The sequence below is a fragment of the Chryseobacterium lathyri genome (assembly GCF_030812195.1).
GTDB lineage: Bacteria > Bacteroidota > Bacteroidia > Flavobacteriales > Weeksellaceae > Chryseobacterium > Chryseobacterium lathyri_A.
In genome coordinates this window covers 346,028-461,370 of sequence record NZ_JAUSSF010000002.1, presented here as the reverse complement: position 1 = coordinate 461,370, position 115,343 = coordinate 346,028, and the positions used below count along the sequence as shown (strand labels likewise).

The following is a 115,343-nucleotide window of genomic DNA, read 5'->3' as shown; positions in this document are numbered from 1 at the left end:
AGTGGCTGGAGGATGTTTTTTGATGAGTTTTACCAGTGCTCAAGTTGGTATTAATACATCAAGTCCTCAAGCCGTACTGCATACCGATGGTGCCAAAGATAATCCAGCCTCCGGAACCCCAACTTCTGCCCAGGCAGCTAATGATGTGGTGTTCACTGCCAACGGAGAAATAGGAGTGGGAACTCTTGCTCCTGCGGTAAAAATAGACGCACGGTCCGCTAATAATACAGATAACTCTATCGGAATAGGCGAGACTACCCAGACAGCATCTGTGGCAGGTTCAGGAGCGATGAGGTATAATCCGCTGAGTGGTGGAAAAATGCAGTATTCGGATGGAATTGTATGGCAGGATCTTATTTCTTCGCCTACAAAGGCTGTTGTAGTTGCTAATCTTCAGGCTGCCAATTTTGCGGTTAAAGTTCCTTATCAGGTTTCTACAGGAATCTCTGCATGGACAGAAATTTCTGACCCTACTGCTAATTTCACTCCCGGAACGGGTATTTTCACAGCGCCAAGAACCGGTGTTTACTTAATTTCTTTTACATATGATTTTGTAAGAATCCCTATTGTTTCAGGATATTTTTCCGAAGCAAGATATGTGGTGAACGGAAGTACTGTCGTTAAAAAATGTGTAAAATCTTTTTCGAATACTTCAAAGCAGGCACAGGTTGCAGGTTCATGTGTTGCCGGAGTACAGCTCAATAAAGGTGATACCTTCCAGCCACATATTTACCAGTCAGTTTATAACGGAAGCTTAAGCCTGCGGACAGATACCACTCCGGCCAGTAATGAATATGGTTTTGTAAATCTTTCCATTGTAGAACAATAACACACTTGATATGAAAAAAAGATTAGCAATTGCTTTAATGATAGGTGGAAGCCTATTTATTAAAGCACAGATAGGAATCAATATGTCTGCTCCCGAAGCAATACTTCATATAGACGGTCAGAAAAATACGGCTTTGGCAGTTCCGGCCAGCTATTATGATGATGTAGTCGTTACTTCTTCAGGAAATATGGGTGCCGGAACAAAATCACCTAAAGTAAGATTGGATTTAAGATCCGGTGAACGCCTGAATGCTTTAGGTATTGGCGGAACATCACAGACCGCTTCTGCAGCAAAAGCAGGGGCGATGAGGTACAATTCCGGAACACAGGATCTAAGCTACTCCAATGGAGCTTCATGGGTCACGTTGGCACATAAAGTCACCAGTGATTTCGTAGATGCTGAAAATTCTTCGGCACAGAGTTTCACCAGCGGAACACAGGTAGCTGTCACTAACTGGACAAAAAAGACAGATGTTAACGGCAGTTTTAATTCAGGAACGGGAGTTTTTACCGCTTCCAAAGCCGGGGTATATATTGTCTCTTTCACATTTTCACTGACTTCAGGCACTATTGCCAATGATTCACGCTATGAAACCCTTATTCAGACGAATTCCACCTCTTCAGCAACCAATAAAGTTTTCAAATGTGTAGGAAGCTATCCCGGGACCAATTCCCTTTCCAACCGTGTCGCGGGAAACTGTTCCGGGATTTTTAACCTTAACAAGGGAGACAATATCACGGTAAGCCTCAACCAGGCTTTAGGAACTGCAAAAACATTAGATACAGATGGTTCACTGACTTCTCTAAGTATTTTCGGATTATAAAAACAGGAATGATGAAAAAAAGATATTTAATAATAATTTTAGCATTAAGCTTCAATTTTGCACTTTCACAGGTTGGGGTTAATACACCGAATCCAGCAGGGATCCTTCATACCGATGGGCAAAAGGATAATCCCGTGTCAGGATCTTCATTTACACCTGCTCAGCAGGCTAATGATGTTTTGATTACGAATACTGGAAGAATAGGAGCGGGGACACACATTCCGGCTGTAAAAGTAGATGCCAGAAATTCAGGGGACGGAGCAATCGGTTTTGGAACGTCTTCACTTACAGCGGCAGCGGCAGACGAAGGCGCAGTTCGCTACAATACCGGAATGGAATATTCCAACGGGAACCAGTGGCTTCCTTTGCTTACCGCTCAGCCGGCAGCCAATAAGGTCATTGTTATCGCTGCAAAAACGGACAATACGGTAAAGCTGGCTTCCCCTGCTGCAGCTACCACTACAGGACTGCAGAACCGTGCGAGCAATTATCTTGTAGGCTGGACGAAAGCTTTTGAAAGTAACTCCGGAAGCAGTTTTAATGCTTCTACAGGAATTTTTACAGCACCCCGGAACGGAGTTTATGTCGCTTCTTTTACTACAGATCTGGCTCCTCTTGCCATTAATTATACAGCAGATCCTTTGAACCCGATTCAGATAGAAGCGATCTGGCAACTGTATGATAACACAGCAGGAGTACTCCCTGCCAATATTGTAAATACTGTAAAATGCGTGAATACCATGTCTTCAAACAGCAACGGAAATATCGATGCAGGAAGTAACTGTACAGCTTCTTTTTATATGACTACAGGACAGCGTTTGATGCCTTATATCTGGTTCAATTTAAATGGCTTAAATACAGCCGGTTTCTCACTGAATAATACCGGGGGCTATAATAACCTGACCATAGCGGAGCAGTAATTACGATATTCCTTCCAGAGCTTTGATGAATGCAGAAGGGTGTATTCCGGTTATCTTCTTGAATTCAAGGGAAAAAGCACTGTGAGAGGAGTATCCTGCAATTTCTGCGAGATGGTTGATCTTGTACTTACGGTATTGAGGATCCTCTTTTAGCTTACCAACAATGTAATTGATCCTCAGATGATTGATATATTGATTAAAATTGAAATTTTTATGCTTTCTGATAACTGCAGAGAGATATTTTGTGTTCACATTCAAGGTATGAGATACGTTGTAGCGTGAAATGTTTTTGTTGTTAAAGTCAAAGTTCTCTTCGAAGGCCTTTAAGCCTGCTAAAATGTGTTCCTCTGCTTCAGGTGAAATTTTTATATCAGCCGGAATGCTGTTTCCCGATTGATCTTCAGCTTCATGAAGGTCTTCTTCATACGCAATGGGAGTAATTCCCTGCTGATAAATTTGGGTGACAGTTTTTTTGTGTTTTTTTTTGAGGCTGATCATATTAAAAATAACCGCTCCCAAAAGGAGAAGCAGCATGATACAGGCTACAATCAGGCCTTTTGAGAGACTATGGCTTTTAATCAGTTGGCTGTCAAAATTCTCTTCCTTTTGGGTAAGGGTTTTATTGATGGCCATTTTCTGATTGTAAGCAACACTGTCTTTTAATTCAAGGTTTTCTAATTTATATTTCTGAACATTTTCAGGGTCCTTCAATTTTGTGTAGGCTTCCTCAAGGTTTTTTGTAATTTCTATTTTCTTTTCTGTAAAACCATATTGGCCGGCTATTTTTAAGGCCTTTTGAAAATATAGAACAGCACTGTCCTGTTTATTCTGCTGTAGATACGAGAATCCTATATCATGAAGAATATTGGATCTCAGATAATAATTGTCACTCCCAATCAGGGCAAGAGCCTTCGCAAAAAAAGACTGGGCCTCGTCAAATTTTTTAACTTCTGACAGGTTGTAACCCAGATTAGTATATGCCGAAACCAAGAGTTCGTTCCTTCTCGGAATGTTTCTGATCTGCTGATATTCTCGGATGGCATTTTTAGAATAAGATTCTTTTTTTTGATATTCATTCTGATTAAAAAGGATCAAAAAAGAATTGTAGATCATTCCCTTCAGCTCATGACCTTCATCCGTATTTTCGTTTTTTATTTCAGACAAACCTTTATTCAGGCTTTGTGAAGCTTCTTTTAACAGTCCAAGCTTCGCATACTGGGTTCCCTGCATCCTGTAGGCAAGCGCCTTTCCCGGGGCATAACTGTTCTCTGTGGAGATTTTCAGGGCTTTTTCCGCAAAATCAAGACTTCCTTTTGCATCTGATCTTAAATAGCTGTTGAATGATTTCAGATAATAAGCTTTAGCGATATAATGAGGCTGGTTTTTTCTCTGAGCAGAATCGATGATGATATTCAGGACAATTTCCGAGCTGTCCGGGTTTTTAGAAGCCAGGGATCGCGCATATCCATACTGTCTCTCAAAATCAAAATGTTGAGAGAATATAGAATTTGAAAATATAAGAAAGAGAAAGAGTGTAATTTTTTTCCCCATTTATTGTGTTTACTTTTTTTCGTATTTCCAGTTTCTGGATTTTCCTTCAGCTATCCATTCCAAAGACTGTTCCATTCTTTTATTTCTGGTCGATTCCGTTTTAGCTTCAGCAATCCAGTTGATATATTCTTTTCTGAATGAAGGGGATTTCTCTTCAAAAATTTTTAAAGCTTTTTTATTTTGCTTCAAAACCTTCTCAAAATAGTCAGGAATTGCAGTTTCTGTTTTTGCAGGAGCAGCTCTTTTCATGGTAACTCCCATATCTGTAAGTTCCATGGCCTCCTGAATTGCTTTTTTCAGCTGAAGCTTTGGAGGGAGATCTTCCATTTTGGTGAGTTTGCCTAAACTGAACATTGAACTTTCTTTGGCTGTTGTTTCAATTTCCTTTAAAGTTTTCATTTCCTGATGCAGCCAGAATCCCAGGCTGCAATATTGCTTGAAAGAAGTGATTGAGCAAAGAATCTTTCCTTTATACATGAAGGTTGGGAACTTCCATTTAATAGCTTCTTCCACATCAGGACAGACTTCATGGATGGTCTCACGAAGATAATTTAAGATAGGTATTGCAAAATCCGGAGATTCCTCAATATATTCATCGACTTTTATGTTGTGTTTTTCCATAGTTTATTGGAATAATGATACGGTTTCGTTGACAAGGAATCTTACCTGATCCGGTCTTCCCCTGTCATTTTTAGGATTATTGCTGTAGCTTCCGGTTCTTACAATGACCATATTGTGTTCGGGAACCATAATGATATATTGTCCCTGCAACCCAAGAAAGTAATAATGTTTAATGGGATTGTCATGATTGACCCAGAGGCCCATTCCATAGATCTTTTCAGATTTTTCCGTAGGTGTTCTCATCTGCTCAATAAAATCCGGATTGAGGATCTGTTTTTCACCCACTTTGCCGTTATCCAAAAACAGCTGTCCCAGTTTTGCATAATCTCTTGCATTGGAGTGGATGCAGCAGTATGTTTTTTCCATCCCGTAATGGTCCGTACTCCATGAGGCATTCTGTTCCATTCCCATCGGGATCCAGAATTTTTCTGATAAATAGCTTGCTAAAGTCTGGTTCAGGGCTTTTTTCAAAGCAAATCCGAGGAGCTGGGTAGAGCCGCTCTGGTATTCAAATCCGGTACCGGGTTCTTCTTTAAACTTTCTTGAAAATACAGCTTTAATAAGATTTTTGCCATAATAGGCTTTTGCATTCGGTAGAAAAGGATTATTATAGTCTTCATCCCAGTCGAGTCCTGCTTCCATCCGGGCTAAATTTTTAAGGGTGACATCACTTCCGAATTGTTTTTCTTTAAATTCTGGATAAAAGTCAGAGAGTTTTTCATCAATACTTTTAATGATGCCTTCTTCCAAAGCTTTTCCTAGCAGCATAACCGTAACAGCCTTTGCCATAGAGAAAGAATTGGTCTGTGAAAGCTGGTTATAGCCGTCCCAATACTGTTCATGAAGGATCTTTCCATTTTTTATAACAACAAAAGCGGCTGTTTTGGAGTGCTTTAAATTTTCAATTATATTGTCAGGCAGTTCCTGATGGTTGTATTCAGTATCTTCAGTCCATAATTCCGGCTCGTCAGTAGCGATGAGGTTTCCGGGGAAGAGCTTCCCGTCGTCGATATGAGCGCTTGATTTTCCTTTGAGATACGTTTTGGAAATTCCGCTGAACAAATAATCGTATCCTAAAAGATAAACTGCGGCTACCCCTACAGCTGCTCCGCCTATTACATATTTTAATGCCTTCATATGGTTATGAATATCAGTCTCAAACAAATTTAAAATAATTTTGATAAGAAAATGAGAAAGAAACAGTAAATAAACTATTTTTGCGATTAATGATGAAAAATATGACCAGAAAACTTATTGTATTCGTGTTTTTCATTTTTTCAGTGATGGGAGCTGCCCAGACCTATAAAATGATCGACACCGCAGACTATTTGCAGAGAAAAGAATTTTTAAAAGGCTTTGCCGGAAATAACGAGGTTTTTATTAAAAAATTAAGATCACAGTATTCCGGGAAGACAGGTTCAGAATTATCTAAAATTTACAAGGAATTCGGAACTGATTTTGAGAAGCAGGTAAAAAACAAAGATTTTATTTTCAAGTCTGAATTTGAAACTGAAATAAAAAGCCTGATCCAGCGCCTCAAAAAAAACAATCCGAATATTCCCCAGGACCTGAAAATTTTAGTGGCAAGAGATAACACTCCCAATGCTTACTGTCTTGCAGACGGTACTTTCGTGATCAATATGGGTTTATACAACTGGCTGAACAGCGAAGACCAGATCGCAGCAGTGATTACCCACGAATTAGGGCATAAAATAGACGAACATTCGCTTAAAACATTCTTAAACATTATTGAGCAGGATCAGCTGGATAAAACAACTGTGCAGAATCTGAAAGAAACAACGGTAAAACGCAGTCAGAGCCAAAACCAGAAAGCCTTTGACATCCTTAAAAACCGTGCTTATAAAAAAGGAGTCGAAAGAAGAAAGCAGGAAATGAAGGCAGATTCGCTGGGTTATGTGATCTTTAAGAGCAGTGATTTTAAGAAAGCTGAATTTGTCAATGCACTTCAGCGCCTGCAGGATTTTGATACGATCTCTCCGCGTGAATTAAAAGTGGATACGTATAAAAAGCTTTTTGATCTTCCCAAGCAGGCTTTCAACGAAAAGTGGATGAAAAAAGAGGATTTCTCACTGTACAATTATAATTTTTACAAAGAAAAGCTGGATAAAGATTCCCTGGCATCACACCCCGAAATGTCCAGAAGAATCGAGAAGCTCAAAAAAATATTTACAGAGCTGAAAGTATCCGCAGGACCGGAAAAAGCTTCTGAGACTTTTACAGCACTAAAGAAAATGGCGAGAATGGAAATCCTTCCCAATTATTTTCACTCTGAAGATTACGGGTTGGGGATCTATGTATCCATGCAGTTTCTGCAGGATGGGGAAGAGGAAAAATATTATAAAGGCTGGCTGGGAAAATGCTTTTCTAAAATATATGAAGCCCGAAAAAATTATAATCTCAACCGTTATCTGGACAGGATAGAACCTAAAAACCAAAGCGAAAGTTACCAGCAGTTCCTTAGCTTTATGTGGAATCTGAGCCTTGATGACATTAAAAATATAGCAGATTTTTACCAGAACAGCTACCAAATAAAAGAATCCTGATGCATCATCAGGATTCTTATTTTTTTTAATAGTTCAGCTTTTCCAAGCGGATCTTGTTGAATTTTTCCTTTTCATTATACTCTCTGAGAAGAATATAACCTTCTTTTCCAACGTATGGCGTAACGGCGTAATTGTCTTTTTCAGAAATAGGAATGATTTCCTGTTGGAACTTTCCGTCAATAACCGTGTTGATGAAAAGATTCCATTTTTTCTGTCTGGTAACTTCATCTTTCTGATAGTCACGGTAAAAGAAGACAACATCTTTTCCTCCGTTGAGGTATTGGGAGAAAAGATAATCGCTGTTCACCCACTTCGTTTTTTCTTTTTCAAAAACTTTTACATTTTTGATCTTGAAATCTTTATCCGTGTAAATATAAACGAGATCTGTAGTTTTAGGCGCATTGTACTGGCCGGCAGGTTTGTATTTTTCGGTAAGGATACCAACGCTTCCGTCGTTCATAAAATACATATCCTTGGTCTGAAGCATATAGCCGCTTTCTACCATGCCGTTCGCATTGATCTTCGGAAGGAATGATGCAAAGTCCGGCTTGAAATTGATCTCTTTCGTATCTACGGTAAAATCAGATTTATTTACCATCATTCTGGCGTAGCCTATAAAATCATATTTGGAAAAATTTCTTCCCAGTAAAACAATCTTGTCGTCAAATGTTTTATCATTGTCAAGGCTGCCATAGCCCAGAGAAAAACTGTCGATGAAGTCAATCGTCGTATCAGAAAGCCCTGTGATAGGCTTATTGGCGGCTTCTTTTCCTGTTTTCATATCGATGGCAACAAGACTGAAAGATTTTTTATCATCATCCTCCTTTTTCATGATGCAGTACATATAATTCTCATCTCTTTCCAGTACGGATAAGGTGGAAAATACCTTTTTGTTCCCATCGGTATTGTATTTATACCTCCAGAGTTCCTTTTTGTTGTCATCAAATTTAATGATGCTGTTATTGTTCACATATTTTCCGTAGTCTTTGTATTCTATAGCAAAATAACCTCCTTCCTTTACTTCTCCTACAGCGGAAACATAATTATAGCCCTTTTCCTTTTTCTCTTCACGGTTTTCCTTGCGCTGTGCTTTCCAGTTTTTAGGTTCATTAATCTCCTTGAATGTACCGTCCTCTAAATAATCGTAATAAACTTTTCTTTTAATGGTATTGGTTTTCGGATCTATCACCATAGAAACCGGTGTGAAGACCTCCCTGCTTTTTACCAGGGAATAATCCATCATGGAAGGTTTTAAAATGATCTGCCCCTTAAAATCAACATAGCCGAGATAAGAACCGGCTGTAATATCTCCTTCAAACTCTTTGTTGGCAACAGGGTTAAGGTTTTTATCAAGGATTACATATTCGAATTTCTTAGTCTTATCGCCTGCTTTTCCGTAAGAGTAAAGAGAAACATAACCGTAAAGATTATCTTTATCATCGAACAGTGCATTCATGCCTACATGATCGCCGGCTGCAAGTGCTGTAAGGTCTTGGGTCTGGGAATAGGATAACGTCTGGAATAATCCGAAGAGCAGAAAATATATTTTTTTCATAATTATTATTTTTCCAAAAATAATAAATTAAGACATACACCGGACAAGTTTCATTTTCTTTATTGAAATTAGAAAGCAAAAAAGAATCTGAACTTTCTGTTAGATCTACGGGTGTTTAAAAAATATTCAGTATTTAACAAATAGCACAGGCGCCTATAAAGAATAAAAAAGCCCCAATCCTGGGGCCTTTTAGTTTATATTTTAGAAAGTAAATTTCTGAAATTTGTTTTCTCGTCGATAATTCTTCTTAATTCTGAAACAGGTACTCTTTCCTGCTTCATTGTGTCCCTGTCTCTTATTGTAACCGTATGGTCTGTTAAAGAGTCGTGATCGATGGTGATACAGTAAGGAGTACCGATGGCATCCTGTCTTCTGTAACGTTTTCCGATGGCATCCTTTTCTTCGTAGAATAAGTTGAAATCATATTTCAGATCATTGAAAACCTTTTCTGCGTATTCAGCAAGACCGTCTTTTTTCATTAGCGGAAGAATTGCTGCTTTAATTGGTGCTAAAGCCGGAGGTAAAGATAGAACTGTTCTTTCTGAACCGTCTTCCAATACCTCGTCTCTCAGACAGTGTGAGAAGATGGAAAGGAATAATCTGTCTAAACCAACAGAAGTTTCCACAACGTAAGGGACATAGTTTTCGTTTCTTTCAGGATCGAAGAACTGAAGCTTTCTTCCTGAAAATTCCTCATGAGCTTTCAAATCGAAATCCGTTCTCGAGTGAATCCCTTCCAATTCCTTAAATCCAAATGGGAAGTTGAATTCAATATCAGCTGCAGCATTGGCATAATGCGCCAGTTTTTCGTGATCATGGAATCTGTAATTTTCATTACCTAATCCAAGAGCTAAGTGCCAGTTCAGGCGTTTTTGCTTCCAGGTTTCATAGAACTCCAGTTCAGTTCCCGGAGCTACAAAAAACTGCATTTCCATCTGTTCGAACTCACGCATTCTGAAGATAAACTGTCTTGCAACAATTTCATTTCTGAATGCCTTACCGATTTGAGCAATACCGAAAGGAAGCTTATGACGTGAAGTTTTCTGAACATTTAAAAAGTTAACAAAGATACCCTGAGCTGTTTCCGGTCTCAGATAAAGATCCATCGCGCTGTCTGCAGAAGCTCCTAATTTCGTTCCGAACATCAGGTTGAATTGTCTTACTTCTGTCCAGTTTTTAGAACCGGTATCAGGATCAGCAATCTCAAGCTCTTCAATTAAAGCTTTTACGTCAGCAAGATCTTCATTTTCCAGAGATTTTGCCAATCGGGAAAGAATGGCCTCTCTCTTTGCCCTGTATTCCAAAATTTTTGGATTTGTAGCTTCAAATTGAGCCTTGTCAAAAGATTCACCGAATCTTTTGGCCGCTTTTTCAATTTCTTTATTCTCTTTATCTTCAATTTTTGCGCAGTAGTCTTCTACCAGAACATCTGCTCTGAAACGTTTTTTAGAATCTTTATTGTCAATCAGTGGATCGTTGAAAGCGTCTACGTGGCCTGATGCCTTCCATGTGGTAGGATGCATAAGGATCGCCGAATCAATGCCGACAATATTTTCGTTAAGCTGTACCATAGCTTTCCACCAATATTGTTTGATATTGTTTTTTAATTCGGCACCGTTCTGTCCATAATCATACACAGCGGATAAACCGTCATAGATCTCACTGGAAGGAAAAATAAAACCATATTCTTTAGCGTGAGAAATCACTTTCTTGAAAACATCTTCTTGCTTTGCCATAATTTTTTTTACGTCTGATGTGCAAAAATAGTGAAAATGTAGGAAGATGGGAGCGGGAAGATGGAAGTTTTTATTATGTAGAAAATTAGAAGCCAGGAACCTGCTTTTTCTACTCACTATTTTTTTGGATTTGGTGCGGCGGCGGAGCCGCCGCACCAAATCCAAAAAAATGAGCTCAAACATGCCGCTCAATCAGGGCTAAAATCATCCGGAAATTTCTACTTTTGTCCCATGTTAGAAATTCTTTATCGCGACGAGCATATTATTGCCATCAACAAACCCAGCGGATTACTGGTTCATAAATCTTTTTATGCAGGAGAAGCCGATACTTATGCCATTCAGGAGTTGAAGAAACAGATTGGACAAAAAGTGTTTCCTGTACATCGATTAGACCGAAAAACTTCAGGTGTTTTGCTGTTCACTTTAGATAAAGAAACATTGAGAATGATGAGCGATCAGTTTGCATCGCGGGAAGTCGAAAAAAAATACATAGCCATTCTTCGTGGATGGACGAAAGAAGAAGAAACTATCGATTATGATTTGATTAATGAAAATGAAGTCAGGCAGAATGCAATCACTTATTATCGTCGTTTACAGACTTCAGAAATCAATTTACCTTTTTTAAAACATCAAACTTCCAGATATTGTCTGGTAGAAGCTATTCCTGAAACGGGACGATTTCATCAGTTGAGAAAACACTTTAAACATATTTTGCATCCGATTTTAGGTTGTCGGAAACATGGTTGCAATAAACAGAATAAGTTGTGGCTTCAAACATTTGACATCAATAAAATGACGCTTCACGCTTATCAATTGATTTTTAATCATCCTGTTTCTAACGAAAGAATTACACTAAATGCCACTATAGATGAAGAGTTCAAAAAAGTAGGATATATTTTGAATTTCGATTTGAGTGCGTATTCTTAAGATTTTAATTAATTTGTTGGTTAAACCTTTGCGTTAAAAAACATCTCTCTGATTTTGCAGATGATTATGTTTATAGATAATACTTATAAAATATTTTGATAAAATATTATAGGTTAACCGAACATTAATTTTAAATTGAGTATTTTTGTAAAACTTTTTTTCAATGTACAAAAGTATCATCAGACCCATTCTCTTCAAATTTGACCCCGAGGAAGTTCATCATTTTACATTTTCAATGCTTAAAAATTTTGGATTTCTTACCAAACTATTTTTACCCAAACCTATTGAAGACAAGCGTCTGGAAAGAGAAGTTTTCGGATTGAAATTTAAAAATCCTGTAGGATTGGCTGCCGGTTTTGATAAAAATGCTGTTCTGTTTAATGAATTGGGAGATCTTGGTTTCGGATTTGTAGAAATAGGGACCGTAACGCCAAAAGCTCAGGCAGGAAATCCTAAGAAGAGATTATTCCGTTTAATTGAAGACGGGGGAATTATCAACAGGATGGGGTTTAATAATGATGGTCTTGAAGCAGCGATCGAAAAACTGAAATCCAACAAGGGGAAAATAATCATCGGAGGAAACATTGGAAAAAATACCAATACCACCCCGGAAAATTATACCCAGGATTACCTGGACTGTTTTGAAGGTCTTCACCCTCATGTTGATTATTTTGTACTGAATGTGAGCTGCCCGAATGTGGGAAGCCATGCCAAGCTGGAAGATGTGGAATATCTGCGTGAGCTGATTACTGAAGTAAAGAAAATCAATCAGTCAAAATCTGTACAGAAACCCATATTGCTGAAAATTGCTCCGGATCTTAATAACAATCAGCTAGATGAAATTGTAGAGCTGATTGCAGAGACAAAAATTGACGGTGTGATTGTTTCCAATACCTCTGTCAACCGGGAAGGTCTGAAAACCTCTCCTGAAGTTTTGAAACAGATAGGAAATGGCGGATTGAGTGGAAAACCTATCCGTGAAAGAAGTACAAAAATGATCAAATACCTTTCCGATAAAAGCAACAGAGCTTTCCCAATAATTGGGGTAGGAGGAATCCATAGTGCAAAAGATGCTATCGAGAAGCTGGATGCAGGAGCCACACTGATCCAGTTATACACCGGATTTATCTACGAAGGCCCGGAACTGATCAATGAGATCAATAAAGAACTGTTAAAAAGAGCCAGCAGGCTTCCAAGATAAAAAGAAAGAGAGCTTAATGTTCTCTTTTTTATTTTGACTTTGCAATTGATGCATTTTTAATGTCAACGGTAAAGGTATAGGCAGGAGAAGATGAAGATTTATTGATTTTATATTTTAAGATTTTCCGGTCCTGGGATTTTGTCTCGGTGGTATCATAAATATTTTCCATACAGCTTTCAGTAAGGAATTCTTCATAGTTTTTATAATTCCAGTCTTTGGTAAAGTACAAAATTCTGTAGCCTTTTTCACCTTCACTGGCCCCGCATCTCCCACATGCGTTAAGGTTGGATGAATGCTCAAAATACAGAAGGATCCGGTTTCCGTTTTCTCCGGAAGCATACGAAATGAGCCGGTTTCCTCCATGTTTATTAATGAAATCAAATGTATTGATCTTTTTGTTATTGGGTAATGTCAGGTAATTATTATAACGGTAGATCATATCATTGCCTGTAAATAACTTGGCAGGTTGAGCTTTTTTATTCAAATAAAAATTACCCGAGATTGAGTTTTCTTTAGGGTTATCCTGCTCAAAGACAATATACTCTTGGGGAGAAAGAGTTTCTGCTATTTCATTAGCTTTCTCCACTTTTTGGGGTGAAGTAATCTGATCTTTAAATACTTTTGAATTTTGCTTTTGCTTGCTTCCAAAATTATATAAAGAAAGTTTTCCGTAATCGTAAATACCGGTCAGAGGTATTTTTTTCTGATATTTATCGTAATAATACCATCCGTCTACAAAATACTGATACAGGCTGCAATCTGCAATTCCGGCAAAATAAAGCTGCATGGTAACGGGCATTCCTGCGATCTCCCCTTTGAAAACCTGTGAGGAATCCGTTACTGCCCTTAATTCAACTTTCTGGCATAAACAGAGGGTAAAAAGGGGAATAAACAAAGTGATTAATAGTTTTTTCATGGTTGATTGAATAATTTTAGAGAAAGAAATTGGCGATGGTGTAGATAATCAGCCCGACCAGTCCTCCAACGAGCGTTCCGTTCACCCGGATAAACTGCAGGTCTTTTCCCACTTCCAGTTCCATTTTTTCGCTTAATTCTTTGCCCTGCCAGTTTCCTACGGTGGAGCTGATGAGGTTCCCAAACTGATGGGTGTTTTTAAGGATATATTTATATGCCGTCACCCTTACCCAATGATCTATTTTATTCTGAAGATTTTCATCCGTTTTTAAATTTTCAGAAAACTCATTAAGGTTTTTCGTAAGGTAATTTTTTAGGGAAGATTGCTCATCCTGTAATTCCTTCATCAAAGTTTTCTTAATGGAAATCCAGATATCATTAGAGTATTCATCAAGTTTATCATTTTTCAGAAGGCCATTTTTGATGGTTTTAAATTCATCATCCCATTTCGGATCTTCCTTCAGGTCGGTAGAAAAATCATGGATCTTCCGGGTAATCAGATTTCGGATTTCATGGTCAGGATCTTCTTCTATTTCCCTGAAAAAATCCGAAAGTCCACTGGAAATTTTATCTGCAATTTTATTATCAACAAAAGAAGGAATGAATGAATAACTCCCTTTCTGTACGCGGTCTTTGATCATTTCATCATTTTCGATGATATAATCTTTGATTTGTTTGGAAAGATTGGTAACAATTCTCTGATGGTCATTTTTTTCAAGAATGTAGCTGATACCGTTGCCCACTACTTTATTAAGCTTGACATCATCCGTCATTTCAGATACTTTTTTGCTGATAAACTGGCTCACAGAAGTATCATCAAGTTTATTGAGAATATCCAGAACAATATCAGAAATATTCCGGATGAGGATCTCCTGGCTTTTTTCTTTTCCAAGCCATTCCCCAACGAAATTCGAAATTTTAAGCTTCTGAATATAAGGGCGGATATTCTGAGGTGAAAGGAAATTGCTCACCACAAAGCTGCCGAGATTATCACCCAGCCTCTGTTTACTGTTTTCAATAAGGTTCGTATGCGGAATAGGAAGCCCAAGCGGATGCCTGAAAAGAGCAGTCACAGCGAACCAGTCTGCCAAGGCCCCAACCATTGCAGCCTCGGAAAAAGCCCTTACGTAGCCAAGCCAATGAGATGGATTCGACTTCTGAAGTAGGGTAGTGGCGATAAAAATAACGGCCATCAGGATAAATAATCCGGTGGCAAACATTTTATATTTTCTCAGCTGTTTTCTTTTCGCTTCGTCATTCATATTCTCAAATTTACTAAATTTGGTAATGAAACCATCATCTTAAACCCGTATGAAATTCAGGACTAAAATTTACAATGAAATTTTTAGTTTTTATCATAATTATTAACCTTTTTGCAGGCATGTCCGCAGAAACCTAAGTTTATTAAAACACTTCCTATGGAAAATAAAGAAGCAAAAAACAATCCATACTATTCCAGAACCGACACTTCAAAACTTGATATTTCTAATGATGAATGGAAAAAAATCCTTGCCCCAGACTTATATGCCATCGCCAGAGAGGCAGCTACGGAAAGAGCATTTACCGGAAAGTATAATGAATTTGATGAAATTGGAGATTATTATTGTGCAGTCTGCGGCAATCATCTCTTCCGTTCTACGTCAAAATTTGCGAGCAGCTGCGGGTGGCCAAGCTTTTTCGAGGCAGATAAAGAAGGTGTTTATTACAAGAGAGACACGGCATATGGAATGGAAAGGGTAGAAGTGCTTTGCAAACGGTGTGACTCCCATCTTGGACATGTTTTTGATGATGGCCCGAAACCTACAGGATTGCGTTATTGTATGAATTCCGTAAGCCTGGAATTTGTTGCAGATTAGCAAAAATAAAGGCTTTAATTCACAAAATCAGGACGTTAAAGTTTCTTAAATTCAGTTAAACTTTGTGGACTTATAAGTGTCTGGTAATTATGTTTTTATAATTTTGCCTCACTAATTTGGAATTTAATATTATTGAATGAAAGGAATTTATAGTGTATTAGGCCTGGTTTATATGGTCACGACTTCATTCTATCTTTCGCCGGGAAAGGCAGTAAAGAATGAGAATGTCAATACAGCAAAAATTGAAAAAGTAGCAGACACGAAAACTGAGAAGACCGCTGGTACAGCATCTTCATCAGAAGAATTGTACAAATCAATTCCATTTGAACCTGAACATGAACTTAATTATGAAGTTTTCGCAAAAGCATTAACAGGTTTTGAAAATTTAAAAAAAGCAGGATTGCTGAATCAGGACTCGCATTTATTGACTATCTGCGATTTTTCTATGTCTTCGAATACAAAGAGACTTTGGGTAATTGATACCAATGAGAAAAAGGTACTGTTCAATTCACTGGTAGCACACGGAAAAAATACAGGCGAAGAATTTGCGACGAATTTTTCTAATACGGAAAGTTCGCTGCAGACCAGCTTAGGGTTTTATATCACGGATGCCACTTATCAGGGAGACAACGGATATTCTTTGAAATTGCTTGGAATGGATAAAGGTTTTAATGATGCTGCCTACAGAAGGGCTATCGTGATGCACGGAGCAGATTATGTAAGCGATGAATTTGCCTCCATGCACAAAAGAATCGGAAGAAGCTGGGGATGTCCGGCAGTACCAAGATCATTAACACAGCCGATCATTAATACCATAAAAGGACGGAACTGTCTTTTCATCTATTATCCCGATCAGAATTACCTTTCCTCGTCAGAATGGTTAAAGTCATAATCATCTGAGAATGGAGAATGCTTCAGAATTTATTTCTGCTTTCAGGCTGATGAATAACCCTGATGGAACAAGTACCTTCGAAAAAGGGAAAATTCCGACTTTAAAGCCGATGAATATTACCACTTTTTGGATAAGCACTATAGTTGAAGAGTGGCAGAAAGCAACTCATCCGGCTCCAAGAAGGCAGTATGTAGTAACATTAAAAGGGAAAATAAAGTTCAAAGTAAGCAACGGCTCTACATTTCTTATTGAACCCGGAATTATCCTTCTGGCCGAAGATACTAAGGGAGAAGGCCACAGCTGGGAGATGATAGAAAGTGAAAAATGGGAGAGGCTTTATATTCCGATTGCTGATCATGCAGAAGACTATTTTATTGCTGATGCCAAGTAGAAAACGGGTTCAAAATTTCTTAAAATTAATTGATAAAATAAAAAAGCAGTCAACCAGACTGCTTTTTTTATATGATTTATTTGAATTTCTTGAAAACCAGAGTTGCATTGTGCCCTCCAAAACCAAAGGCATTACTTAATGCAAAATTGATCTCCTTTTCTTTAGCTTCTCCAAAAACGATATTCACGTCTTTCGGGATATTTTCATCAATATGATGCAGATTGATGGTAGGAGGAATAATTCCTTTTTCCACAGCTTTGATGGAAAGGATTGCTTCCGCGGCACCGGCAGCACCCAATAAATGTCCTGTCATAGACTTTGTGGCACTGATATCAAGATTCTTATTTCTTCCGAATAATTTACTGATTGCTTTCAGTTCCACCAGATCTCCAAGAGGAGTAGAGGTAGCGTGAGGATTAAGGTAATCAAGATCTTCAATATTGGCCCCTGCTTCTTTCATTGCCAGCTGCATGGCTTTAATTGCACTGATTCCCTCCGGATGGGGTGCAGTCATATGATAAGCGTCGGCGGTCATAGCAGCTCCAGCCAGCTCGGCATAAATTTTAGCTCCTCTTGCTTTGGCGTGCTCATATTCCTCAAGGATCAGAGCGCCGGCACCTTCACCCATCACAAAACCATCTCTGTCTGCATCATAAGGGCGGCTTGCTGTGGCGAAATCATCATTTCTGGTAGACATCGCTTTCATAATTGAAAACCCGCCTATAGAAGCAGGTGTGACAGCCGCTTCAGAACCTCCACTGATGATTACTTTTGCTTTTCCAAGACGGATATAGTTGAACGCATCCATTAATGCGGTATTTCCTGTTGCACAGGCTGAAATAGTGGTATAATTGATTCCCTTCAGCCCGAATTTCATGGAGATCATTCCCGAAGCCATATTGGCGATAAATTTAGGAACAAAGAAAGGATTGAATTTCGGTGTTCCGTCTCCCTCTGCATAATTCATGACCTCTGTTTCAAATGTGATCATGCCGCCCTGACCGGTTCCCCAGATAACACCTGTGTCGAAAGGATCCATTTTTTCCAGTTCAAGCCCTGAATCCTGGATTGCCTCGGTGGAAGCATACATTGCATATTGTGAAAATAAGTCGCTTCTTTTTATTTCGTTGTGGGTCAGATGAACTTTCGGATCAAAATTTTTCACCTCACAGGCGAAGTGTACTTTAAATTTTTCTGAATCAAAATGGGTAATTAAACCCGCTCCACTGACTCCGTTAATACTGTTTTGCCAAAAATCTTCGACATTGTTCCCCAAAGGCGTCACTGCGCCCAGTCCTGTAATGACAACTCTTTTCATACCTAGTTATTAATTTTGAATAGATTAGAGGTTCCCCTGGCAATCAGTCTTGTTTTGTCTGCATTCCATATTTCGCATTGCGCATTGACAAACTGCCTGCCTCTTTTTATAATTTTCGTTTCGGCTACAATATTATCATTTTCTTTTGCAGTTGAAAAATAATCGATCACATTATTGATGGTAGTGATAAAAGAATTTTCATTCAGGGAGAACATTGTGGCTCCAATAATATCGTCAATGATGGCTGCTGTTACTCCGCCATGAAGATTGCCGATCGGATTAAGCCATTCCTGTCTCACGGTATATTTGAATTCGAGATGTCCTTCTTCTGCAGAAACTACAATAGGATTGAGCCATTTCATAAACGGTGAAGGCGATTGGTCAAATTCCTTTCCGATGAATTGCTGCAGTTGTGCTAATCTGTCCATATTTTACTTTTCTAAAATCATAGTTACACCCTGTCCGCGTGCGGCACAAATAGAGATAAAGCCTTTTCCGTTTCCCTTTTCATGAAGTAGTTTTGCTAAGGTACCGATAATTCTTCCGCCTGTAGCTGCAAAAGGATGAGCTGCTGCGAGGCTTCCGCCTTTTACATTCAGCTTATCCCTGTCTATTTTCCCCAATGCTTTTTCCAGTCCGAATTTTTTAGCCAGATCATCATTTTCCCATATCTTAATGGTGGCAAGGACCTGTGCGGCAAAAGCCTCATGAATTTCATAATAATCGAAGTCTTCCAGACTCATTCCTGCTTTTTTAAGCATTCTTTCTGCGGCAAAAACTGGAGCAAGGAGAAGATTCTGTTTGTTTTCAACATATTCTATTCCTGCTACTTCTGAAAAAGTAATATAGGCTAAAATTGGAAGACCATTGGCATTAGCCCATTCTTCACTGGCCAGAAGCACTGCAGAAGCTCCGTCTGTAAAAGGAGTTGAATTTCCGGCTGTAAGAGTTCCGTTCTCTTTATCAAAAGCAGGCTTCAGCTGAGAGAGTTTTTCAAGGCTGGTGTCCCTGCGGAGGTTATTGTCCTTTTCTAATCCGAATGCGGGAATAATCATATCGTGAAAAAATCCCTCATCATAAGCTTTGGCCATGTTTCTGTGGCTTTTAAACGCTAGTTCATCCTGTTCTTCGCGGGAAATTTTGTAATATTTAGCTGTGATTTCCGTATGTCCGCCCATCACCAGACCAGTTTTGGGTTCCTGTCCTTTGTAGGGAATCGGCATCCAGTCTTTCAGTTTTGGAGTTAGCAGCTGTTTTAGTTTTCCAAATACTGATTTTTCTTTATTGGCTTTCAACAGTGCTTTTCTTAATCTCGGTGCTGATTCAAACGGAATGTTACTCATTGCTTCAACACCGCAGGCAATACCGCTTTCGATCTGTCCCAATGCAATTTTATTTCCAATGTATACAGCTGCTTCAATTCCTGTATCGCAGGCCTGCTGAAGATCACATGCCGGAGTAGCAGGATCAAGCGCAGTATTCATCACGGTTTCTCTGATGAGGTTACTTTCTGAAATGTGTTTGATAACAGCACCTCCCGCTACTTCACCAAGGAGTTTCCCCTGCAAACGGTATTTGTTGATGAGTCCATTAAGCGCCGCTTCCAGAAGCTCCTGATTATCCAGGTCTGCATAGGCTGTGTTAATTCTGGCAAAGGGAATTCTGCTGTATCCTACAATGGCCACTTTTTTTGTTTCCATATTGAAAAGTTTTATGATGGAAGTATTTTTAGCTCTTTATCGATCATGAATAATATTCTGTCTAATGCCAGGTTTAAGTATTTTTCATCTTCTGTTGTTTTGGAAAGAAGAATCCCGCCCTCTATGAGCATAATAAAGAGCGATCCGTATTCATAAGCATTGATATCCGGATGTATTTCTCCGGTTTTCTGTCCTTCGGCAATGACGGCCGTTATTTTTTTGATCCAGCCTTCAAATGATTGGGTAACCTGTTGCTTCAGGCTGGGAAAAGTATCATCGGCTTCGGTGGCTGCATTCATCAGGGGACAGCCCCCGTTTTTAAAGACTGCTTTCCAGTTTTTACGATAAAAATTAACAAAAGCATTTAATTTATCAATCGGAGTTGGAAATTCATCTCCTAAGGATCTTGCCATACTTTTGGACAGTAGACTGGAGTTGTATTTATAAACTTCAAGCGCAACCTGATCCTTATTATCAAAGTTTCCGTAAATGCTTCCTTTGGTAAGGCCTGTAGCTTCCGTAATGTCAGATAAAGATGTAGACATATAACCCTTGGTATTGAACAAAGAAGCTGTTTTCTCAATAATAAACTGTTTGGTCTTTTCTGCTTTTGACATTTTAAGTATTTAGTATACTGCAAATATACACAAAATATACCGATTGGTATATTTTATAGCCTGTTTTGCCACCAAAGCCAAAAGTTTCGGGACACTTAAGGTTTAAAATTATGATATAAAGAAGAGCATATAAGTTAAGTCTTTAAAATCTTCTGACCTTTCTTTACCGTAAAGATATTAAGCAAAAAAACTGTATAATATGCAGGAAAATAAACCATCAAGATTTTTAAGCAGTGAAGAATAATTAAGAATCCGTGCGGATAAAAGACATTGTCCTTTAAAAGCTATTTGATATTCTCTTAATTCTCCTTCACTGCTTAAAAATTTTAATGGTTCAAATAAGAATTTTTATTATTAAGCTAAAGTAGCATTCAAGGTAATTTCAAAATTGAAAGCTGCGCTTACCGGGCATCCTTCCTCAGCTATTTTAGCATATTTCTGGAATTCTTCTTCTGAAAGTCCCGGAACCTTTGCCGTTAAAGTCAGTTCAGATTTTGTGATTTTCCCAATGCTTGGATCAAGGGTGATCACAGAGGTTGTTTTTAATTCTTCAGGAGTAAAACCAGCCTGGGAAAGCTCGGCGCTCAGTTTCATCGTAAAGCATCCTGCGTGGGCTGCAGCCAATAATTCTTCAGGATTGGTTCCTACTCCGTCCGCGAAACGGCTGTTGAAAGAATACTGTGTCTCGTTTAAAGTTGTGCTTTGAGTAGTTAAGTGTCCTTTACCTTCTTTGATGTTGCCGTTCCAAACGGCTGTTGCGTTACGTCTCATAATGTTTGTTTTTTGTTGTTTTTAATATGTTGTTGTTATTTTGATGATACAAAGATAGAGTAGTTGCAAGCCGGATTCAATGGATAAAAAGCCTTAAATATTGTACTTTTTTCCTGACAAGTAATTTTTAAAACTTTATAATAGGTACTATTTCAAAATTTAATTTCATTTTTTTAATTAAAAGTAAAGAAAAAAATAAAAATTATATATTAGTTGATTGGTTTTTTATCAAATTTGTAAAAAATACCGTATTGAATGATAACATTAATTTTCTTCAAAGATTAGATGAGTAAGTTAGAAAATATTTTAAGAGAAATAACTCCATTATCTCCTGAGGACAGTTTTCTTGTGTTTGACCGGATAAAGGCATCTTTTGATTTTCCTTATCATTATCATCCGGAGATCGAGATCAATTTTATCAGCAAAGGAAAGGGATACCGCCGGATGATTGGTGATCACACAGGAGAAATCGGCGATATCGAACTCGTGTTGGTGGGTCCGAATCTTCCGCACTGCTGGGCTAATCATAAGTGCAAAAACCGGAAGACGCATGAAATAACAGTACAGTTCAACCAGGATTTTTTTAACCAGTCCATGATGGATAAAAATATTCTGAAGCCCATCAGTAACCTGATGAAGGATTCGATCCGGGGAATTTTATTTTCCCAGGAAACAGCTGAAAAGCTGAAGGACTCTTTTCTCAATTTATCCAAAATGAACAGTTTTGAATCTTTTATCGAGATCATGAAAATTCTTAATGAATTGGCTATTGCCGAGGACAAAACACTTTTATCCTCTTACAGTATAGAGCTTGAAACCTTTGCGGATAACGATAAAATGAAGATCGTTCATGATTTTGTACATAAAAACTTTGAAAGTAAAATAACGCTTCATGACGCTGCATCGCTTATCAATATGAGTAGTGTAACATTCAATAGGTTCATCAAGAAAAGAACAGGTAAAACGTTTGTAAATTATCTGAATGAAATCAGGATCAGCTATGCTGCAAGATGGCTAATGGAGAAGAATCTGACTGTTTTTGAGACTGCTTTTGAAGCTGGCTTTAATAATATAGCCAACTTTAATAAGGTTTTCAAATCCATAAAAAAAACAACACCAACAGAATTTAAAGAACTTTTTAAAGGAGTGAAAAAAATCGAGTAGTCTTTTAAATTAAGCAAATACCTTTTGTAATCAAGATATCCGGATAGTTTCTATCCGGATTTTTAATGGATATAGGTGTATTTTAATCAAAAAATGTTAAAAAAGCATTATATGATTATTAAAATTCATATGCTGAAAATTAATTTAGTGTACTGTAAATCAACGAGTAAATCCGGTGTCTGTAAAATGACTGAAAAAATAATATCGTTTTATGATAAAATAGCATTATATCTGGCTGCCAACAAAATTTAGATTTGCTAATATGAATTAAATCTTAACAAAACTTTAATTATTTGATGTAAACGGGATGTAATGTTGCAGAAAAGTGAAGATAAATCCTGTTTTAAAATCTAAACAATATTTAAAGCAATGTGGTTGATTCTCAAATAAATCTTAATAAAACTAACCTTATGAGAAAAACTGTTATACCGGTTTTATTAGCTATTTCTTTATCTGCCTACGCACAGGATACTAAAAAGGCAGATACTGCTAAAACAACCAAAATTGAAGAGGTGGTTGTTACTTCTTTGGGGATAAAAAGGCAGGTACGATCCTTAACGTACTCCAGCCAGCAAATTGGAGGGGATGAGCTTACAGAAGTAAAAACACCCAACCTTTTGAATTCAATCAACGGAAAGGTGTCCAATGTGCAGATTAATAAAACCAATGGTGGTGTAGGAGGATCCGTGAGAGTGGTGATGAGAGGGGATAAATCTACAAGAAACAGCCAGCCGTTATATGTGATTGACGGGATTCCTATTATTAACAATACAAAGGGACCGAATGTGGACTTTTTTGCTTCGATGCCGGATACGGGAGATGTATTGAGTACAATCAATCCCGAGGATATTGAAAGTATCAACTTCCTTAAAGGCGCTTCAGCTGCGGCATTGTATGGGGCTGCGGGAGGTAACGGTGCTGTTTTGATTGTGACGAAAAAAGGAAAGACAGGTAGAAGTAAATTATCTTATACAACAAGTTTAACTCTTGATCAGGCTTATAGCCTTCCAGAACTACAGTACAGTTATCTGCAGAGCATTCCTTACGACCATGCGGCAGGACAAACCGGTTCTCAGCAGAGTTGGGGAGCAAAAGGAGCTTCAAAAGATTATCTCAAAGATTTCTTACAGACCGGAACTACATGGGTCAACAATCTTTCATTTCAATCAGGAAATGAAAAGTCCAATAACTTTTTCTCTATAGGAAATACAACAAATAAAGGAATTATTCCTACATCAGTATTTGATCAGTATAATATTAATTTCAGGAACTCAAGTAAATTCCTTGATGATAAGCTGACCCTTGATGCCAACTTCATGGGATCTTTACAAAACAGTAAGAACAGGCTGACCCCAGGATCGTATTACTCTCCGCTTGTAAATCTGTATTGGTTACCGAGAGGTGTTGATTTCGATCAGTTCAGTGGCTCGAACTACACTTATCAAAATAACAGCAGACTGCTTCCTGCACAGAACTGGTGGGCCATAAAGCCAGACGGAAGCTTTAGCGTAGAATCTCAAAACCCTTATTGGATTCTTTATAAAAACCCTGTAACAACAAAGAATAAAAACCTTTACAGTGCAGCGACATTGAGCTATCAGATCAACCCTTGGTTATCGGCCAGGGTAAGAGGAAATTACAATTATACCACCTCAGACAGCCAGCGTAATGTAGCAGTGTATTCCTTGCCTGTCTTGTTGGGAGGGAATGATAATGGTAAGCTTTACAAAGATGTTATTGAAAGCACATCTACTTACGGAGACGCATTATTAATCGGAAGCCCGAAAATTACTGATGATATTTCTTTGGATTTTACGGTAGGTGGAAGTATAAATACACAAAGATATACTTCAAGCAGCATAGAGAATAACCTTCTGGTGATTCCTAACTTGTTTGAATTGAATAATTTACAATGGCCGGGACAGAATGGGAATGGAGTAAGCTACGTAATATATAGAACGAAAAAACAGACCCAGTCCGTGTTTGCAAGTGCCAATTTAGGATACAAAAAATTCTTATATCTGGATCTTACATTTAGAAATGACTGGGATTCAACGCTGTCAGGAACTGGCAGGATTTCTTTTGATTATGAATCTATTGGTTTAAATGCAATCTTATCAGAAATCTTTAATATTTCAGAATCCATCAATTTCTGGAAAGTGAGAGCTTCCTATGCAGAAGTTGGAAACGGACTGTATTCCAACCTAACTGCTCCTAATATTTACCGTTACCAGGTAAATGCAGGTACTATGATTACTCCTAATTCATCACCGGTTACCAAGCCTGAGTTTTCTGAACTTTTTGCTAAACCGGAACTTAACAAAACTTTTGAAGCAGGAACAGAGCTTAAACTTTTTAATAACCGTTTAAGCTTTGATTTCACTTATTATAATTCGGTAGTATCCAACCAGCTTTTACAGGCGGTGGAAATATCTTCCAACTTAGGATTTGGAACCGGAAGATTTGATGTTAATGCCGGAAAAATTCAGAATGTAGGATTTGAATCCAGCTTATCTTATAAAGTATTTGCGGGAAGCAAATTTGACTGGACAACTACAGTAAATGCTTCCGCCAATAAAAATACCATTAAAGAACTCTTCCCATCCAGATTACAGATCCCTGCCGATAAGACCTTTGTGCTTACAGGAGGAGGATACAACAGGTTAAAAGTGGGTGGTTCATTTGGAGATATCTACGGATCAGTATTCAAGAGAGACGGACAGGGAAGAATTATTGTGGATGCTGAAGGCGTTCCGTTAAGAGATGAAAACCAGGTGCAATATCTCGGGAATCCGAACCCTAAATTTATCCTTGGCTTCAACAACTCGTTCAATATTGGAAAGTTAGGAATCAGTTTCCTTATTGACGGGAAGTTTGGTGGAAAAGTATTAGGCTACACTCAGGCTAAAAATGACCAGTATGGGGTAAGCAAGGCCAGTGCGGATGCCCGTGATATTGGAGGAGTATCCATTCCAAATGCAGTTTATGAAAATGGCACTCCTTATACAGGATTGACTGATGCTGAAAAATACTATTCAAAAGTATCAGGATCCATTGATGAACCATACATGTATAAAGCGACAGCCGTGCGTTTGAGACAGGCTTCCATTTCATACACGTTTGGTGTACATTCAAAATATATGGAAAATGCAACAATAAGTTTAATCGGAAGCAACCTGTTCTTCTTATATAAAGACGCTCCGTTTGACCCGGAACAAGTATCAGGAGTTAATCCTGGAGGTGTAGGTATTGATATGTTTGGAATGCCGATTACCAGATCAGTTGGTCTATCATTAAAAGCTAACTTCTAATTTTAACAAAATGAAAATATCTCATATTAAAACCATATCACTCAGTGCATGTATGCTATTTTCCGCTTTAAGCTGCACGGGCGAATTTGATAAATATAACCAGGAATACATTGGAGGTCCTGAAAATTTCAATGCCGATTTCACGCAGATTGTAAATCCCCTGAAATTGATGCAGAGAAACCAGCAAAGTTCTACCAACTGGATCTATCAGTTGCAGACCAACCTTAATGCGGACATGTTTAGTGGCTTATTCAGTACAGCTACCCCCTATAATGGAGGAAGAAACAATACCACTTATTTCATTATGGATGGGTGGAACGAAAGAATTATGATGACGCAGCTGGAAGATGTTTTTGACAAATCAAAGACAATCAACACTGTGATCAAAGAAAACTATCCGGGTATCAATTTTAGGGCATCTCTTGCTCTTGCAAAAATTCTTAAAGTAATCTCTGCAAGTAAAGTCTCGGATGCACATGGGCCTATCATTTACAGTAAATTTGAAACCCCTAACCCTTCAACGGGAATTACAGATTTCGATTCACAGCAGGAAGCTTATAACAATTTCATTGCAGACCTTACTACTGCTATTTCAGACCTGCAGCAGACTCCGGGTGTTGAAGATAAGGCGGTTATTACTAAATCGGATCTTATATATGGCGGTAACCTGGCTAATTGGGCAAAACTTGCCAATTCCTTAAAATTAAGATTTGCAATGAGAATGAGTTATGCCGATCCTGCCAAATCAAAATTGTACGCAGAACAGGCTTTAGCATCTCCGGCGGGGTTTATTGATGACAATTCTGCAAATGCACTGATTAACTATGGAGGAGCTTCTCCTCTCAGCGATATTATTTATTCGTGGGGCGATTGTAAAATTGGGGCACCATTAATGGCATTTATGAACGGCTTTAATGATCCAAGAAGATCTGCCTATGCTAAACCTGCTACCGATCCTAGTGTAGCCGGACAATATATAGGAATAAGACAAGGAGTGGATATGGGAGGCAGTAAAGACAGATATGGAGACTTCTCCCAGCCTATCGCAGCATCTGCTAATGGAGATTATTTTTCCAATAGCAATGGTAAAAATAAAGTATTTACTGCTGCGGAAATATGGTTCCTGAAAGCGGAAGCTGCCATCAGAGGGTATGCCGGGGCAGGAGATGCGGGAACAAATTACAACAAAGGCATCGAAATGTCATTTGCTGAATGGGGAAAAAGCGCATCATATGCAACTTATGTAGCAGATGCCATTTCTAAGGAAGCTCCCTATATTGATCCTAAAAATGCATCAAATAGTATTCTTGCAGGAAGCCCGATGCTAAGCACAATTACCATTAAATGGAATGAAGAAGATTCTTTTGAAAGAAAACTAGAAAGAATTATGACCCAGAAATGGATCGCTATTTATCCTGATGGCTCTGAAGCTTGGGCAGAACAGAGAAGAACTGGTTATCCTGTTATTTTCAAAAATGTTCTCAATGATAGTCAGGGAACCATCAGCACTGATGCTATGATCAGAAGGGTTCCTATCCCGACCAAATACAGAAACAATACCCTGAATTATGCTCAGGCCCTGCAGTATCTTGGAGGTCCCGATACAGGAGGAACCAAATTGTGGTGGGATAAAAAGTAATAATTTTAAGCAGATCAATTATAAAGATAAAGAGGCCGTCTCAAAGGTTAAATTTAATTTTTTCATTTCGGCAGGAGAAATATCGGATAAACACTTGTTTTAAAGATTCTTCAATTTTAGTTTCGTTTCAATTCGGAATGATGCTTTTGAGAGGCTCTCTTTTCTTTACTATTTTAGTTTGAACATGGGAAACAACAGCTCAGAAATCCGTTCGGTAAAACCGATTTTCTGGATATCAACATTATACTTTGCAATGGGAATTCCCTTTGTAACCATTAATGCGGTCTCAGGGATTATGTACAAAGACATGGGGATTTCAGATTCTAAGATTACATTCTGGACAGCTCTGATTATGTTTTCCTGGACATTAAAACCTCTTTGGAGCCCTTTTCTTGAGATCTATAAAACAAAAAAATTCTTTGTTGTAGCAACTCAGTTTGCCATAGGAATTCTGTTCGCTTTGATTGCATTAAGTTTACCAATGCCTGATTTTTTTAAATACAGCATTGCTCTTTTTGCGGTCGTTGCATTCTGCGGAGCAACACATGACATAGCTGCCGACGGGACCTATATTAATTTTTTGACGAACAAAGAGCAGGCAAAATATATCGGATGGCAGGGTGCTTTTTATAATCTGGCCAAAATCATCAGCAGTGGAGTGCTGGTATATTTTGCAGGAGTTTTAGAGAAAACCAAAGGAGTTGTCAATGCCTGGATGATCATTATGGGAATTTATGGCCTTCTGTTTCTTGCACTGGCTTTGTATCATTATACTGTTTTACCGAAAGAAAATAAACATGAAAAAGAGACCAGAAAAGCAGGAAATATCCGTAAAGAGCTATTGGACGTGATCACCTCTTTCTTCAAAAAGAAGAATATCATGTGGGCGGTACTGTTCATTATCCTGTATCGTTTTGCAGAAGGATTTGCCATAAAGATTGCCCCCTTGTTTTTCAAAGCACCGAGAACCTCAGGAGGTCTTGGATTATCAACATCGGATATAGGGCTTATATATGGTACATACGGGTCGGCTGCATTTATTCTGGGATCTGTCCTGGCTGGATATTTTATTGCTGCCCGAGGGCTGAAAAGATCTTTGATCTGGCTGTGTTCTGCTTTTAACATTCCATTCGTAGTATATGCATTATTGGCATATTTCCAGCCAACAGAATTGCTTCCGGTAGGCGTTGCGGTGGTCGTAGAATATTTTGGCTACGGATTCGGGTTTGTAGGGCTTATGCTCTATATCATGCAGCAGATCGCACCCGGCGAACATAAAACAGCCCATTATGCTTTTGCAACCGGTATTATGAATCTGGGGGTAATGATTCCCGGAATGTTCAGCGGGATGATCAGCGATTGGATAGGATACAAAATGTTTTTCATCTGGGTCCTGATAGCCACCATACCGGCTTTTATAGTAACACTTCTGGTTCCGTTCTCCTATCCTGAAAAATTAAAAGAACACTAAATCATTTATTAAATACATAAATAAAAGTAAAAATACTTTATGACATTTCAACCAGCAAAGATCCCTTGGCAGGATCGTCCGGAAGACAGCCGTGATATCATGTGGCGTTACTCTGCAAATCCGATCATCAGCAGATATGCAATACCTACATCCAACAGCATTTTTAACAGTGCAGTGGTTCCTTTTGAAGATGGGTTCGCAGGAGTTTTCCGTTGCGATAACAAAGCCGTGCAGATGAATATTTTTGCAGGTTTCAGTAAAGACGGGATCAATTGGGAAATCAACCATGATCCTATTGATATGAAAGCCGGAAATACTGAAATGATAGAATCTGACTATAAATACGATCCTCGTGTTGCCTTTATAGAAGACCGCTACTGGATCACATGGTGCAACGGATATCATGGTCCCACAATAGGAATTGCCTATACTTTTGATTTTAAAGAATTCTTTCAGTGTGAAAATGCATTCCTGCCTTTTAACAGGAACGGAGTTCTTTTTCCTGAAAAGATCAATGGTAAATATGCCATGCTGAGCAGACCGAGTGATAACGGTCATACCCCTTTTGGAGATATATACATCAGTTACAGTCCGGATATGAAATACTGGGGTGAACACCGCTGTGTAATGAAGGTGGCACCGTTTGAAGACAGTGCGTGGCAGTGTACAAAAATTGGAGCAGGTCCTGTCCCGATTAAAACAGAAGAAGGATGGCTCCTTTTTTATCACGGAGTGATCAATACCTGCAGAGGGTTCCGTTATTCTATGGGAGCTTCACTGCTGGATCTTGAAGACCCATCGAAAGTATTGTACAGAACGAAACCTTATTTACTGGCTCCTGCAGAACTGTACGAGCTCACAGGGGATATTCCTAATGTGGTTTTCCCGTGTGCTGCCCTTTCAGAAGGAGATAAGGTAACTGTATATTATGGTGCAGCGGATACTGTTGTGGCCATTGCGTTTGGATACATTTCAGAAATTATTGATTTTATGAAAAAGAATTCGCTTTAAACTGATTAAAATCTGAAAAAAATGCCGCTTGCCTTTGTTTTTCCGCTTGTTGAAATCATTGCTATGGTTTTTATATTGTTAAATAAACTCCTATCTTGAGAAATTTTTAAGATTTCCCTATTATGATTATGAAAAAAGAACTGCTTATATTTTTATCAATGATCCTGTTTTCTCATGCCGGAAATGCCCAGCAGCGGAAGGATGACGTTCTTTCATGGGTGGACCCGTTTATTGGAACTGGAGGGCATGGTCATACTTTTCCAGGGGCAACTACACCGTTTGGGATGATCCAGCTCAGTCCGGATCAGAATACCAAAAGCGGAGATTGGGACTGGTGCTCAGGATACCACTACAGCAGTAAAACCATCATGGGTTTCAGTCATAATCATCTCAGCGGAACAGGTTGGGCGGATCTTGGAGATATCTTAGTGATGCCCACGACCGGGAAAATAAAAATGCTTCCCGGCTCAGAAGAAAAACCGGAAACGGGCTACCGTTCTACATTCAGTCATGAAAAAGAAACTGCATCACCGGGATATTATTCAGTGATGCTAGACAGCTATGGAATTAAGGCTGAATTGACGGCTTCTCCAAGAGTAGGCTTTCATAAATACACTTTTCCAAAGAGCGAAGAGTCAAATATTATCATAGATCCTACCAATAAGATCTTCGGAAATATTTATCATACGCTTGTAAGTATAGAAGGAAACAATAAAATCAAAGGATACTGCTACAGCAATGGTTGGGGCGGAAAACGTTTTGCTTATTTTGTCATGGAGTTTTCAAAACCTTTTAAATCCTATGGAACCTATTCAGAAGGGAAAATAAAAGAGAACGAGAAAATCGCTCTTGCCAAAGATGCCAAAGCTTTTGTAAGGTTTTCCACTCAGGAGAATGAAAGCATTGAAGTAAAAGTTTCTATATCTCCTGTAAGTACGGAAGGTGCACAGGAAAACTTTGATGCCGAAGCAAAGAATGTAGATTTTGCTAAAGCCAAAGAAACCGCTCAAACAACATGGAGGGATCTCATTAACAGATTTCAGGTGACCGGCGGTACGGATGACCAGAGAAAAATCTTCTACACCGGAGTATATCATACCTTCATCGCGCCTAATCTCTATATGGATACCAACGGAGATTATGTTGCCGCTCAGGAAAACATGAATACCAAATGGTTTACCAATTACAGTACCTATTCCTATTGGGACGGCTTCAGAGCTACACATCCTTTGCTGACCATTATGGATCAGAAACATACAAAAGAATTTGCCAACTCGCTGATCAGCAGGTATACGGATCGAAAAGACCATATGCCAATCTGGGAGTTGTGTGGGTACGATAACTTCTGTATGCTCGGCTATCACAGTGTATCGGTAATCTGGGATGCCATTTCCAAAGGGGTACCGGGAATCGATCAGGAGAAAGCATTTGCAGCAATGAAAGATGCTTCCTTAACGGACAAAATGAGCAGCAGCGATGGCGGCGGCGGTCTTAACGATTATATCAAATTAGGGTACACGCCATCCGAAAACGGTGCTTCAGTTTCTGCAACGCTGGAATATGCATATGACGACTGGTGTATTCAGCAGCTTGCCGAAAAATTAGGTAAAAAAGAAGAAGCGGAAGTGTATAAAAAACGTTCTATGAGTTTCCTTAATACATTCAATAAAGAAAATAACCATTTCTGGCCAAAACAGAAAAACGGAGAATTCCTACCTGATTTTGTTTTAAACGATTGGAAAAAATTACAGCTGCACTGGGTTTCCGGAAACATATGGGCGTATGATTTTTTCGTGCCTCATCAGATCGATGAAATGATGAATTTATATGGCGGAAAAAAAGGTTTTGAAGAAAAACTGGATAAAACTTTTACAGAAGAACTTAAAATGATCGGCGAGCAGCATGTAGATATTTCCGGATTCATCGGTTCTCTGGGATTTGGTGATGAGCCGGGACATCATGTTCCTTACCTGTACAATTACGCAGGAGCTCCTTACAAAACCCAGAAAATGGTCAAATTCATCCGCGATAATATGTATGCAGCAAAACCGGATGGTATTGTTAATAATGAAGACTGCGGTCAGATGTCTGCATGGTATATTTTCTCTTCATTAGGATTTTATCCGGTGACTCCCGGAAAACCTGTCTACGCCATTGGGGCGCCACAGTTTCCGAAGGTGTCTTTAAAACTGGAAAATGGAAAAACCTTCACAGTAATAGCTGATAAGATTTCGGATAAAAACATGTACGTTCAGAAAATGTTCCTGAACGGAAAAGAATTCAAAAGCTGGGAAATTAACCACAGTGATATTATGAATGGAGGAGAACTGAAATTTGTAATGGGAAGCAAGCCTGTAAAATAGATCACTAAAAAATAACGAAACAAAAAGTATAATGGAAAGGAGAAAGTTTATAAAGACAAGCGCAATTGCCGGAGCAGGATTACTGTTTACTCAAAATGTTTTCGCAAAAACGCTAAGCATGGAAGATTTTCCTGTGGTCCGCGTTCCAAAAGATAAAAGACAATTTACCAGTGAGGCGGTAGAAAGTGCTATTGCAGCTTTTAAAAAGAAAGTGAAAAACAAAGAGCTGTCATGGCTTTTTGAAAACTGCTTTCCCAATACTTTAGATACTACTGTTTTTTATAAAGAAATCAATGGGACTCCGGACACATACGTTATTACAGGAGATATTGATGCCATGTGGCTTCGTGACAGCTCTGCACAGGTTTTCCCTTACCTGCAGTTCTCAAAAAAAGACGAAAAACTTCATAAACTCATTTCCGGAGTTATTCACAAACAGACAGAATTCATCCTGAAAGATCCTTATGCCAATGCTTTTTATAACGATAACAATAAAATAAGCAAGTGGAAAGAATACGATCATACAGATATGAAACCGGGGACTCACGAAAGAAAATGGGAGATAGATTCACTTTGCTATCCTATCCGTCTGGCTTACCATTTCTGGAAAACCACAGGAGATACAAAACCATTTGATAACAATTGGCTGCAGGGAATCAAACTGACCTTACAGACTTTCGTAGAGCAACAGAGAAAAACAGACCTGGGCCCATATAAATTCGAGCGTACCACAGCCTGGGCTACAGACGGAATTCCGATGGGTGGCTACGGTTATCCGACAAACCCCGTAGGATTGATCAATTCTATGTTTCGGCCAAGTGATGATGCTACCATCTATGCTTTCCTCATTCCTTCCAATTTATTTGCTGTAGTAAGTTTACGCCAGGCTGCAGAAATGGTTTCAAATATCAAAAATGAAACAGCATTGGCTCAGCAGTTAAACAGCCTTGCCGATGAGGTAGAGGCAGCCATCAAGAAATATGGAATCTATGATCATCCTGAATACGGAAAGATCTATGCCTTTGAAACCAATGGATTTGGCAGCTACAATTTAATGGATGACGCCAACTGTCCAAGCCTTCTAGGGCTTCCTTACCTGGATGCCGTAAAAGCTGATGATCCGGTTTATATAAATACCAGAAATTATGTGTGGTCAAAAGACAACCCGTTCTTTTTCAAAGGAAAACTGGCAGAAGGAATCGGTGGTCCGCATATCGGTCTTGATATGATCTGGCCGATGAGCATTATTATGAAAGCCCTTACCACCAAAGACAGAAAAGAGATCAGATGGTGCATAGAAACGTTACAGAAAACCCATGGAGGGACTGGCTTTATGCATGAATCCTTCCATAAGGATAATGACAAGAAATTTACAAGAGAATGGTTTGCATGGGCGAATACATTATTCGGTGAACTGTTATGGAAGACCTTTAACGAGAATCAGGATTTACTGACTTAGAATTGATATTTGCAGCAGGCGCCAGCATAACTTTTATTCCCGTTTTTTTAGTTGCAGTGTTTTACAGAGAATTCATTGAGGGAGAGCCTTATGAAATTTTCTGTCCGTAATTGATCATTTTTCCTCCTTTTCCGGAGAGATGAGTACATATAAATACATCAAATAACTTAAAAAAAACATTATGAAAAAAGCCCTTACTACATTGATCTTAATGATCATTCATGCAATCCCTGTGCTGTATGCACAGCAGCTTAGCCCTACGGGAATATGCTATGTGGAAGTAAACAACAATAATATCCTGAATGCCGGATCGTATAAGTTGCAGACATCGGGTAAATATTTGTTTAATGTTGTCAATATTTTTGCAGCGAATATCAATTACGATACAGCCAGAAGCAGACCTTACCTGTATTGTAACAATAACGTTACGAAAGTACTGACCAATGCAGATACCTACATAAAGCCGCTTCAGGCGAAAGGAATGAAAGTGGTATTAACCATTTTAGGAAACCATCAGGGAGCGGGTCTCTGTAATTTTCCAACCCGTGAAGCAGCCAGAGACTTTGCCCAGCAGCTTGCCCATACTGTGAACACTTACGGTCTTGACGGAATCGACTTTGATGATGAATATTCAGACTATGGTCAAAACGGAACCGGCCAGCCCAACGCCAGTTCTTTTGTAATGCTTGTACAGGAATTGAAGGCTTTACTGCCGAATAAAATGATCACCTTTTATTATTATGGCCCTGCAGCTTCAAGGCTTTCCTGGAACGGGCTTAGGGTAGGAGATTATGTCAACCACAGCTGGAACGCGATGTACGGAACTTTCTCTGCACCCAATGTTCCGCCTCTTACCAATGCACAGATCTCTCCGGCAGCTGTATGGCTGGGAAATACTTCCAATTCTACTACCACCAGCCTGGCTACCCAGACTAAAAATGGAGGATACGGAGTATTTATGTGGTATGACCTTCACGGAACCAATGAAACATCACAGCTTTCAGCCGGAACACAGACCCTATATGGGGAACAGACGGTTTTAAGTACTCCTTTACAGTCGTGGACGCAGGGAACAAATTGCGATGCTCCTATCGGGTTATTTACCAGCAACCTTACCGGAACGAGTGCAAAGCTGAACTGGTCAGCAGTGGGAACCAATACGTATGATGTAGATTATAAACTGGCTTCTTCTGCCACCTGGACCAATGCTGCAACGGCTGTTTCTGCTACTTCAGTAACAATATCAGGGTTAACCGTCAATACTGAATATGACTGGAGAATCAGAACGAACTGCAGCGTAAAAAGCACCTATATTTTTGCTCCGAGATTTAACAGCGGAACAGGAACGGCTCCTTCAGGTTCTACTGCTCTTTCCCTGGACGGAAGCAGTGAGTCCGGTGCAGCCGGAAATCTTACTTTAAGCGGATCGGCATTATCATTGGAAGGGTGGATAAAGCCATCATCTTTTAAATCAGCCTCTCCTTATATTTCATCAGTTATGGGTACGGAAGTAAGCGACAGTAATTCAGCTTTCCTGCGTTTGGGAGATGCCAATATTGCCAATAACAAGCTTCAGTTTGTGGTAAGCATCAATAATGTACAGCAAAAACTGACTGCCACTACAGCATTAAATGCCAATACATGGTACCACGTTGCTGCAACTTATGATGGCTCTGCAATGAAAATCTATATCAATGGGACTCTTGATGCGACTAAATCCCAGACAGGAAGCGTTTCTTCCAGCGGAGCTTTCAATGTAGGGTATTTATACAGTACATCCAGAAATTTCAACGGTAAAGTAGATGAGGTTAGAGTCTGGAAAAGAGCATTAAGCCAGACAGAGATCAGCCAGAATATGTGTAATGTGACCCTTCCGGCAACTTCCCTTGCAGCCTATTGGAAATTCAATGAAGGCAGCGGTTCATCTGTTCAGGACAGTTCAGGAAACGGAGTTACATTAACATTGACGGGTGTGGATGCTTCCAACTGGGGAACAGATGTCCCATGTCCTGCAGGAACTCAAGTTGCGGCAAAAAATCAAAAGGCAATAGATCTGGAGCAGGTAACGGCTAAAAAGCAGATCAAAATGTATCCAAATCCTGTAAGTACATCTTCCCCGCTTAGTGTTTCTGTTCCTGAAGAATATAACAGAGGAAAATTATCGGTTTATAATTTTAATGGAATTATTGTAGAAACAAAAACATTGCAGGCCGGAGATCATCAGTACGATTTCTCCAAGCTTTCGATGGGTACCTATATCATTCAGTTTGAATCTCAGAACGGAGGTTTAAAACAGACAGAAAAATTAATTGTAAAATAAATAAAAACAGTCATTGGGCTTAGGCCCAATGATTTTACCAACCACAAAAATTAAAATTATATGAAAAAAAACTCCATTTTTACTGCTTTGATAGCATTGGTCACCCAGGTGACATCTATGCTTCATGCGCAGCAGCTTAATCCTCTGGGAATTTGCTATGTAGAGGTGAATAACAACAATATGCTGAATGTAGGATCTTATACCCTTCAGAATACTAACAGACAGCTTTTTGATGTGGCGATTATTTTTGCTGCTAATATTAATTATGATGTTTCTAAAAGCAGAGCTTACATTTCCAACAATAATAATGTTACCAAAGTGTTGAATGATGTGAACACTTATGTAAGACCTTTACAGCAAAAAGGCATTAAGGTGTTGCTGGATATTTTAGGAAATCACCAGGGAGCCGGAATTTCAAATTTTCCGAATCGTGAGGCTGCTAGAGATTTCGCACGGCAGCTTGCCCACACTGTTTATACCTATGGTCTGGACGGTATTGATCTTGATGATGAATATGCAGGATATGGCAACAACGGGACCGGGCAGCCCAACAGCAGCTCTTTTGTAATGCTTTTGCAGGAATTAAAGGCCGCAATGCCGGATAAGCTGATCACCTTTTATTATTTAGGTCCGGCAACATCAAGACAAAGTTACAACGGCGATGCAGCCGGAAATTATATCAATTACAGCTGGAATCCGTATTATGGGACGTATAGTGCTCCCGTAGTGCCGCCACTTAACAATACTAAACTTTCAGCTGCAGCTACCTGGATACAGAACAGTAATCCTCAATCCACTTCTGCCGCTACACTTTCCACTCTTGCTACCAATACGATCAATGATGGTTATGGAGTATTTATGTGGTACGATCTTAATGGAGCTAACAATGCCAGCTATCTGAGTACAGGATCAAATATTCTTTATAATGAAAATACACTCCTTAGCGGCCCGCTTTATTCCTGGACTCAGGGAGATGCATGTAATCCGCCTTTAGGACTTGAAGCAACCAATACCACAGGAACTTCAGCTAAATTGAACTGGACAGGGAATGCCTCCCAGACGTATAATATTGATTATAAGCCTGCCAATTCAACCACCTGGACAAACATTGCGAGCAATTATTCCGGAAACAATATTATGGTTAATAACCTGACCCTGAATACGGATTATGACTGGAGAATACAGTCGAACTGTTCAGCAACCATAAAAAGCACCTATCTGTTTGCTCCCCGTTTTAATTCCGGAAGTACATGTGGAACGCCGTCCGGCATGAAGTCTGAAAGCTTTTTGGGAACAACCACTAAAATATCATGGGATGCGGTAGCAAGTGCCTCATCCTATAATTTACAATATAAAACAGCTGTAGCAACAACCTGGACTGATGTTCAGAATATTTCCACAAACTCTTATACCTTACCGGGATTAACGGAGAATACGAATTATGTATGGAAAGTACAGGCCGTATGTGGTGGAACAGCCACCAGTGTATATTCGGGAGAGTCAACATTCAACAGTGGATTTGCTCCTGTGCAGAGCCCTGGTGCAAGATCACTTTCGTTCAATGGAAGCACTCAATATCTGAATGCAGGGCAATTTAATCTTAGCGGAAACGCAGTGACATTTGAAGGCTGGGTAAAAGTAAATGCTTTCAAACCCAATTTTCCCTATATCTCATCAGTAATTGGAATCGAAGTTGGAGATAGTAATTCCGCAATCCTAAGATTTGGAGATGGAAACCTTGCTAATAATAAGCTGCAATTTATCTTAAGTTTCGGATCTGCTCAGGTAAAGCTTAACAGTGTTACAGGGCTGACCACCAATACATGGAATCATATCGCAGCGACTTATGACGGTTCGACTATGAAAATCTACATCAACGGTGTTCTTGATGCCAGTGCAGCTGCTTCAGGGAATTTCACAGCCAATGGCATTCTTTACCTGGGCAGGAATTATGAAAATGCCCGTACTCTTAATGGATTCCTGGATGAATTCAGAGTTTGGAAAAGAGCATTAACACCCGCGGAAATCCTTGCAAATAACTGCAATGTTCCAGCCAATTCTTCCAACCTTGAAGCCAACTGGAAAATGAATGAAGGCAGTGGAAACGGTGCTCTGGATGCTACAGCCAACACGCACTTTGCAACTCTGATCGCAATGTCCAATACCAACTGGAGAACAGATGTAGCCTGCACTACATTATCAACAAAAGATATTTCTTCTGAAAAAAATCACAGGAATTATGCATATCCAAACCCGGTTAAAAAAGGAAATGATATTCATTTTACCATTAAAGACAAATCAGCCGGTGAAATTACGTTATATGATATGGCAGGAAAATTAATAACAAACAAAAAAATTGATAGAAATGATATGGTGATCAGCAGTCAGAATTTATCCGCAGGAACCTATACCTATATAATACATTCAAAAGACAGTAAGGTTAAATCTTCTGGAAAAGTGATCATAGAATAAAAGCTTAATCCTCGTGGACGTATAAAAAGTAGAAATAAAATTAGGGGATTTTAGGATGGGCAGGCGGGGAGTATAAATACTTTCCTGTCTGTCCTCTTTTAAGGAAAAGAATTATTACAGAGAAAAATAAAGAAATAGTATGATGCAGAATATAGTAGGAATAGACATTGGAGGCTCGCACATAACCATGGCACAGGTTGATCCTGAAAAACGTAAAATCATTACTTCTACCTATGTAAGAGAACATGTGGATTCTTTTGGACAAAAGGAGGTTATTTTTTCTGCCTGGATTTCAGCCATTGAAAAAGTAGCTGTTGATTTGGTTAAAAAAGACCTTTTGATCGGTATAGCCATGCCCGGTCCTTTTGATTATGAAAACGGAATTTCGCTGATGCAGCAGGGAAAATTTATCGATATCTATCAGGTCAATATTAAAAAAGAATTGGCTGAAAGGCTCTCCGTTTCCCCTGATCAGATTCATTTTGTAAATGATGCAGGAGCCTTTCTTGAAGGAGAAGTTTTTGGAGGGGGTGTACAAGAGTACAGCAGAATCTTTGGAGTGACCTTAGGAACAGGACTGGGAACCGCTTTTTACAACGGAAAAGAAGCAACGGATGAAGATCTGTGGGATGCACCTTTCAAAGAGTCTATCTGTGAAGATTATCTTGCAACGCGTTGGTTTGTAAAATATTATAAAGTTTTAACAGGAGGGGAAATATCCGGAACCAAAGACTTATTGGATAAGCCTGAAGATATTCAGACCAAAATATTTGATGATTATGCAGATTCATTTGCGGAATTCATTGTGAAGTATGTCAGAAAATATGATCCTGAAGTTTTGGTCATAGGTGGAAACATCGCAAAAATTTATCCTTACTTTAAAAACAGGTTAAATCAACATCTGGAAGAGCATAAAATCAACCTTCCTATTAAAATTTCCGCTATTTTTGAAGATGCGGCCATTCTCGGTGCTGCAGGTTATGCTTTGAAGAAAAGCAACAGATAATTAATAAAACGATATCATGAAGTCTCTATTTTCAACTTTTTTTATTCTATTAAATGTCTTTGCGTTTAGCCAGGAAATATTTCCTGCAGATTATGTGAATCCTTTGATGGGTACACAGTCCAAACCGTCTTTATCCAATGGGAATACCTATCCCGCCATAGGCTTGCCATGGGGAATGAATCTCTGGACTCCGCAAACCGGAAAAATGGGTGACGGATGGGCTTATACCTATGATGCAGACAAGATAAAAGGATTCAAGCAGACCCATCAGCCATCTCCATGGATGAATGATTATGGTGCTTTTGCCATCATGCCGGGAGTCGGTAAACTAAAATTTAAGGAGGAAGAACGGGCAAGCTGGTTCAGCCATAAAGCTGAGAATGCTAAGCCTTACAGCTACAGCGTTTATCTGGCAGATATTAATGTGACGACAGAACTTACCCCAACGGAAAGAGCAGCTTTTTTCAAATTTGATTTCCCAAAAACAGACAGTGCTTATGTCGTAATTGATGCATTAAACAAAGGTTCCTACGTCAAAATTCTCCCTAAAGAAAGAAAAATCCTAGGGTATACCACAAAATATTCCAGAGGAAAATATAATAATTTCAAAAACTACTTTGTCATTCAGTTTGATAAAGATTTTGATTTAACGACTACCTGGAAAGACAGCATGTTTGTAAAGAATCAGTTAGAAATTACAAGCGAACATGCCGGGGCAATTGTTGGATTTAAATTAAAAAATAAAGAAAGTGTTTACGCAAGAACAGCTTCCTCATTCATCAGTTTCGAACAAGCAGAACTGAATCTGAAGAGAGAAATTGGAAGCAGAAATTTTGAGCAGGTAAAAACAGATGCTAAGAATATCTGGAATAAAACTTTAGGCAGAATTGAAGTGAAAGGCGGAACAGATCAGCAGATCCGAACATTCTATTCCTCTCTTTACAGAACATTGTTCTTCCCTCAGAAATTATACGAGATCGATGCCGACAACAAAGTAAAGCACTGGAGTCCTTACAACGGAAAAATACTGGATGGAAAAATGTTCGCAGGAACAGGTTTTTGGGATACTTTCCGTGCCCTGTATCCTTTTCTGAACCTGGTCTACCCAAGCATCAATGTTGAAATGCAGGAAGGCTTAGTCAATACTTTTAAGGAAGGAGGATTTCTCCCGGAGTGGAGCAGCCCGGGATATTCCGATATTATGATAGGAAACAATTCCGCTTCAGTTGTTGCTGATGCTTACATCAAAGGACTTCGCGGGTATGATGTGGAAACCCTTTGGCAGGCAGTGAAACATGGAGCCAATAATGAAGGCCCGATCGATGCTGTAGGCCGTAGAGGAGTGCAGTATTACAATACTTTAGGATACGTTCCCTACGATGTAAAGATCAATGAAAATGCTGCCAGAACCCTGGAATATGCCTACGATGATTTTGCAATTTACCAGTTAGGAAAAGCACTGGGAAAACCTGCTTCTGAAATTGATATTTATAAAAAAAGATCCTACAACTACAAAAACGTTTTCGATCCTGAATCCGGACTGATGCGCGGAAAAAATAAAGACGGAAAATTTCAGTCTCCATTCAATCCCTTCAAATGGGGCGATGCCTTTACAGAAGGAAACAGCTGGCATTATACATGGTCAGTGTTCCAGGATATTGACGGTTTGTCTAAATTGATGGGAGGTAAAGAGAAATTTGAAGCTAAACTGGATGAGGTTTTCTCTCTTCCGCCAGTCTTTGACGCCAGTTATTATGGAAGTGTCATCCATGAAATCCGTGAAATGCAGATCATGAATATGGGACAGTATGCCCACGGAAACCAGCCGATCCAGCATATGATCTATTTATACAACTATGCCGGAGCGCCATACAAAACACAGTACTGGACGAGACAGGTGATGGATAAACTATACTATGCAACACCGGACGGCTATTGCGGTGATGAAGATAACGGGCAGACTTCTGCGTGGTATGTGTTCTCAGCCTTAGGATTTTATCCGGTAACGCCAGCCACAGACCAGTATGTTTTAGGGGCGCCGCTTTTTAAAGAAGCTGTGATCCATTTAGAAAACGGTAAGAAAATTGTAATAGCAGCACCGGAAAATAGTGCTGAAAATCTATATGTTAAATCATTAAACGTAAACTTTAGGTCTTATTCGAAAAACTGGCTCAGCCACAAAGAACTGATGAACGGAGCAATGTTGGAATTTCAGATGGATAATAAGCCGAATAAAGAAAGAGGCTCACAAGAAAAAGACTTTCCTTATTCAATGTCAAAGGAATAATGATTAACAAACTTTATATTTGAAAAATAATTTTAGAACAGGAATAAATTATGAGTGCAGAGAAAACAGAAATATTCGATAAAGTAGCAAAAATTCTGGAAACCCAGGGTTTCAACATTGCCGCAAAAGACAGTACAAGACCTTGGGGCGGTTTTTTTGTAATTGATGAAAATCAGGCACAGGATTTTGCAAATCAGTATTTTGACGGAATTAATGTAGAAAGTCTAAAAATAGGAGGAAAACTGAGTCCTAAAATTCTTCTTGTTGCTCCCAATGCCCGTCTAAGCTGGCAATACCATCACCGCAGAGCAGAGATATGGCAGGTAGTCGAAGGAACGGTTGGGATCAAAACCAGCACCACCAATGAAGAAGGTGAACTGAAAGAATATCATCCAAAAGATCAGATCAAGCTTCAGCAGGGTGAAAGACACAGGCTGATAGGTTTATCCGGTTGGGGTGTAGTAGCGGAAATATGGCAGCATACTGATGCTTCCAATCCTTCGGATGAAGACGATATTGTAAGAGTACAGGATGATTTTGGAAGATAATATTTGCAAAATTAAAAAAAGACTGTTTTAAAAACAGTCTTTTTTATTTGTATCAAATAACCTCTCAACCAAGTTAATTTCTTTTATTTGTGTTTTTAAGTTTTCAAAAAGTTCTTGAGGTTATCTGTACATCAATATTTTGTTTCATCATTTTTGTTTCTTGTAAAATTTCCCATTGGCTAATTTTACTGGTACAAAGTAACAGCTTTCTAAAATAAAATTCCCTATAAAAAGCATCGATATATATCGATAAATTATAGATGTTTATCTATAGAAGAGATTTTGTTAAATGCTTTTTTAAAGCTTTGTTTATCATTGCGTTTATTTAATCCCTATCCCGAACTCGGTTTCACTTAATAAAAAAATAGACTGTTCTGAAACAGTCTATTTATAGTTGTTAGTTGATAAGATTTATTAATCAACCTGTTGATTCTTTACACTCTTCAATGTTAAGAACATTTAGAAAGTCACATCCAGTCCTACATAAAAATTAGCTTTCATGATAGGAGCATACACCATCCCGCCATCAAAATAATTTCCAAAAGGATTTCTGAAATCAACAATTGCATTTTTCTGGTAATAAGACGTAAGGTTTTCTCCCCCTAAATAAGCTCTGATCTTTTTATTGAAATTCCTTGAGATCTGTGCATTCAAAACAGCGTAAGAATCAGAATATACAGGCAATTGGAATTCAGCAGGGTTGCTTAATGTATTGGGAAGCCTCTGTTTTCCTACCCAATTCAGGGTCGTATCAAAACTCCAGAATCCGCCTTTATTATTTTTATTCGTTGCATAGGCAAGATTCACAAAACCTCTGTGTTTGGCCATAAAAGGAACTGTTCTTCTACCATCAATATAATCTGCCTGAACATCGTAATATTTATAAGCAAGTCTTACGTCAAAGTTTTTGAAAGGTGTAAAATCCCACTGCGTCTGGAAAGAATTTGCAAAAGATTTTCCTTCTAAATTATAAAAAGTAAGCTGTTGCGGGGAACGGTCAAGATCAACAAGCACCTGATCCTGGAAATCGGTCCTGAAAAAATCTGCCACGATGGAAGACTTCCTTCCAAAAAGCTTGAACTCCTGCTGTAAGCTGGCTCCGTAGTTCCATGCAATTTCAGGTCTCAATCCATAAATATTTCCGCCATTCTGCAAAATCTGAATATTTCTGTTTGATGCAAAATACTGTTGGTTTTCCGCAAAAACATTAGCTGTTCTGAATCCTCTTCCGGCAGAAAGTCTTAAGATCGTCTGAGGTGTAAAATCATATTTAAAATTAATTCTTGGGGTAAACTGAGTTCCTGCAAGATTATGAAAATCTGCCCGGGCTCCTGCTACCAAAGTATATTTTAATCCTGTCAGCGTATATTCTGCAAAAATTCCGGGAACGATTTCATTTCTTTTCATATCGTCCTTTAGATAAGTTTCCTCATATCCGTCATACAAAAAGCTCGCTCCGGCCTTATACTTATGATTCGTATTCCCGATAATGCTTTCAAAGATTAAATTTGAATAATAAGTATGCTGCTTTCCGGCATAATTTCTCAGTCCGAAAAAGCTGTCCTGCTGATGGTACACATACTGGTTCATCCAGCCTAAGCTCTGGTAAGGTTTTCCTTTAAAAACATATCCTGTTTTATTCCAAACCTGGAATCTTGAAATATCAATGCCTACACCGTAAGCAGGCTGTTTATCCTGCCCCAGTTTCTTATCGAAGCCTACCTGTCCGGCTGTTCTCTCATCCCGGATAAAATTGATTCCGAAATGAGACCCGAATCCTGACTTTTCCAAGTCGTTATAATTAAGGAGATAGGCTGCATTGATCTGCGTTCCTTTCGGTCTGTCCAAGAAAGTATCATCATTCATATCCGTATCTCCGAAAGTTCCGTTTCCGTGCAATAAGAATGTCTGTGACCATTTTTCATTGATAGGAGAGACACTGGTGATATTGGCTTCAGCTCTTCCGTTAAAATCAGCGAAAATATTCAAAGAAGTTTCTGGTTCCTTGGCATTTTTCAGAAGTTCAGTATTAATCTGCCCTGTGATACTTTCGTAACCGTTTGTTACTGTACTGCCGCCTTTTGTCAGCTGAATGCTTTCGATCCATCGACCGGGAATGAAATTCAGCCCATAAGCCGAGGCTAATCCTCTGATCTCCGGAAGAAGTTCCTTCGTTAAACTTGTGTATTTTTGATCCAGGCCGAGCATTTTCAGCTGTTTGGTTCCCGTAACGGCATTGCTGAATGAAACATCTACGGTTGCATTGGTTTCAAAGCTTTCGGAGAGGTTACAGCAAGCTGCTTTCAATAATTCTTTCTTATCAATATTAAAAACAAGGCCTGCTTCCTTTTTGCTTAATGCAGTCGCTGCTTTTGAACCGGTAATGGTAACGCCTTCAATATTTTTCCCGGGCTGCTCATGGCTTTCAGTAGGAGCAGGTTCATGATCTTTGTGGTCATCATGTTTTGCCTCTTCCTCGAAATGCACCTTTGGATTGGCATCTCCAAAAGGAATATCTCTGTCGTACAGGCAACATCCCGGAAGGTTCTTGTAAACAGCATCAGATGTCTTGTATTTTTCATTGTCATGACCGGCATCGGCAATAGCTTTTAAAACCTTATCTGATGATGTTTTCGAAGGGTCAAAATTTAAAATGACTGTCTGCTTTTCTGCGCTCCATTCTGCGGAATCGGCACCAGCTGTTTTTGCGGCTTTCTCGATTCTGGATTTGCATGAGCCGCAATTTCCTTTTACATAAAACTCATTTTCTTTTTTAGTGTGATGCTCTTGAGCTTCTGTAGGAGAAGGCTGAAGATCCCTTTCGTAATGACAGCACCCCGGAAGACCTTTATAAGTATCATCGGGTGATTTGAACTTTTCATTGTCATGGCCTGCATCGGCAACTTTCTTTAAAATTTCGTCTGTGGAAACTTTGCGGTCTGTTTCCAGGGTTAAAATCTGCAGATCAATGGAGTAAACAGCGGATTTAGCACCTGCTTTTTTGGCTGCTTCTTCTATTCTTGATTGGCACATTTCGCAGTTTCCTTTGACTTTAAACTGGCTTTTTAAAAGGTTTTGTGCTGATATAAATTGTACAGACAGGATCAATAGCCCAAGAATAAACTTGGAAATATATAATTTCATTTGTTTTAAAATTTAGATTAATTAAAAACTGTCCATTAAAATATTTAACGGACGATCAGTTGGATAATTAACCTAGTTTAGGAGGTTGCCAGATCTCTTTTAAACGGTCTGATAAATGAGGGGGTGAATATTGGAACTGTGGATTCTTATTCGCTTTGTAATAAGACAGCTCAAAATGTAAATTCTTTGAAAACGGAGTTTCTATATAAGTATAGCATGCAACGCACGTTGAACAGCAATCGTCATTACATGAAGATTTTGTTGTGTTGTCCTTACTATCTTCTGAAGTGTGATTTTTGCAGCAGTCGTCGCTCTGCTCAGACTTGGCTTTACAGCAGGTATCTTGCATCGATTGAGAGTAAAAGCTGTCTTTAGGAACTAAAAAAATTCCTAAACAAAAAATGACTGCAAGAATGTGAAACAGCTTCATCTCTGCAAAAATACAAAATTAAGATAAAGGATCACCAACTTTTAATGCACAATTGTGCCAGGGCTCTCCATGGGCAGGATTCAATTTGGGTTTTTCACCTGTTGGCGGAGCGGCTGTTACAGGTCCCGGGACATTCTGCGCTGCGCTTTGAACTGGTTGTGGGGCTGGTGTTGGTGCCGGTTTGCTGTTCAGGGGCTGTCCTACCGGAATATCACATCTGTGGCCAGGCTGTCCGTGGGGAGGGTTCATGCCCGGAGGAGTTTTGACCTGACTTCCGCTATTGCTGACCGAGACTTTTCCTTGTGACACAGAATTGGCATCTATTTTAATGGCATTGTTGGGGTTTTGTCCCGGAGCAGTCTGTATAGCTGTTGGGCTTACATTAAGAGGCTGTCCCACCGGAATATCACATCTGTGACCCGGCTGTCCATGCGGAGGGTTTTTAATTCCCGGAGCTGCACTAATAGAAGCCGGATTTGGATTGGACTGTACACCTGCCTGATCTATCAGGGAAGTTTGGGGAGCTGAGTTAACTGCCACAGCAGGCTGTTGAACACCTGCTTCTTCTTTTAAATAAGTAGGCTTTTCGTCTTTATTGCATGAAACAGCTAATAAGGAAATGGCAATTATGCCTAAAAATGTATTTTTCATATCCAATCGTATGAAACAAAATTAGCAAAACATTTTTAATTGTTTTGCTAATTTTATATTTATAATATGTTTTTAAGCCTAATTTTTAACTAAAAGCCTAAATCCTTCTCCGTGAACGTTGATGATTTCCAATCCTTCGTCGTCTTTTAACAGCTTACGAAGCTTGGCGATATAGACGTCCATACTTCTTGCTGTAAAGTAATTTTCCTTTTTCCAGATCTTTCTCAAAGCCAGATCTCTCGGCATGAAATCGTTTCTGTGGATACAGAGAAGTTTTAACAGCTCATTTTCTTTTGGAGAAAGTTTATATTCTTTATCACCAACTTTCAACTGTCTCAGCATAGAGTCGAAGAAAATGTTACTGATCTTGAACTGCTCCTGCTCTTCATTTTCTAAAGTAGAGCTTCTCTGCAGGATCGCTTTGATCTTATATAAAAGAAGTTCCGTATCAAACGGCTTTGTAATATAGTCGTCCGCCCCCAGTTGGTATCCTTTCAGGATATCTTCTCTCATATTTCTTGCTGTAAGGAAGATGATAGGGGTGTTTTTATCGATTTTTTTTACGTCTTCAGCTAATGAAAACCCGTCTTTTTTAGGCATCATTACGTCAAATATACAGATGTCAAATTCATTTTCTGTAAATTCTTTCAAACCTTGCTCTCCGTCTGTAGCAAGGGTTACCTCAAAGTTATTGATCGTCAAATAATCCTTCAGCACTGCTCCGAAACTCTGATCGTCTTCTACTAATAATATTCTGTTGCTCATGATTTTAATAATTAAAATTAATGATTAAAAATTAAGAATGAACGTTCTCACTCTATCTTCTATATTTGTTATTTGGTTTCTATTTTATGATTGATGAATGCTCACTTATCCATCATTATTTATCTTTCCTAGCTCATCGGGAGCTTTATCGTAAACGTACTTCCTTTGTCTTTGTGGGAGTCCACAAGTATCTGTCCTTTGTGCAGTTCTGCAATTTTCTTTACGTAAGAAAGTCCCAGCCCCTGTCCTTTTACATTGTGGATATTTCCGGTTTCTTCTCTAAAGAATTTTTCAAAGATCTTGGTTTTATTCTGAGTCTCCATTCCCATTCCCTTATCGGAAATTTCTATGACATACCAGTTTCCTTCGTTACTTGTTTTTACTTTAATCTCTGGCGCTTCCGGTGAATATTTGTTGGCATTGTCCAGCAAATTCACCAGCATATTTGAGATGTGGAATTCGTCTATTTTAAAAATATAGTTCGTTGCATTAAATTCCTGTGTCAAAGAACCGTTTCTCTGCTTCACAATAAGATTAAAAGATTCCGTTGTTCTTTTGATCAGTTCCCGCACATTGGTTTCCTTTAAGAATAGCTCTACCTCGTTTCTTTCAAGCTTGGACATATTCAGGACATTTTCCACCTGCTTTTTCATCCTTAGATTTTCCTGCTTGATCAGTTCAGAATAGTATTTTACTTTATCTGGATTGGTAGCAATCTTATCATTGGCTAAGGAGTCTGTGGCTACAGAAATCGTTGCCAGAGGTGTTTTGAACTCATGGGACATATTATTGATGAAGTCTGTTTTTACTTCCGCCAGCTTCTTCTGTCTCATCATATAATTGATTGAAATAATATAGATTCCGAGAATAGTAAGTAACGAGAGGAAGGTTCCCAGAAGCATAGGCCAGTTGTTCATTGCCAGAGAATATTCTTTTTTAGGAAACACTAAAGCCAGACTGTATAAAGTCCGGTCTTTCTTATCTGTAAATAAAGGATAGATATAGGTATTGCTGTCTTTTTTCTCTTTATAAACCTTATTGACAACACTTGTAAGTTTGTTGTTCTTATCAATTACCCCATACCCGAATTTTGCAGTGATGCCCTTTACTTTCAGTTCTTTAGCGATTACTGAATCAAGAACTCTGGGATCCACTCTTTTATCGATGGGCAGATTGGTGCCTACCACTTTTACGAATTCTTTTATCGCATAATCCCCATTTTCAATATCATTGTTGAGGTCTGTGGTAAGAAGCTCACGGTTGGTGGTATCTTTCTTTATTTTATAAGTTGCATCGTCAGTATACAGAGTGGTCAGATTTACTGAATCACCTTTCTGAGAGATAGGAAGCTGTGTTTTTGATATGATGTTTTTGGAATAGATGATCTGGCGCTGTGTACCGGAATCTTCTACCTGCTGAATGGTTGTTAAGGAAGGCTGATCTTTGCTGGCAAGGATATTGTTTCTTAGATTAGTATAATCCTGGTTCAGGTATTTGTCAGCTTCAATTTCTTCAATATTTTTTGAAGTGTTTTCTAAAGCAGCGTATACTTTATTGGAAAATTCCTGCTCCAGAGCACCGTAATAACCTTTCAGCCAATAAAATTGGAGCGTGACAAAAACAATCAGTGAGATTGTCATAAACACCGAAATTATTGGGATGAATTTATTATTCATTATTGAATTTTATATATTGAAAAAAAATGAATGTTAAAATTAATTATTTTAAGACTTGATAAACAAAAAACGAGCCAAAAAATTGTTTAATTTCTCTTAAAAGGGAGTTTTTTAACAATTATTTATGAATTTGAAATAACTTGTCATATGAAAAGTCCTATAAATGGATAAATAAGTAGCTTTAATAAAAATAATTATTTATGGAATCTAATATCATTTTTAACAAAGATTTTGATTCAAACAGCGTGTATGTCATGAAAATATATGATGCTGATGTTTCAAAAGTGTGGGACTATTTTACCAAATCCGAATTATTGGATCAATGGTGGGCACCGAAGCCCTGGAAATGTGAAACTGTAAAACAGGATTTTAAAGAAGGCGGAATCTGGCGCTATGCAATGGTAGGACCCGAAGGTGAAAAAATGTATGGTCAGCTGACATACGGTGAAATCACAGAACATAGAAGTTTTGATGGGGTAGATGCTTTTTGTGATGAAAAAGGGAACATTAATGGAGATTTTGCACAGGCAAAATGGCTGATTGGGTTTACAGGGATAGAGGAAGGTACAAAAGTGACCATCAATATTCATTTTCCAGCTTCTGAAGCTATGAAGCAACAGCTGGAAATGGGGTTTGAGGAAGGATTTAAAATGGGACTGACCCAACTTGAAGAAATCCTCAAATAATGTAAAAATTTTTAAAAGGCCAGAATGCATTTTTTATCTTTTGGCTCTTTTGTAAGCAAAAAGACGAGCTTAGCTCGTCTTTTTAATTTATATATATGTATCGTATCATGCATCATTGCAAAATGCCATATCGGAACATCAAATCAGCTCCTCTTCCTGGAAGTACTGTATAATTGCTTTTTTCATCAGAAGAGACTGTTCATTTGGTTTTAATTCCGGAAGTTCTTCCAGTTTATCATATTGCGGCCATCCATCTTCATAATGGGTAAACTTATAGTAACCAAAAGGTTCCAGAAGTCTGCACACTGCAATATGGATCAGGTTTACTTTGTCCTCTTTGGTATATTTCTGCTGTCCGCTTCCTAATTCCTGCAGGCCGATCAGAAATAAAAGTGTTTCAATCGGAGGATTTTTTTCAGTATCAAAATTGTCTATAAAAAACTGTTCTATTTTTTTCCAGTATTCTGATTCATTCATATAATTGGTAAATGATAATTTATAATTGATTATTAGAGCGTTTTAAGTCTTCGCCTAATTTCTTTTTATATGACGATGTTGACTTTACGATTTCATCAGCCTCTCTAAGGAGACTATTTATTTTTTCTGTTTCAAGCAAATTTAGTTCATCAATGAGTTCCCGCCAAAATAATGTCTCATCAGCTTCTTCTACAACAATACATATTTTAGAATATTTTTCTTTTAGAGAGCGGCCCCTGCACATTGCTCTGTAATTACTGGCTGTTGATGATGCTGATCTGAAAATCTGTTTTCTGATATTTGATATCTTATCTGAATAAGGAATCTCAGACAGCTCATTAATAATAGTAATCGTCAAAGATTTAGTTCTTTTTGAAAATACTTGATTGTAATTGTTGTCTGCATTCATTATCAATCATTTTTTATCTATTATCATCTATTTTCAGCAAGAACGCATATTCCAGAGCATCTTCCTTCAATGATTCAAATCTTCCGCTCGCTCCGCCGTGGCCTGAGCTCATGTCGGTTTTGAACAATAAAAGATGATCATCTGTTTTCAGTTCTCTTAGTTTTGCAGTCCATTTTGCCGGTTCCCAATACTGTACCTGGGAATCGTGAAGACCTGTTGTGATCAGCATATGAGGATAATCTTTTGCTTCAACATTATCGTAAGGCGAATATTCCTTCATGTACTCATAATATTGCTTGTCATTCGGATTCCCCCATTCATCATATTCTCCGGTTGTCAGTGGAATAGTTTCATCCAGCATTGTTGTCACCACATCTACAAACGGAACCTGTGCTACAATTCCGTTAAAAAGCTTAGGTTCATAATTCACAACGGCTCCTACCAGAAGACCACCTGCGCTTCCGCCCATTGCATACATATGGTTTGATGATGTATAGTTTTCCTTAATTAAATGCTTTCCGGCATCAATGAAATCGAAGAATGTATTTTTCTTGAAAAGCATTTTACCGTCTTCATACCATTCTCTGCCCAGATATTCTCCACCGCGGATATGAGCAATGGCATAAATGAATCCTCTGTCTAAAATAGAAAGTCTTACATTGGAGAAGCTTGCATCCACTGTATGTCCGTAACTTCCGTAGCCATATAACAGTAAGGGCGTATTTGCAGACTTTTGAGTGTCTTTATGATAAACCAGTGAGATAGGAATTCTTGTTTCTCCATCTCTTGATTCTGCCCAGATTCTTTCTGAAATATAATTTTCAGGAACAAATTTTCCGCCAAGAACTTCCTGCTGTTTCAGGAGCTGAGTGGTCTTCTCCTTCATATTATACTCATAGGTTGAGCTTGGTTGTGTCAGTGACGTGTAGCCATAACGGAGAACCTCAGTATCAAACTCCATATTGATCCCGATGTAGGTCGTATAGGTTGGATCAGAAAAAGGGAGATAATAAGATTCCTGGTTTTTTTCATCAATGATTTTGATCTGAAGAAGTCCTTCTTCTCTTTCTTCCAGAACCAGATAATCTCTGAAAATTTCAAACCCTTCCAGCAGAACCTCAGGACGGTGCGGAATAACATCGATCCAGTTCTCCATTCCACAGTTGTCAATTTTCGTTTTTACGATTTTAAAATTGGTTGCGTCATCTGCATTAGTGATGATATAAAATTCATCTTCAAAATGCTCTACCGAATATTCCAGATCATCTATTCTGGGTTGGATGATTTTCCATTCTGCAAAAACATTGTCAGAAGGAATAAATCTGTGCTCATCAGAAATCGTGCTGGAGCTGGCAATAAAAATATATTGCATTGATTTTGTCTTGAAGACATTTACATCAAAAGTATCATCCTCTTCATGAAAAATCAAAACATCTTCCGAGGCATCAGTACCAAGCTTATGTCTGTACACCTGGAAAGCCCGTAAACTTTCATCTTTTCTGATATAGAAAACATGCTCATTATCATTTGCCCAGACGGCTTTTCCTGTTGTATTCAGAATCTGGTCCGGGAAAATTTCTCCCGTTACAAGATTTTTAAAGTTAATGGTATAAATCCTGCGGCTTACATTGTCTGATGAAAAAGAAACCAGTTCATTATTTGGAGAAACAGCTATACTGCCCACTTCAAAATAGGTTTCGCCTTCTGCTAAAACATTAACGTCAACGATGATTTCTTCTGCATTGTCCAGGCTTTTGGGTTTCCTGCAGAAAATAGGATATTCTTTTCCTTCTTCATAGCGTACAATATACCAGTATCCGTTAAAGAAATAAGGGAGAGACTCGTCGTCTTTTTTATAGCGGGCTTTCATTTCTTCGAAAAGCTCTTCCTGGAAAGCCTCGGTATCTTTCATCATGAACTCTTCATAGGCATTTTCCTCTTCAAGATATTGTATAACTTCAGGATTTTCTCTTTCATTAAGCCAGAAGTAATTGTCAATTCTTCTGTCGCCGTGTATTTCTAGTATTTTTTCTATTTTTTTTGCCTGTGGAGCTTTCATTTAAATATTTTAAATTTATTTGGCCTGGTGTAATGCCCTAAATTTCTCTTGTTTTGAGATGGTTCATAGGACATTTCATTCAATATTAATTCTTGTTCAAATTTAGTTAAAAAAAAACCATCTTTTCTGTATTGAAAAGACGGCTGTTTTATATTGGGTATTAAAGTCTATTTATGAAGAGCTTTAATATACTTTTCAAGTGCCATTGTCATAGACGGAGTTTCCTTTGTAGGAGCCATAAGATCTACCTTTAAGCCAGCTTCTTCCGCTGCTGCTAAAGTAGTGTTTCCGAAAACACCGATCTTTGTTTCTTCCTGCTTGAAATCCGGGAAATTCTGCTGAAGAGATTTGATTCCCTGCGGGCTGAAAAAGATCAGCATGTCGTAATCTTTGGCATTGATATCCGTAAGATCGCTGCAAACTGTTCTGTACATGATTGCTCTTGTCCAGTCCACATTAGCCGTTTCCATCGTTTTTACGATATCCGGGCTTAAGACGTCTGAAGACGGGAGAAGGTATTTTTCAGTAGGGAATTTTTTAAACAGAGGAAGAAGATCTGAGAAGTTTTTCTCCCCAAAGCTGATCTTTCTCTTTCTATAAACGATATGTTTCTGAAGATAGTTGGCAATTGCCTCAGACTGGCAGATATATCTCATCGTATCCGGAACTGCAAAACGCAATTCTTCGGCAAGTCTGAAGTAATGGTCTATCGCATTTTTGCTGGTGAAAATAATCCCGGTAAACTGCGTCAGATCTATCTTCTGAGTTCTTAGTTCTTTGTTGTCAACTCCTTCGACGTGGATGAAAGGACGGAAATCAATCTTTATTTTTTCCTTCTTTGCTATATCCAGATATGGAGAAGACTCACTAGGCGCTGGTTGAGAAACCAATATAGACTTTATTCTCATCATTGACTTTTATTAAAAAAATAACAACTTCCAAAGCAACAATAAAGGTGCGATTTGGAGGGTGCAAATATACAAAAATTTATAATACCATTTTTCGGGAAGAATATTGTTTTTGTGAAACAAATAGAAGAAAATCTTGAAAACAGTGACAAATGCAAAGAAGTAGAAGTAATACGAAAATATTTTATTTCTGTCTATTGGGAAATAATAGTGGGTTACACATAAAATTATTAGTAAAAATGAAAGGATGAAGTAGAATTTTGTGGAGGTAAAATAAAAAATAGTCCATTTTCTACCATCACCTATGCTTTGGTAAAATAAAAAGCCCAATGCGGATTTCGAGGTGTAAAAAAATACGACCGCCAGCAATGTATACCCAAATTTATTAAGCTGATATCCGAAAAGCTGCAGATCATTAATGTATTTTGGAACTATGGGGATATATTGGGAAAGTAAAGCAGATAAAGTAAGTGCCGTTACGCAGGAAGTAATGATCCAGCTCGGGAGGTTGTTGCTGGCATCAAAATATTTCTGAAGCAGAAAGTCTTTCAGGCTGGCGTCCCTTTCTATGATATTCATCATGAAAACATACAGGAATATGCATCCTATTAAGATAAAGATTACCCAGTCATTGTTCTCAGGTATTCTTACGTGGTTTATAAAGTTTTGTGATAACAGCAAAGGAATGTTTTTTGCAAAATTATAGATTATTTTGTATAAAATAAAAAGGTTAAATAAACTATCTTTGCAAACTGAAATGAAAAAACTCGTCATTATCCCTACTTATAACGAAAAGGAAAATATTGAAAATATTATTTCCGCGGTTTTTGCATTGGAGGACGATTTTCATATTCTGGTAGTGGATGATTCTTCTCCGGATGGAACGGCTGAGATAGTAAGGGAAATTCAGAAAAGATTTCCACACCATCTCCATATGTCGGTAAGGCATGTGAAAGACGGTTTGGGGAAAGCATATATCCACGGATTTAGATGGGCTATCGAAAACAAATATGACTACATTTTTGAAATGGATGCCGATTTTTCACATAATCCAAATGATCTGCCTAAACTTTTTGAAGCCTGCGTAAATGCAGATATGGCAATAGGATCACGCTATTCAAAAGGAGTAAACGTGGTGAATTGGCCAATGGGGCGTGTTCTGCTTTCCTATTTTGCGTCCAAATACGTAAGGTTTATTTTAGGGCTTCCTATTCATGATACCACAGCAGGCTTTGTCTGTTTTTCCAGAAAAGTTCTCGAAGAAATAGGTCTGAATAATGTGAAGCTTAAAGGATACGGCTTTCAGATTGAAATGAAGTTCAGAGCTTTTAAAAAAGGTTTTAAAATTGTAGAAGTTCCTATTATATTTACAAACAGAATTTTAGGAGAAAGCAAAATGAACGGTGGCATTATTCATGAAGCTGTATTTGGAGTTTTAAATTTAAAATGGAAATCAATAATCAACAGATTATGAGAAAGCTGGTCTTCATTTTCGTTATGCTGTTCATGTTCTCATGCAGCGACTATATCGACAAGCCTAAAAACCTGATCGAGCCTGAAAAGATGGCTGAGATCCTGGCCGACCTTGCTATTACGGATCAGGCGGTCATTATTTATCAGAACAAAAACTTAGAAGCAGGAACAAGGTTTGTCCTTAAAACACACCAGGTAAAATCTGATGATTTTGTAGAAAGCTTTAAATATTATGTCGTTAGAGACAAAATGAAAGATATTGCGGAAGAAGCACAGAAAATAGTATTGAAAAAAGACCCGAAAGCGGATAAATACATACAAGACAAGTTGAAGAACAGTGGAAACACGCCCGTTTTAAACAGGTAATTATGATGCGGAAATGTTTCTGCCACCAAAGCAGGACCATTAATGGCAGTGAATTAAAAGAATATACGAATGAAATTTTTTAATATAGAAAAAACCTCTGAAGGAAAAGCAAGAGCAGGAGAGATCACTACAGACCACGGGAAGATCCAGACGCCTATCTTTATGCCTGTAGGAACTGTAGCAAGTGTGAAAACAGTTCACCAGAGAGAATTAAAAGAAGACATTAAAGCCCAGATTATACTGGGTAACACCTACCACCTGTATCTCCGTCCTACAATGGATATCATGCAGGAAGCAGGAGGACTGCATAAATTTATGAACTGGGACCTGCCAATCCTTACCGACTCAGGAGGTTTTCAGGTATTTTCGCTTTCCAAAAGCAGAAAAATGTCTGAAGAAGGCGTGAAGTTCAAATCTCATATCGACGGAAGTTATCATATGTTCACCCCGGAAAAATCTATGGAGATCCAGAGACAGATCGGAGCAGATATCTTCATGGCTTTTGATGAGTGTACACCTTATCCTTGCGAATACAATCAGGCCAAAACATCCATGGAGCTTACACACCGTTGGCTGAAAAGATGTATTGAGTGGACCGAGCAGAATAAAGAAATGTACGGCTACAAACAAAGACTTTTCCCAATTGTTCAGGGATCTACCTATTCAGATCTTAGAAAAATATCGGCTGAAGTTATCTCCGAGGCAGGAGCAGAGGGAAATGCAATCGGAGGACTTTCTGTAGGAGAACCGGAAGAAGAAATGTACAGAATTACGGATGAAGTAACGGATATTCTTCCAAAAGATAAACCAAGATACCTTATGGGAGTAGGAACTCCGTGGAATATCCTTGAATCTATCGGCTTGGGTATCGATATGATGGATTGCGTAATGCCTACCAGAAATGCCAGAAATGCAATGCTTTTCACATGGCAAGGTGTAATGAATCTTAAAAATGAAAAATGGAAGCGTGACTTTTCTCCTCTGGATGAATTTGGAACGAATTATGTAGACAGAGAATATTCAAAAGCATATCTGCGCCATTTATTTGTGTCAAAAGAATATCTTGCAAAACAGATCGCGTCCGTACATAATCTGGCGTTTTATTTGGACCTTGTAAAAGTGGCGAGAGAGCATATTGTGGCAGGTGATTTCTATGAATGGAAAAAATCTGTAGTGCCGGTTCTTAGACAGAGACTTTAAAACAGAAACATCATGATCAAAATTATAGACAGATATATCATTAAAAAATACCTTGGAACGTTCAGTTTCATGCTGATATTGTTGTCTATAGTTGTATTGGTCATCGATGTACAGCAGAAAATTCCAAGAATAGAAAATGCAAAAGCATTAGATCCCAAGCTGGATGTAATGTATTTCCTGATTCACTTTTACCCGTTCTGGATCATTAACCTTGTCGTAACCTTCCTGGCTATCCTTGTGTTTATTTCCGTGATTTATTTCACATCCAGAATGGCAAATAATACTGAAATTGTTGCTGTAATCAGTAGTGGGGCCAGTTTCCACAGATTTGCGAAACCTTACCTGTATACTTCCCTTTTTATTGCCTTGATATCGCTTGTGGTGAATCATATGGTGCTTCCGTGGGCTAATATCAAGAAAAATGAGCTGGAAGCCTATACCTACAATGCCGCCAACAAAGAAAAGATCCTGGGGACAGGCCCGGCATCTGCCCAGTTCAGTAAATCAGAATACATCTTCGTGAATTCCTGGAATAAAAGGGAAACCAGAGGTTCAGGCTTTGTTTATCAGAAATTTGATAAAAACAGAAAGATGATCTATGAGCTGAAGGGGTCAGAAGTATATTGGGACAAAGCTAAAAAACAGTTTATCATTACTAACTACCTGGAAAAAACCGTCAATAAAGACAATACTGAAAAGCTGGGTAACGGGATTGAAATGAGGAAAAAATACGGGCATTCCCCTGAAGAGCTTTTCCCGAACGAATTGCTTGGTCAGAATAAAACCACCCCTGAACTTATCAAATTCATCGACAGGGAAAAAGAAAGGGGAAACAGCAACCTGAATTCTTATCTTAATGAGTTTCATCAGAGAACCTCAATGCCGGTTGCTATTATTATTTTAACATTCCTGGCACTTTCACTGGCGTCTCAGAAAAAAAGAGGAGGCCTTGGCGTCAACCTGGCGATAGGGATTTCTCTGGCGTTTGTTTTCGTTTTCTCTTTTGAAGCCTTAAAAGTAGTTTCAGAGAACAGAAGCCTTTCGCCGGCCGTGGCCATGTGGCTTCCCAATATGGTATTTTTTCCGCTTACCCTATACTTGTATCTGAAAAGAGCTAATCAGTAAAGAAGTTTAATCTCTTTATGGTAGAAAGATTTTAATCCGTCTTTTTCAAGTTCTATCCAGATCTCTCCCTTTTCATCAGCATTCAGGATAATGCCATTTTGTCTCTCTTTTTCAATCTCGAAGACCGAGATCTCATCTTTACGGTATAAATTCCGGTTGAATTGATCAATGATTTCCCGTTCAGTTGGAATGTTTTTCAGTTTTTCTGACAGATATTCGTGAAGCGTTGATACGAAATCATCAAGATCATAAAGCTGTCCTGTCTGCGTCAGAAGCGATCCTGCATGCGATATTTCATCAAATTGATCCTGCAGAACATTGAAGCCTGCCCCAATGATAAAATAATTGTTTTGGTTAATTTTTTTCTTTTCAATTAAAATTCCGACGATTTTTTTATTTTTAAGGATAATATCATTCGGCCACTTTATTTTAACGTCATTATCAGTCAAATTGGCAAGGAAATCCCGGATAACAACTGCGGTATAGTAATTGAATATAAAATCTGAGAGCAGAAAGCTCTGAGCCTTAACAGCCAGTGTATACGCAACATTTTTTCCGGCCGCTGCCGCCCATGAGTTTCCGTATTGTCCGCGGCCTTTGGTTTGGTTGAATGTATATAAAGCCGTAAAATCTGAATTTCCGTAAAGTAAAAACTGAGATATTTCGTCATTAGTAGAAGAACACTCTTTTAAATAAAATAATTGACCCATTTAAGAAAACTTTAAGACTTTAAAGGGCTAAAAATAAGGCTAAAGTAAAAGAAAAACAATAAATTTGCAGATTATAGATATTTTAATGAATAAAACAGCAGAAAAGCAGGCGCTAATAGATAAAATTGTTGAAGCCATCCAGGATGTAAAAGGAGAAGATATAATGATTTTTGATCTTTCAAAAATTGAAAATTCTGTCGCAGAAACTTTTATAATTTGTAGCGGAAACTCCAATACACAGGTTTCTGCATTGGCAGGAAGTGTTGAGAAAAAAGTAAGAAACGATCTTAAAGATAGACCCTGGCATGTAGAGGGTACCGAAAACTCAATGTGGGTTTTGGTAGATTACGTAACAGTGGTAGTGCACATTTTCCAGAAAGAAGTACGTGAATATTACGATATTGAAGAACTTTGGGGAGATGCGGCAATTACCAAAATAGAATATGAATTTTAAATTTTAAAAAGTATAAATGAACAATAAAGGATTCAACTGGTTTTTTCCAATTGCAATCGTGGCTCTTTTGTTATTTTTCGGTTCCAATTTTTTAGGAGGCGACAGTGCAAAATCTATTGATGAGGATGCTTTCTTTAGGGAAATGCAGGCAGGAAAGGTCCAAAACGTTATCATATACAAAGACACAGAGAAAGCTGATGTTTTCCTGACAAAAGCAGCAAAGACAGCAATGGCCAGTAAAACGGCCAACCAAAACAATCCTCTTTCTGCATTCGAGATGGCCCCAAAAGCAGATTTCTCCGTAAAATATGGAGACCTTCAGCTTTTCCTTCAAAAATTTGATCAGATAAAAGCCGCAGATGCTAATATCAAAACCACAAAAGATTACGGAGCAGGCAAAAACCCGTTCATGGATATCTTGGTTTCCGCATTGATATGGATTGCGATCTTAGGCCTTTTCTACTTCCTTCTTTTCAGAAAGATGGGTGGAGGTGGAGGTCCTGGCGGACAGATCTTTTCAATAGGAAAATCTAAAGCGAAACTTTTTGACGAAAAAGAAAGAATCCAGGTGACATTTAAAGATGTTGCAGGTCTTGAAGGAGCTAAAGAAGAAGTACAGGAAGTGGTAGATTTCCTGAAGAATTCCGAAAAATATACAAAGCTGGGAGGTAAAATTCCTAAAGGTGTACTTCTGGTAGGCCCTCCGGGAACTGGTAAAACATTATTGGCAAAAGCTGTTGCAGGTGAAGCTAAAGTACCATTCTTTTCCCTTTCAGGTTCAGATTTCGTAGAAATGTTCGTTGGAGTAGGAGCTTCAAGAGTTAGAGACCTTTTTGCTCAGGCAAAAGCTAAATCTCCCGCCATCATCTTTATTGATGAGATTGATGCGATTGGACGTGCAAGAGGAAAAAATAATTTCTCAGGAGGAAATGACGAAAGAGAAAATACCCTGAACCAGCTTCTTACAGAAATGGACGGTTTTGGAACAGACGTTAACGTTATCGTGATGGCTGCTACCAACAGAGCGGATATTTTAGATAAAGCCCTGATGAGAGCCGGACGTTTTGACCGTTCGATCTACGTAGATCTTCCGGAATTACACGAAAGAAGAGAGATATTTGATGTTCACTTGAAAAAAATCAAGCTGGACGATACTGTTGACAGAGATTTCCTTGCAAAACAAACCCCTGGATTCAGTGGTGCGGATATTGCGAATGTATGTAACGAAGCAGCGTTGATTGCAGCGAGAAACAGTCATACTTCCGTTACAAAACAGGATTTCCTTGATGCTGTAGACAGGATCATCGGAGGTCTTGAGAAGAAAAACATGGCTATCAAACCGTCTGAAAAAAGAAGGGTGGCTTATCATGAAGCAGGCCATGCTACGATCTCATGGTTGGTAGAGCATGCAGCACCGCTTTTAAAGGTAACGATTGTCCCAAGAGGACGTTCTTTAGGCGCAGCCTGGTATCTTCCGGAAGAAAGACAGCTGACGACTACAGAGCAAATGCTGGACGAATTGTGTGCAACTTTGGGAGGCAGAGCAGCAGAGCAGGTTATTTTCAATAATATTTCGACAGGTGCATTGTCTGATCTTGAATCAGTAACAAAAAGAACGCAGGCTATGGTTACTGTTTACGGTCTAAGCCCTAATATTGGGAATATTTCTTACTATGACAGCTCAGGCCAGTCTGAATATTCTTTTGGGAAACCTTATTCTGAAGAGACTGCTACGAAAATTGATGCAGAGATCAAATCGATCATTGAAAATCAATATGAAAGAGCAGTAAGAATTCTTACTGAGAATAAAGATAAGCTTGATGCTTTGGCGAATAAGCTTTTAGAAAAAGAAGTGATCTTCCGCGAAGATCTTGAAGATATATTCGGTAAAAGAGCATGGGATCCTGAGTTAACAGAAAGACCTGTTACAAGCACGATTTCTACTGTGAAAGAAACCGATGAGCAGATGATTCAGGATAAGAATGAAGAAGGTGAAATTCAGGCCCCGGAAAGCCCGACTCAGCTTTAAAATATTTCCAAAACATATTAAAAAAAACCTGGCATTCTTAGAATTGTCAGGTTTTTTCATATTTAAGGACTATTTTTAGAATCTATTGTAATTTATTTTCTATTTTTGTATAAAGTTGACTAAAAATAGATTAAGTTGAATTTATTCAAGAGGATTGTAAGCAAACTTACCAACCAGCCTGAGGAAGAAGAAAAACAGAGTCTGGAGAAGCTCGGGGATTCGCTGAAAAATGCGGATCTTGACTATAAGTTTGCGCAATTATTTACGCATTCAGGAGGTTTTTTTAATTACTGTGCAGATGAAGCGGAAGCTCTACAGACTTTAAACCAGATTGTGAAAATAGAGGGAATTAACAATGTTTTCTGCTGGGACAAAGAGCTTCAGAACTTTTTGAACGTGGTAAAAATACCCTATACTTCTGAAATGGAGCACTCTAATGATGCTGCCTTCATTACCTGCGAATATCTTATTGCCTATGATGGCAGGATTATGCTTTCGCACAACAATATTCTGCATTACCATTCTTCAAGACTTCCGGGAAAAATCATTATCATGGCTAATGTATCACAGATCGTAAATAACCTTAATGATGCAATGGGAAAAATAAAAAGGAACGGGAATATCAAGAATCTTACTTCCATCAGCGGAGGTCAGTCAAGCTTGGATACTTCTTCCAATACGAATACAAAACTGTTTTTATTGCTGCTTGAAGATTAAGCATCAACTTATAAATTTTACATTTTGGACAAAAACCTTATTCAAAGAACCATTTCCGGACTTGTTTACGTTGCCGTTATCATTCTTTGCACTACACCGCTGGGTGCCCAGCTGATCAACAAAATCCATCCGGACCTTATCAGACAGGAATATCTGTATCATGGTCTGATTACTCTTTTGCTGCTGGTAGGTACCTGGGAATGCGTTAAAATCATGAAGTTTGGGAAAGGTTATGAAAAATGGATCGTACTCCCGCTAGTGATTTTTATTTACTATGTTTTTTCCAAAAGATATTTCCATCACGACTTCTTTTTTGATTTCAGGCTGAACGAAATACTGGCTATTTCTCTGATTGCTATTGCGGTGGTTACATTATTCAAATATCCCAACGAATTATATTATGACAGCGGAAAACTGATATTCACGGTAATCTATGTGGCATTGCCTTTCAGCTTTGCATTAGGTCTGCCCAAGTTTTCCAGCTTTGAAGGGACATTTTCACTGGAGGTCCTTTTCCTATTTATCCTCATTTGGAGCAGTGATACTTTTGCATATCTTACCGGAAAGTTTTTCGGAAAACATAAAATGGCCCCTAAAATCTCCCCAAAGAAAACCTGGGAAGGATATGGAGGAGGGGTTGTCCTGACGTTGGTTTTATCTTACTTTGTAGAGCATTACCAGCCCGAACTTCGTGGAAACTGGATGGTGGTAGGTTTCCTTGTTGCTGCATTTGCTCCGTTGGGTGATCTTGTAGAAAGCCAGCTTAAGAGAAATTTCGGGGTGAAAGACAGCGGAAACATCATTCCTGGGCATGGAGGAGTGCTGGACAGACTGGACAGTTTTTTAATCTGCGTTCCTGTCGTATATTTGTACTTTATTTTAGAAAAATTTATTTAATCTCATGAAATTACATAAGGAATCAAAAGGGACGATTACCGTAGCAACGATACTGTTTATCATCATAAGTGTATTAGCTATTTATTTTCTTAAAATATGGTCGTTGCTCATCATTATGCCATTATTGGTTGTTTACAGTTTAGTATTTTGGTTTTTCAGAGTTCCGGATCGTGATATACTTGAGCACAGAGAAAACGTGATTGCTCCGGTAGATGGAAAAGTGGTTATGATCAAAGAGGTGGATGAGACTGAATTTATTAAAGGAAAGGCCATTCAGGTTTCCATATTCATGTCACCGCTGAATGTTCACATCTGCCGATATCCGGTTTCAGGAAAAGTGATTTATAAGAAATACCATCCCGGAAAATATCTTGTAGCATGGCACGAAAAGTCATCTACAGAGAATGAAAGAACAACGGTAGCTGTAGAAACAGAAACAAATCATCAGGTTGTATTCAGACAGATTGCCGGATATGTAGCCAGAAGGATTGTTTTCTACTGTAATGAGGGCGATCAGGCAAAAGCGGGGCATGAGTTCGGGTTTATCAAATTTGGGTCGAGAATGGACGTATTTCTGCCTTTAGACACTGAAATCATCTGCAAGATCGGAGATATTACGAAAGGAGGTATTGATGTGATCGCCAAAATGAAAGATTAATACAGAATAAAATCAAAATATAAAAAAAGGAGAAATTAAGTTTTCTCCTTTTTTGTTTTTTGTATGAAGCTGACAGTTTGAAATTATTCTGATTCCTCCATAATCTCTTTGTGTATGAGTTTTACTACTCATGCGTAATATTGAGTAGGTTATTATGAGGGGACTAAGTGGGTTGTAGATAATTTTGTATCCGCGACAGCAATAGTTAATATTTTCAATCAATAATAAAAACCAATGAAGGATGAATTTAAAAAGTATACATATTGGAAAGCTTATACATAAACGGGTTGGTGAAGTTGAGATGCCTGTTGGCAGAATTGAGAAGTTTATGAAATGCAGTGAGGTCGAGATTGAAAGTATGTATCGGGAAAGCAGTATTGATACCTTTTTATTGTTAAGATGGAGCAAGTTACTGGAGTATGATTTTTTTAGAGTGTATAGCGGGCATTTGATTCTTTATGCGCCTCCCAGTAAGAGGTATGATATTTCTAGGCCAAAAGATAACTTGCCGGCTTTTAGAAAAAACATATATACTGAGGAAGTGAAGAGTTTTATAATAGAAAAGATTGTCAGCAAAAAGATGACAATGAATGAGGTGGTCCTGAAATACAAAATACCTAAAACCACTCTTTCCAAGTGGATTAAAAAAGCATGAAAGATACGGGACCGGATTATAAAAAAATATATATTGATATTATTGAGGAGAAATTCCCTGATAAATTGGATAATTCCAAGATCATGCAAAAAATTGAAACGATTAATACTGTTATAGATATTATAGCATTAAACAGAATGATTTTTGGTGAGCAAGAGCTTTTAATGGAAAGTAAAAACCAAAAACTTCGCTCCTATGACGAAAGGTCAATTCTCAATATCCTTGAATATCAGAAAAAAAACAAACTTAATAACACGCAAACGGCGAACTATTTCCGAATGAGCCGGAATACTCTTTCCAAGTGGAAGCGTATTTTTAAAATATAAGTTTGTAATCAATCTGTTGGAAAATTATCTTTACTATGTATTTTGTAATACAGTCACATTTTAAACGTTTTGGAATATGATAAGCAAGATTTCTAAACTAATTAACAGTGAAAATGAAGTATATGATAATTATTTAGACCATAACTATGTAAAGCTGATCAATCGTTATCTTTTATTTCTTTTTTTACTGTTTTTATTTTATTCGGTATTTTTATTTGGAGATGGCTGGAGATCTACATTTCTTATCTGTATTACTTTTTTCTGGTTATTTTTAATATTTTTTATAGGAAAAATCAGTAAATTCAGAAGAGTTTTAGAAGCAACAATAATAATTGTTTTTATAGCTCTTACATTCATAATAAGTTTTTTCTATATATATACTTCTAGGAATGCAGGTGTTGAATATTTCTATTTTTCGCTTTTATTTGCATTGCCTTTTTATTTCAATTACAAAGAAGATTATTATCTTATATTGTTTATTGTAATCATTATTGCTCTAAACTTTGTCGGCTGTTTATATTTTGAATTGAATTTTTTACCAAGAAGCAAATATATAAAGGAGGCAGACTTTAAGATAATACGATTGCTTAATATCATTTTTTGCTTTACGAAATTTCTCATAGATGCGTTCTTTATATACCAGAAAGATAAACTCATTAACGGTTTAATGAAGGAAACGGAGATTAAAGATTCAACCATCGAAGACCTGCTTAAGGTCAATAATGAATTGATGAAACAGCAGATCATTAACAATAATCTTACTGAAGACAATATTGCCGAAATTTTAGAGCTGGCAGAAGTAGATTCACCTCTCTTTATTGAAAAATTTCAGATTTATTTTCCGGATTTTCTGCCTAGCCTTTTAAATATCAACTCAGGTCTTATTAGTTCCGAAATCCATATCTGTGCATTAATGAGACTGAATTTTGACACTAAAAAAATTGCTTCATGTACCAATAGCAGTGTGAGAGCGATTGAAAGCAGAAAATATCGGATCCGAAAAAAATTGGATATCCCCTCTGATATTAACATCAACAACTTTATACTTAAAATATAAGCCTGGTATCCTGAGTTTTTCTACTCATGCGTGATGTTATGTAATCCTATTTTGATTATACCAGATTGATTTAAATAACTTTGCATTTCGTTAAATCAAAAGAATTTTCAGCTGTATTTTGTTGAGCTTAGTTTCTGTATTGGCTGGTCACAGGTACTGTTTTATATCATCAATGACATTCATAATAAAAGAAACAGGTAAATCTTCTTCCATGTCAATCAAAAGGATTTTAAACTTCTTTCTGCCATCCTGAATCAGCAAGGGATGATCTAGTCTGTCCCCGTGATAGAAACTTACATAATGCTGCTTATACTTTTTGCTGTAATAAAGATAACACAGCATTTTCTTTTTGTATTTAAAGAATGGAAGCCCGAAACTTAATGTTTCTGTTATATTTTCCGGGTCGGATTCCAGGATCTTTTTGCGTAAAAACAAAAGAGTACTTCTTTCAGGTTCTTTAATTCTGTAGAAATACTCTTGTATAGGATTCATTTAAGTGAATTTAATTCAATAAACGCTTAGTCAAAATTTTGAAGCTCCACCAGCTTGTGGTACATTCCTTTTTTAGCAATAAGATCGTGATGTGTTCCCTGTTCCACTACAATTCCTTTCTCCATCACTACGATCCAGTCTGCTTTTTGAATTGTTGAAAGTCTGTGGGCAATAACCAGGGATGTTCTGTTTTCCATCATTTTATCCAAAGCATCCTGAACAAATCTTTCCGATTCTGTATCCAGGGCAGAAGTAGCTTCGTCCAGGATCATCACCGGCGGATTTTTCAATACGGCTCTGGCAATAGACACCCTCTGTTTCTGGCCACCGGAAAGTTTATTCCCGTCATCCCCGATATTGGCATCATACCCATCAGGAAGATTCGAAATGAAGGCATCAGCATTGGCAATTTTTGCAGCCTCTACTACCTCTTCTTTGGTGGCATCAGGTTTACCCATTAGGATATTATTATAAACCGAATCATTGAACAATACAGACTCCTGAGTTACCATTCCCAGAAGCTGACGGTATTCTTTTAATTTTAAATGTTTAATGTCAGTTCCGTCAATTAAAATTTCACCCTCATTCACATCATAGAATCTGGCCAGAAGGTTGGCGATCGTTGTTTTTCCGCTTCCGCTCTGTCCTACAAGGGCTATGGTTTTTCCTTTCGGAATGATCAGTGAGAAATTTTTAAGGATAACATTGTCTTTATCATAATAGAATCCAATGTTTTTGAATTCAATTTGATTGTTAAGAGTAGAGATTGAAACAGGCTCTGCAATTTCCTCTACCTTTAAATCATAATCAAGAACTTCAGCTACTCTTTCCAAACTTGCCATTCCTCCCTGGATGGAAGAAATTGCACTGGAAAGTTTTTTGGCAGGATCCAAAATCTGGAAGAACATTCCGATGAAGACCAGGAAAGCCTGTGGTTTCATAGTCTGCTCTTCTAAAATTTGAGTTCCGGCATACCAGGTAATGATAAGAATGGTAATAGAACCAAGAAATTCACTCATAGGAGAAGCCAGTTCTCTTCTTCGGCTCATATCTATGGCAAATTTCTGCCAGTTGGTTGTTGTTTCGTTGAATCTGTTCTTAAGGATCTTATCCGCATTGAAGATCTTGATCACTTTAGACGATTTTAAAGTTTCGTCTACCAGTGAAAATAGGTTTCCTAGCTCAGCCTGGGCATAATGAGCCTGTTTTTTTAAGCTTTTTCCGGTCCATGAGATCAGCAATCCCATAACCGGGAAAACAACCAGTGAAAACAGGGTCAGCTGAGGAGACAGTAAAAATAATGCGATCAATGAGGAGATGATCATAAACGGCGCATTGATGATATCCACTAATACCCCCATAATTCCACCTTCTACACCCCCGATATCATTGGAAATCCTGGACATCATGTCCCCCTTTCTCTGTTCTGTAAAGAAAGAAACCGGAAGCTGCAGAAATTTATTGTACATCGCAGTACGAAGATCTTTGGTAATACCCACACGGTAATTCACCAAAAGGAAAGCACCTATATACCTGAAAATATTCCTCAGTAAAAATGAAACTCCTGTAATTGCACACAGAACAGCAAGTACGTAAACAGCACCATGTTGATCAATCTGTGTCTGTACAAAATAATAAGCTGTATCCTTTATATAATTGAAATAATCGCCGAAGGCCCCACTCCATACCGGTTCTTTTCCCTGTCTTTCAATCGTACCGAACATCAGTCCCAAAATAGGAAGCATAGTTCCTACAGATAAGATATTGAGTAAGGAGTACAGTATATTGAAAAACATACTTCCAAAAAGGTATTTTTGATGCGGTTTCGCGAAATAAAGTATTCTTTGTAATGGTTTCATTCAAGAAAAATTGGATAGCAAAATTACGTAAAATTAAAGGAAAAGACGTTCTTAATCCTGTTTTACTTTAATTAATATGTTTCAATTAGATATGTTTTGTTACAAACGGGTGTTTAATTTTTAGGGATCAGAAGGGTTCGGGGCATGAAAAAACCGCCAGTCCGGCGGTTTTGTTTTTGTTATTTATTATTTAAAATTTTACCTTGTCGTTATATTTCGGGGCAAAATTCTGTGGTGTCAGTTTTTCCAAAGTTTTTCCAACGTTATTGATGATGGTTGTTAAATTATCAAAATCTACAACGTTTACATCATCACTTTCATTATGGTAGTGGGACGCTTTGGTCATATCCACGGTAGAAAATGAGTGGGCAATGATCTTTTTCTTTACAAAACTCACATTGTCTGATCTGTAGAATAATTTTTGTGCAGCATAGGGATCTGAATTGATTTTTAATCCGTTTGCGGCGTACTTATTAAAAAGTTCATCAAAATCAGAAAACTCATCGCCTGTCATAAAAAGAGCATTCTTTCCGAACTGGGATTCTGTAGCCACCATTTCAAAATTGAAAAGTGCCGTCATATTATTATATACCTTATCCAAACCGGCATCTGTGGAAATAGCTCTTGAGCCCAGCATACCTTTTTCCTCACCATTGAAGGCCATGAAAACCATTGAGAATTCAGGGTTTTTATTCTTGAAATAATCGGCGATACCGGCTAAAGTTGTAATTCCGCTTGCATCATCGTCTGCACCGTTATAAATATTGTCACCGGTTTTGTCACTTGTCCCTATGTGATCGAAGTGGCCGGAGAATCCCAAGTATTTATCTGTTTTTCCTTTTTTGATGCCACATACATTATAGGCCTTTTTTCCTTCATAGTCGAAGGGGATCAGGTAAGAATTTCCGGTACAGTATTCAAGATTGTTCTCTTTAAAAAGTTTTGCAATATATTCTGCAGCCTTATCATTTTCCGGCGTTCCAATCTCACGGCCTTTCATTTCATCTGATGCCAAGGTCGCAAGTATTGTGGTTACTTTTTCTTTTGAAACTTCCTGAGCCAAAGTAAATACTGAGAATAAGGACAGGGCAAGGTAGGTTAGTTTTTTCATTTTTTTGATACAATTTAATAAGATCAGTCGTAGTCTTAACGGAAATGTTGCATGAAATGGTATAAATTAATATGCATCTGAACGATTAAGAAACTTTATGATGTTAAGCGAAATTAAGAAAATCATTTAATTTTTCAGAATATTTGTACCTGAATAACCTTTAAAGCTTATTAACCTTAGTAGTTTAAAATTGATGGAGCAAAAAAATGCATTGCTCAGATTATAACACAAAAAAACAGCTCCTTTCGGAACTGTTCTCACTCAAAAAATCGTTGTAAGGCTATCGAAGTCGGTCTACAGATTTTACGAGCCTCTCATCTCTGCGGATAAATACATTTGCAATAAGCAGACATATTATCGCGATCAATGGGAAAACCGGCTCAATACCCTTCTCAGGAATCTGAATTCCTCCGGATAAGTTTAGTAACCAGTACGCCAATACACCAATCAACAAAACGTTTATAATGATGCTGAATGTATTCAGCAAAATTTGTCTTTTCCTGTTTTTAAAACTGAAAATACTCAATGCTCCTGCCAAAACAAGGGCAATACAGCTTATGTCAATCACCGGAATGTTGCCAAAAACGTCAACATCCTGCCCCGTAATGAAAAGGAAAACTGCGGCCAAAACAGCCAAAAGAGTCCATATAGTCTGTATTCTCTGTAACATTGATTATTAAATACCTGGCAAAAATAACATAAATTTTGCACAATTCAAAAATAAGTGTAGATTTGCATTATACATATGTACTTGAAAACAAAAGTCACCGGACTTACTTTTCTTACTCACAATTAATTACATTTTTACATTAAGTATGTTTAACATAGAAACGTTAAGGTCAAAATCCGTAACGGAACTGACTAAAATCTTAAAAGATTTAGGCGTTAAAGTTGCTAGAAACAGCAATGATAATGATAAGATCTTTGCCGTTCTTGACTTTCAGGCTTCTAACCCTAAAGTTGCAAAAGATTATTTCAACGCCACAGAAACCAGTATGGATACTGAAGAAAAACCGGCAGATAAACCTGCAAAGGCACCTGTAAAAAAAGCAGCGCCTAAAAGACAACCTGCCAAACCCAAAGCAGAAGCACCCACTGAAGAAAGCCCTAAAGCTGGAGAGAAAGTAGAAGAAAAGGTGCCGGCTGCTGAAGAAATAAAGCAGGAAGAGCCTAAAGCTGAAACAGTTTCTGCTCCCGAAGAAAATAATTCGGCACAGGCTAGAAAAAAAAGAAAAAGAGTGACTGCCAACACAAGCAATACAGAAGCTTCCCAAGAAAGAGCAGAAACGCCTAAAAATGCAGAACCTCAGGAATCTGCTCCATCCGAAGAAAAGCCTGCTACTTCCCAACCTCAGGCCAGATCCCAGCAAAAAGGGCACAACAATCCGCAAAACAGCGGAAACCAAAATAAGAACCCTAATCAACACCAAAGCCAAAATCAGGGTCAAAATCAAAATCCAAATCAACACCAGAATCAGAATCCAAATCAAAATCAGCAAAGACAACATGCTGACAGAAATGAGGAACATCATTCTGAACAGAGAAAAGAATTCAGTTTTGATGGGATGGTAAGCATTGAAGGGGTTTTGGAAATCCTTCCGGATAACTACGGATTCCTTCGTTCATCTGATTTCAGCTATATTTCTTCTCCTGATGACGTGTATGTGTCTACAGCGCAGATCAGAAATTTTGGTTTAAAAACCGGAGATACCGTTAAAGGAATTGTAAGACTTCCGAAAGAAGGTGAAAAATATTTTTCATTATTAAAACCTACGGAAGTGAACGGACGTGATCTTGCGTTCATCAAAGACCGTGTTGCCTTTGAATATTTAACTCCGCTTTTTCCTGAAGAGAAATTCAACCTTACTGGAAATGGATCTACACTTTCAACAAGAATTGTGGATCTTTTTGCACCTATCGGAAAAGGACAGAGAGCGATGATTGTTGCCCAGCCTAAAACAGGTAAAACGATGTTGCTTAAAGATATTGCTAACTCTATTGCAGCCAATCATCCTGAAGTATACATGATGGTCCTTCTGATTGACGAACGTCCTGAAGAAGTTACCGATATGGAAAGAAGCGTAAATGCAGAAGTTATTGCCTCTACATTTGATGAAGCAGCAGATAAGCACGTAAAAGTGGCAAATCTTGTTTTAGCAAAAGCCCAGAGAATGGTTGAATGCGGGCATGATGTAGTGATTTTACTGGATTCAATTACGAGATTGGCAAGAGCTTATAATACGGTTACGCCGGCATCAGGTAAAGTTTTATCGGGTGGTGTGGATGCTAATGCGCTTCACAAGCCGAAAAGATTTTTCGGGGCGGCGAGAAAAATTGAAGGAGGAGGTTCATTAACCATTATTGCTACCGCACTTATCGATACCGGTTCTAAAATGGATGAAGTGATCTTTGAAGAATTTAAAGGAACGGGTAACATGGAACTTCAGCTGGACAGAAAAATCGCCAACAGAAGAATTTATCCTGCAATCGATCTTGTATCTTCAAGCACCCGTAGAGATGATCTTCTTTTAGATGAAGTGACTTCACAGAGAATGTGGATTTTCAGAAAATATCTTTCTGAAATGAATCCTGTAGAAGCAATGGAATTTGTAAATAAAAACATCAGAGGAACTTTAAATAACGAAGAATTCCTGATGTCTATGAATAAATAGATTAATTTAATTGTTAATAAGGCACGGAGATCAGCTGATCTCCGTGCTTTTTTATTGAGGTTGGATTGTTTGAGAGGTTACATAAAGAGATTGGGATGATTTTGGACTACAATACCACTTATTTTCCAGTTTCTTTCTTCCCGTATGAAAATTAATTCATTCTAAATCAATATATCAATGTTAAAGATTTATTAAAGTAATCCCCAGTTTTTGATAATAGCTTAAATATTGGCTAAATTTGGATATAACATTAAAAATAAAAATTATGTCATTTGAATTACCTAAATTAGGATATGCATACGATGCATTGGAGCCTACTATTGATGCAAGAACTATGGAGATCCACCATACAAAACATCACCAGGCATATATTGACAATTTAAATAAAGCTATTGAAGGAACTGAATTGGCTGGAAAAACGATCGAAGAGATCTGCCAGACAGGAACTGACAAGCCAACAGTAAGAAATAATGGAGGAGGACACTTTAACCACTCTTTATTCTGGGAAATTTTAACTCCGGGCGGAAGCAAGGAACCTGTAGGAAATGTAAAGGCAGCCATTGAAAATTATGGAGGTCTTGAAAAATTCAAAACTGATTTTTCTGATGCCGCTAAAACAAGATTCGGTTCAGGGTGGGCTTGGCTGATTAAAAATGCAGACGGATCCGTATCTGTTTCTTCTACTCCAAACCAGGATAACCCATTAATGCCTGTTGCAGACGTGAAAGGAACTCCGGTTCTTGGGTTGGATGTTTGGGAGCATGCTTATTATTTAAACTACCAAAACAGAAGACCTGATTATGTTTCAGCATTCTTTGATGTTGTGAACTGGGATAAGGTGGAAGAATTATTCAACAAATAATTTTCAGCTATTATAAAAATAAAAGGTTCAGAAGAAATTCTGAACCTTTTTTATTGTAGATCAAATGTATAAAAATTAATATTTATTTTATCTAACGGCATCGCTTCCGGAAAGTCCGTTCATCCTTAGTCCGTATTTCCAGCTGACATAAGCAAATACCTGATACAGCTTATACTCGAATTTTATTCCGTAGCTTTCTTTTGGATCGTAATCTATGCCTGACTCTATAATATTCCTGTATTTTCCTGAGTTGTAGTAAGAATTCCATTCACTCACCAGGAATGTGTTTTTTGTTTTCAGATAAGACTCTGAATACTGGCTTATCGGTTTTGCCACTGCATTCAGAAAATAATCGAACTGGGTGTCAATCACAGTAAGTTCCCACTCTCCGTCTTCATTCTTAGAAGGCTTCATTTCTGATTTTTCTTCACCTTTCTGGGGACTGTTCTGGGAAAAGCAGCTGAAAGGAATACTTGCGAAGAAAAGCAGTATAATAAGATTTTTCATAATAAAAACATTGATATAAGAAATAAGCACTCAAAATGAGTGCCTAAGTTAATTTTTTATGGTTCTTTCTGAAGAATAACAAATGCCGGGAAGTGATCACTGTATCCTCCTGTAAACTGGTCTCCGTTCCAGGACCTGAAAGGATAACCTTTATAATTTCCTTCTTTATTAACTAAATAAGGCGGGGCAAAGATCTCTGCTTTATATACAGAGTATTCTTTTGTTACCTGATCAGATACTAAATTTTTAGAAACAATAATCTGGTCAAAAAGGTTAGGAGCGTCCTGGTAAGCCAGCGAAGCGATACCTTTCTTATATAAAGGGTACATTAAATTAAGATAGGGTGTGGTTTCACTCAGATCTTTAGGGCTTGGAACTGCCTTTAAATAATTCTTTAAACTGGCGCTTACAGGGTCATCATTAAAGTCACCCATTGCAAAAAGTTTAGTGGAAGGATCTGCTGCTCTTATGCTGTCCATCTGTTGTTTTAGTAAAGCGGCGGCAGCATTTCTCTTAGGTAATGAAACGGCTTCACCGCCTCTTCTTGATGGCCAGTGGTTCATGAAAAATGCAACTTTTTCATTATCAAGGAAACCTGTTACCACCAAAATATCTCTTGTATATTCTCTTTTACCATCATCACCGAAAACTTTTAATTCTTTTTTCAATGAATTGGTTGGAGTAAATCTTCTTTTCTGATAAATCAAAGCCACATCAATTCCTCTGTAGTCATAAGAATTATAATGAATGATTCCATAGTCGTATTTAGCAAGAACAGGCTGCTTTACCAGGTCTTCAATGACCTGTCTGTTTTCAACCTCAATAAGTCCTACTACTGCAGGTGCTGTTTTGGTGTACTGGGCACCCATTTCGGAAATCACTTTTGCTTCATTGGCAAGCTTGGCTTTGTAAATTTTGGTGTTATAATTTTTACCGCTGCTTGGTGTGAATTCGTCAGATCCGCTTTGATATCTTACTGCTTTTTTACCCACTAAAGCGCCGTCGCTCCAGGGACCGTCATGTTTCTCTGCTTCTAAAAACTTAATGGAATCCATTGGAATGCTTCTGTGGAAAGCCGGATTACGGATATCTTTTGTACCATCAATATAATCCGCAGAACGGATGGTATCCCAAAGGTTTTCAACATTCAAAAAGCCAACAGTAGCCACTTTCCTAAGTTTTCCCTGTTGTGTAAAAGCCATTATTGAACAAATAACAGCCATAAAACTCATCAATCTCTTCATCCTCTAGAGTATTAAAATTATTTAAAAGACAAATTTACCTTTTTTAATTCACTCCATTTAAATATTTGTAAATTTAAAACAAGATAAAACAATTCTCTTATATAATGAATCTTAAAAGGTTGCAATGTTAAGAAAAAATATTGTTAAAAAAGTTAGAGATTCCAAATTTTGATTAAATTTGTGCCCCCAACTTTTAAACTGTTGAGAATTAAGAAGAAAAGTATTAAAAAAAATAATATACTCATGATTAAAAAATTATCATTAGTCTCTTTATTTACTTTACTTCCTGCTTCATTCTATTTTGCGCAGACTACTGTGTTTGCGTATCTTAAGGATGCTGAAGGAAAGCCTGTTGAACGGGCAGAAGTAGATCTTAAAGGGAGCGAAAATGATGTAACGGCTGACAAAATTGGATACTTCCAGTTTGTAGACCTGCAGCCGGGCCATTATCAAATTATGATTACGAAACCAAACTTCGAAACCAAAATGATGGAGTTTGACGTAGCCAATGAGAAAAGAAAGGATCTAGGGGTTATAACTCTATATTCTGCACTTACAAGCGCAGATCAGGGATTAGCGATTATAGACAATGATGATGACGACAGTAACAGCAGCGGACAGGCTTCTACAGTAGGGTTATTACAATCTTCTCAGGATATTTTCAGCAGGATTGCTGCGTTTGATCTAGGATTTTACTGGTTCCGTCCAAGAGGAATTGACGGAAGAACTGGAGAATCTATGCTGAACGGTGTCTCAATGGTAAAATCTGATAATGGTAATGTTGACTTCAGCAATTGGGGTGGACTGAATGAGATCACGAGGTATCCGGAGATCGCATCTAACCATTCCCCGTCTGAATACGCTTTTGGTGGAAACAGCTCTGTTGTTTACAAGAATACAAAAGCCAGTGAGTATAGAAAAGGATTCCAGTTTACACAATCCCTGACTAACAGAAACTACAGAAACAGAACATCTTTACGATATACCTCAGGAATGAACAGCAAAGGATGGGCGTTTACCGTAATGGGTGCCAGAAGATGGGCTGAAGAAGGAATTCAGGAAGGAACTTTCTATGATGCCTATGGAGCTTACTTAGGGGTAGAAAAGAAATTCAGTGACAGCCATACAATGACTTTCAACTTTATCGGTGCACCATACAGAAGATCTACAGCTAGCCCGAGTACGCAGGAAGTTTATGACTACAGAGGCGTACACTATAACTCTTACTGGGGATGGCAGGATGGAGAAAAAAGAAGCGAAAGAGTGAGAAGAGGATTTCAGCCGCTTTTCCAGGTTCAGGATTTCTGGAAGATCAACAAAAACTCCAGCCTTTGGACGACCGCATCTTACCAGTTTGGAAAAGATAAAGGCTCACGTTTAGACTGGAATGGGGTTACCAATCCGTCACCTACATACTACAGAAACTTACCAAGTTATTATATTAACAGTATTATTTATAACTCCGTTAATAACACTGAAACTGATCCCATGCAGTATAATACACTTTGGGATGCCTATAATACAAGCCTATCTAACTGGCAGAACGGAGATCCTAATGTTACTCAGATCAACTGGGGGCAGATTTATGCCAACAACCAAAAGAACGATGTTACAGACCAGGCTGAAATGGCTCGTCTGTACGGATTGTCAGGGAAACGTTCCAAGATATATCTTGTAGATGATGTAAGCGATGATAAGATTTTCAACGCAGGCACACATTATACATACAACTTTAATGACCGGATGAAGTTCATCATGAACGTTTCTTATCAGAATTACAAATCTGAGCTTTACCGTGAAATGAAAGACCTTTTAGGTGGAGATTATGCCATTGGTGTGGATCCGTTTAAAGAATCTGCCAAGCCTGGTTCTACAGGATTCTATAATACTTTGGATCCTAATGTTCAGCTGAGAGAGGGAGATCGTATGACGTATAACTATATCCTGAGAAGACAGGAAGCAAAAGTAAATCCGGGACTGAAATTCTCCACAGGCAATTTCGATGTATTTGTTTCTGCTTTGGCCGGATATTCCACTTCGAACAGAGAAGGTCTTTTCAAGCATTATTTATATGAAAATTCTTACGGGAAAAGTAAAGATTACAATTTCTGGAACTTCGGTCTGAAAGGACAGGTTGTCTATCGTATCAACGGGCGTAATTTCTTAGTGTACAACGGAGCGATGTACAATCAGGCCCCATTCCTGGAAGATTTGTTTATCAACCCTAGAATCAATGCACTTGTTAATCCTAATATCAGAAGTACAGTGTACACGGCCAATGATTTAAGCTATGTGATCAACACTCCTTTCCTTAAATTAAGAGCATCAGGATATATTGTAGATACTGAGAACGAAACCAATGTACAGCGATTCTTTGCAGATGGAATTCAGATGAGCAGCACCAATCCTGACGGATCTGTTTCTCAGGTACAGAGTGCATTCGTAACCCAGGTGATGTCCAATCTTGAGAAAAGAAATATGGGAGTGGAATTAGGTGTTGACCTAAAAGTTATTCCTACCTTATCTTTACAGGGTCTTGCAAGCTTAGGCCAGTATACGTACAGAAATAATCCGGAAGTTTATTTGGTTTCTGATGCATCAGGAAGCAGCGTGACGTCTTTCGGAAAAGCATATCTGAAAGATTATAAGCAGGGAGGCACTCCTCAGAGAGCTTTCTCATTAGGTTTCCGGTATAACAATCCGAAATACTGGTGGGTAGGAGCGAACTGGAACTATTTTGATAATAATTATCTTGATCCTGCTCCGGCTTTAAGAACGAATAACTTCATTCAGAACCCATATTCAAGCACTCCTTATTTAGGTCTTACTGAGACTGATGTACGTGATATGCTGAAACCGGTTGAGCTTCCTTCTGCATTTTTCTTAAATGCTAATGCAGGGAAGTCATTCATGATCGGGAAGTATTATATATTATTGACAGCTTCTGTGAATAATATCCTGAATAACAGAAGATTCATCACAGGAGGTTTCGAACAGACAAGAGAAACAAAAGCTATGGATTTCGCATATGATTACTATAGCCCAAAATCTTCTTTCGGACCGAAATACTGGTATACCCAGGGACGTTCGTACTTCGTTAACTTACAATTCAGATTCTAATAAAAATAAAAAAATAACAATGAATAATTTCACTAACTTTTTCAAAACGGCATTTGTTGCAGTAGGTGTACTGTCTGCAGTGTCTTCTTGTGTAAAGAATGATGATTGGGAGACCCCTCCGATCGTTTGTTCAAATAAATTCGAAGCGCCTACCATTTCAATGGCTGATTTTGCAGCTCAGGCTCCTGCTACAGGATATAAACTGATTACCACAGATCAGATCTTCGACGGTTATATCGTTTCTTCTGATGCTCAGGGGAATTTCTATAAAACAATCTCTTTCCAGGATAAAACGGTAAACCCTACTGTAGGTCTTCAGATCGAAGTGGATAAAGCAAGTAATTTTGCAGACTTCCCAGTAGGGGCGCATATAAGAATTAATGCGAAAGGGTTACGTTTAGGACTTGACAGAGGATCAATTAAGCTTGGCTCTGAAGATCCGAATTTCGCTATTGGCAGAATTCCTCAGGCTCTTGTAGGAAGATATGTTTCCGGAGTATGTAATGGCAATGGTTTGGATATTCAGACGATTATTCCGACAAAGCTTAATTCATTGAATGATGCAAAGCAGGCTAATCTGATCAATACTTTAGTAACAGTATCTGATGTACAGTTCAGCATGAGTGAGATTTTCCCGGTTCAGAAAAAATATCTTGATTATGATGCAGGAGGTCAAGGTTTGGATACAGACAGAAATATTGAGGATAAATTGGGAGGTACTGCAGTGATCAGAAACTCAGGATTCTTCAAGAGTGGGGGAGAGCTGGTACCAAAAGGAAGCGGAACCATTACTTTTGTAGTAAGCAGATACAATACAACATGGCAAATGCTGATCAGAAGCTTATCTGACATTAATTTCAGTGGAACAAGAGTAGATTCAACGCCGCCTAAAGGAGGTACAGAGATCGCTTATTCAGGTTCTTTCCTTGAAAATTTTGAGAGCTATTCACTAACTCCTACTAATCTTGAAGTGTATCCTAAATATGTAAATGATGCGGTATTAGGAAACAGATACTGGCAGTTAAAGTCTTTCAGCAATAATAAGTATATTCAGCTGGGTGCTAATTCAGGGTCTGGAAATTATTTAACATATTTTGCGGTACCTGTTGATTTTACAGCAGCCAATACTTTGAAGTTTGATGTAAACGTCGGATTCTGGAACGGGAATGCTTTAAAAGTATACTATACAACCAATTATACTCCGCTTGGAGATATTACAGCAGCAACTAAAACAGATATTACATCTGAATTTACAATTCCACAAACCCCTGTTACTGGTTACGGTACATTAACTCCTGCGGGAACTTATACTTTACCTGCCGGATTAACGGGTAATGGATTTATCCTGTTCGAATATACCGGAGCATCACCTGGTGTTACGACTACTATTCAGTTAGATAATATTCAGGTTCAATAATTAAAATCTGATATTTTAAATACAGGCCGTCTTTTTAGGAGACGGCCTTTTTATATGTTTTGATGTATTATAAGAGTGAACTCAAACGGAGAATTAAAAAAAACAAGATCCCTTGTTGCTTTTCACTCAGTGATATTAAAAATGGATTTATTATGTTCGAAAATATGGTATTACAGAGTCACCTATACAGTAAAAATCTATCCGAAATTGGATCCGGTGTTAATCGGTATTCCTTTTAAATATGATAAGAACGGCTGGAATATGATTGAAAAATATGTATGAAGTTTTTTAGATTGAATTATATGAAAAATTAAAAACAAAAACCACTGCATCAGCAGTGGTTTATATTTTAAAATTATTCTGCTTTTAGAAAGCAACCTCGTTCACTTCCTTGCCTCGCTGGAAGTTCATTACTTTCTGGCTTCCTTTGTAAGCAACACTAACAATGTTGACCTGCTTAGGAAAAGCACTTAAAAGAATGGTGTTTTTAATCTTTAAGGTATTGATATCGGAAACACTACCGGTCTCAAAATATACCCATACAGTTTCTCCGCTTACCTGACTTCCGGTGAAGGTTATAGTTTTTGGAGAGCCATTGACGAACACATCAAAATTATTATTTACATATTTTTTTACTTCTGCTTCAAATCCTGCTGTACTAGGATTGATTTTAATAGCATCAGAAATATGGTTGGTATTCATTTTTGTGGTAAACTTCAATGTTTTGCTTCCATCTATATAATCAACTTTGGTCATTGAAGAGAAAAAGTCTACATACATAAAACTCATTAACACAAAAAATGTTAAAATTCCTGATATATATAAAAGTTTTTTCATCTTAATTAATAGATTTACAATCATACTTGCTAATTATAGGTCACAAATAATATGCCAATTAAAAATTTACATTCACAGAATATTTATCATAGAATGCCTTGATGTGTGCAACAGCCTCGTCAGCCGTGTCTACCACTCGATATAAGTCTAAATCATCTTCGGCAATCATTCCTTCTTTTAACAGTGTTGCTCTGAACCAATCCAGTAATCCGCTCCAGAATTCACTTCCTACCAGAACAATCGGGAACTTACCTATTTTATTGGTCTGAATCAGGGTCATTGCTTCCGTAAGCTCGTCCAGGGTTCCGAAACCTCCCGGCATTACTACGAATCCCTGAGAATATTTCACAAACATTACCTTTCTTACAAAGAAGTAATCGAAGTTCATAGAATAGGATTTGTTAATGTACGGATTGAAATGCTGTTCAAAAGGCAAATCAATATTAAGCCCGATGGATCTTCCCTGAGCATTAAATGCACCTTTGTTGCCAGCCTCCATGATCCCCGGTCCGCCTCCGGTAATGATTCCAAAGCCCAATTTTGTAATCTTTTCAGCAATTTCAACAGCCATTTCGTAATACCTGCTCTCAGGTTTCAATCTTGCAGAGCCAAATATGGAAACGCATGGTCCTATCTTGGCCAGTTTTTCATACCCGTCCACAAATTCAGCCATTACTTTGAAAACCATCCAGCTGTCTTTGGTGATGGTTTCGTCCCAGGTTTTTTGTCTGAGGCTGTTGTGAAGTTTTGTTTCGTTAATATCAAGCGCAGGATTTACTAAGCTTTCATCCCTGGTTCCATCCATTTCCATTGCAAATTATTTAAAATGTTTTTCGGCTTCTATTACAGATTCCGGTCTTCCCACATCTATCAGAATACTGTCATGTACAAATCCATGGATATGTTCAGTCTGCATCAGGTCAAGATACTCCTCCATAACAGAAAACTTGCCGGTTCTCTTTATTTTTTCAAAGATAGCAGGGTTGATACAGTGAACACCACTGAAGGCAAGAGCCTTAAAGCCTTTGTTGAATTCCGCAAGCCTCTGTTCCCCCGACTGTACATTAAGCCAGCCTCTCAAAACCATATCATCATTGAAAAGCAGCTTTCTGGAACTGTCTCTATCAGAAACCGCTAAAGTAGCGAAATCTTTTATATTTTTATGGTATTCAACGAGTGCATCAATATTGATATCCGTTAAAATATCAGCGTTCATGATTAGAAAATCTTCCCCGTGATCGAGGAATCTTCTAGCAAAAATCAAGCCGCCACCCGTTTCCAGCAACTCGTCCGTCTCATCTGAGATTTCAATGTTGCATCCGAAATTATTGTTTTTATTTAAAAATTCAACAATCTGATTTCCAAAATGATGGATATTGATGACAAAATCTTTTATTCCAAAGCCTTTAAGATAATTGATATTTCTTTCCAAAAGCGGTATGCCGTTTACCGAAGCCAGTGCTTTTGGATGTTGATCCGTAAAAGGTTTTAGCCTTGTGCCTTTTCCTGCAGCGAAAATTAAAGCTTTCATATAGTATAGAATAATGAGTAATAAATAATGAATAATTCAGGGGTCTAATTGATAAGTAAAAATAATATTACCTATTGCTTATTACCCGTTACCCACATTCAGGTGGTGCTGTTCGTCATGGTGAAGGCTTATTTCTACTCCCTCAGGATATTTTTCCTTGATGAATTCAGCAATCTTGATTGCAGAATACACAGATCTGTGCTGTCCGCCAGTACATCCGAAATTGATCTGAAGGTCTTCAAAACCTCTTTCCAGATAATTATCGATATTGATTGAAATAATGGATTTTACCAATTCCAGAAACTTCGGCATTTCGGTTTTCGTTTCAAGGTACTCCTGAACCCCGATATCATTTCCTGTCTGGATTTTGTACTCCTCAATTCTTCCGGGATTCAAAATTCCTCTGCAGTCGAAAGTAAAGCCTCCGCCATTTCCTGAATTGTCCTTGGGAATTCCTCCTTTTTTGTAGGAAAAACTGTGTATGTCGATGTGTAGCATTCTTTTTATTTTTTTATTTGAACCATTAAGATTGCTTAATGATTTAAAATTGCATTAATTTTTAATTTTGATTCTCCCAAAGACAGCTGTTCTATCACTTTCTTCAGTTCCGGGTAATCCTGCATCTGTTCCCAGGATTCAGCAAGCTGTGTGATATTTTGAATCCCTTTTTCGAGGCTGGCTATAAAATGTTGCTTCCTTTGAATCAGCCCTCTGAATCCATAAGCTCCAAGTACCTGAAGAAATCTCATCATCTGGATTGGCTTTACCGAATTTTTTAGTTCAATTCTGACTTCTTCATTTTTAAACTGTCCGATATAATAATCAAGCATTTCATTTTTAAAGTCTTCCGGGAAATCAGCTTTGGCCTGGAAAAGGAAAGAGATTACATCATACATTAATGGCCCTTCCATAGCTGACTGGTAATCGATGAACGAAACTTTACGATTTTCATTAACCATGATATTTCTTGCCTGAAAATCACGGATCATAATTCCTTTAGGCTTAAGGTTCTCAATCAGTGCAGCAATCTGTTTAAATTCTTTCAATAAGGCAGATTTACGATACTCGAGTTCCAGAACATCAGCCACAAAATTTTTAAAATAGTACAGATCATGGATTACGGGAAGTTCGTCATACCTTTCGTATTCAAAAGTTTTTGAGAAATCAATTTTTCCCTGAGTCCGGATCTGAAGCTGGAAAAGCTTTTCTAATGTTTGCTTTACCAGTATTCTTACGTGACCGGAAAGTCCTTCTTCTGTAATGATCTCTGAAAGAGTCTGTTCTCCGAGAAATTCCTGTATGTAGATCTTCCTGTCATCTGAAACAGCGAAAATATCAGGGGTATTGAGGCCAAGTTCTGAAAAGATTTCAGAATAATAGAGAAAGCTTTCATTTTCCGGGATATTTTCATTGCTGGTAACAATATATTTTCTGGTGTCAGCTTTGGCCAGGAAATTCATTCTCGCAGACCCGCTTTGAGCCAGTGCAACGAACTCAGAAGATGATTCACCCAGATATTTTTCAAAAAATCGTTTTGCGTTTTCGGAAGTCATAATATGGAACAAATATACTAATTTAATGGGAGTTTGATGCTTTTGAGTGTAGAGTTTGAGAGTATTAGAGTTTTGAAGATAGGGTTGGTCTTGGTTTAGGAGTTGAGGGTTGCAATTTAACATCTGATACCTGATATCTGAAGTCTAAATGAAACATTTCTTAGCATAAGTTTAAGTGTAATTTCTATCTTTGCAGTATGTTAAAGGATTTTAAACCGGTTTTAAACATTTTACTGAGGTTCATCGTCATCTATCTGGTGCTGCTTTTGGGGTACCAGTTTTACCTGAATAATGGTAAAGAAAGCGGATTAGATCCTTTTTCCCGGATAATTGCAGATCAGGTTGCTTCCATTCAAAAGGCTGTAGGGTTTCCTACATTGCTTTATGATGATGTGAAAAATGAGCAGGTTTGGTTTTATGTAAAGAAAAATTATGTGACAAGAATGGTGGAAGGGTGTAATGCTGTTTCCGTTATGATCTTGTTTATAGCCTTTGTTTTTGCATTTTATAAAGGTGCTAAAACTTATATTTTTGCTTTGGCGGGGCTTGTTTTGCTTTACGTGATGAATCTTCTGCGAATTGTGGGACTGAATATCGTTATGGTAGATCATCAGGAATATGGAAAAATATTCCATGATTTTATTTTTCCGGCAGTAATTTACGGAACTGTAGTGGTTCTTTGGCTGGTGTGGATCAAATTCTTTGCTTTAAAAAATGAAAATTCTTAACTGGCTTTTAGTGATAGCAGGAATCTGTGGTCTTATAAGCGTACGGATGCTTGAAGACAAGATTTTCTATGATCCTTTTCTTGAGTATTTTCATGAAGCAATTAAAAACATTGCATTTCCCCGGTTTGAATGGGGCAAATTAATTGCAGGACATTTTTTTAGGTTTATGCTTAATCTTGCTCTTTCATGTCTGATCATTCAATGTCTTTTTAAAAACCGTCAATGGACGGCGCAGGGAGCATTACTGATTACCATTATCTTTACGATTACTTTCCCGATTTATCTTTACTGTATCCATGATAGGTTTGAGATAGGATATCTTTTTTCCTTTTACATGAGAAGGTTTGTGATCCAGCCGCTGGCTTTGCTTTTGATTGTTCCGATGTTTTATTACAGAAAACAGCTAATGAAGAGGCCGTCAAGTGGGAATTAATCTATAGTATGTTTGTCTATACTGGTGACATTTTCCGGGGTCCATTCTACTCTTTTTACAAAATCTTTTTCGCGGACAGGGCAGTTTTTGATTTGACATACAGGGCATGACACCGTTTTACAGTCGTCCATATGAAAGTTGAATTCTACACTTCTTTTGGTATTTTTAGCTAAAACGAGAATCATTTTTTCCATTTCATTGTGGGCTTCCCGAAGGCTGTAGTACCAAGGTAGAGTAATATGAGCGTCAATATGGAGATTGGCACCGAACTGCTGGATTTTCATATTGTGGACGTCTATCCATTCTATCCGTCTGTTTTCTTCGAGTACCCTGATAATCTGATTCAGGAGATCAGGGTCCTGTTCATCCATAATACCGCTCAGAGATTTCCTGACAATCTTATATCCGACATAGATAATGTAAAGCCCAAAAATGAGGGCAACAACCGAATCCAGCCAGTAAATCTTAGTGAAGTAAACGATAATTAAACTTATGACAACACCTAATGTTGTGATGGTATCAGACTGAAGATGTTTTCCGGACGAAACAAGAACTAGGGAGTTTTCTGCCTGCCCTTTTTTAATGGAGATGTATCCCAGCAGGTAATTGACAATGGCAGTTGCTGCGATAATCCAGATTCCCAGATCTATTTTGTTCAGGGTTTTTCCTATGATGAGGCTGTTGACGCCTTCATAGATGATCATGATACCCGCAATTGCTATTAAAGCCCCTTCAATGCCGGATGTCACAAATTCCACTTTTCCGTGGCCGTAAGGGTGGTCCTCGTCCTTAGGCTTTGCAGCAAGATGAAGGGAATAGAGCCCCATAAATGCACTGATCACATTTACAATGCTTTCCATGGCATCGGAAAAAACAGCATCAGAATTGGTAAGTTTCCAGGCAACGATCTTTCCTATGAATAAGATCACTCCGAAAGCGGCTATCAGCCTTTGGAATCCTATTTTGTCTTTGCGGGTAATGGTTTTTTTATTTTCCATAGTTTGATAAAAAAAAGAATCTCAATTCTGAGACTCTTTTTTATTTTGTTAGTTTAAACTAAGTTGTTGGCTGCTAAGTATTCTGCAATCTGTACAGCGTTCGTTGCGGCTCCTTTTCGCAGATTGTCTGCTACGATCCAGAGATTCAGCGTTTTGGGCTGTGAAAGATCCCGTCTTATCCTGCCGACGAAAACTTCGTCTTTTCCTTCGGAGTACAGCGGCATTGGATATTCGTTGTTTTTCACGTTGTCCATTACCACTACACCTGGTGTTTCGGATAAGATCTTCCTTACTTCATCAAGGTCAAACTCGTTTTCAAATTCAATATTTACACTTTCTGAGTGTCCTCCCTGAACAGGAACTCTCACGGCAGTTGCGGTAAGATTGAACGTATCATCACCTAAAATTTTCTTAGGTTCTTTCATTAATTTAATCTCTTCTTTCGTGTAGTCATCGTCACTGAATACGTCACAGTGAGGAAGTGCATTTTTGAAGATCTGATAAGGATATACTTTTGCAATGCTGTCATCACCGTTAATTTCAGCATTGAGCTGATCCACAGCTGCTTTTCCTGTTCCTGTTACAGACTGGTATGTAGAAACAACCACTCTTTTCAGGTCATATTTTTTATTCAATGGCCCCAGGACCATTACTAGCTGAATGGTAGAGCAGTTGGGATTGGCAATGATCTTGTCTTCTTTGGTCAGAACATTGGCATTGATCTCCGGAACAACCAGTTTTTTAGTAGGATCCATTCTCCATGCTGAAGAATTGTCAATCACAGTGGTGCCAGCTTCAGCAAACAGTGGTGCGAATTCAAGAGAAGTATCTCCTCCGGCAGAGAAAATGGCAATATCCGGTTTGGCAGCTATAGCGTCTTTCATGCTTACGATGGTAAATTCTTCCTGTTTATACTTCACCTTCTTACCTACAGATCTTTCGGATGCGACCGGAATTAATTCTGTTACAGGGAAGTTTCTCTCCTCCAAAACTTTCAGCATAACTTGTCCAACCATTCCTGTTGAACCGACTACAGCTACTTTCATTGATTTAATTAAAATTTAAGGTTAAACTATTACAAAGTTAACTCATCATTGATAACTTATTATTTTATGTTTTAAGCCCCAAAGACTCTTGTCCAAGGGAATGCAAATGCAAATAAACCTGCAGCGATAAGACCCATGATCACAATTCCAAGGGAAATAGTGTCATTAGACTTCACTTTTTTGTTGATGATAGTCATCAGTACTGCTGCGATAAGCATAGAAAACGGGTGTTCTACATACTGGAATCTTAAGTCAGCATTTTTCATGACTGATCCCATATCCAATCCTTTTGTAAAATTAATTACCAGCATGATGATCCCTATTAAAAACTGAACATGGAAGAAAATCATCGTAAAGAGAGTAGTCTTCTTTAAAAATTTGTTCACCTTACCACTGAAACCAAACATTGTGGCTAAAAGGGCAATAATAAATAACGAGACCAAAAGAAGTTCAAGGTACCCAAATCCTTTGTGTGCATTAAGCAAAATCTTGTAAAAATCCATATTCAATTTTTTGTACACAAATATAGCAAAAATCCCGGCGAAAAGCCGGGATAGATATTTATAAAATCTAATATTGTGATGTTATTAGAAGTTGAATGACAATGTTGCTGCCCATGTTCTTCCGAATCCGAAAAGTACACGGTTGTCAGTTGCAACACCTTTGTACATATACCCTAATTCTTCATAAGTTTTTTTAGCTGTATTGTTTGTACCATCAGCCAATCTTGACGGAGCGTCAGATCCAAATACGTTTGTTGACGCATCAGAAATGTAGAATGTGTCAAACAAATTGTAAACATTTGCTCCGATTGTGAAATACTGAGAAGCATCTTTTAATCTAATTTTGTATGAAATACCTAAGTCAAATAGATTAAAGTCAGGTAATTGTAATACTCCTCTGTCTTGTGCTGCTTGGTTAGAGAAAGTAGCAATATCAATAGATGAATAAACTTTTCCCACATATCTCCATGTTCCAAAAATGCTAAGGTCTTTTACTGGCTTAACAGTAGCTCCAAGTGAGGCTGTCATTTGAGGAATACTGTTGTTGCTTGTTCCTCCTACTTTTACTTTATCAAGATAAAGCGTTGTTGAAGTTGATGTTCCAGATAATGCAAGAGGGTTATTATTGTCATCAAATGCTGATCCTGTTGCATTTCCTTTATAGTAGTAATCACCCCAAGAGAACATTCCTTGAAATTCTAAGAAATTTGTTGGTCTGTAAACAGCATCAAACTCAACTCCTTGGTGGATTTCAGTGATACCGCTGATTTCAGCATAACCTGTAGTTGTTGTATTGTCAGCCAATGTAAATGTTTGGTTTGTTCTTCTTAACCATCTGTCTTTCCATTCGGTTCTGTATAGGTTAACATTAGCACTGAATTTTGGAGATCTGAAACCATATCCTATTTCAGCTGAGAAAATTTTCTCATTAGTTAAACTAGGATTTAAAACCTGGAAGTTGCTTGGGTAAACCGAATTCATGAACGGCTGTTTGCTGTAATAACCAACATTTGCAAACACATTGTTATGATCATCAATATTGTAGTTAGCACCTCCTTTAATGTTATATCCAAAAAGATTTTTGAATCCAGTTTTGGTATTAACAATTTGTCCTTGCTGTTTAGTTACCCCATCCTTAATAAAGTTATCGATTCTTTGATATCCTTGGTTAGAAACCGAACCTTGAAGGAATGCAGATAATTTATCTTTAGTATACTCAACCTGGCCAAATGCACTATACCAAATAACTTCACCATCATTACTGTATCCGATCTGCTCATTTAAAGGAGCTGTTTTTCCTCCAAACGGGTTCCAGGCAAGTTTCTGATAATCATATGCTTTTGTAACATTGTAAGGCGCTACATTGCTGTTTAAAGTTTCTTGATATCCCTTTGCTCCGTAAAAGTCAGAAACTACCTGATAGTGATAACCATAATAGTATCTGTCATCTGTACCGATGGAGAAATTCCAATTATCATTAAGTTTATGCTGGAAGTTAGCCAAGATTCCATACCAGTTATGAGAATTGATACTTGATCTTCTGATGATACCATCTCTTACTTGATATTGTCTTCCATTAGCAGGATTAGTAACAGTATAAGGAGTGCCAGCTACTAAACCGTTGTTTAATGCGAAAATTTTGTCATAATCATAAGTTCCGTCTGTTCTTCTATAAGAGTTGATGTTATTTGTAGTAGGACTTCCATTACTATTGAACTTTCCATTCCAGAAGCTTCCCAGATCTCCTGTTCCACCACCTCTACCATTGGACATATATAGAACAGTGCTTAGTTTGGATTTTTCGTTCATTGTCCAGTCCCAGTTCAACATCATTACGGGTTTTGAGTAATAATTTGCTCTGTTTGCAAGTGAAACTGATTTTCCTTCTGCATTAGTATAATAGCCCCAGTCAGAGTTATATGTTCTGTCAGGAGTATTATCATGGTCAGGGTTATATGTTATATAATCTTTAATGAAAGGAGAGTAAGTTCTCTGGTTGTGCCACTGAGGAGATCCTGTAATGGTAAATTGGAAATTGTGTTTTTTGTTTGGCTCCCATCCTAAAGCAAAATAGTAAGCATATGATTCATAATCTGTATTTTGAATATATGTGCTACCCGCTTGTCTGCTCATTAAGAATGAAGTGGACCAACCTTTGTCAGATTTACCCGTATTATATGCAAAAGATGTTTTTAAGAAATCATTATTACCAACACCTAATCTCACAATTCCGCCTCGTTTCATGTCAGCAGAACGAGTAAGAAAGTTCATTGTACCCCCAACAGAAGCAATAGCCAATTTAGACGAACCAAGACCTCTTTGTACCTGCATTGTACTGGTTACATCGGACAAACCTGTCCAGTTAGACATATACACAGTACCACCCTCCATATCGTTAACTGGCATACCATTTACCATTACAGCGATGTTTCTTGATTCAAACCCACGCATAGTGATTTGAGAATCTCCAAATCCACCACCACCTTTTGTAGCATATACAGACGGTGTTGTGTTTAGTAATTCAACAAGCTCTTGGTTTCCTTGTCTTTCAAGAATCTGTGCAGCTTTAATTGTAGAAACTGCTACCGGCGTTTTTCTATCTTTAGCGATATCAGTAACACCTCTTAAAATTACCTCATCAATGTCTTTGGACTTTGTTACAGTATCCTGAACTTGTTGAGCGTAATAAACACTAGCTGTAGATAGAGTGATAGCTACAGTCAGTATCGATTTGTTGATTAATTTCATAATCGTTAGTAATAGTTAGATTTAATTTTCTGCAAAATTCGCGAAATAAAAATTAACTAATATTAACTGTATGTTAATTTTTACTTAATCTTAATAAGATTTAACTTGTTGATTTTCAGTTTTATAAATAAAAATTGAATTTTTATATGAAAAAAATCATATTATTGAGTTTTTAACAAACAGGGGCTCTTTTTATTAAAAATATAACGCTATTTCACGGCTTTGAGACTCAGATCTATATTTTCGGCCGAGTGGGTAAGGGCTCCAGCGGAGATATAAGTGACTCCGGTAGAAGCAATTTCTTTTAACATATCACGGGTAATTCCACCTGAAGCTTCAGACTCACAAGAGCCGTTGATCATTTCTACTGCCTGCTTCATCATAGGGACATTCATATTGTCGAGCATGATTCTGTCCACTTTTGCTTTGATGGCTTCTTTTACTTCTTCCAAGTTTCTTGTCTCAACCTCGATCTTTAGTTTTTTCTTTGTACTCTTAACATAATCTTTTGCCATTTTTACGGCATTCGTAATACTTCCATTATAGTCTATGTGGTTATCTTTCAACATGATCATATCATATAAACCATACCTGTGATTGGTTCCGCCGCCTATAGCAACGGCCCATTTTTCACATACTCTGAAATTAGGAGTTGTTTTTCGGGTGTCTAAAAGCTTTGTTTTAGTTCCTACCAATCGGGAATCCCAGTCGTGAGTGAGGGTTGCAATTCCGCTCATTCTCTGCATACAATTTAAAACAAGCCTTTCTGTTGAGAGGATTGATCTTGCGCTTCCGTTTACCATTAAAGCAATGTCTCCCACTTTAGCTGCTTCTCCATCTTTAATGAAGATTTCAACTTTTAAATCTTTATCAAAAGTCTTAAAAATAATTTCGGCCAGCTCAACACCTGCTAAAATACAGTCCTGCTTTACCAAAAGTTTGGCACTCTGCTCCAGGTTCTTAGGAATGGTGGAGAGAGTAGAGTGGTCACCATCCTGAATATCTTCTTCCAGGGCATTTTTGATGAATGTTTTTAATACTTTATCTGTAGCGTAAGCTGGTCTTTTCATTATATATGTTTTAAGCTAAGTCTTTATTGTAAAATGCGCCTTTATTTTCGGTCATTTCCATAGATTGGGTAATGATAAGGTGGGCAACGGTTGTTAAATTTCTTAATTCAGATAACTGCGGTGAAAGAATGGAATAGTGGTAAATCTCGTCCACAGCTGCTGCAATTTCCTGATGTTTCTGCAGGGCCATATTCAAGCGTCTGTTACTTCTAACAATACCTACCAGATCACTCATCATTTCCTGAAGCTGTTTTCTGAGGTAGCTTATGATAACCATTTCATCCATGATCTTCATACCTTCCTCATTCCATTCCGGAACGGCTTTAAGATCATCAAAATTAAAATTATTCTCATTGAGGAGGGTAACCGTTTTTATAGCGGCATTATGTCCGAAAACCAAGCCTTCCAATAAAGAGTTTGACGCCAGCCTATTGGCACCATGCAATCCTGAATTGGTACATTCTCCCACTGCAAAAAGATTCCGGATAGAGGACTGGCCATCCCTGTCGACTTCAATGCCGCCCATCAGATAATGGCATGCCGGTACTATAGGGATCAGTTGGATGAAGGGATCAATTCCTTCTTCTTTACATTTTTTATAAATATTTGGGAAATGTTCTAGGAATCTTTCATGATCCATATCCATGCAGTCAAGACCGGCATATTCATCACCGGAAATCTTCATTTCATTATCAATGGCTCTGGCTACAATATCTCTGGAGGCTAATTCTTCGCGCTCATCATATTTATGCATGAATTTTTCGCCCTTTTTAGTCCTCAATTTTGCACCATCTCCCCGGACTGCTTCAGAAATAAGGAAAAGCATTCCGTTGATCTTGCTGTACAGCGCTGTTGGATGGAACTGGTAGTACTGCATATTGGAAACCTTACCTTTTGCACGGGCTACGAAAGCAATTCCGTCTCCTGTAGCAATAGTAGGATTTGTTGTGTTCTTATAAACATGTCCTGCACCACCTGTGGCAACCAATGTTATTTTTGAAGTGATCTTTTTGATTTTTTTTGATTTTTCATCAAGAATATAGGCGCCATAGCAGTTGATATCACCTTCACTTACTTCTTTTCCCGGAACATGGTGTTGGGTAATAATATCAATAACATAGTGATGATCAAGGATTTCGATATTCGGGCTGCTGTTGGCTGTTGCTAAAAGAGCTCTTTCAATCTCGAATCCGGTAATATCTTTATGGTGGACGATTCTGTTTTCAGTGTGGCCGCCTTCTCTTCCCAAAGCAAATTCTCCGTTTTTCATATCGAAATTGGCGCCCCATTCTACAATTTCGTTGAATCTTGTAGGAGCTTCCCTTACGACCATTTCTACGACCTCGCGTTTGTTTTCCCCGTCTCCGGCACGCATGGTATCTTCAATATGCTTTTCGAAATTATCATTTTTAAAATCGGTGACTACAGCCAGCCCGCCCTGTGCATATTTAGTATTGCTTTCGTCTTCGTCGGATTTTGTTACGATGATGATCTTGGCATCAGGGAGCTGTTCAGAAACTTTAATGGCATAGGAAAGTCCCGAGATGCCGGAACCAATTACTAATACATCCGCTTTTATCATATGCTTGCTTTAGGTACGATCGTTTAAATATTAAATAAATTTAAACAATTTTTCGTTTGGTTTTCTTACTTTTTTCATGTGTTGAAAATGATCTTCCTCAGAACGGTAACCTAAAGCCAGAGTTACGGTTACTTTTTCTGTCTCAGGATTGATGTTTAGAATCTCTTCTATCAACTCCTGCCGGAAGCCTTCCATAGGGCAGGAATCAATATTTTCAATGGCGGCGGCATACATCAGATTGGCCAGTACTATATAAGACTGCTTTTCTGCCCAGTTGAAAATTTCATCCTGTGTTTTTTGGGTGATATGCTGATTAATGCTTTTTCTGAACAGGTCTAGTTTCTCAACAGGAGTTTCCCTTACCTCGGAAATATGATTAAAATAACCATGAATATAGCTTTCTTCAATAGTTCTCTTAGAAATAATTATTATAAGGTGCGAACAGGTAGAAATCTGGGAAGGGTTATAGAAAGCCGGAATTAATTTCTGTTTCATTTCCTGGCTTTCCACTACCAGTACTTTGTAGGGTTGAAGCCCAAGCGAACTGGCAGACAGCTTTCCCGACTCAAGAATATTGTGTAGGGTATCTTGAGGGATAATCGCATGATTAAATTTCTTCACAGAATATCTTCTGCTTAAAGCTTCCAAATAATTCATGAGACAAATTTAAGAATAGAATGCGAATAAAGTGCGTTTATAATGAAATATCTCTTTTGTGAAAGTGAAAAAAGATCACCCCAAATTTGGAGTGATCCTGCTATTGAAAAATAATTAATTTTAATTTATTCTCTGTTTTTTACCATAATCCAACCTGAGAATTTAATTGGAGTGTTCTTGCTGTTGTTTTCATTCCAGGTGATAGAATACCAGTAATTTCCGGTAGGAACTTTTTTACTTCCGTTGGTGGTGCCATCCCAGACATATCTGTTAGATTTGTCGGCCTGGAAGAGCTTGTATCCATATCGGTCGAAGATTCCGATTTCCAGGTTCTTTTTATTGGAAAGCGCTGAATAATCAATAGCATCGTTTATTCCGTCTCCGTTTGGAGTGATCACGTTGATAAGATTAGGAACCGTAATGTCGATCTGAATAGGTTCGCAATCATAGCTGTCCTTCACATAGATTTTGGTATCACCCCTTGCCACATTGGTGAATATATTAGAATCCTGCCACTGTATATTATCCATTGAATATTGGTAAGGTGGGGTTCCTCCGTTAACAAAGACTGTTACAGTGCTTCCTGAAATATCAATACTGGTAACCACGGGTTGCTCTGAAGCATATACTTTTACCGTCTGTAGCGTAATACAGTCTCCGGTCTTTAATTTTACCCAGTAAGTTCCCACGCCAACATTATTTATAGCCTGTGTTGTTGCACCTGTGCTCCATTCATAACCATTGAACCCTGGCCCTGCATCCAGTGTGGTTTTGTCTTCAATACAGATGATCTTGTCTCGTAATACACTCGATGGAACAGGAGCAAGTACGGTCAGGGTTACTTTTGCGATTGAATAGCATCCCTGTGCATTGAATACTTTAACATAGATTACTCCGGATGGAGCGGTGTAGGCTAGGAAATTTAAAATTTCATTCGTTCCGTTTTCAGCATCTGCAAGGGATGGATAGTATTTTTTTATTGCTCCCGTCAATACTGTTACCGGAGCATTGCTTAAATTGAATGTGCCCAGCGAAGGATTGGTTTCAAGAAAACATGATCTTAATGATGTATCAGTAACTACAACAACCGGGTTAAGATTCAGGGTAACTTTTGCCACACTCACACATCCCTGAGGCGTTGTCACTTTTGCAAATAATATGGCTGCTCCTGATGCGTAAGCTGTTGGATTAGGAATCTGGTTGATCCCTGCATTCAGGTCAGCCATTGTATTGTAGAATTCCATCGTACAGCCGGGTACCGTTGTTAAAGCAGCTGTAGTAAGGTCGAATGTCGCAGTGCCGGCATTGTTGTTATTACATCCTGTAAGAGAAGCATCTGTTGCTGCAAACGGGGTCGGATTCAGCTGTATGACTCCGTCTCCATTGTCACAGAGTGTAGAGCTTGGGTCTTTAATAACGACCTTAATTGTGGTGGCGCCTGAATACAAAAAGTTTGAAGGATTGGCAATAGGCGTTGAACTTCCTAAAATATAATAAGTGAATATATAATTTCCAGGATTATTGACAAACTGAGCATTGAAAGATGTAAGATCCACAGTCCCGTTACCAGTTGCAGGATTGGTACATACAAATGGAGTTACTGTAGCATTTAGGATTGGAACTTTGTCTACGAAGACTTTTACATTTTTGATGGAATGTCTTGCACTGGCGCCTCCCGTAGCTGCCGAAAACCCAAAGTAACCCTGTGACATACCGATAGCAGCACCTGAAGGAGCGAATGATTGGTCTGCAATAAGGACTCCGTCAATTTTTATTTTAATGATCCAGTTCGTAGGATTGGTAAGGTCTGTTTCGCCGTTTACCTCTACGTGCCTGTAGGTTGGGCCTACAAATGGCTGGGTAGGGTTGAGGTCAGGAGAGTGAAACGTACTGCCGGGTGTTGTATTATATTCAATATTGTTTCCGGCTGTGTTGTTGGTGCCGTAAAGAACGTGTACTTTACTCATCTGTCCTTCCGTGGTATTGTTGAAAATATCAAATCCTACCATCAGTCCGGAAGCATTTCCAGGAATTCCGAGCCCGCCACCGGATACGAATCCTGTCGGCGGATTGGCAAGATACCAGAAGGTAAATCCGTCTCCTCTACCGAACTGTGTAGTTCCGTTTCCGTCAATTCTAAAGTCAAATTCCACTTTCCATTTGTCGCAATAACTTAATGTGATAGGGGTAGCCAGTTTTATAGCGCCATACAGGTTTCCATTATCAGTTGTAAGCCTGATAAAATCTGTGTCAACAGCTGCATTGGAAACAAGGTCCCAGCCTGTAGTGTTGACCGGGTTTCCGGTAAGCTGATAAGTTTGGGAAAACAGCTGCCCTGAGAAACCAAATAAGAGAGTTAAATAATAAATGAGTAGTTTTTTTTTCATGAAACGAAAGTTTTGTGGTTATCGATATAAATATATTTATTTTGATTCATGTTGTATAATGAATAATTGTCAATTGTTTAGTTTAAATTGTCAATTTGAGACTTATTTTTAATAATTAATGGTAATTGTTGAAACTGATGCGGTTTTTTCATTGTTAAATAAAAAATTTATTGTTCTTTTTCTTTAATTGGTATTATTTAAAAAATCACTCCAAAAATGGAGTGATTTTTTAAGGAGAAGTTACTCTCTGTTTTTTAGTAATACCCAGCCGGAATATTTTGTAGCAGTATTATTCTTGTCGTTTTCATTCCATGAGATAGAATACCAATAAGTTCCTGTCAGGATTTTTTTGCCAAAAGCAGTCCCGTCCCATTTAAAGTTTCTCATTTTATCAGCTTCATAAAGTTTATTGCCATATCTGTCATATACTATAAAAACAAGGTTTTTCTTATATGCCAGTGCAGAATAATCAATAAAGTCATTAACGTTATCTCCGTTTGGTGTGATCGCATTGATCAGATTGGGAACAGTGATCTGAACTTCAACAGGTGAACAGTTATAAAAGTCTTTGACAAAAATTCTTACTTCTCCTCTGTGCAGTCCTGTAAACGTATTCGAATCCTGCCAATCTATCCCATTTAAAGAATATTTGTATGGCGGAGTGCCTCCAGAAACATTCACAGTTACCGTTGTATTATTGATATCAATACTTGAGATAACAGGGTTGGCTGAAGCAATAACCTTCACGGTCTGTAGGGTAATACAGTCTCCTGTCTTTAGCTTTACCCAATAAAGACCGACACCTACTCCCTGTATAGAAGGAGTGGTTGCGCCTGTAATCCACTCATATCCGTCAAAGCCGGGACCTGCATCCAGATCTGTTCTTCCGTCAATACAGATGATTTTATCTTTTAAAACGGTAGATTTCACTGGTGGAAGTACAACAAGATTAACTTTTGCTATAGCAAAACATGCATTAGAGTCTGTTACCTTAATATAGATTGCGGTGCTCACTGACATATATTGAGAAGGATTTACGATCTCATTGGTTCCGTTTAAAGCATCTGCCACACTTAAATAATATTTCTTTATAAAACCGCTGGTCAGTGTTGTTACATTGGCAGAAGTAAGATCAAATATAGCATTCGTAATATTATCCTGTAGAAAGCAGGACTGAAGTGTTGCCTCGTTTACTGGGGTTTCCGGGTAGAATGTCAGGGTAATTTTTGCCGTACCGGTACATCCCTGCGGCGTGGTTACTTTTACATAAACTATTCCGGGTGCGGAAGTATAAGAGTTGGGATTCGTGATTTCGTTGGTTCCGGCGTTCAGATCATTCAGTGTTTTATAATACTTTTTAGTGGCGCCAAGTACATTTGTGACATCTGCAGTATTGAGGTTGAATAATCCTGTTCCAATTTTATTGTTATTACACGCCGTTAATGTTTTGTCGGTAAGGGTAAGCGGAGCCAGTACCAGCTGTATTTTCCCGTCTGGATTATCACATAATATTCCTGCATTGTCCTTTACAATCACGGTAACCGTAGTATTTGCGTTGAATTGGAAATTGGTAGGATTTGCAATTGGTGTTGAGCCCTGCAGATATGTGAATGTATAATTGGAAGGATTACTTACGAATTGAGAATTGAAAGTTGTTAAATTTACAGAGGCAAATCCTGTTGTCGGATTCGGGCAGAAAGACTGTGTCGCTGTACTTTGTAAAATAGGGACTTTATCAGTGTAGATTTTTACATTTTTAATGGAATGTCTTGATCTTGCCCCTCCTGTAGAAGCCGAAAATCCGAAATATCCGACAGTCATAGCTGCTGCCGTACCCGAAGGGGCAAAAGACTGGTTGCAGATTGTCGTACCGTCAAGTGTGATTTTTACAATCCAGTTGGTAGGAACAGCCGGATCTACCTGGGCCGTTACTTCAACATGTTTATAAGTTGTTCCCTGGAAAGGCTGAGTGGTATTCAGGTCGGGTGAGTGAAAAGAACTTCCCGGCACATTGAAGAATTCTACATTGTTGTTATCTGTTGTATTGGCAACCTGTCCATAAGCAACATGTATCTTGCTCATTGTAGCTGTGGTTGTGTTATTGTAAGTGTCAAAACCTACAATAAATCCAACCGCGTTTTGGGAAACTCCAAGACCGGAACCTAGCACGCTGGCTACAGGTGGGTTCGCCAAGTACCAAAATGCAATTCCGTCACCGTTGGAAGTTTGGTTAGAATCCATCCTGAAATCGAATTCCACCCTCCATTTATCACAGTATTTTAAGTTGATCTGGTCATTCAGCCTGATAGACCCGGACTGGTTATTGGTATCCGGAGTAAGCTGAACGAAATCGCCCAGTACCTGTGTCGGCGAGACCATACTCCATCCGGTGGTATTTACAGGATTTCCTGTTAACTGGTACGTTTGAGAAGACAGGCTTCCAGATAAAAAAAACGAAATGAGTAAAATATAAGACAGTAAAAATTTTTTCATTGAAGAGGGATTACTTATTTAGACACTGTAAATATATTAAATCCCAATCGATTAATGTGTATTTAATGTTAATTTTACTGAAAATGATAATGATTTGTCAATAAATGATAAGATGGATAAGGAATAATTAATGATATGGATGGTAATTTAGATTTATTAAAAAAGAGAATTGCTTTCCAAGCCTTCAAAATAAGTGTCGATTTCCAGATCGGATGAATTTGCGGCGGCTACGGCCAGTTTATCACAAAGCTCGTTTTCAAAGTGTCCCGCATGACCTTTTACCCAATGCATTTTTGGTGTGTGCTTGTTGTACATTTCAATGAATCTCTTCCAGAGATCAGGATTTTTTACATTTTTCCATCCTCTTTTGATCCATCCCGCGATCCACTTTTGATTCACAGCATCAGCTACATATTTGCTGTCTGTATAAATGTGGATATCGTTCTCCGAAGACTTTAGTTTCTCCATGGCAGAAATAACCGCAAGGAGCTCCATTCTGTTATTGGTGGTTTTTCTGAAACCTTTCGAAAATGTTTTCTGATAATTTTTTTCAGGAACACGCATAAGGATTCCGTAGCCTCCTTTTCCGGGGTTTCCGCTGCATGCACCGTCGGTGTATATTTCTATTCTCAAAAGTTAAGTCTATATAAACTGGTATTTGCTAAAAGCTAAGCTGAATAATACCAACTGTTATTAATTTAAAATAGTATCATTGGCTCTAGAATGGGAAATCGTCATCGTCATCAAGATCATTCATTGAGGATCCTGAAAGTTTTGAACTATCCGGCAAGTCAAATGCAGCTCCAGGTTGAATAGTAGTTCTTATTTTATCAAAACCGTTGGGCTCGTTAGATCCGAAATTAGAAGGATAACCTCCCATACCACCGTCTAATGCTGCTTCAATATCCCCGAATTTTGCAAAATGTTTCAAGAATGATAATCTTACATCGGCTGTAGCACCATTTCTGTGTTTTGCGATGATCAGTTCAGCCTGGTTCTCCGTTGGAGTTTCCTGGCCTTCTTCATCGTTGTCCCAAACGGCAATTTTATAATATTCAGGTCTGAAAATAAAGGATACAATATCCGCATCCTGCTCAATTGCTCCGGATTCCCTCAGGTCAGAAAGCTGAGGTCTTTTTCCGGGACGGGCTTCTACACTTCTCGATAACTGCGAAAGTGCAATAACAGGCACATTAAGCTCTTTGGCAATGGCTTTTAATGAACGTGAGATCATGGAGATTTCCTGTTCACGGTTTCCTACTCCTTTTCCTCCGCCTCCTGCAGTCATCAGCTGAAGGTAATCCACCATGATCAGTCTTACGCCATGCTGCATTACCAGTCTTCGGCATTTTGCACGGAAGTCGAATATAGATAGAGAAGGGGTTTCGTCAATAAAAAGCGGTGCATTTTCCAGTTCGGATACATTGGAGAACAGTCTCTGCCATTCTTCATCATCTAAAGTTCCTTTTCTTAGTTTTTCGGAAGAAATTTTAGTTTCCGAAGCAATCATTCTGGTGATGAGCTGTACAGATGCCATCTCCAGAGAGAAAAGCACCATGGGGATCTTGTGGCCTACGGCAATATTTCTGGCCATCGACAGAAGAAACGCTGTTTTACCCATTGCGGGACGGGCTGCAATAATGATGAGGTCGGAATTCTGCCAGCCTCCCGTTTCTTTGTCAATATCCCTGAATCCTGAAGGAACTCCTGAAAGTCCTTCTTTATCTTTCAACGATTTAATAGTGTCAATTGCCTGCTTTACCAATGAATTGGCAGTGTCAAATCCTTTTTTGATCGTACCGTTGGTAATCTCAAAGAAAGATTGCTCAGCCTTATCCAAAAGTTCGAATACATCCGTGGATTCTTTATATGATGAATCAATCACGTTGGCAGAAACATTAATCAGGCTTCTTAAAATATATTTTTCCAGAATAACACGGACATGATATTCAATATGGGCAGAAGAGCTTACTCCCATGGTAAGATCAATGATATAATGGTCTCCTCCTGCCTGGCTTAATTTATCTTCTTTTTTTAACTCCTGGATAATCGTCATAAGATCTACAGGATGATTACCCTCGTAAAGCTTTAAAATCGCAGCAAAAATAACCTGATGTCTGGGATCATAAAATACTTCGGGAGTAAGAAGGTCAATAGAATGATCAAGACCTTTTTTATCTATTAAAAAAGTTCCTATAACCAGTCTTTCAAAATCTACAGCATTGGGTGGCATTTTTCCATCCGCAATAGACAGTTCTCTTGCAAAATTTCCGTGTGTAAGGGATGATAATGTTTCTTTCTGCGCCATAATGCAAAGATAGTTTATTTAAAAAAAATAATTAAAAAATAGTAACTAACAAGTTATCAGCAATCCTGTCGTAACCTATATCGGCAGAACATAAATGAATGTTAGTAAAAAGCGGGGATCAAAAATAGAAAAATTTCAATAAGTACTATTCACCGAAATGAAAATGATTAATGATTTTTTTATTTTCAAGTGATGAAATGGATGGCTGGACTAATAAATATGAAACAAAAAAAGACTGCCACAATTGACAGTCTTTTCTTTATTACTAAGAATAAGCTTATTCTTTATTCTTCAACAGTATCCATCCTGAATATTTCGTTTCAGTATTGTTCTTGTCGTTTTCGTTCCATGAGATGGTATACCAATAAGTACCTGTAGGGATTTTCTTGCCGGAAGCTGTCCCGTCCCATTTATAATCTCTCATCTTATTAGCTTCGTAAAGCTTGTTTCCATATCTGTCATATACGATGAAAACAAGGTTTTTCTTATAAGATAGGGCAGAGTAGTCGATTTCATCATTGATCTTATCACCGTTCGGAGTGATCGCATTGATCAGGTTTGGTACAGTGATGGTGATCTGAACAGGGTTACAGTCGTAAGAATCCTTTAAAAATATCTTATTATCCCCTCTAGGAAGTCCACTGAACGTGTTGGTCGACTGCCAGTTGGTACCATCTATTGAATACATATAAGGAGGGGTTCCACCTGAAGCGTTCACTGTGATGGTATTGTTGCTGATATCTACACTTGAGATTACCGGCTGCGAAGAGGCGAAGATCGTTACAGTCTGAAGCGTGAAGCATTTTCCTGTTTTCAGTTTTACCCAATAAATTCCTATTCCTGCATTATTGATAGATTGTGTGGTATCGCCGGTGCTCCATTCATATCCGTCGAATCCAGGTCCTGCATCCAATGTTGTTTTTGCTTCAGCACAGATCGTTTTATCTTTCAGTACAGCAGATTTTACAGGCGGAAGAACTTTTAGCGTAATTTTGGCAATAGCATAACACTGATTGGCATTGGTAACTCTTACATACACTTCAGTGCTTGTTGTAAGATAAGTGGTCGCATCGGCAATAGGATTGGTTTCGGCTTTAGCGTCGTTTAATGTCTTATAGAATTTTTTTGTCTGTCCTGCTACAGCGCCTACATCAGCTGTTGTCAGGTCAAATCTAGCCTGCATGATATCATTTTCAATATAACACTCTTCTAGTAATGCATCTCTTAATACAACTACAGGATGGAATGATAATGTAATTGCTGCTGTTGCTGTACATCCAAAGGCAGAAATTACTTTAACATATACGATTTTTTCTGGGGAAATATAATCGGTAGGATTAGTTATTTCATTGGTGTCAGCGGTTAGATCAGCAAGTGTAGGATAATATTTTTTCGTAACGGTGCCGGTAAATACGTCTGCCGTTGTCAGGTCAAATTTCCCGGTACCTTCACCATTGTTATTACATGCGAAAATAGTTGCATTTTTCGCTGTGATGCTGGCATCTACAAATTTGAACTTCCCGCTTATAAAGCATTTGTTGACAACATTGTTAGGATCGTCTGGGTCCAGATATCGGATTCTGTAGTAATAATCGGTTGTTGCATTTACCGTTGCGATGGTAAGAGGGTCATCTCCTGTTACCACATCGTTGGTATTGTCATGGTAGGTAACCTGGAAGTTAGGATTGTTACCATTAATAATTCCGGCAGTAAGCGTGTTAAAGTTAAACTGCGAAGGAAGCCCACATACCATAATTGTTGTAGGATCGGTTGGAGCAGCTCCCGGAATGCCTGGTGGGATAAATGGATTAGGAGCCAGGCTGGGATTGTTAAATGCAGAGCTCAAGGTAGCAGTACCACCCCAAACCAGTTTGAATCCGTCATCAGAGCTTTCGAAGTTATCTACAATAAGATAGTAGGTTTGTCCGGCTATTACGTCCATGTAAGGACTCCACTCTCCCTGGTTTCCTGCAGTTCCGGTTCCATTGGGAGCTCCGGGAGGCGCTATGGTCAGGCTGAGTCCGGTGTCTCCATTAGGAACCCTGCCTGCATAGTTACATCGGAGTGGCGTTACAAAAGTACCATTAGTATTTAAAGAGGCGCATCCATTGGTGGTGGGGCCATATACTGCAAAATCGTAATCATCCGTGTTAACGTTAGGATCGATAGTAAATGACAGTGTGCCGGATGTTGCTATTGTAAAAGTATACCATACGGAGTAATTTTCATCTCTGCCTAAGCATCCGCTTGCAGATAGATTCTCCTCAATATTCCCATCTCCGTCGGGAGTGTAGAAAATGTCCGAATTTCCGCAGAGCGGAATGGCTGTCACACAATCGGACTGTGCATAAAATACCTGTGCTATAAATAAAATTAAAAGAAGTAATGTTTTTTTCATGTTTAAAATGATTTTTGTGAACAAGATTTGAGTAAAATAAAGTTATCAGCATTTATGTTGAAAAAACCGCCCCGTAGAGCGGTTTTTGTTTTAACAGGAGATTATTCTCTATTTTTTACCATTACCCATCCGGAGAATTTGAATGGCGTATTCTTTTTATCATTTTCGTTCCACGTTACAGAGTACCAGTATGTTCCTGTAGGAATTCTTTTGCCGGAAACTGTCCCATCCCACTTATATCCGTTGGATTTATCAGCCTGGTGAATCTTGGTTCCGTATCTGTCAAAGATGCTGAATATAAGTCCGTTTTTACCAGATAATGCTGAATAATCTATCACATCATTTACGCCATCTCCGTTTGGAGTGATTACATTAATAAGGTTAGGTACAACAACTGTTATCTCAATAGGTTCACAGTCGTAAGCATCTTTTACATATACTGTATGGTCTCCTCTTGAAACATTGGTGAAGACGTTAGAGTCCTGCCAGTTGATGTTATCCATAGAATATTTGTATTCAGGAGCTCCGGCAATAACATTCACAGTTATGGTACTATTGGAAATATCAATGCTTGAAACAACCGGCTGTTCAGAAGCGTATACTTTTACAGCCTGTAATGTGATACAGTCGCCGGTTTTTAATTTAACCCAATATGTTCCTACACCTACATTATTGATAGCCTGTGTAGTTGCTCCCGTACTCCACTCGTAACCGTTGAATCCAGGACCTGCGTCCAGTGTTGTCTTGTCTTCAACACAGATAATTTTATCCTGAAGTACATTCGAATAAACAGGAGAAAGTACAGTTAATGTGACTTTCGCAATAGAATAACACCCTTGTGCATTAAATACTTTCACATAGATTACCCCGGCTGGAGCAGTATAGGCTAAGAAACTTAAAATTTCATTTGTTCCGTTTACCGCATCCGTTAGAGAAGGATAGTATTTTTTAGTGGCTCCTACTACAGCGGTTACTGTGGCAGTACTCAGATTGAATGTTCCCAGTGAAGGATTTGTTTCAAGGAAACATGATCTTAAAGAGGCGTCAGTGACTGCTACCAGAGGATGGAACTTCAGGGTGATTTCTGCTGTTGCCGTACATCCAAATTCATTGGTTGCTTTCACAAAGATTTTTCCTTCAGCTGAAACAAACTGATAAATAGCAGGACTTGTGATCTCATTCGTTCCTGCGTTCAGGTCGAACATTGTAGGGTAATACTGAAGCGTATGAGTGGGTCCGGCTCCTATAGTAGCAGTGGTAAGATCAAACATTGCTGTTCCGGAACCGTTATTGCTGCAGCTTGTAAGCGTGGCATTGTTTAAAGTAAATCCGCCGTCTCTGAATTTGAATTTTCCTGTAATGAAACAACCATTCATAGGGTTTGTTGGATTCGCAGGATCTTGGTAGACAATCCTGTAGTAGTAAACTGATGTAAGGTTTACAACCTCTGTAGTAACAGGGTTTCCTCCTGTAATCGCATCATTTGTATTTTTATGGTAAGATACTTTAAAATTCGGGCTGTTGCCATTGATAATTGCTGTGCTCAATGTCGTGAAATTGAATGCAGTGGCAAGTGAACATACCGTTACCTCATTCGGATCTGCGGGATTGGCAGCAGGAAGTCCCGGAGTAACAAACGGAAACGGAGCCAGACTAGGATCATTGAACGCAGAGCTTAAACTCGCAGTTCCTGTCCATGTAAGTGAGAACCCGTCCGGAGAACTTCTGAAGTTGTCTACAACAAGATAATACGTTTCGCCGGCCTGTACTACCATATGTGGGCTCCATTCAGCCTGGTTTCCAGCATTTCCATTGGTATTTGGAGGTGGAGGCGGAGGTATCGTGAGCAATAAGCCGGTATTTCCCTGTGAGGAACCTGTGCCATTGTAGTTGCACCTTAACGGTGTTACAAAAATATTGTTATTATTTAAGGAAGTACAGCCATTAGTGGTAGGGCCGTAAACTGCAAAGTCATAATCATCGGTATCAACATTAGGATTAATGACAAACGCTAACGTTCCGGAAGTAGCTGCCGTAAACGAATACCATACAGAAAAGTGTTCGTTGTCAACATCATTCAGGCAGGAATTGGGACCAATGCCTTCCAGGACATTTCCCGGTCCCGAAGGAGTATAAGAAATATCTGAATTTCCACAGATAGATATTGCACTAATGCAATCCGACTGGGCATATAATATGCGTGAACAGATGATTAGAAAAACAAGTAATGCTTTTTTCATAAAGGGGGATTTAAAAAAGACAAATATAAAAAATTATTAAAGTTAAATTAAAGTTTTTGTGATATATTTAATAGAATCAACATATTATTGTTTAATAATTCATTTTTCTCAGCTTGGGATTTGTACTCGCTACAAGAAGAGCGACCAGTACTGTCATAGTTCCTCCGAAGACCACAGACCGCACTACCCCAAGTAATTTTGCCATCAGCCCGCTTTCAAACTGCCCCATCTCATTACTGGACATAATAAATATAGAATTGACACTCAATACACGTCCTCTGATGTTGTCAGGGGTTTTCAGCTGTACAATGGTTCCTCTGATTACCACTGAAATTCCGTCAAGCATTCCGCTCATTACAAGGAATAAAAAAGAAAGCCAGTAAAGCTTGGATAAGCCAAAGCCAATGATGCAAAGTCCGAACCCGGCAACAACGGCAAGGAGGATTTTCCCCTGGTTTTTTCTCAACGGAATAATCGCCAGAAGAGTAATGATACACATAGAACCTATATCTGAAGCAGCATTCAGAAGACCAAAGCCTTCTGCTCCCGCATCTAAAATGTCAGTGGCAAATACCGGGATCATAGCGACGGCTCCTCCGAAAAGAACGGCAAACATATCAAGACATAGTGCCCCTAAAATTTCTTTCGTCCTAAAAATATAGGAAATCCCCTCACGCATGCTTTCCACTACATTTACATTCTCCTTTTTATATTCAGAATGCTGCTGTTTCAGCTGCCAGAAGAACAGGGAGGCGATAAATATTAAAGAGATAATAACGATCAGCGTCCATTTTACACCGAAAAACCCGATAAGAAGTCCACCAGCTGCATGTCCACATACAGAAGAGATCAAAAATGTGGCCTGGTTCAGGGTTACCGCATTCGGAAGATTTTCTTTCTGGACTATTTTAGGAATCATTGAAGGAACAATGGGTCCGATAAAAGCTCTTGCAATTCCTGTGAAAAATATAACACCATATATAAAATAAGTGATTTCATGCCCGTTAAAATGCAGCTCTACATTGAAGAAAGCAGGGATCAGCAGAAGCCCGATCAGGAAAATATAGGCATAATTGCAGATCAGGAGCAGTCTCTTCTTTTCATTCATGTCAATGACATGGCCGGCATATAACGCACAGCTTACCGCAGGAATTACTTCCGAAAGCCCGATCAGGCCTATTGAAAAAGGATCTTTTGTTAACTGGTACACCCACCATCCCAATAAAGTAGCGAGCATTCTGAAGGCTAAAACAATAAAAAATCTTCCCGTAAGAAGATTCCTGAATTCAACATTTTGCAATGTTTTTAACGGTGTAAAGGAAATCATGCACAAAAATAGCCCTAAATATTTATTTAAGGCTACTTATATACTGTTTTTCGAATGATAAATCAAATAGGTCCCGAAAGATAAAATCTATTAGTCTGCTCTCAAAGCGCTGATTACAATAGCTGCAACACCTGCTGCGCCAATTACGGTAGCACCAGCTGTTACCCTTGCCTTAGATCTGTCTTTTACAGCTGCTACATTAGATTTTGGGATAATTACCTCTGTACTGTCCTTTTTGCCTGCAGTTCCTATAAGGTTGTCACCATCTATGTTTCGGAATAGCATTTTCTGTTTGGCAGAACCATCTTTCATGGTAACAACGTACACTTTTCCAGCCTGAAGATTAGAATAATTGTTTTTTGAAATATCCTCGCTGTACTTTGTCGTAGCGCAGGATGAAATTACAAATAAGGATGTTAGTAAAGATGATTTTAAAAGTACAGATGCTTTCATTATTATTATTTATTTTTTCAAATTTATAATTTTTTTCGAATATATGTTTTTGGAATTGAAAAAATATCTCTAAAGTTTGTAAATTTCCAATAGATCTGCAATTTTTCTGTCATTGGCAAGCCTTGGTGTTTTATTCTGGCCGCCTAGTTTACCCTGCGATTTTGCATATTCATGGAAAGCACTCCTTTTCAGTGGAGTAATATGCAGCGGCTGAAGGATATTTCCGGTAATAAGATCATCATAGTAAGTGTTTCTCGCCCGAAGCTGGCGGTCCAGCTCATTCCTGAACAATTCTAAATTTTCCGGTTCCTTTTCAAATTCTACCAGCCATTCATGATACGGAAGGCCTTCCGTAGGATTTACCTGCGGGGCAAGGTGGAATTCTGTGATCTGGGCCGTATGCTTTTCCAAAGTAGCTTTCATTGCTTCCTCTACCTCAAAAGCAATTACATGCTCTCCAAAAGCAGATGTGAAATGTTTCGTTCTGCCACTCACCAGGATTTTATACGGATCTTTGTCGATAAATCTTACAACATCACCTATTGAATAAGCCCATAATCCTGAATTTGTAGTGAGGATCAGGGCATAATCCTTGTTGAGCTCTATATCTTTTAATGTTAATCTTCGCGCTTCAGGTTTACCATACTCTTCCAGAGGAATAAATTCATAAAAAATTCCATGATTCGTTAAAAGAAGTAATCCTTCCTTGGTGTAATCATCCTGAAAAGCAAAAAAACCTTCAGATGCAGGAAACGTCTGGATAATATCTACTTTCCCGCCAAGCAGTTCATTCATTTTATCACGGTATGGCTCGTAGTTAACACCTCCTGTAACAAGAAGCTGTAGGTTGGGGAAAAGCTGTTTGATTTTTTTACCGTGCTTTTCAGTAAGCTTCTCGAAATACATAATCAGCCATGGCGGAATTCCGGAGATTAACGTCATATTTTCGTGCTCCGTTTCTTCAATAATTTTATCTACCTTCGCTTCCCAATCCTCCATAATATTTGTGTTCCAGCTCGGAAGGCGGTTCTTTTGAAGATAGGCTGGGATATGATGGGCTACAATTCCGGAAAGCCGTCCCGTTTTTATTCCGAAAACTTCCTCCATCTCAGGGCTTCCCTGTAAAAAGATCATTTTTCCGTTCACAAAATCAGCATTGTTTTTCTGGGCAATATAATGGAACAGTGCGCTCTGTGCACCAGCAATCTGAAACGGCATTCCTTCTTTGGAGATAGGAATATACTTCGATCCGGAAGTGGTGCCTGAGGTTTTTGCAAAATATTCAGGAGTTTCTGTCCAAAGAATATTGGCCTGTCCTTTTTTTATCCTCTCGATATAGGGTTTCAGATCTTCATAATCAGCAACAGGAACTCTGTCCTGGAATTCTTTGATGGACTGAATGTTTTCAAAATCATGTTCCCTTCCGAAAAGTGTTTTCTGTGCCGTTTTCACTAAAGACAGCAAAAGGGCTTCCTGATTTTTTACTGAGTTTTTTTTGAATTCTTCGGTTTTCTGGACATGTTTTTTTGCCCAGACAAGTGCCGCATTTTTCTTGAAGAAATTTAACATGCTCCAAATTTATAAATAAGTATAGAATATGAAATCATTTTTTCATTCATATATGCCACAAAAAAACCGGCGAATGAATTTCACCGGTTCTTCGAAATTTGATTATGAAAATAACAACTATATGTTAAAGTTTACTTGTTTTCTTTGTACCTCTTATCTGGAGTGCCGTCTTTTTTAAGTTTTTGGTTTTCCTTATACCTCTTGTCCGGGGTTCCGTCCTTTTTCATTTTGGCCGTAGGTTTTGTGGTTTTAGCTTCAGGAGCCTTTACTGTTTTTGCTGTCTGATGATGAGGGGCTGCAGGTGCTGCCGGAGCAGTCTGCTGAGCGGTTGCAAAGCCTAGTCCTAGAGCCAGGGACATTGCTGTTAATAATTTTTTCATAGGTGTACGGTTGTTTTTCTTGAGTAAAGATATACAAAAAGCAGGCTGAAAATCCTGTATTTCAAACCTTAACTAAAGTTTATTACTGCTTAAAAAAAACTTAATAACAGCAATAACAGCTTTTAAAACAAAAGCCTGCTTCATTTTGAAGCAGGCTTTCATGTAATATGAATAGTTGGTTTAACGTGTACAGTTGGCAGTCCAGGTTTTCCCGTCCTTGATGTATAGAATTTTCAACTCATTATTGTCAATTCTAATATAAGATGTAGCAGTGGAACCAACCATTACAAGAGTATGGTCTCCCTGCTGTTGAAATTCTACTCCGTTAAGATCCGGGATACCGTTCGAAAATGCGAAATTATATTTCGTCCCGCTCGCGATCTTGGTTACAAATACACTTCCGTTATCTGTACTGTTGTTGGTAGACCCGTCATTATAAGAAATGCTTCCCTTATATGTTCCTGCGAAGAAATCGTTGTTTACCGGATCATCATCATCACTACATGATGCAAAAGATAATGTGGCAACAAAGACCAGCATAAAAATTCCTAAGATTCTGATTGCTTTTTTCATAATTTTATTTCTTTAAAAAGTTTGATAAGGTAAAATTTCCAAACACTATGCCATGCCGGAATATCAGTGTATTTTTAACTTTTAATTAGATAAATTGGTAAAAAATTAAGACTTAAATAGTGATTGTATTATTTTGATTAGGGTTTTAGTAACTTTTGATTTCCGGGGAAAGAAAAAAATATCCTTATCTTTGTTATAAGCAAACGGTTTCGGAACACTCCCGAAATCGCTTTTGGCGTTTATATCATTAACTATTTATGCAGCTAAAACCTATTCACGAAAAATTTCTTCCCGACTTGCTTCAGAAAGAATTTGGAAAAGAAATCTTTACCCAGCTAGAAAAAAGCCAGCATATTTCCGTGAAAGGAAGTGCAGGATCTTCGGTTTCTATTTTTGTTGCCGAGCTTTTTCTAACTCAGAAGAAGACCATTCTTTATCTGGTAGATGACAAAGAAGATGCATTATATGCCAATACTGAAATGGAAGACCTGCTTGGAAAGGACAAGGTTCTGTACTTTCCGGCAACTCATCTTGAGCCGTATCAGGTTGAAAAAACACAGAATGCAAATCTTGTGCTCCGGACAGAGGTTTTGAATAAGATCAACTCTGGGAAAGCCCCTAAAGTTATTGTGGTTTATGCAGGGGCTTTGTCCGAAAAGGTTTTGAAAAAAGAAGACTTTAAGGCAATCTCACATCATATAAAAGTAGGTGATCAGCTGGATTTTGATTTTGTGGATGAGCTGTTGAATCATTATAATTTTCAGCAGGCAGATTTTGTTTCTGAGCCGGGAGAGTTTTCGGTAAGAGGAGGGATCGTTGATGTATTTTCGTATTCCTACGAAAAGCCTTACCGTCTTACCTTCTTTGGAAATGAAGTGGAAAATATTAAAACCTTTGATATAGAAACGCAGCTTTCCATAGATAAGGTAAAAGACTTTCAACTGGTTTCCAATATGAATTTTTTAGTAACCGGAACCAGGGTTTCGCTGCTGGAGCTGCTGCCTAAAGAAAGCTTTGTGGTTTCCAGAAACGGCGCTGTCGGAATGCAGAAGATCAGGACTTTCTACGAGAAAGCACTGGAAAAATATGATACTTTAAGTAAGGATATTGCGCATAGGACCCCGCAGGAACTCTTTATTTCAGATCAGGATTTCCTGTTTGATTTTAAGAAATTTAAAACAATTGATTTTGCCGGAATTCCTATTGAAGGACTTAAAGAAATCACAGAAATAAAAGTTGAGCAGGTTCCTCAACCTTCCTTTCACAAAAATTTCGAACTGCTGATAGAAGATATTGAAGAAAAGCAGGGCGAAGGTTTTGATACCTGGATCTCTTTTTCTACAGAAAAGCAGAAAGAAAGGCTGGAATCTATATTTGAAGAGCTTGAACATGAACTTCCTTTTAAAAGTTTCAAATCTGAACTGCACGAAGGTTTTGTAGACAATGAACATAAGTTGTTGGTATATACGGACCACCAGATCTTCGACCGTTACCAAAGATATAAAGCAAAAAATACCTTTGCAAAATCAGAACAGCTTACACTTAAAGATCTGATGTCTCTGAAGATAGGCGATTATATTGCCCACATCGACCACGGAATCGGGAAATTCATGGGGCTTGTCAAAGTAAATAATGATGGGAAAATACAGGAATGCTTTAAGCTGACTTACAAAAATGGAGACTTATTATATGTAAGTATTCACTCCCTGCATAAAATTTCAAAATATAACGGTCCGGACGGAAAAGAAATTGTACTGAGTAAACTGGGATCCCCGGCCTGGAAATCATTAAAACAGAAAACAAAAGCAAAAGTAAAGCAAATTGCTTTTGACCTTATAAGATTATATGCTGAAAGAAAAACAGCAAAAGGATTTTCCTATACTCCCGATTCTTATCTGCAGAATGAGCTGGAAGCCAGTTTTATTTACGAAGATACTCCGGATCAGGAAAAAGCAACCATTGACGTGAAACGGGATATGGAGGCTGATACAGTAATGGACAGGCTGGTTTGTGGTGATGTAGGTTTCGGAAAAACTGAAGTAGCGATCCGTGCTGCATTCAAAGCTGCGACTGATGGAAAGCAGGTCGCTGTACTGGTTCCTACTACTATTCTGGCGTTTCAGCATTACAGAAGTTTTAAAGAAAGACTAAAAGATTTTCCGGTAAATGTTTCGTATATCAACAGATTCAGAACTGCGAAACAGAAAGCAGAAGCTTTAGCCGGTCTTAAAAATGGAAAAGTAGACATCATCATTGGAACCCATCAGCTGGTGAGCAGTTCCGTTAAATTCAAAGATCTTGGACTGCTGATCATTGATGAAGAGCATAAATTCGGGGTTTCAGTGAAAGATAAGCTGAAAACATTAAAAAGTAATGTAGATACCCTTACCCTTACTGCCACTCCCATCCCGAGAACACTCCAGTTCTCCCTGATGGCGGCAAGAGATCTTTCGGTGATCAAAACACCACCGCCCAACAGGCAGCCTGTGGATACGCAGCTTGTAGGATTCAATGAGGAAATCATCAGGGATGCTGTTTCTTATGAGATTCAGAGAGACGGACAGGTCTATTTTATCAATAACAGGATTGAGAACCTTAAAGATATTGCCGGGCTTATCCAGAGGCTGGTCCCGGATGCAAGAGTTATTACAGGACACGGACAGATGGAAGGTAAGCAGCTGGAAAAGAATGTGCTTGATTTCATGGAAGGGAAATACGATGTCCTTGTTTCTACAACAATTGTCGAAAGTGGAGTGGATGTTCCTAATGCGAATACCATATTCATCAATGATGCCCAAAGGTTCGGGATGGCGGATCTTCACCAGATGAGGGGAAGGGTAGGGCGGAGCAACAGAAAAGCCTTCTGCTATTTGATCACGCCTCCTTATGATATGATAACCTCTGATGCCAGAAAACGTCTTGAGGCTATTGAGCAGTTCTCAGATCTTGGGAGCGGTTTCCAAATTGCAATGAAGGATCTTGAGATCCGTGGAGCGGGAGATCTCCTTGGGGCGGAACAGAGCGGATTTATTAATGAAATGGGCTTTGAGACCTATCAGAAGTTGATGCAGGAAGCGTTGGAAGAATTAAAGGATGATGCGGATTTTGAAAACCTGTTCGACAATGAGGAAGACAGACAGAAACTGTTTAAATCTGTAAAAGATGTCAATATTGATACTGATTTGGAGCTAATGCTTCCGGATTTCTATATCTCCAATACCGAAGAAAGATTATTGCTGTATCAGAAACTTGCAGAGATTAATAATGAAAAAGACCTCTATAAATTTGAGCTTGAACTGATTGACCGTTTCGGAGCTTTGCCGAAAGAAGCAGTGAATTTATTGAAGAGTGTTGCCTTGAAATGGCTTGCTGCAGACATAGGATTTGAAAAGATCGTTATGAAAAATGGTGTATTCTTAGGATATTTTCCTGCAAATCCCCAGGATAAGTTTTACCAGACAGACGGGTTCAAGCATATCATCAGCTATTTAACTCAAAATCCGACAGAGGCTCAGCTTAAAGAGAAAATCGGTAAAGATGGCAATCTGCTGATGATGAGAAAGGAGAAAGTGAAAAATGTGGATGAAGTTAATGTGCTTTTGAAAACGATTATCGGACATGATTAAGAGGAAATTTCCTCATTTTAATAATCAAAAAAATAAGAAGACCTAAAAATTTACTTTTTAAGGTCTTTTTTTATTGAAAAAAAACATGATTTTTACACAAGAAAAGTGAGTTATCATTCGGATTCAGAAGCATTTGAAGTCACAATAGGATGAGAAAAAATAATTCTGTACCATCGGCTGGCATTGGGTTTGGCTAACACAGCCCCAATCAAACGGATGAAAAAAGTCTGGCTTGTAGTAATAATTCTACTTTTTTATACATTAAATTCTACAGCATAATCGCTTTATTAGTACGGGTTTACGGGGTTGTGGGTGGTTTTTTATGATTAAAAATTCATACCTTTGCAGCCCTTATTATGAAAAGAATTATTTATTGTTGCGCAGCCGGGCTTTTATCGCTTTGTGTGAACGCGCAGGTGGGAATTGGGACGATTGCTCCTAAATCTACTCTCGATGTCAACGGGAAAACCACCTTAAGAAAAGAACTTAGAGTAGGCGGTACATCCGCCCAAGTTGGAAATGCAGGACTGAACGGTCAGGTTTTGGTCTCGCAGGGAGAAGGTTTGCCTCCTGTATGGAAATCGTTGAATGTTTCCTTTATGGAGGAAGGGCAGTACAAATTGATCAATTCGTACCTGTCATCAGATCAGACGGGCATTACAGCACTTTCAAGTGGTGTTGCAGCAGACAATGTTTATAAGAATAATGTGGGAGATGATATTGTCGACACATCAAAAGGGAGGTGGTCAAAAATTACCGGACTTGAGAACAATTTTATTATTAAAAATGGGAGAAACAGGCTTACTTACCAGTTTCAAACAGGTGTTGAAATGAAGGCTCCGTCTGCAACAACTTCCCAGTCTGTCACTTTTACCTGCGGGGTTTTCAGAAACGGGAAATTGGTGGCAGTACGTCCGGATAAGATTGTTTCGAACAACAATACGGAGAAACTGGGTATTCAGGATTATATTTTTACCCTTAATTATACAGAGCAGAATGTTCCGGTAGGTACACATAAGCTTGAGGTGGCGTGTAGAAAGATCAATTCCTCAAATTTAAACTCACAATTTACAGTCGGGCGTAATGTATCCGATACCAATACGGCTTCCAATGCATTTACCCTTGAGTCTGTGATGAAGATCGATGTGATTGAATACGTAACTTATAAAAGCAATTAATTGATGAAAAATATTATTTCGATCCTGTTTTTTATGACAGGACTGTCTCTCTCTGCGCAAGTGGGAATCAAAACGGATTCTCCAAAATCGCAACTTGATGTCAATGGTGATATCAATCTAAGAAGTAAAATCGTTGTTCTTAATGTTACAGATAATACTTTGTCCCAAGGCAATAATGATCAGATTCTTGTTTCTCAGGGGGAAGGCTATCCACCGATCTGGAAGTCACTGCGTATTCCGGAATATGAGCCGAATAAATTTTATCTTATCTTCAATAACTCCTTTTCAGACAAAACGGGAGTGAAATTTACCAATAGTGAACAATCCAGTATTACTGCAAAAAATACAGCTTTTACTAAAGGGGCAGACATCTCAAGCCTTCCCGGATTTAAGAAAATAGCAGGTCTGTCGCAGCCTATCAGTGTATTCAGTACGGAAAGCAAAACTTATTTTCAGTTTGAAACTGTGGTGCAAGCTAATCTTCCTGTAAACGGAACACCTGATATTTCCATAGATTATGCATGTGGTATTTTTGTAGATAATAAATTGGTGAACCTTAGACAGAGAAATTTAAAGGCAAGCAGTGCAGCAAGTACTTTTATTACACACAATCAGATTGGGATAGTAACTAATCTTTCCAAAGGACAGCATGACGTAAGTGTAGCCTGCTCTAGGCTTGGATCTTACAGAACAGCAAGCGATGTTGTGTTGGCTATAGGAATAAATGCAGATACCAACATTAACAGTTTTATTACTCAGTCTTCTCTGAAAGTTGATGTGTATGAAATTCCTCAAATATTTAATCCAATTATAAATTAATCCAGGCATGAAAAAAATTATTATCATAAAGTCTTTATTTTTTGCGGTGTGGGCATCTGCGCAGGTGGGAATAAATACTTCAAATCCTGCTAACATGCTGGATGTAAACGGTGATTTAAATGTTAGAAGAGAAATCAGAACCGGTGGGACGAATCTGCTGAGAGGATCGGCCGGATCTGCGGGAACTATTTTTCATAACAATTCAGAACTGAATGTGAATGATTGGAAAAGTATAAAAATTGCCGATGGGCAGGGAAGTATGTCTGTATTTTCATTGAATACTGTTGCAGACCAGACCGGAGCAAGTTTTTCTAGCCCTAACGGAGCCACCGCACCATATACAGAAGGGGCGGCACTTACTTCTGCGTGGACGGTTCTTCCGGGAACTGCCGATACTTTTTCCATTACCAATGCTGTCAATAAAGTTGCTTTTACTTTTCAGACTACAGCCCAGAAAACGGGAAATTCGAATGCCTCTTCAGGTTTTGCATGCGGCATCTTTGTGGATAATACGCTTAGAGCAGTTAGAACTGATGTTTTAATAGGCTCGGAAGGAAGTTATAAGGTATTCAATCTTAATGCAACACTTACGAATCTTACTCCTAAGAACAATTACGCCGTGAAAGTGGCCTGTACGAAAAGAAACCTCAATTCAGGAACATTGGGGATAGGAAGGGCGGTCAACACAGATTATCTGAATAATGAAATGTCTCAGTCTGTTCTGACGACATCTGTTCTGCAGCCTTATTAATTCTATGATATATCAGCAATAAAAAACCTAAAAACATAATGTCTTTAGGTTTTTTATTGTAAAAAGATGTAGATTGTTATGAATTTGTTGAATAAGTGAATGTTTTCGTCAAAAAAATGAATTATATTTGTCAACTCACTAAAATATTTTTTCATGGGAAAAAACTATCTTTTTAAAATCATTGCCGGGGTATTTTTCGGACTTATGGTTTCATGTGACAATTCTTCTTCAGACCAATTCGAGCCCAGTGCCAATAATGGAGGCAACAACGGGAACCCGACTCCTCCAGCCAGAGTTCTGGAAAAAATTACGTTAAATGGCACTATTCAGGAAGAATATACAGTCAATGGTACTGCTTTTCAGAAAGGAATGCTTAGAGATGGAAATACCAGTAATTATTATACAGGTACCGTAACCTATATCAATAATAAAATTGGGAAAATAAAATTCCTTGGAAGCCTGGCCGGAAGTATGACGTATGATTTTAGCGTAAGTGAAGATAGCAAGGGCAATGTTTACAGTGCAACGTGTACTGGTACAGCTGCTACTGCAATAGACTCTTTTGTAAGTGATTATATATTCACTTATGATGCCACCGGCAAGAAGCTTGTGAAAATCCTGGAAAAGAGAAAAGTAGCGGGAAATACAGCGTATAGCTTATTTACGGAGAGCACTTTTACCTATATGGGAGATAATATTTTCAAGGCCGAATGTGCCAAAGGAACACTTACATCAACCGGAGCACCTAATATGGCTACTGC

98 protein-coding genes (2 of these 98 running past the window's edge) are annotated in these 115,343 nt (G+C 38.3%); 46 read left to right on the top strand and 52 right to left on the bottom strand.

The window, feature by feature from the left end; all coding sequences use genetic code 11:
• The 3 genes in view from J2T03_RS12245 to J2T03_RS12235 are tightly spaced (at most 10 nt apart) and all read left to right on the top strand, a layout consistent with a single transcriptional unit that may run on beyond the window.
• Nucleotides 1–829 carry the 3' portion of a hypothetical protein gene (locus tag J2T03_RS12245; RefSeq protein WP_306840672.1) on the top strand. Its footprint begins 32 nt before the window's first position, so only the last 829 of its 861 coding nucleotides appear in the window; the start codon falls outside the window, past its left edge; it ends in the stop codon at nt 827–829.
• A 10-nt stretch (nt 830–839) separates the two neighbouring features.
• Nucleotides 840–1,652: a hypothetical protein gene (locus J2T03_RS12240; protein WP_307211473.1), complete on the top strand. Its 813-nt coding sequence runs from the start codon at nt 840–842 to the stop codon at nt 1,650–1,652.
• Nucleotides 1,653–1,660: 8 nt separating this feature from the next.
• Nucleotides 1,661–2,572 carry a hypothetical protein gene (locus J2T03_RS12235; RefSeq protein ID WP_307211471.1) on the top strand — a complete coding sequence of 304 codons (912 nt, stop codon included), beginning with the start codon at nt 1,661–1,663 and terminating at the stop codon, nt 2,570–2,572.
• Here J2T03_RS12235 and J2T03_RS12230 read toward each other — a convergent pair whose 3' ends face one another.
• The 3 genes from J2T03_RS12230 to J2T03_RS12220 are packed head-to-tail and all read right to left on the bottom strand — an operon-like array spanning nt 2,573 to nt 5,881.
• Nucleotides 2,573–4,123 (bottom strand): tetratricopeptide repeat protein, encoded by a 1,551-nt coding sequence (locus J2T03_RS12230; RefSeq protein ID WP_307211469.1) that lies wholly within the window; start codon nt 4,121–4,123, stop codon nt 2,573–2,575. It abuts the gene before it with no gap.
• 9 nt (nt 4,124–4,132) lie between these two features.
• Nucleotides 4,133–4,744 (bottom strand): YdeI/OmpD-associated family protein, encoded by a 612-nt coding sequence (locus J2T03_RS12225; protein WP_307211467.1) that lies wholly within the window; start codon nt 4,742–4,744, stop codon nt 4,133–4,135.
• A gap of 3 nt (nt 4,745–4,747) precedes the next feature.
• Nucleotides 4,748–5,881 carry a serine hydrolase domain-containing protein gene (locus J2T03_RS12220; RefSeq protein WP_306840662.1) on the bottom strand — a complete coding sequence of 378 codons (1,134 nt, stop codon included), beginning with the start codon at nt 5,879–5,881 and terminating at the stop codon, nt 4,748–4,750.
• A gap of 101 nt (nt 5,882–5,982) precedes the next feature.
• Here J2T03_RS12220 and J2T03_RS12215 point away from each other — a divergent pair, with 101 nt between their 5' ends.
• Entirely contained in the window at nt 5,983–7,308 is a 1,326-nt protein-coding gene (locus J2T03_RS12215) for a M48 family metalloprotease (RefSeq protein WP_307211465.1), read from the top strand.
• A 25-nt stretch (nt 7,309–7,333) separates the two neighbouring features.
• On the opposite strand, the gene J2T03_RS12210 is transcribed toward J2T03_RS12215, so the two are convergent.
• Together J2T03_RS12210 and J2T03_RS12205 are read right to left on the bottom strand one after the other, a co-directional pair.
• Nucleotides 7,334–8,863 carry a hypothetical protein gene (locus J2T03_RS12210; protein ID WP_307211463.1) on the bottom strand — a complete coding sequence of 510 codons (1,530 nt, stop codon included), beginning with the start codon at nt 8,861–8,863 and terminating at the stop codon, nt 7,334–7,336.
• A 194-nt stretch (nt 8,864–9,057) separates the two neighbouring features.
• Nucleotides 9,058–10,599, bottom strand: a complete 1,542-nt coding sequence (locus J2T03_RS12205) for a glycine--tRNA ligase (protein WP_307211462.1) — start codon at nt 10,597–10,599, stop codon at nt 9,058–9,060.
• Between the two features lie 231 nt (nt 10,600–10,830).
• Here J2T03_RS12205 and J2T03_RS12200 point away from each other — a divergent pair, with 231 nt between their 5' ends.
• Nucleotides 10,831–11,526, top strand: coding sequence for a pseudouridine synthase (locus tag J2T03_RS12200; RefSeq protein WP_307211460.1), 696 nt, complete (start codon nt 10,831–10,833; stop codon nt 11,524–11,526).
• Between the two features lie 163 nt (nt 11,527–11,689).
• A complete protein-coding gene (locus tag J2T03_RS12195) occupies nt 11,690–12,727 on the top strand; it encodes a quinone-dependent dihydroorotate dehydrogenase (RefSeq protein WP_307211459.1) in 1,038 nt (345 codons plus the stop codon).
• Between the two features lie 28 nt (nt 12,728–12,755).
• On the opposite strand, the gene J2T03_RS12190 is transcribed toward J2T03_RS12195, so the two are convergent.
• Both J2T03_RS12190 and J2T03_RS12185 read right to left on the bottom strand, forming a co-directional pair.
• Nucleotides 12,756–13,643 carry a hypothetical protein gene (locus J2T03_RS12190; protein WP_307211457.1) on the bottom strand — a complete coding sequence of 296 codons (888 nt, stop codon included), beginning with the start codon at nt 13,641–13,643 and terminating at the stop codon, nt 12,756–12,758.
• Between the two features lie 16 nt (nt 13,644–13,659).
• Nucleotides 13,660–14,904, bottom strand: a complete 1,245-nt coding sequence (locus J2T03_RS12185; RefSeq protein WP_306840644.1) for a DUF445 domain-containing protein — start codon at nt 14,902–14,904, stop codon at nt 13,660–13,662.
• Between the two features lie 156 nt (nt 14,905–15,060).
• Here J2T03_RS12185 and msrB point away from each other — a divergent pair, with 156 nt between their 5' ends.
• The 3 genes from msrB (at nt 15,061) to J2T03_RS12170 (ending at nt 16,781) form a co-directional block, all read left to right on the top strand.
• On the top strand, nt 15,061–15,498 hold the full coding sequence (gene msrB / locus J2T03_RS12180) for a peptide-methionine (R)-S-oxide reductase MsrB (RefSeq protein ID WP_306840641.1): 438 nt from the start codon (nt 15,061–15,063) through the stop codon (nt 15,496–15,498).
• A gap of 136 nt (nt 15,499–15,634) precedes the next feature.
• Nucleotides 15,635–16,390, top strand: coding sequence for a murein L,D-transpeptidase catalytic domain family protein (locus J2T03_RS12175; protein ID WP_306840639.1), 756 nt, complete (start codon nt 15,635–15,637; stop codon nt 16,388–16,390).
• A 10-nt stretch (nt 16,391–16,400) separates the two neighbouring features.
• The gene (locus J2T03_RS12170) at nt 16,401–16,781 is read left to right on the top strand and encodes a hypothetical protein (RefSeq protein WP_307211455.1); all 381 of its coding nucleotides are present in this window, start codon (nt 16,401–16,403) and stop codon (nt 16,779–16,781) included.
• Between the two features lie 76 nt (nt 16,782–16,857).
• Here the strand turns inward: J2T03_RS12170 and fabF are convergent, their stop codons facing one another.
• The 5 genes from fabF to J2T03_RS12145 form a co-directional block, all read right to left on the bottom strand.
• Nucleotides 16,858–18,099: a beta-ketoacyl-ACP synthase II gene (gene fabF / locus J2T03_RS12165; protein ID WP_307211454.1), complete on the bottom strand. Its 1,242-nt coding sequence runs from the start codon at nt 18,097–18,099 to the stop codon at nt 16,858–16,860.
• A gap of 2 nt (nt 18,100–18,101) precedes the next feature.
• A complete protein-coding gene (locus J2T03_RS12160) occupies nt 18,102–18,527 on the bottom strand; it encodes a PaaI family thioesterase (RefSeq protein WP_306840634.1) in 426 nt (141 codons plus the stop codon).
• A gap of 3 nt (nt 18,528–18,530) precedes the next feature.
• Complete coding sequence (locus J2T03_RS12155; RefSeq protein WP_307211453.1) at nt 18,531–19,799, bottom strand: acetyl-CoA C-acetyltransferase; 1,269 nt, start codon at nt 19,797–19,799, stop codon at nt 18,531–18,533.
• A gap of 11 nt (nt 19,800–19,810) precedes the next feature.
• A complete protein-coding gene (locus J2T03_RS12150) occupies nt 19,811–20,416 on the bottom strand; it encodes a TetR/AcrR family transcriptional regulator (protein ID WP_307211452.1) in 606 nt (201 codons plus the stop codon).
• A gap of 354 nt (nt 20,417–20,770) precedes the next feature.
• Nucleotides 20,771–21,187: an OsmC family protein gene (locus J2T03_RS12145; protein ID WP_040993352.1), complete on the bottom strand. Its 417-nt coding sequence runs from the start codon at nt 21,185–21,187 to the stop codon at nt 20,771–20,773.
• 285 nt (nt 21,188–21,472) lie between these two features.
• On the opposite strand from J2T03_RS12145, the gene J2T03_RS12140 reads away from it, so the two are divergent.
• From J2T03_RS12140 to J2T03_RS12085, 12 genes are all read left to right on the top strand, one after another.
• Nucleotides 21,473–22,351, top strand: a complete 879-nt coding sequence (locus J2T03_RS12140; protein WP_034739217.1) for an AraC family transcriptional regulator — start codon at nt 21,473–21,475, stop codon at nt 22,349–22,351.
• Between the two features lie 410 nt (nt 22,352–22,761).
• The gene (locus J2T03_RS12135; RefSeq protein WP_307211450.1) at nt 22,762–25,662 is read left to right on the top strand and encodes a SusC/RagA family TonB-linked outer membrane protein; all 2,901 of its coding nucleotides are present in this window, start codon (nt 22,762–22,764) and stop codon (nt 25,660–25,662) included.
• A 10-nt stretch (nt 25,663–25,672) separates the two neighbouring features.
• Nucleotides 25,673–27,301: a SusD/RagB family nutrient-binding outer membrane lipoprotein gene (locus tag J2T03_RS12130; RefSeq protein ID WP_307211448.1), complete on the top strand. Its 1,629-nt coding sequence runs from the start codon at nt 25,673–25,675 to the stop codon at nt 27,299–27,301.
• 184 nt (nt 27,302–27,485) lie between these two features.
• Nucleotides 27,486–28,772 (top strand): MFS transporter, encoded by a 1,287-nt coding sequence (locus J2T03_RS12125; RefSeq protein ID WP_307211447.1) that lies wholly within the window; start codon nt 27,486–27,488, stop codon nt 28,770–28,772.
• Between the two features lie 39 nt (nt 28,773–28,811).
• The gene (locus tag J2T03_RS12120; protein WP_306840624.1) at nt 28,812–29,783 is read left to right on the top strand and encodes a glycoside hydrolase family 130 protein; all 972 of its coding nucleotides are present in this window, start codon (nt 28,812–28,814) and stop codon (nt 29,781–29,783) included.
• A gap of 128 nt (nt 29,784–29,911) precedes the next feature.
• On the top strand, nt 29,912–32,146 hold the full coding sequence (locus J2T03_RS12115) for a GH92 family glycosyl hydrolase (RefSeq protein WP_307211445.1): 2,235 nt from the start codon (nt 29,912–29,914) through the stop codon (nt 32,144–32,146).
• 31 nt (nt 32,147–32,177) lie between these two features.
• The gene (locus J2T03_RS12110) at nt 32,178–33,605 is read left to right on the top strand and encodes a glycoside hydrolase family 125 protein (RefSeq protein WP_307211443.1); all 1,428 of its coding nucleotides are present in this window, start codon (nt 32,178–32,180) and stop codon (nt 33,603–33,605) included.
• A 181-nt stretch (nt 33,606–33,786) separates the two neighbouring features.
• Nucleotides 33,787–35,925 (top strand): endo-beta-N-acetylglucosaminidase H, encoded by a 2,139-nt coding sequence (locus J2T03_RS12105; protein ID WP_307211441.1) that lies wholly within the window; start codon nt 33,787–33,789, stop codon nt 35,923–35,925.
• Between the two features lie 60 nt (nt 35,926–35,985).
• Nucleotides 35,986–38,397, top strand: coding sequence for an endo-beta-N-acetylglucosaminidase H (locus tag J2T03_RS12100; protein WP_307211439.1), 2,412 nt, complete (start codon nt 35,986–35,988; stop codon nt 38,395–38,397).
• A 139-nt stretch (nt 38,398–38,536) separates the two neighbouring features.
• Nucleotides 38,537–39,403 (top strand): ROK family protein, encoded by an 867-nt coding sequence (locus tag J2T03_RS12095; protein WP_306840615.1) that lies wholly within the window; start codon nt 38,537–38,539, stop codon nt 39,401–39,403.
• 16 nt (nt 39,404–39,419) lie between these two features.
• A complete protein-coding gene (locus tag J2T03_RS12090) occupies nt 39,420–41,690 on the top strand; it encodes a GH92 family glycosyl hydrolase (protein ID WP_307211437.1) in 2,271 nt (756 codons plus the stop codon).
• A gap of 50 nt (nt 41,691–41,740) precedes the next feature.
• Nucleotides 41,741–42,238, top strand: a complete 498-nt coding sequence (locus tag J2T03_RS12085; RefSeq protein ID WP_307211435.1) for a phosphoheptose isomerase — start codon at nt 41,741–41,743, stop codon at nt 42,236–42,238.
• A gap of 459 nt (nt 42,239–42,697) precedes the next feature.
• Here J2T03_RS12085 and J2T03_RS12080 read toward each other — a convergent pair whose 3' ends face one another.
• The 5 genes from J2T03_RS12080 to J2T03_RS12060 all read right to left on the bottom strand — a co-directional run bounded on the left by J2T03_RS12080 (nt 42,698) and on the right by J2T03_RS12060 (nt 48,904).
• Nucleotides 42,698–45,382, bottom strand: coding sequence for a TonB-dependent receptor domain-containing protein (locus tag J2T03_RS12080; protein ID WP_307211433.1), 2,685 nt, complete (start codon nt 45,380–45,382; stop codon nt 42,698–42,700).
• Nucleotides 45,383–45,449: 67 nt separating this feature from the next.
• Nucleotides 45,450–45,812: a hypothetical protein gene (locus J2T03_RS12075; protein WP_307211430.1), complete on the bottom strand. Its 363-nt coding sequence runs from the start codon at nt 45,810–45,812 to the stop codon at nt 45,450–45,452.
• Between the two features lie 18 nt (nt 45,813–45,830).
• Nucleotides 45,831–46,463: a hypothetical protein gene (locus J2T03_RS12070; protein ID WP_307211428.1), complete on the bottom strand. Its 633-nt coding sequence runs from the start codon at nt 46,461–46,463 to the stop codon at nt 45,831–45,833.
• A gap of 78 nt (nt 46,464–46,541) precedes the next feature.
• A complete protein-coding gene (locus J2T03_RS12065; protein ID WP_002982671.1) occupies nt 46,542–47,228 on the bottom strand; it encodes a response regulator transcription factor in 687 nt (228 codons plus the stop codon).
• Between the two features lie 128 nt (nt 47,229–47,356).
• On the bottom strand, nt 47,357–48,904 hold the full coding sequence (locus J2T03_RS12060; protein ID WP_307211426.1) for a sensor histidine kinase: 1,548 nt from the start codon (nt 48,902–48,904) through the stop codon (nt 47,357–47,359).
• Nucleotides 48,905–49,104: 200 nt separating this feature from the next.
• On the opposite strand from J2T03_RS12060, the gene J2T03_RS12055 reads away from it, so the two are divergent.
• Nucleotides 49,105–49,590, top strand: a complete 486-nt coding sequence (locus J2T03_RS12055; protein ID WP_307211424.1) for an SRPBCC family protein — start codon at nt 49,105–49,107, stop codon at nt 49,588–49,590.
• A 138-nt stretch (nt 49,591–49,728) separates the two neighbouring features.
• Here J2T03_RS12055 and J2T03_RS12050 read toward each other — a convergent pair whose 3' ends face one another.
• The 5 genes from J2T03_RS12050 to J2T03_RS12030 form a co-directional block, all read right to left on the bottom strand.
• On the bottom strand, nt 49,729–50,067 hold the full coding sequence (locus J2T03_RS12050) for a hypothetical protein (protein WP_306840599.1): 339 nt from the start codon (nt 50,065–50,067) through the stop codon (nt 49,729–49,731).
• A 19-nt stretch (nt 50,068–50,086) separates the two neighbouring features.
• Nucleotides 50,087–50,476, bottom strand: a complete 390-nt coding sequence (locus J2T03_RS12045; RefSeq protein ID WP_306840598.1) for a four helix bundle protein — start codon at nt 50,474–50,476, stop codon at nt 50,087–50,089.
• A 13-nt stretch (nt 50,477–50,489) separates the two neighbouring features.
• Complete coding sequence (locus J2T03_RS12040) at nt 50,490–52,535, bottom strand: S9 family peptidase (protein ID WP_307211423.1); 2,046 nt, start codon at nt 52,533–52,535, stop codon at nt 50,490–50,492.
• A 167-nt stretch (nt 52,536–52,702) separates the two neighbouring features.
• Nucleotides 52,703–53,443 (bottom strand): uroporphyrinogen-III synthase, encoded by a 741-nt coding sequence (locus tag J2T03_RS12035; RefSeq protein WP_034724052.1) that lies wholly within the window; start codon nt 53,441–53,443, stop codon nt 52,703–52,705.
• Between the two features lie 12 nt (nt 53,444–53,455).
• On the bottom strand, nt 53,456–54,124 hold the full coding sequence (locus tag J2T03_RS12030) for a DUF4271 domain-containing protein (protein ID WP_307211420.1): 669 nt from the start codon (nt 54,122–54,124) through the stop codon (nt 53,456–53,458).
• A 76-nt stretch (nt 54,125–54,200) separates the two neighbouring features.
• On the opposite strand from J2T03_RS12030, the gene J2T03_RS12025 reads away from it, so the two are divergent.
• The 4 genes from J2T03_RS12025 (at nt 54,201) to J2T03_RS12010 (ending at nt 57,607) form a co-directional block, all read left to right on the top strand.
• Nucleotides 54,201–54,917 carry a polyprenol monophosphomannose synthase gene (locus tag J2T03_RS12025; protein WP_306840595.1) on the top strand — a complete coding sequence of 239 codons (717 nt, stop codon included), beginning with the start codon at nt 54,201–54,203 and terminating at the stop codon, nt 54,915–54,917.
• Complete coding sequence (locus J2T03_RS12020; RefSeq protein WP_307211418.1) at nt 54,890–55,282, top strand: DUF4296 domain-containing protein; 393 nt, start codon at nt 54,890–54,892, stop codon at nt 55,280–55,282. Before J2T03_RS12025 ends, J2T03_RS12020 begins: the two co-directional genes overlap by 28 nt.
• 69 nt (nt 55,283–55,351) lie before the next feature.
• Nucleotides 55,352–56,482, top strand: a complete 1,131-nt coding sequence (gene tgt, locus J2T03_RS12015; RefSeq protein ID WP_307211415.1) for a tRNA guanosine(34) transglycosylase Tgt — start codon at nt 55,352–55,354, stop codon at nt 56,480–56,482.
• Nucleotides 56,483–56,497: 15 nt separating this feature from the next.
• Complete coding sequence (locus tag J2T03_RS12010; RefSeq protein WP_306841713.1) at nt 56,498–57,607, top strand: LptF/LptG family permease; 1,110 nt, start codon at nt 56,498–56,500, stop codon at nt 57,605–57,607.
• Here J2T03_RS12010 and J2T03_RS12005 read toward each other — a convergent pair.
• Nucleotides 57,601–58,317, bottom strand: coding sequence for a biotin--[acetyl-CoA-carboxylase] ligase (locus J2T03_RS12005; protein ID WP_307211413.1), 717 nt, complete (start codon nt 58,315–58,317; stop codon nt 57,601–57,603). The two genes, J2T03_RS12010 and J2T03_RS12005, sit on opposite strands and share 7 nt — an antisense overlap.
• An 85-nt stretch (nt 58,318–58,402) precedes the next feature.
• Here J2T03_RS12005 and rsfS point away from each other — a divergent pair, with 85 nt between their 5' ends.
• The 8 genes from rsfS (at nt 58,403) to J2T03_RS11965 (ending at nt 65,110) form a co-directional block, all read left to right on the top strand.
• Nucleotides 58,403–58,771 carry a ribosome silencing factor gene (rsfS, locus tag J2T03_RS12000; protein WP_111958808.1) on the top strand — a complete coding sequence of 123 codons (369 nt, stop codon included), beginning with the start codon at nt 58,403–58,405 and terminating at the stop codon, nt 58,769–58,771.
• 16 nt (nt 58,772–58,787) lie between these two features.
• A complete protein-coding gene (gene ftsH / locus J2T03_RS11995; protein ID WP_306840590.1) occupies nt 58,788–60,800 on the top strand; it encodes an ATP-dependent zinc metalloprotease FtsH in 2,013 nt (670 codons plus the stop codon).
• Between the two features lie 135 nt (nt 60,801–60,935).
• Nucleotides 60,936–61,517, top strand: a complete 582-nt coding sequence (locus J2T03_RS11990; RefSeq protein ID WP_307211412.1) for an LUD domain-containing protein — start codon at nt 60,936–60,938, stop codon at nt 61,515–61,517.
• Nucleotides 61,518–61,541: 24 nt separating this feature from the next.
• Nucleotides 61,542–62,414, top strand: a complete 873-nt coding sequence (locus tag J2T03_RS11985; RefSeq protein WP_306840586.1) for a phosphatidate cytidylyltransferase — start codon at nt 61,542–61,544, stop codon at nt 62,412–62,414.
• A 4-nt stretch (nt 62,415–62,418) separates the two neighbouring features.
• The gene (locus J2T03_RS11980; protein WP_306840583.1) at nt 62,419–63,072 is read left to right on the top strand and encodes a phosphatidylserine decarboxylase family protein; all 654 of its coding nucleotides are present in this window, start codon (nt 62,419–62,421) and stop codon (nt 63,070–63,072) included.
• A gap of 241 nt (nt 63,073–63,313) precedes the next feature.
• Nucleotides 63,314–63,727, top strand: a complete 414-nt coding sequence (locus J2T03_RS11975; protein WP_307211410.1) for a transposase — start codon at nt 63,314–63,316, stop codon at nt 63,725–63,727.
• Nucleotides 63,724–64,053: a helix-turn-helix domain-containing protein gene (locus tag J2T03_RS11970; RefSeq protein WP_306840581.1), complete on the top strand. Its 330-nt coding sequence runs from the start codon at nt 63,724–63,726 to the stop codon at nt 64,051–64,053. Before J2T03_RS11975 ends, J2T03_RS11970 begins: the two co-directional genes overlap by 4 nt.
• 667 nt (nt 64,054–64,720) lie before the next feature.
• Complete coding sequence (locus J2T03_RS11965) at nt 64,721–65,110, top strand: helix-turn-helix transcriptional regulator (protein WP_306840579.1); 390 nt, start codon at nt 64,721–64,723, stop codon at nt 65,108–65,110.
• 147 nt (nt 65,111–65,257) lie between these two features.
• On the opposite strand, the gene J2T03_RS11960 is transcribed toward J2T03_RS11965, so the two are convergent.
• The 4 genes from J2T03_RS11960 to J2T03_RS11945 form a co-directional block, all read right to left on the bottom strand.
• Entirely contained in the window at nt 65,258–65,602 is a 345-nt protein-coding gene (locus tag J2T03_RS11960) for a DUF1801 domain-containing protein (RefSeq protein ID WP_306840577.1), read from the bottom strand.
• A 26-nt stretch (nt 65,603–65,628) separates the two neighbouring features.
• Nucleotides 65,629–67,461 (bottom strand): ABC transporter ATP-binding protein, encoded by a 1,833-nt coding sequence (locus tag J2T03_RS11955; protein WP_306840576.1) that lies wholly within the window; start codon nt 67,459–67,461, stop codon nt 65,629–65,631.
• Between the two features lie 190 nt (nt 67,462–67,651).
• Nucleotides 67,652–68,572, bottom strand: coding sequence for a M28 family peptidase (locus tag J2T03_RS11950; RefSeq protein WP_306840575.1), 921 nt, complete (start codon nt 68,570–68,572; stop codon nt 67,652–67,654).
• Between the two features lie 280 nt (nt 68,573–68,852).
• Complete coding sequence (locus tag J2T03_RS11945; RefSeq protein WP_306840574.1) at nt 68,853–69,242, bottom strand: DUF4293 domain-containing protein; 390 nt, start codon at nt 69,240–69,242, stop codon at nt 68,853–68,855.
• Nucleotides 69,243–69,387: 145 nt separating this feature from the next.
• Between J2T03_RS11945 and rho the strand changes: the two genes are divergently transcribed.
• On the top strand, nt 69,388–71,244 hold the full coding sequence (rho, locus tag J2T03_RS11940; RefSeq protein WP_307211407.1) for a transcription termination factor Rho: 1,857 nt from the start codon (nt 69,388–69,390) through the stop codon (nt 71,242–71,244).
• 265 nt (nt 71,245–71,509) lie between these two features.
• Nucleotides 71,510–72,106, top strand: a complete 597-nt coding sequence (locus J2T03_RS11935; RefSeq protein WP_307211405.1) for a superoxide dismutase — start codon at nt 71,510–71,512, stop codon at nt 72,104–72,106.
• Nucleotides 72,107–72,193: 87 nt separating this feature from the next.
• On the opposite strand, the gene J2T03_RS11930 is transcribed toward J2T03_RS11935, so the two are convergent.
• Both J2T03_RS11930 and J2T03_RS11925 read right to left on the bottom strand, forming a co-directional pair.
• On the bottom strand, nt 72,194–72,613 hold the full coding sequence (locus J2T03_RS11930; RefSeq protein WP_307211404.1) for a DUF6146 family protein: 420 nt from the start codon (nt 72,611–72,613) through the stop codon (nt 72,194–72,196).
• 56 nt (nt 72,614–72,669) lie between these two features.
• Nucleotides 72,670–73,857: an endonuclease/exonuclease/phosphatase family protein gene (locus J2T03_RS11925; RefSeq protein ID WP_373426914.1), complete on the bottom strand. Its 1,188-nt coding sequence runs from the start codon at nt 73,855–73,857 to the stop codon at nt 72,670–72,672.
• A 243-nt stretch (nt 73,858–74,100) separates the two neighbouring features.
• Here J2T03_RS11925 and J2T03_RS11920 point away from each other — a divergent pair, with 243 nt between their 5' ends.
• The 3 genes from J2T03_RS11920 to J2T03_RS11910 all read left to right on the top strand — a co-directional run bounded on the left by J2T03_RS11920 (nt 74,101) and on the right by J2T03_RS11910 (nt 78,676).
• A complete protein-coding gene (locus tag J2T03_RS11920) occupies nt 74,101–76,977 on the top strand; it encodes a carboxypeptidase-like regulatory domain-containing protein (protein WP_307211400.1) in 2,877 nt (958 codons plus the stop codon).
• A gap of 19 nt (nt 76,978–76,996) precedes the next feature.
• Entirely contained in the window at nt 76,997–78,394 is a 1,398-nt protein-coding gene (locus tag J2T03_RS11915; protein ID WP_307211399.1) for a DUF5689 domain-containing protein, read from the top strand.
• A 141-nt stretch (nt 78,395–78,535) separates the two neighbouring features.
• On the top strand, nt 78,536–78,676 hold the full coding sequence (locus J2T03_RS11910) for a hypothetical protein (protein WP_307211397.1): 141 nt from the start codon (nt 78,536–78,538) through the stop codon (nt 78,674–78,676).
• A gap of 84 nt (nt 78,677–78,760) precedes the next feature.
• On the opposite strand, the gene J2T03_RS11905 is transcribed toward J2T03_RS11910, so the two are convergent.
• From J2T03_RS11905 to J2T03_RS11885, 5 genes are all read right to left on the bottom strand, one after another.
• Nucleotides 78,761–79,231 (bottom strand): DUF6702 family protein, encoded by a 471-nt coding sequence (locus J2T03_RS11905; RefSeq protein WP_306840567.1) that lies wholly within the window; start codon nt 79,229–79,231, stop codon nt 78,761–78,763.
• A gap of 58 nt (nt 79,232–79,289) precedes the next feature.
• Entirely contained in the window at nt 79,290–80,042 is a 753-nt protein-coding gene (locus J2T03_RS11900) for an LOG family protein (RefSeq protein WP_306840566.1), read from the bottom strand.
• 6 nt (nt 80,043–80,048) lie between these two features.
• Nucleotides 80,049–80,762, bottom strand: coding sequence for a nucleotidyltransferase family protein (locus J2T03_RS11895; protein ID WP_307211395.1), 714 nt, complete (start codon nt 80,760–80,762; stop codon nt 80,049–80,051).
• Nucleotides 80,763–80,843: 81 nt separating this feature from the next.
• A complete protein-coding gene (locus tag J2T03_RS11890; RefSeq protein WP_307211393.1) occupies nt 80,844–81,260 on the bottom strand; it encodes a RapZ C-terminal domain-containing protein in 417 nt (138 codons plus the stop codon).
• 35 nt (nt 81,261–81,295) lie between these two features.
• Nucleotides 81,296–82,315 (bottom strand): aminoglycoside phosphotransferase family protein, encoded by a 1,020-nt coding sequence (locus J2T03_RS11885; RefSeq protein WP_306840563.1) that lies wholly within the window; start codon nt 82,313–82,315, stop codon nt 81,296–81,298.
• Between the two features lie 197 nt (nt 82,316–82,512).
• Here J2T03_RS11885 and xrtF point away from each other — a divergent pair, with 197 nt between their 5' ends.
• Nucleotides 82,513–83,043 carry an exosortase family protein XrtF gene (xrtF, locus tag J2T03_RS11880; protein WP_306840562.1) on the top strand — a complete coding sequence of 177 codons (531 nt, stop codon included), beginning with the start codon at nt 82,513–82,515 and terminating at the stop codon, nt 83,041–83,043.
• Nucleotides 83,030–83,476, top strand: coding sequence for an exosortase F system-associated membrane protein (locus tag J2T03_RS11875; protein ID WP_306840561.1), 447 nt, complete (start codon nt 83,030–83,032; stop codon nt 83,474–83,476). Before xrtF ends, J2T03_RS11875 begins: the two co-directional genes overlap by 14 nt.
• On the opposite strand, the gene J2T03_RS11870 is transcribed toward J2T03_RS11875, so the two are convergent.
• The 18 genes from J2T03_RS11870 to J2T03_RS11785 form a co-directional block, all read right to left on the bottom strand.
• Nucleotides 83,473–84,474: a cation diffusion facilitator family transporter gene (locus J2T03_RS11870; RefSeq protein WP_307211391.1), complete on the bottom strand. Its 1,002-nt coding sequence runs from the start codon at nt 84,472–84,474 to the stop codon at nt 83,473–83,475. The two genes, J2T03_RS11875 and J2T03_RS11870, sit on opposite strands and share 4 nt — an antisense overlap.
• Before the next feature lie 53 nt (nt 84,475–84,527).
• The gene (locus J2T03_RS11865) at nt 84,528–85,520 is read right to left on the bottom strand and encodes an aspartate-semialdehyde dehydrogenase (RefSeq protein ID WP_306840559.1); all 993 of its coding nucleotides are present in this window, start codon (nt 85,518–85,520) and stop codon (nt 84,528–84,530) included.
• 71 nt (nt 85,521–85,591) lie between these two features.
• Entirely contained in the window at nt 85,592–86,023 is a 432-nt protein-coding gene (locus tag J2T03_RS11860) for a hypothetical protein (protein ID WP_040993398.1), read from the bottom strand.
• Between the two features lie 84 nt (nt 86,024–86,107).
• On the bottom strand, nt 86,108–88,771 hold the full coding sequence (locus J2T03_RS11855; RefSeq protein WP_307211390.1) for a TonB-dependent receptor: 2,664 nt from the start codon (nt 88,769–88,771) through the stop codon (nt 86,108–86,110).
• 209 nt (nt 88,772–88,980) lie between these two features.
• Nucleotides 88,981–89,841, bottom strand: coding sequence for a carboxylating nicotinate-nucleotide diphosphorylase (gene nadC / locus J2T03_RS11850; RefSeq protein ID WP_307211388.1), 861 nt, complete (start codon nt 89,839–89,841; stop codon nt 88,981–88,983).
• A 10-nt stretch (nt 89,842–89,851) separates the two neighbouring features.
• Complete coding sequence (gene nadB, locus J2T03_RS11845; RefSeq protein ID WP_306840556.1) at nt 89,852–91,423, bottom strand: L-aspartate oxidase; 1,572 nt, start codon at nt 91,421–91,423, stop codon at nt 89,852–89,854.
• A gap of 30 nt (nt 91,424–91,453) precedes the next feature.
• Nucleotides 91,454–92,080, bottom strand: coding sequence for an NAD(P)H-dependent oxidoreductase (locus tag J2T03_RS11840; RefSeq protein ID WP_306840555.1), 627 nt, complete (start codon nt 92,078–92,080; stop codon nt 91,454–91,456).
• Nucleotides 92,081–92,205: 125 nt separating this feature from the next.
• Complete coding sequence (locus J2T03_RS11835; RefSeq protein ID WP_307211386.1) at nt 92,206–94,467, bottom strand: T9SS type B sorting domain-containing protein; 2,262 nt, start codon at nt 94,465–94,467, stop codon at nt 92,206–92,208.
• A 240-nt stretch (nt 94,468–94,707) separates the two neighbouring features.
• The gene (locus J2T03_RS11830; protein ID WP_307211384.1) at nt 94,708–96,960 is read right to left on the bottom strand and encodes a T9SS type B sorting domain-containing protein; all 2,253 of its coding nucleotides are present in this window, start codon (nt 96,958–96,960) and stop codon (nt 94,708–94,710) included.
• 156 nt (nt 96,961–97,116) lie between these two features.
• On the bottom strand, nt 97,117–97,593 hold the full coding sequence (gene rnhA / locus J2T03_RS11825) for a ribonuclease HI (RefSeq protein WP_306840552.1): 477 nt from the start codon (nt 97,591–97,593) through the stop codon (nt 97,117–97,119).
• A gap of 85 nt (nt 97,594–97,678) precedes the next feature.
• A complete protein-coding gene (gene dnaB / locus J2T03_RS11820) occupies nt 97,679–99,268 on the bottom strand; it encodes a replicative DNA helicase (protein WP_307211382.1) in 1,590 nt (529 codons plus the stop codon).
• Nucleotides 99,269–99,545: 277 nt separating this feature from the next.
• Entirely contained in the window at nt 99,546–101,666 is a 2,121-nt protein-coding gene (locus tag J2T03_RS11815; protein WP_307211380.1) for a T9SS type B sorting domain-containing protein, read from the bottom strand.
• Between the two features lie 101 nt (nt 101,667–101,767).
• Complete coding sequence (locus tag J2T03_RS11810; protein WP_306840549.1) at nt 101,768–103,906, bottom strand: T9SS type B sorting domain-containing protein; 2,139 nt, start codon at nt 103,904–103,906, stop codon at nt 101,768–101,770.
• A gap of 91 nt (nt 103,907–103,997) precedes the next feature.
• Nucleotides 103,998–105,233 (bottom strand): MFS transporter, encoded by a 1,236-nt coding sequence (locus J2T03_RS11805; protein ID WP_306840548.1) that lies wholly within the window; start codon nt 105,231–105,233, stop codon nt 103,998–104,000.
• A gap of 90 nt (nt 105,234–105,323) precedes the next feature.
• Nucleotides 105,324–105,686: a hypothetical protein gene (locus J2T03_RS11800; RefSeq protein ID WP_306840547.1), complete on the bottom strand. Its 363-nt coding sequence runs from the start codon at nt 105,684–105,686 to the stop codon at nt 105,324–105,326.
• Nucleotides 105,687–105,755: 69 nt separating this feature from the next.
• Nucleotides 105,756–107,255: a GH3 auxin-responsive promoter family protein gene (locus J2T03_RS11795; RefSeq protein ID WP_307211378.1), complete on the bottom strand. Its 1,500-nt coding sequence runs from the start codon at nt 107,253–107,255 to the stop codon at nt 105,756–105,758.
• A 131-nt stretch (nt 107,256–107,386) separates the two neighbouring features.
• Nucleotides 107,387–107,635 carry a hypothetical protein gene (locus J2T03_RS11790; RefSeq protein ID WP_306840545.1) on the bottom strand — a complete coding sequence of 83 codons (249 nt, stop codon included), beginning with the start codon at nt 107,633–107,635 and terminating at the stop codon, nt 107,387–107,389.
• A gap of 180 nt (nt 107,636–107,815) precedes the next feature.
• The gene (locus J2T03_RS11785; protein WP_306840544.1) at nt 107,816–108,208 is read right to left on the bottom strand and encodes a hypothetical protein; all 393 of its coding nucleotides are present in this window, start codon (nt 108,206–108,208) and stop codon (nt 107,816–107,818) included.
• A gap of 257 nt (nt 108,209–108,465) precedes the next feature.
• Between J2T03_RS11785 and mfd the strand changes: the two genes are divergently transcribed.
• The 5 genes from mfd to J2T03_RS11760 form a co-directional block, all read left to right on the top strand.
• Nucleotides 108,466–111,834: a transcription-repair coupling factor gene (mfd, locus tag J2T03_RS11780; RefSeq protein WP_307211377.1), complete on the top strand. Its 3,369-nt coding sequence runs from the start codon at nt 108,466–108,468 to the stop codon at nt 111,832–111,834.
• A 356-nt stretch (nt 111,835–112,190) separates the two neighbouring features.
• Complete coding sequence (locus tag J2T03_RS11775; protein ID WP_306840542.1) at nt 112,191–113,012, top strand: hypothetical protein; 822 nt, start codon at nt 112,191–112,193, stop codon at nt 113,010–113,012.
• Nucleotides 113,013–113,015: 3 nt separating this feature from the next.
• Complete coding sequence (locus J2T03_RS11770; protein WP_307211375.1) at nt 113,016–113,831, top strand: hypothetical protein; 816 nt, start codon at nt 113,016–113,018, stop codon at nt 113,829–113,831.
• 7 nt (nt 113,832–113,838) lie between these two features.
• Entirely contained in the window at nt 113,839–114,582 is a 744-nt protein-coding gene (locus tag J2T03_RS11765; protein ID WP_306840540.1) for a hypothetical protein, read from the top strand.
• Nucleotides 114,583–114,735: 153 nt separating this feature from the next.
• Nucleotides 114,736–115,343 carry the 5' portion of a hypothetical protein gene (locus J2T03_RS11760; RefSeq protein WP_306840539.1) on the top strand. The gene runs 265 nt beyond the window's last position, so only the first 608 of its 873 coding nucleotides appear in the window; the start codon lies at nt 114,736–114,738; the stop codon falls past the right edge of the window.

What these genes read in the sequence shown, in the direction of transcription:
- rsfS (WP_111958808.1), top strand. Translation starts at nt 58,403, where the DNA reads ATGAATAAAACAGCAGAAAAGCAGGCGCTAATAGATAAAATTGTTGAA.
- J2T03_RS12025 (WP_306840595.1), top strand. Translation starts at nt 54,201, where the DNA reads ATGAAAAAACTCGTCATTATCCCTACTTATAACGAAAAGGAAAATATT.
- J2T03_RS11895 (WP_307211395.1), bottom strand. Translation starts at nt 80,762, where the DNA reads ATGAAAGCTTTAATTTTCGCTGCAGGAAAAGGCACAAGGCTAAAACCT.
- J2T03_RS11830 (WP_307211384.1), bottom strand. Translation starts at nt 96,960, where the DNA reads ATGAAAAAATTTTTACTGTCTTATATTTTACTCATTTCGTTTTTTTTA.
- J2T03_RS12140 (WP_034739217.1), top strand. Translation starts at nt 21,473, where the DNA reads ATGAGTAAGTTAGAAAATATTTTAAGAGAAATAACTCCATTATCTCCT.
- xrtF (WP_306840562.1), top strand. Translation starts at nt 82,513, where the DNA reads ATGTTAAAGGATTTTAAACCGGTTTTAAACATTTTACTGAGGTTCATC.
- J2T03_RS12185 (WP_306840644.1), bottom strand. Translation starts at nt 14,904, where the DNA reads ATGAATGACGAAGCGAAAAGAAAACAGCTGAGAAAATATAAAATGTTT.
- J2T03_RS11865 (WP_306840559.1), bottom strand. Translation starts at nt 85,520, where the DNA reads ATGAAAGTAGCTGTAGTCGGTTCAACAGGAATGGTTGGACAAGTTATG.
- fabF (WP_307211454.1), bottom strand. Translation starts at nt 18,099, where the DNA reads ATGAAAAGAGTTGTCATTACAGGACTGGGCGCAGTGACGCCTTTGGGG.
- J2T03_RS12175 (WP_306840639.1), top strand. Translation starts at nt 15,635, where the DNA reads ATGAAAGGAATTTATAGTGTATTAGGCCTGGTTTATATGGTCACGACT.
- J2T03_RS11925 (WP_373426914.1), bottom strand. Translation starts at nt 73,857, where the DNA reads ATGAAGAGATTGATGAGTTTTATGGCTGTTATTTGTTCAATAATGGCT.
- J2T03_RS12080 (WP_307211433.1), bottom strand. Translation starts at nt 45,382, where the DNA reads ATGAAATTATATATTTCCAAGTTTATTCTTGGGCTATTGATCCTGTCT.
- J2T03_RS11915 (WP_307211399.1), top strand. Translation starts at nt 76,997, where the DNA reads ATGAATAATTTCACTAACTTTTTCAAAACGGCATTTGTTGCAGTAGGT.
- J2T03_RS12005 (WP_307211413.1), bottom strand. Translation starts at nt 58,317, where the DNA reads ATGGGTCAATTATTTTATTTAAAAGAGTGTTCTTCTACTAATGACGAA.
- J2T03_RS11765 (WP_306840540.1), top strand. Translation starts at nt 113,839, where the DNA reads ATGAAAAAAATTATTATCATAAAGTCTTTATTTTTTGCGGTGTGGGCA.
- J2T03_RS11920 (WP_307211400.1), top strand. Translation starts at nt 74,101, where the DNA reads ATGATTAAAAAATTATCATTAGTCTCTTTATTTACTTTACTTCCTGCT.
- J2T03_RS11980 (WP_306840583.1), top strand. Translation starts at nt 62,419, where the DNA reads ATGAAATTACATAAGGAATCAAAAGGGACGATTACCGTAGCAACGATA.
- J2T03_RS12150 (WP_307211452.1), bottom strand. Translation starts at nt 20,416, where the DNA reads ATGTCAAAAGCAGAAAAGACCAAACAGTTTATTATTGAGAAAACAGCT.
- J2T03_RS11770 (WP_307211375.1), top strand. Translation starts at nt 113,016, where the DNA reads ATGAAAAATATTATTTCGATCCTGTTTTTTATGACAGGACTGTCTCTC.
- J2T03_RS12070 (WP_307211428.1), bottom strand. Translation starts at nt 46,463, where the DNA reads ATGAAAAATACATTTTTAGGCATAATTGCCATTTCCTTATTAGCTGTT.
- J2T03_RS12105 (WP_307211441.1), top strand. Translation starts at nt 33,787, where the DNA reads ATGAAAAAAGCCCTTACTACATTGATCTTAATGATCATTCATGCAATC.
- J2T03_RS12155 (WP_307211453.1), bottom strand. Translation starts at nt 19,799, where the DNA reads ATGGAAACAAAAAAAGTGGCCATTGTAGGATACAGCAGAATTCCCTTT.
- J2T03_RS12100 (WP_307211439.1), top strand. Translation starts at nt 35,986, where the DNA reads ATGAAAAAAAACTCCATTTTTACTGCTTTGATAGCATTGGTCACCCAG.
- J2T03_RS12215 (WP_307211465.1), top strand. Translation starts at nt 5,983, where the DNA reads ATGACCAGAAAACTTATTGTATTCGTGTTTTTCATTTTTTCAGTGATG.
- J2T03_RS12055 (WP_307211424.1), top strand. Translation starts at nt 49,105, where the DNA reads ATGGAATCTAATATCATTTTTAACAAAGATTTTGATTCAAACAGCGTG.
- J2T03_RS11975 (WP_307211410.1), top strand. Translation starts at nt 63,314, where the DNA reads ATGAATTTAAAAAGTATACATATTGGAAAGCTTATACATAAACGGGTT.
- J2T03_RS11810 (WP_306840549.1), bottom strand. Translation starts at nt 103,906, where the DNA reads ATGAAAAAAGCATTACTTGTTTTTCTAATCATCTGTTCACGCATATTA.
- J2T03_RS11970 (WP_306840581.1), top strand. Translation starts at nt 63,724, where the DNA reads ATGAAAGATACGGGACCGGATTATAAAAAAATATATATTGATATTATT.
- J2T03_RS11945 (WP_306840574.1), bottom strand. Translation starts at nt 69,242, where the DNA reads ATGTTACAGAGAATACAGACTATATGGACTCTTTTGGCTGTTTTGGCC.
- J2T03_RS12200 (WP_307211460.1), top strand. Translation starts at nt 10,831, where the DNA reads ATGTTAGAAATTCTTTATCGCGACGAGCATATTATTGCCATCAACAAA.
- J2T03_RS12020 (WP_307211418.1), top strand. Translation starts at nt 54,890, where the DNA reads ATGGAAATCAATAATCAACAGATTATGAGAAAGCTGGTCTTCATTTTC.
- J2T03_RS12115 (WP_307211445.1), top strand. Translation starts at nt 29,912, where the DNA reads ATGAAAAAAGAACTGCTTATATTTTTATCAATGATCCTGTTTTCTCAT.
- J2T03_RS12170 (WP_307211455.1), top strand. Translation starts at nt 16,401, where the DNA reads ATGGAGAATGCTTCAGAATTTATTTCTGCTTTCAGGCTGATGAATAAC.
- J2T03_RS11935 (WP_307211405.1), top strand. Translation starts at nt 71,510, where the DNA reads ATGTCATTTGAATTACCTAAATTAGGATATGCATACGATGCATTGGAG.
- J2T03_RS12065 (WP_002982671.1), bottom strand. Translation starts at nt 47,228, where the DNA reads ATGAGCAACAGAATATTATTAGTAGAAGACGATCAGAGTTTCGGAGCA.
- J2T03_RS11910 (WP_307211397.1), top strand. Translation starts at nt 78,536, where the DNA reads ATGGATTTATTATGTTCGAAAATATGGTATTACAGAGTCACCTATACA.
- J2T03_RS12090 (WP_307211437.1), top strand. Translation starts at nt 39,420, where the DNA reads ATGAAGTCTCTATTTTCAACTTTTTTTATTCTATTAAATGTCTTTGCG.
- J2T03_RS12205 (WP_307211462.1), bottom strand. Translation starts at nt 10,599, where the DNA reads ATGGCAAAGCAAGAAGATGTTTTCAAGAAAGTGATTTCTCACGCTAAA.
- J2T03_RS11930 (WP_307211404.1), bottom strand. Translation starts at nt 72,613, where the DNA reads ATGAAAAATCTTATTATACTGCTTTTCTTCGCAAGTATTCCTTTCAGC.
- J2T03_RS11835 (WP_307211386.1), bottom strand. Translation starts at nt 94,467, where the DNA reads ATGAAAAAAAAACTACTCATTTATTATTTAACTCTCTTATTTGGTTTC.
- J2T03_RS12040 (WP_307211423.1), bottom strand. Translation starts at nt 52,535, where the DNA reads ATGAAAGCTCCACAGGCAAAAAAAATAGAAAAAATACTAGAAATACAC.
- J2T03_RS12135 (WP_307211450.1), top strand. Translation starts at nt 22,762, where the DNA reads ATGAGAAAAACTGTTATACCGGTTTTATTAGCTATTTCTTTATCTGCC.
- J2T03_RS12130 (WP_307211448.1), top strand. Translation starts at nt 25,673, where the DNA reads ATGAAAATATCTCATATTAAAACCATATCACTCAGTGCATGTATGCTA.
- J2T03_RS12225 (WP_307211467.1), bottom strand. Translation starts at nt 4,744, where the DNA reads ATGGAAAAACACAACATAAAAGTCGATGAATATATTGAGGAATCTCCG.
- J2T03_RS12045 (WP_306840598.1), bottom strand. Translation starts at nt 50,476, where the DNA reads ATGAATGCAGACAACAATTACAATCAAGTATTTTCAAAAAGAACTAAA.
- J2T03_RS12110 (WP_307211443.1), top strand. Translation starts at nt 32,178, where the DNA reads ATGGAAAGGAGAAAGTTTATAAAGACAAGCGCAATTGCCGGAGCAGGA.
- tgt (WP_307211415.1), top strand. Translation starts at nt 55,352, where the DNA reads ATGAAATTTTTTAATATAGAAAAAACCTCTGAAGGAAAAGCAAGAGCA.
- J2T03_RS11860 (WP_040993398.1), bottom strand. Translation starts at nt 86,023, where the DNA reads ATGGATTTTTACAAGATTTTGCTTAATGCACACAAAGGATTTGGGTAC.
- J2T03_RS12095 (WP_306840615.1), top strand. Translation starts at nt 38,537, where the DNA reads ATGATGCAGAATATAGTAGGAATAGACATTGGAGGCTCGCACATAACC.
- J2T03_RS11840 (WP_306840555.1), bottom strand. Translation starts at nt 92,080, where the DNA reads ATGAATTATTTGGAAGCTTTAAGCAGAAGATATTCTGTGAAGAAATTT.
- J2T03_RS12145 (WP_040993352.1), bottom strand. Translation starts at nt 21,187, where the DNA reads ATGAGACGTAACGCAACAGCCGTTTGGAACGGCAACATCAAAGAAGGT.
- J2T03_RS12075 (WP_307211430.1), bottom strand. Translation starts at nt 45,812, where the DNA reads ATGAAGCTGTTTCACATTCTTGCAGTCATTTTTTGTTTAGGAATTTTT.
- J2T03_RS11870 (WP_307211391.1), bottom strand. Translation starts at nt 84,474, where the DNA reads ATGGAAAATAAAAAAACCATTACCCGCAAAGACAAAATAGGATTCCAA.
- ftsH (WP_306840590.1), top strand. Translation starts at nt 58,788, where the DNA reads ATGAACAATAAAGGATTCAACTGGTTTTTTCCAATTGCAATCGTGGCT.
- J2T03_RS12160 (WP_306840634.1), bottom strand. Translation starts at nt 18,527, where the DNA reads ATGGACAGATTAGCACAACTGCAGCAATTCATCGGAAAGGAATTTGAC.
- J2T03_RS11905 (WP_306840567.1), bottom strand. Translation starts at nt 79,231, where the DNA reads ATGAAAAAACTTTTATATATATCAGGAATTTTAACATTTTTTGTGTTA.
- J2T03_RS11785 (WP_306840544.1), bottom strand. Translation starts at nt 108,208, where the DNA reads ATGAAAAAAGCAATCAGAATCTTAGGAATTTTTATGCTGGTCTTTGTT.
- J2T03_RS11790 (WP_306840545.1), bottom strand. Translation starts at nt 107,635, where the DNA reads ATGAAAAAATTATTAACAGCAATGTCCCTGGCTCTAGGACTAGGCTTT.
- J2T03_RS11900 (WP_306840566.1), bottom strand. Translation starts at nt 80,042, where the DNA reads ATGGAAATGGATGGAACCAGGGATGAAAGCTTAGTAAATCCTGCGCTT.
- J2T03_RS12210 (WP_307211463.1), bottom strand. Translation starts at nt 8,863, where the DNA reads ATGAAAAAAATATATTTTCTGCTCTTCGGATTATTCCAGACGTTATCC.
- J2T03_RS11955 (WP_306840576.1), bottom strand. Translation starts at nt 67,461, where the DNA reads ATGAAACCATTACAAAGAATACTTTATTTCGCGAAACCGCATCAAAAA.
- mfd (WP_307211377.1), top strand. Translation starts at nt 108,466, where the DNA reads ATGCAGCTAAAACCTATTCACGAAAAATTTCTTCCCGACTTGCTTCAG.
- J2T03_RS12190 (WP_307211457.1), bottom strand. Translation starts at nt 13,643, where the DNA reads ATGAAAAAACTATTAATCACTTTGTTTATTCCCCTTTTTACCCTCTGT.
- J2T03_RS11815 (WP_307211380.1), bottom strand. Translation starts at nt 101,666, where the DNA reads ATGAAAAAAACATTACTTCTTTTAATTTTATTTATAGCACAGGTATTT.
- J2T03_RS12060 (WP_307211426.1), bottom strand. Translation starts at nt 48,904, where the DNA reads ATGAATAATAAATTCATCCCAATAATTTCGGTGTTTATGACAATCTCA.
- J2T03_RS11960 (WP_306840577.1), bottom strand. Translation starts at nt 65,602, where the DNA reads ATGAATCCTATACAAGAGTATTTCTACAGAATTAAAGAACCTGAAAGA.
- J2T03_RS12085 (WP_307211435.1), top strand. Translation starts at nt 41,741, where the DNA reads ATGAGTGCAGAGAAAACAGAAATATTCGATAAAGTAGCAAAAATTCTG.
- J2T03_RS11890 (WP_307211393.1), bottom strand. Translation starts at nt 81,260, where the DNA reads ATGCTACACATCGACATACACAGTTTTTCCTACAAAAAAGGAGGAATT.
- J2T03_RS12220 (WP_306840662.1), bottom strand. Translation starts at nt 5,881, where the DNA reads ATGAAGGCATTAAAATATGTAATAGGCGGAGCAGCTGTAGGGGTAGCC.
- J2T03_RS12240 (WP_307211473.1), top strand. Translation starts at nt 840, where the DNA reads ATGAAAAAAAGATTAGCAATTGCTTTAATGATAGGTGGAAGCCTATTT.
- J2T03_RS11800 (WP_306840547.1), bottom strand. Translation starts at nt 105,686, where the DNA reads ATGAAAGCATCTGTACTTTTAAAATCATCTTTACTAACATCCTTATTT.
- J2T03_RS12035 (WP_034724052.1), bottom strand. Translation starts at nt 53,443, where the DNA reads ATGAGAATAAAGTCTATATTGGTTTCTCAACCAGCGCCTAGTGAGTCT.
- J2T03_RS12230 (WP_307211469.1), bottom strand. Translation starts at nt 4,123, where the DNA reads ATGGGGAAAAAAATTACACTCTTTCTCTTTCTTATATTTTCAAATTCT.
- J2T03_RS12050 (WP_306840599.1), bottom strand. Translation starts at nt 50,067, where the DNA reads ATGAATGAATCAGAATACTGGAAAAAAATAGAACAGTTTTTTATAGAC.
- J2T03_RS11795 (WP_307211378.1), bottom strand. Translation starts at nt 107,255, where the DNA reads ATGTTAAATTTCTTCAAGAAAAATGCGGCACTTGTCTGGGCAAAAAAA.
- J2T03_RS11965 (WP_306840579.1), top strand. Translation starts at nt 64,721, where the DNA reads ATGAAGGAAACGGAGATTAAAGATTCAACCATCGAAGACCTGCTTAAG.
- nadC (WP_307211388.1), bottom strand. Translation starts at nt 89,841, where the DNA reads ATGAAAAGACCAGCTTACGCTACAGATAAAGTATTAAAAACATTCATC.
- J2T03_RS12195 (WP_307211459.1), top strand. Translation starts at nt 11,690, where the DNA reads ATGTACAAAAGTATCATCAGACCCATTCTCTTCAAATTTGACCCCGAG.
- nadB (WP_306840556.1), bottom strand. Translation starts at nt 91,423, where the DNA reads ATGATAAAAGCGGATGTATTAGTAATTGGTTCCGGCATCTCGGGACTT.
- J2T03_RS12235 (WP_307211471.1), top strand. Translation starts at nt 1,661, where the DNA reads ATGATGAAAAAAAGATATTTAATAATAATTTTAGCATTAAGCTTCAAT.
- J2T03_RS12125 (WP_307211447.1), top strand. Translation starts at nt 27,486, where the DNA reads ATGGGAAACAACAGCTCAGAAATCCGTTCGGTAAAACCGATTTTCTGG.
- dnaB (WP_307211382.1), bottom strand. Translation starts at nt 99,268, where the DNA reads ATGGCGCAGAAAGAAACATTATCATCCCTTACACACGGAAATTTTGCA.
- J2T03_RS11855 (WP_307211390.1), bottom strand. Translation starts at nt 88,771, where the DNA reads ATGAAATTAATCAACAAATCGATACTGACTGTAGCTATCACTCTATCT.
- msrB (WP_306840641.1), top strand. Translation starts at nt 15,061, where the DNA reads ATGGAAAATAAAGAAGCAAAAAACAATCCATACTATTCCAGAACCGAC.
- J2T03_RS11805 (WP_306840548.1), bottom strand. Translation starts at nt 105,233, where the DNA reads ATGATTTCCTTTACACCGTTAAAAACATTGCAAAATGTTGAATTCAGG.
- J2T03_RS12120 (WP_306840624.1), top strand. Translation starts at nt 28,812, where the DNA reads ATGACATTTCAACCAGCAAAGATCCCTTGGCAGGATCGTCCGGAAGAC.
- J2T03_RS11885 (WP_306840563.1), bottom strand. Translation starts at nt 82,315, where the DNA reads ATGACTTCCGAAAACGCAAAACGATTTTTTGAAAAATATCTGGGTGAA.
- J2T03_RS11875 (WP_306840561.1), top strand. Translation starts at nt 83,030, where the DNA reads ATGAAAATTCTTAACTGGCTTTTAGTGATAGCAGGAATCTGTGGTCTT.
- rho (WP_307211407.1), top strand. Translation starts at nt 69,388, where the DNA reads ATGTTTAACATAGAAACGTTAAGGTCAAAATCCGTAACGGAACTGACT.
- J2T03_RS11950 (WP_306840575.1), bottom strand. Translation starts at nt 68,572, where the DNA reads ATGAAAAAACTAACCTACCTTGCCCTGTCCTTATTCTCAGTATTTACT.
- J2T03_RS11775 (WP_306840542.1), top strand. Translation starts at nt 112,191, where the DNA reads ATGAAAAGAATTATTTATTGTTGCGCAGCCGGGCTTTTATCGCTTTGT.